This window comes from Prosthecobacter fluviatilis (assembly GCF_042655725.1).
Classification (GTDB): Bacteria; Verrucomicrobiota; Verrucomicrobiia; order Verrucomicrobiales; family Verrucomicrobiaceae; genus Prosthecobacter; species Prosthecobacter fluviatilis.
Genome location: NZ_JBHSMQ010000004.1, coordinates 287,152 through 401,160, shown reverse-complemented (window position 1 = coordinate 401,160; position 114,009 = coordinate 287,152). Strand labels below are relative to the sequence as shown.

Genomic DNA, 114,009 nt, shown 5'->3' with positions numbered 1-114,009 from the left:
ACAATCTCCTCGTTTTTGAAGATGCTCCCGAGTTCATGGATGAACATTCAGGCGCCTCCTCCCTTGAGAATGTCGATTCCAAGGTCAAGGCAGCCCAGGAGCAGTTGCAGGAGCTTCGCCGCCAGCAGGAGGAAATCGAGCGCCAGAAGCAGCACCTCGAAGCCCTGCGCATCAAGCAGGAGCGTTTCGTCGCCGGAAAGCGCGACCTCGTCGAAAAAATCAGCCGTTCAGCCAGCCTGATCGAACGCGAACTCTACGACGCCCAAAAGCGCGTGGAGGATCTCGCCGCCATTCACGATGACTTCCGCCGTCACCAGGACATTCTGAAATCACTCCAGCCGGAGAAATGGCACCGCGCCCAGGTGAGCGAAGAGCTCGACATCGCCTTGGCTGCCATTGACGATGCCGAAGGCGACTATGCCAAAGGCATCCGTCGGCTGCACGCCATGGGTCCGCCAGAAGGCGTATCCACCGGAGGCCAGGCCAGCCTTGATGACTCCAGCGCAGCCACCATGCCCTCCTTCAGCGCTCACGCCGATGACCTGAAAACCTGGCTGCGCCGTGGCTTTGCCTTCACCCTTCCCCTGATGGGGACAGTGATCGTCGCCATCGTCCTGATCCGGCTCATGTTCTGATTCCCCTCCCCTCACCGCTCACTCTTATGGCTCTGTTTTCTGGCAATCGCAAAGTCCGTTCACGCCGTCCAAAGCCTGTCCAGGCATTGACGCAGGAGGCATCCCCCAAGAGCAAGTCACGACACCTGAGCAAGCGTGCAGACGAGCTTAACAGCCAGATTCACCGTCTGGAATGCTTCATTACAGATGCACCACGCATCAAGCGGCAGCATCGGCTCGCAAATGTGAACATGGTCCCCCCCATGGAGCTTTCAGCCCCCGCTCCGCGCAATCGTCGCGTGCCCATCGCAAAACAGCGCGCCCGCCGCAGCGAGCGCCTGCGCCTGTTCACCGAGGGCACCCTCGTGCTGGGCTCCATCGCTGCCATAGTCGGCTGGCTCAATCAGTGGTTCCATTTTTGGAACTGATTCCGACCTCCACACAAGCTGGCGGCATTTTGCTTTGATTGCCGGGTGATGATACCCACCAGCTTTATTTCCAGATCCAGCGGCAAAGAACTTCTTTGCCGGACCGCTGAAAACCACGGTCAAAACAGCCCGGCCAGACTCACGCCTTACCCCAGCGCTTCAACAGCGTGGCAGCCATGTCGGCAGGTGAGTCAGAGACAGCAATGCCGCACTCGGCAAGGATCTTCTTCTTCGCCGCAGCCGTGTCATCCGCACCACCAATGATGGCACCGGCATGCCCCATGCGGCGCCCGGCAGGTGCCGTGGCACCAGCAATGAAAGCGGCGATAGGCTTCTTGCAGTTGTCCTTGGCCCATCGGCCCGCTTCCACCTCGGCGTTGCCACCGATCTCACCAATCATGATGATCGCTTCCGTTTCAGGATCGTCGTTGAACATCTTCAGCACATCGAGGTGATTGGTGCCGTTCACCGGATCGCCACCAATGCCAACGCAAGTGCTCTGGCCGTAACCTCGGGTCGTCAGCTGCCAGACAGCCTCATAAGTGAGCGTTCCGGAGCGGCTGACCACACCGACGTTGCCACGCTTGTGGATGTAACCAGGAGCGATGCCGATACGGCAGCCACCGTGAGATTTTTCACCATGTCCGGGAGTCACGAGACCGGGGCAGTTCGGACCGATCAGACGCGTCTTGCTGCCTTTCATGGCAGCCTTGACCTTGATCATGTCATTGACGGGAATGCCTTCGGTGATGGCCACCACGAGGTCCAGTCCGGCATCCACGCCTTCCAGAATGGCGTCAGCAGCAAAGGGTGGCGGCACAAAGATCACACTCACCGTGGCTCCAGTCTCACGCGCAGCTTCGGAAACAGTGTCAAACACAGGCACTTTCTTGCCGCTGTGCTCAAAAACCTGCCCGCCTTTGCCTGGGGTGACACCAGCCACCAGCTGCGTACCGTAGTCGATGGATGCCTTGGCATGGCGCGAACCGAAATCTCCGGTGATACCTTGAACAAGAATGCGGGTGTCAGTTTCAACAAGAATGGCCATCGGAATGAGTCAGTGAGAGGTTTTGGGGGGCGTAAACGCTCCGCATCATAGAAGTGAGCTTCGCTGCGTCAAGGCGGCGGCGGAATAATCTCAAAGCAGTTGCCAGAGTTTCGGCAAAAAGACCACCACTCCCACCCCCAGCGCAGCCGCTGCAGCCACCAGCACAGCCGCCGCAGCAGCGTCCTTCACCCGGCGGATCGGCTCCTCACGCTCCTTGCTCACCCGGTCTGCCAGCACCTCGATCGCCGTGTTCAGCAGCTCCGCCGCCCAGACCATGCCCACAGCCAGCATCACCACGCACCACTCCCACCCGGCGAGCTGCAGCCAGAGGCCCAAGCAGCCCGCCGTCACCGTGGCAATCGCATGCACCTGCAGATTCCGCTGCGTCCTCAGTGCCCACACCAGCCCGGCCACAGCGGGGCCAAAGCTGCGTAGCACCGAGGCAAACCAGCGGAACATGCGGCGAGTTCGGGCTATTGCACCCCGGCAGGTTTCTCAGCTGGAGTCGTTTCAGCACTCGGCTCGGAAACGCTTTTGACCAGGTCTCTGAACTCCCTCAGCCAGGATATCGCATCCGGGTGGCTGGGGTAGGTTTGGATCACCTTAAGCATGTCCGCCAGAGCATTGACGGGCGTCACGTTGTTTTCCACCAGATAGCTGTTCTTCTCCCAGATCATCCGCGGGCCGGCATCTTTGTAGTACTCGTTGAACTCAGTTTCGCTCTTGATGGCTTTTTGCAAGGCCACTTCCGCATTCATGCGGGAATCCCACTGCGCAGCCAGTTCCGTCGGCTTTTCCGCCAGGTAGTAGGGGAAAATGATATTGGCGTATATCCCCCTCACATTCAGAGGCTGATACTCCCATTCCTTCCGCTTCAGGAAGTCCTCCAGCGAATAGGCCCTGGCAAATTCGGAATTTGCCACAGACTGCCGCAGCGTCCCCATGATGTCGCCTGCCGGCACACCTCCTCCTCCGCCACCACCACCGCCGCCTCTGCGCCCCCCTCCTCCGCCGCCACCGCCGCCACCTTTGGCGTCTTTATCCGCCACTGCCCCTGAGGCCGAATGCGTGGTAGTACCCTGTATCGCAGTAATCACCTTGCCCAAAAAGGCCTGTGCCGCAGCCACGATGGGTGCCATTTTCCGAGGCTCCTGGATCTCCTGCGCCTGAATGGTGAGCACAAGATACTCCAGCTGGAGGGCCAGAGCCGTCTTGAAGTCATCATCCTTCAAATTGGCCTCATTCCTGTTCCGCCAGTCCATGAAATCCGTCTGTTTCAGATTTTTGCGGTCAAAATGCTCCAGCTTGTAGCAGTCCAGGTAGAGGGCCATTGCCGCAGCCGGACTCGCCATCCCCTCCCGAAACTTTGCCAGCGCCGCGCCAAAGACGGACCCCCTGCCCTTGCCAATCTGCGCCTCCACTTTCTCCAGCTCTTTGAGAATGTGCTCTGTTTGCGCCGGCGTCAGAAGCACCTTGGCCTCTGGCTTCTCAGGTTCGGAAGCAGGAGTTTGGGCAATCGCAGGACAAGCCAGCGCCACGGCCAGCAGAGGCATAAGTTGGGTCAGTTTCATGGTCGGAAAAGTAAACACGGCAAAAAGCGGGTGGGTGCAGGAAAAATCTTTATATGTGAAAAATCCCCGTCTCAACGTTTCATCCCCTCACAAACTTGGACTTGGCTGCACAAAGTCAGCGTATATTTATTCCAGCCCATCTCTCTTATGACTCGCTCAGCTTTCTTTTTCGCCCTTGCCGCCATCTTTGCAGCCCCTGTCATGGCAGCCGATGCCCCTGTGAACTATGTTGCCGAAATGACCGGCATGGTCTGCGCCGGCTGCAAAGACCATGTCACAGCCTCCTTCACCAAGCTCGAAGGTGTTTCCAAGGTGGTCATAGTCCCCGGAGACAAACCCGGCACTCAAAAAGTCACCGTCACCTCCTCTTCCGCCTCTATCACCAAGGAGCAGGCTGTGGCCGCATTGGGCACTTCCGCCTCCACATACGTCGTTCATGACTGGAAGAAGTCCGACCAGCCGGCCAACTGAATGTAAATCAGCAGCCAAAATCGCTTGCGGGCGCTCCTGACTGCGCCACTATCCGCGCTCTCCGTTTCCCGGAGCAACAATTTGGACAGGTGTCAGAGTGGTCTAATGAGCACGCCTGGAAAGCGTGTGTAGCCTAAACAGCTACCGAGGGTTCGAATCCCTCCCTGTCCGCCACCCCTCGCTGAAGCGAGAAGATGTGGGTTACACACAGCAGTCGCTGCACTGCAGACTGCACGCTCCCTCCGAAAGGTTGCATCTGGCACAGACGTATCGTATTGCGATATTAATCCCGTGGATTAATCGCCGCAAAACCAGCGATCCCTCCTGATGAAGCCCCCTCCCGGCATTTATCGCTATGGCTCTCCCCGTGGCAAAGGCGAGGGACCACGCATTGGCGTATCGCGCCATGTACCACGTGGGGTCCGGCGTGAAGACTGGGCCAGCCACGACTATTTCGACCTGTGGCTGCCGCTGCTCTCGCCCTCCGCACCGCTGGTCAAAGCCTACCTCGCTCATGACATCAGCTGGAGTGTCTTTTCCCGCCGCTACCGGTCGGAAATGAACAAACCGGAATGCCGCCACGTAATCGATCTGCTCGCCATGCTCTCCGGCGAAGCCACCTTCTGCCTCGGCTGCTTTTGCGAAGATGAAACACGTTGTCACCGCTCCTTGCTCCAGCAGCTCATCACAGAACGCCGCGCCGCATTGAAACCGCCCCCATGAAAAAACACCTTGGCCTGATTGCATGCATAACGCTGTCACTCACGGCATCCGCCGAAGACGGGCAGCCGAAAACCATGCTGACTCAGCGTGGCCGCCCGCTCGCCAGCGAAGCCCCTGCCAGGCCGCCCGCTCTCGCTCAGGCATTCCGTGCAGACAAGCTCACAGAACTCGACACCACGCTCACGCAGGCAATCACAGATGGCATGATCATCGGCGCAGCCCTCTGGGTGGAGCATGACGGCGTGGCCTATCACAAAGCCTTCGGTCATCGCGCGCTCCAGCCGCAAGCCGAACCCATGACGGAGGACACCATTTTTGACGTCGCTTCGATCACCAAGGTGCTGGCCACTGCGAGCTCTGCCATGCTGTGCATAGAGCGGGGGCTCATGGAGCTTGATGCACCAGCATCGAAATATTTCCCCGAGTTTGCAGGCGAAGGCCGCGAAAAAATCACAGTGCGCCATCTGCTGCTGCACACCTCAGGAATGCCGGTAAATCTCGATCCCCGCACTCAGCCGTTCAGCAACCACGCGGAGGCCACCGCCCGGCTGTGCCAGACCAGGCCGGTTTTTGAGCCAGGCAGCGCCTTTTCCTACAGCAGTGTGGGCAGCATGGTGCTGGGAGTCGTGGTCGAGCGCGTGACTGGCAGGCGCCTGGATGAATTTTGCACCAGTGAATTGTTCAAACCTCTGCGCATGAATGACACCTTGTTTCGCCCCGACGGCGGGCGGCTGCGCCGGGTCTCCCCTTCCAGCGCACCCGGGCGTGGCCTCACGGACGACACCGTCGGGCGGCTCGCGGGCGGCATTGAGGGGCACGCCTCCCTTTTCACCACCACGGCCGACATGGCACGGTTTGCCCGCATGATGCTAAATCTGGGCGAACTCGATGGCGTGCGCGTTTTCAAACCGGAAACCATCCGGCTCATGACCTGCGTGCAAAGCCCGCCGGACCTTCGCAGTCCTGATGCCAAAAATCTGTCCGTACAACGCGCCCTCGGCTGGGATATCAACACCCCCTACCGCTCACCACCGCACGATTACACACTGGCCCGCGGCGCATGGTTTCCCATCGGCGGCTACGGTCACACCGGCTGGACGGGCCAGATGCTTTGGCTGGACCCCGCTTCACGCACATTCGTCATCTTTCTCTGCAACCGCTACGGCGGCGCTATGGGAGACACCCGCCCCGCAGTGTACAAAATGCATCACCGTATTTCCACACTCGCCGCCGAAGCAGTCAAAGGCTTCGACTTCAAAAAGGCTTCCTCACAGACCCCGGCAAACACCTCGGCCACCTTCGTCAATAGCCTGGGCATGAAGTTCGTCCCTCTGGCAGGCACCCGCATCTCCATGTGCATCCATGAAACACGCCGCTCAGACTACGCAGCATATGTTTCAGCCCATCCTGAGGCAGACGCATCCTGGAAAGACACTAAACTCGACAGCCTCTCCGCCAGGGCTGAGGACAATCATCCTGTCGCAAATGTGAGCTGGGATGACGCCAAGGCGTTTTGCGCCTGGCTCAGCCAGAAGGAAGGCCGCGTCTATCGCCTGCCCACAGATCGGGAATGGAGCATCGCAGTCGGCATCGGAGATCAGGAGCCCGCAGACACCCCGCCAGAGAAACTCAGCGGCAAACTGCGCGACCTCTACCCCTGGGGCGACGTCTGGCCGCCTCCCAAAGGCTCCGGCAACTACGCAGACACAGACTGCAAAACTCAGATACCTGCCGAAAAGATCATCGAAGGCTACACCGACGGCTTCGCCATCACTTCGCCCGTCATGAGCTTCCCTCCCAATGCTGCCGGCATCTTCGACCTCGGCGGCAGCTTGTGGGAATGGTGCGAGGATTTTTACAATCAGTCCCACAAAGACCACGTTCTGCGCGGCGCGTCCTGGGGCAGCAGCGCGCCCGCCGCGCTGCTCTCATCCTTCCGTGGCAATCAGCCCTCCACCCGCCGCTGGCGCTGCGACGGCTTCCGCTGCGTGGTGGAAATCCCGCAGCAGTAGAGGCAGAGCCCTGGCTTGAAAAAACGGAAGCTCCGATTCCTCAGATCATTCCCAGCTTCATTTTGCCCTCGACGCTGATCATGCCCTGGTTCCAGGCCGGGTCCCACACGAGCTCCACAGCAGCATCATCCATCTCCTCAATCGTCATGATTCGGCTCTGGGCATCGGCCGCGATCGTGGGGCCCATCCCGCACCCTGGGGCGGTAAGGGTCATTTTCACTGTGGCTTTGTTTTTGCCTTCGGCGTCCGTCTCCACCTTGCAGTCATAGACCAGTCCCAGATCGACGATGTTGACCGGGATTTCAGGATCATAGACGTTTTTGAGCTGGTTCCACACCTGGCCTTCCAGATCGGTGACATCCGCAGGAATGTTGGAAGAGGTGCTGTCCTGCTCCTTCTTGCTGGCTTCAGGGTCTATCCCCAGGGCGTCCACATCCGCCGCCTGTATGCGGGCCAGGCCGAAGTCAGTGGCCACGGTGTAGGTGCCGCCGAGCGACTGGGTGATGATGACCTTCATGCCGAGCGGCAGTTTGATCAGATCCCCGCTGGGAATCTGAACGGCATCGACTTCGCGTTTGAGTTCAAGTGAGGAGTGCATGGGGGAATTGGTAAAAGATCAAAGATGAAAGATAAAAGCAGAGGATGAGCGGAGGCTTCCAGTGTTTTACCGCATGGGCTATGAGTTCAAGTTCGATGGGCGGGGTTTCAGTGAGGATGGCATCTGGAGTTCTCGGCTCTTTTTATCTTTGAGCTTTTCCCTCTAATCTTTTTTATCGCTGGTCATGACAATTTTGATCTTGCCCTGCGTCTTGCCAGCTGCGCTCAGGGCGTCTGCGAGGGTGCCGGATTGATCGGGAACTGCCGCAGCAGGTTGGGCGGCCGAGTTCTTCTGCTCCGCTTCCAGCGCGGCACGCAGGGCACCCTCCACCATCTGGCCGCAGTGGATCTTCATCGGTGGCAGCGGCCCCAGCGGCCTGCTGAGTTCTTCCGCAGAGAGCGAGAGCGCCTCCTCCTTCGTTTTGCCACGGATGAGCTCCGTGGCGATGCTCGCCACCGCGATGGCGGTCTGACAGCCAAAGCTCTGAAAGCTCGCCTTGTCGATCACCTTCTTTCCGTCCTTGTCCTTGTACTTGATCCACAGCCGCACCATGTCCCCGCAGTCAGGGCTCCCCACCGTGCCCACAGCATCGGCATCGGGCATTTCGCCCAGGTTCTGGGTGTCCGTGAGGGCTTGCTGGAGTGCGGCTTCGTCCATGGTCGTGGCAGGTTCAGTCTTCGATTTCGATACGATAGCGCGGGAGGCTTGGATCAACCTCCGTGCTGTAGGCGTCGATCCCGCCGGTGAGGCACTTGGTTTCCCCAAATCCGTGCCCGATGAAATAGGCCGCCGCATCCAGCGAGCGCGCGCCCGTGTGGTCGTAGAGCACGATGGTCTTGGTCTTGTCGCCGTGGGTGAAGATCTCCTGCACCAGCTCCTGCGTCAGCAGGCGCGCGCCCGGCAGCTTCACAGCCTCATGCTCCTCACGGGTGCGCACGTCCAGCAGCACCAGATCCGGCACGTTGCGCAGCAGCACCTCCAGCTCCTGCGGGGAGATCTGTAGTGAGGCATCCCCCTTGTGGCTTTCCTGGATGTGCGCCACGGCCTCCGTTACAGGAATGTTTTCATTGCGCTCGCACACCTGCGCCAGCGTCTCCCCCGGCTGAAAGCCGCAGCTGCGACACCCCCCGATGTGGTAACGCGCAAACAAAGCCCTCTGCGCCCCAGGGTAGGCCTGGAGCACCTGGCTCATGGTCATGTCACCGGTCAGCGGTGGAAGTTCGGCAGTGGGCATGGTGGGAAAAAAGGACGGGAGGCATGCCATAATGGTAAAACGACCCATTGCAAGCTCGCTGCCATTACGCCCGCCCTCTCATTTCGTCATTCGACATTCGCCATTCTGCATTCACCTTGTCGCCCATGACTCACGATCTAGAGCCACGCATCCCCGTCCTGCCCACGCTGATGACGGCGGGCAACATTCTCTGCGGTTTCGTCGCCATCCTGGAGATCTTTGACGGACGGCACCTTTCGATGAACCAGCACTACCACTACGCCATTGTGTTCATCCTGCTGGCCTGCCTTTTCGATGCGCTCGACGGCCGCGTCGCCCGCATGGGCGGCACTGAAAGCCCCTTTGGGCGCGAGCTCGATTCGCTGGCGGACATCGTCTCCTTCGGCGTCGCACCCGCGCTGCTGGTGCATGACATCGTGCTCAAGGAAATAGACACCCCAAAAGGCCTCGGCTGGCTGATCTCCTGCGTGTACCTCGTCTGCGGTGCCATGCGTCTGGCTCGGTTCAACTGCCTCGCGGCAGCCGACGTGAAATGCAGCATGAAGGGCTTTCGCGGCTGCCCCATCCCTGCGGCGGCGGGCGTCATCTCCTCCCTGACACTCCTGATCATCTGGCTGGACAGCAATGAGAAGGAGATCGGCAACTGGAAGTACGTCCTCGCCGGCCTCATGGCCCTGCTATCCTACCTCATGGTGAGCAACCTCGAGTACCCCAGCTTCAAGGCGGTGAACTGGCGTACCAAGCGCTCCTTCCACTGGGTCCTGGTGACCATCTTCGTCATCGCCTTCACCGTCATGAACTGGCACTGGATGCCTGCGGTGCTTTTTGTGAGCTACCTGCTCTATGGCCTGGCCCGCCCATGGGTCTCCCGCAAATGGCGCCAGGAAATCGAGATCGAGGCTGAAACCGTGGAGCTCGATCCCGAGGCGGAAACACTCGCGCTCAACGGCGACAGCGAACTTCGTGACCGGCCCGACCGCGACAGCGCCGTCCAGATTTGAATATTTTTGTTTCACGCACCGCTGGGTCTGTGTAATTGAGGATTCCTCCAACCTCCATGGCAGATTTCTACCAGCACGCGCGCGTGCCCACCCTTCATCATCTCGCTCACGCGGACAGCTCCGCACGTGAAGCCGAAATGCAGGATTGGGCCAAGGAAAAGCCCGTGGCGCTGCTGCTCCCCGCCCTCTACGCCGAATGCGAGCGCCCCGCCCTGCCCCGCATCCTGGAGGAAGTGTCCCAGGCAGGCCACATTTCAGAGGTGATCCTCAGCATGAACGGCATGGACGCCGCCGAGCATGAGCGCGCCCTGATGCTCATCCGCCAAAACCTCCGCGGCAAAGCCGCCCATGTGCTCTGGAATGACGGGCCCCAGCTCACCCAGGCCTATCAACGCATGGACCAGGCAGGCCTGGCAGGCCCTCATGCAGGCAAAGGATCCAACATTTGGATGGGCATCGCCTACCTGCACGCACGCGGTTTTGATGGAGTCATTGTCAGCCATGACACGGACATCCTGAACTACAGCCGCGACATCCTCTGGCGGCTCTGCTACCCGCTCCTCCACCCGCGCATGCCCTACCGGTTTGCCAAAGGCTACTACAGCCGTGTTTCAGACCGTCTCTATGGCCGGGTCACGCGACTGCTGATTTTCCCCCTGATCCAGGCCTGCCGCGACGTGCTGGGCTCCAAACCGCTGCTCGAGCACCTCGACAGCTTCCGCTACCCGCTCTCCGGTGAATTCGCCGCAGACATGCAGGCCCTCGAGCGCTTCAGCCTCCCCGGCGGCTGGGGCCTGGAAATCGCCATTCTCAGCGAAGCCTTCCGCCATCTGCCGGCAGAGCAGCTCTGCCAGGTGGATCTGGGCTTTCATTTTGAGCACCGCCACCGCAGCCTCGCTCACGACCAGATCGGCGTGAATGAGCCCGGCCTCATCACCGCCGCTGCAGATGTCGCGCGCTGCCTCATGTTCCAGGTCCTGCGCGAGTCCGAACCACGCTCCGCCGAAAGCCTCATGCGCCTGATCATCGAACGCTACCGTCCGCGTGCAGGCGAATGGCTGCAGCGCTATGAGCACGTGGCGCTGCTCAACGGCCTGCGCCATGACCTCGATGAGGAAAGCGCCGCCGTCAGCGCCTTCGGCCAGGCGCTTGACCGCCTCCTCCAGAGCCTGGGAAACGACCCCCTGCATGTGCCCGCCCTGCGCGACACCCCCTCCAGGACCCTTGCGAAAATCCCCGGCCTCGCTGCGGACATTGCCGCCAGCGCCACCGCAGTCTGAGCCGCAGCCCATCCTGCTTGCCTCAAACGCCAGTTTTGGATAAGGTCAGCCCTGATAATTCCAGCGACTGCACCTTTTCGCATGAAAAAATCTACCCAGCCAGCAGCCAGGCGCAAACCTGCGGCGGTCGCTGCATCACTCGATCCGGGAGGTGAGCCTGTCGCATCTTCTCAAGATCTCGCACTCTTGTGCAACAGTGTCGATGCAGCCCTCTTCAGCCTCGCAGTTGAGCCTGGTCAAAAATTGCGCCTCCATTTTGCCAATCACAGCTTCCTCGCAGCGGCAGGCCTCAGCCCTCAGCAGATCATCGGCCGGCTGATCGAACAGCTCATCCCGGAGCCCTGCTGCACCCGCGTGCGGAAGCACTGCCGCCAGGCGATCCGCACCCGCCAGACCGTGCGCTGGGACGAGACCTACCCCCACCCCTCAGGCATCAAATACGGCAAAATCTCCGTCACCCCCGTTATGGACTCCAAAGGAAGGGTGACACACCTTTCCGGCAGCGCCCAGGACATTACCAAACGCCGCAGATCAGAGATGGCCCTGCACGAAAGCGAGGAACGCTACCGCCGCATCGTGCAGACAGCAGAGGAAGGCATCTGGACGATCGATGCCAGCTCGCGCACAGACTACGTCAATCCCAAAATGGCGCAGATGATGGGCTACAAGGCCCAGGAAATGATCGGACGCCCGATCAGTGACTTTCTCGACGACGAGGGCAAGGCCCTGCTGAACACCCACATCAAGAACCGCAAAAAAGGGATTTCAGACCAGTTCGAGTTCAAGTACATCCGCAAGGATGGCTCCCCTCTCTGGGCATTTGTTTCCACCAATCCCATCACCAACTCCCAGGGTGTTTATGTCGGCGCCATGGCCTTGCTTACAGACACGTCAGCACGCCGCGCTGCCGAGGCCGCCATGCATGAAAGCAATGCGCAGTTCCGTGCCATCTTCGAGCAGGCCGCCGTCGGCGTAGCCTTGATCGACAGCAACACCGGCCGCTTCCTCAACGTCAATCAGCGTGCCTGCGACATCGCCCGGCTGACACGAAGGCAGCTCATGGCCACGACCCTGCTGCACCTCGCCCACCCGGATGATTTGCAGGTGACCCATGACAACATGGAAAAGCTCAAGTCCGGGCAGCTCCAGACCTTCACGGTTGAAAAACGCCACATGCATGCCGACGGCAGCATCACATGGATCAATCTCACCGTCTCACCCATGTGGAAAAAAGGCGAGCCCCCCTCCCGGCACATCGCCATCATGGAGGACATCACAGAGCGCAAGCAGGTCGAGCAGTCGCTGGCCCGCACCACAGAGCTCTTGGAGCGCACCGGAGAGATGGCCAAAATCGGCGGCTGGGAGCTCGATGTAGCCTCAAAAAAGCTCTTCTGGTCGCTCGAAACCTGCCGGCTCTTCGAGATTGGCAGCAAGACCACTCCCTCGCTCAAAAAAGCCGTCAGCTTCTACGCCCTGAAGGAGCAGCGGCTCATCCGCTCCGCCGTCCGCGCCGCCATCGATCACGGCACGGCCTACGACCTGGAGTTGCCGGTGCTCACCGCCAAAGGCCGGCGCTTCTGGGCCCGCACCCAGGGGTTTGCCATCCGCGAAAATGGCAGAACCGTGAAGCTGATCGGCACGTTTCAGGACATCACCGAGCACAAGCAGGCAGAGCAGGCTTTGATAGAAAGCGAGGTGCGCTTCCGCGCCATCTTTGAGCAGGCCGTGGTTGGCGTGGGTCTTGTGGATCTCACCACAGGCCGCTTCGTTGACGTGAACCGCCGCTTCAGCACCATCACCGGCAGATCACGCAAGGAACTGCTCAAGCTTAAGTTTGATGCCGTCACGCACCCCGATGACCGCGCAAAAAACCACCACCTGCACAGGCAGCTCAAAGCCGCCAGATCCTCCGAGTTTCAGGTGGAGCAGCGCTACGTCCGCCCGGATGGCACCGTGGTCTGGGTCAACCTCAACGCCTCGCTGCTCAGCACCATGAGCGGACGCCCCAACCACCTGCTCACCATGGTGGAGGACATCACCAGCCGCAAGCTCGCGGAGGCAAACTACCGCCGGGAGCTCGGCTTCAATGAAATTCTGGCCAGCCACACCTCGGCCATCATCATCGTTCTGGACAGGCACGGCCGCCTCCTTCATGCCAATGAGGCCACGCTGCACATGCTCGGCTACAGACGGAAAGACCTCATCGGCAAGCCCCCTCCATGGAAGTCTGACTTCATGGACCCCGCAGAAAAGGCCCGTTCGCAAAAACGTTTGAAGGAGCTGCTCGCAGGCAGAAACATCCCCGAGCACGAGGTCACTCTCATCGGCAAAGACCGCAGGCGCCATGTCGTCGCGCTTTCCACCATCATCACCAAGACCCCCGAAGGCCTGGTGGACCGCATCATCATCACCGGCACGGACCTGACAGAGCGCAACCGTCTGCAAAAAGAGATCCTCAAAATCTCCGAGCAGGAGCAGGCGCGCATCGGCCATAATCTGCACGACGGCGTCGGCCAGACCATGACAGGGGTGGCCACCCTGATTGAAGCGCTCGAAAGCGAGCTCACCGGAGATCAGCGCCAGAGCGCCGCCCGCATCCACAAGCTCATACAGGATGCCATTCAGGAAGTCCGCCACATGTCCCACAGCATGTCACCGGCATCCGTGAGAAACCGCGGCCTCGGCGGCGCGCTGCATCTGCTGGCGGAAACCATCCGCACCAACCACCGCACCGCCTGCACCTGCGAAGTCGATCCCGAAATCAAAATCGAAGACTCGGAGAAGGAGACCCACATCTACCGCATCGCCCAGGAGGCGTCCAACAACGCCCTTCGCCATGGGCACCCATCTCGGGTCAAGCTCTCGCTCCAGCGCCATGGACCAAACGAAGCCGTGTTAAAAATCGAGGACAACGGCTCAGGCCTTGGCAGGCACCCTCACGCACATGCAGGCATCGGCATGCGTGTCATGCACTATCGCGCCAATCTCATCGACGGCAGTCTCACCATCAAATCCAAAGCCCGGGGCGGCGTTAGCGTCGTTTGCCGCTTTCCGTGCGGAACCAACTAAAAAGCCGGAACCAGCTTGCTGGTGGGCCACAAAGTCTTGTGGCGGCTTATTGCTTCAAGAGGTGGCTCGGGACGGAATCGAACCGCCGACACGGGGATTTTCAATCCCCTGCTCTACCGACTGAGCTACCGAGCCTCTGCTTGAAGGGCCGGTATAGGAGCAAGCTCTGGTGATGACGCAACGTGTTTTTCACTCTCATTGCAGATTGCTGCTCAGGCTCATTTTCCTTTGGCCGACATCGCGATCAAAAGCCATCCCCCCATGAAGCTCAATCCTCCCAGTGGAGTGATGGCCCCAAGCCATTTCGTGCTCGTGTAGGCAAGCACATAAAGCGAACCGCTGAAAAGCACGATGCCCATGAAAAAAAGACGCCACGCCCACACCACAAGCGGCTTCGCGCTCGCAAGCAAGGTGAGCAGCAGCAGCAGGACAGCATGAGGCAGATGATACTGCACCGCCGTCTCCCAATGGGCCAGTTCACCGGCAGCCACCAGTTTGTCATGCACTTTCCCATGGGCGCCCGAAGCCCCCAGTGCGATAGCGAGGAAACCCATGAGGGCCGAAAGACGGAGGCGGAAAGAGTCGGGCTGCATGACAGTGAAGATTGGAGGAGATGGAGGAATGCAGCATGCCGAAGGCAGGTGACTGCACAAGCTCCGACATCGTCAGACGCCCGGCATCGTCTCAGCTTGCGCTGTCGCCCGCAGCCTTTACCCACCCATCCCGTGCTTCAGCAATGAAGCGCGCGACTTGCAGCAGGTCCTTGCTTCCAGGCAGAGACTCCACACCGCTCGCCACATCCACCGCCACAGGCTGGGTCTGCTCCACCGCCTGCTTCACGTTGTCAGGAGTCAGCCCGCCGGAGAGCAGGATCTGCTTCTGCGGAAACATCTCCCGCGCCCGCACCGCCAGCTCCCACGGAAAAGCGTGCCCGCCTCCCCCATAAGTGCCCGGATTGTAGGCATCCAGCAGGATGGAGTCACAGGCAAACTCGCCGATCTGCGCCAGCGAGGCCTCATCACGCACCTGCAGCGCCTTGATGACATTGACCCCGCGCTTCATGAGCCGCTCCACCTCGGCAGGCGTTTCATCTCCGTGCAGTTGCAGCGCCTGAAAAAGCTGGCTGGAGACCGCCGCGTCTAGGAGGGCCGCGTCGGGATTCACCAGCACCGCCACCAGCGCATTCTTTCCAGCCACATCCTGCAGCCCCCCCACAGCCACCTCCAGCGGCATGTGGCGTTTCGACTTCGGCCAGAGATTGATGCCCACCGCATCTGCACCGAGCGCAAACAGCACCCCCGCCTGCTGCGGCTGGGTGATGCCACAAATCTTCACACTGCGACGCTTGGGATCAGGAAACATGGGGAGGTGGGGAAAACGGTGGAAAAGCCAGCCCCCGGCGCTCCGGGAGCAGCTTGGCCGTCACAGACAAAAGCACATCCAGCTTGGGCGGCAATGGCATGCTGCCCCGCACTCGCACATCGCGTTGCAGCTCTTGAAACCTCATCGCATCCGTCGGCTGAATCAGAAATATCACCGGCGGCGCCGCATGCACCCCGGCATGCACCATGGGGTAGGCTTTGCTCAGCAGGCGGTCGAGCATGTCCCCTTTCATGTCAGGCAGTGGCAGCGAAAACAAAAACAGCGAGTATTCACGCCGCAGCGCCATCTCAAATGCACGCTCCCCGCTCGGAGCATCGTCCACCTCGCACTCACGGAAGGCCGTCAGCGCCTCGCGGATCACTCGCCGGTAAGGCAGGCTTTCCTCCGCCAGCAGCACCCTTGGAACAGCTGAAGCGGCCCGGTCAGTTGTCATGCAAAGCAGTTCAGCTTTCGGGATACACCGCCACAGCCATCACACCTTCGCTTGGCAGCCAGCCGACCACCTCCACACGCTGCAGCGGCTTTGCGGACGACCCCATGCCTTTGCGCACGGTTTCCAAAACCTTCTTCTGCGTGTCCTCAGTCACCGTCGAGCCAAACAGCCCGGCAAGATCAGACAGCATTGGCGCAGGGGCATTCATACCACCGGCCGTCGTCACTGGCGTGCGCGTCTGCCCGCAGGCGAGGATCGTTTCGCGGATGGCCTCCGGCGTCATCGTGCCGGACACCACCACCAGACGGCGCAGGCGTGTCTCCGCCGTAGGCGCCTCGACGATCGCCGGCGCAGGCTGCGCGGCGGTGGTGCTCACCGGCGGCTTGATTGACTTCGACGGCTTCAGAAAGACACGCGGCCCACCGGAAGGAAAGGAAGCTCCGGAGTTCAAAGCCTGCGGCAGCATAGGCTCCTCCGCCTGCAATGCAGTCGCGGAGGCCAGACAGACAAAAAGCTTTAAAAAAACAGGGAATTTCACAGACAAGGCGCGGTTTTTATCATGCCCACTTCCCTGAGACAATAACAAAAACGAGAAAGGGTGGAATTTGCCCTTGGCCTGGGAAAATCTCCCTGCTGCACCCATGTCTCACGCCGCCATCGGCAGCACAGCAGCCTGCCAGGCGCCCGTCCCGCCTTCGCCGGATTTCTGGCCCCGGGGGGACGCCTGCCAGCCCGTCTCCACCTCATGGGCCAGCACGCAGAGATCACGGGTCACAGAGTTGGTAAAATGGCGGAGGTTGTTGCGCAGGCGCGCATAAACATCCGGCCCGGTGGCAGATTGTGGCACCAGCGCAGCAGCCAGCGATCTTTGCTCCTTGTCATAGGGATTGGCCGCCGTCGCCAGCGCCTGCACCGCATGGCTCACACCAACCTGCACGCGTACCTCACCACCTTGCCTGGCCTCGGCTGTGGCGCCCCGGGCACTCTCCAGCCACAAGGCCTCCACACACACCGCTGCAATATGGGCCTGCGCGGCAGCCAGTGCACGCTGCGCCTCCACCAGCAGCCGCACCTGCTCACGCCAGCTTGCCGGGACTCCCTCCTGCTGAAAGCGCCACGCCAAAGCAGCCCCTAGGCGCGACCATGCCGCCTGCTCAAAAACCGCCAGCTGCTTTGAAGTCACCTCGTATTCGCGCAGAGACTCCGCCTGCGCAGCCATCACGGCGGCAGCGTTGCTCACATCCACTCCAGGCATCGTCACCCCGGTGGCATCATGCCCGCCGTGGACCAGCTGGCAGACAAGCGTGCGTCGGCAAAGCACATCGCGCAGCCTCATCTCTCGCTCGCAGGCAGCCTCGTAGCCCCCTTTCCAGGCCTTCACCACGGCAGCCGCCTCAGCCCACATCTCCGCAGCGACCATCGGCAGCGGCATCAGCCGCTCCGGAGACGGCGGATGTCCAAACATCTCCCTCACCGCCGCTTCACGGAGCCTGTCCTTCAGCTCCATCTCCTCCCCCTGCCGTTGCGCATCCAGCCGACTTTGATCTTCCTGCTCCTGACGCCGCCGCTGGTCCTGCATGTGCCGGTTTGGCGCCTCCTCGGCCACCAGCTTAAATTCATTAAGATCCAGCCCCAGCTCCACATCATACCAGTAGAGAGACACCGTTTTGCACAGACCCGCAAAGTCGTGCATCAGCGCCTCCGCAGGCATATCCAGGCTGCACACTCCAGGCGCAGCCAGCTCCTCCAGTCTTTCCTTTCGGTCCTTCAGGGCCGGGTGCGTGCTCCACCACGAGGCATCCTCCGCCAGCCCCCTGCTCTTCACCTGCTTGCGCACCACCTCCGGCATGGCCAGCACCTGGCTGGCGATACGCCCCGGCACATTGTCCGGCAGCTCCCCGTCCTTCAGCCGGGCCAGCATGGACTTCACCGTCGCCGTCTCGGCATGATCCAGAAGCCCCAGCTGCAGCAGTGCGCCCTCCATCTCACAACTGCCCACCACCCTCGCGCCATGGGCGTCCGCATCATACTCCATCTGACGCGACATGAAGCCGCTGATCACGCCCCCCAGCTGCATCAGCAGAGTCATCACTTTCCGGCCCACCCCCACCATGACACGGGACACAGTTCCCAAAAGGCCGCTGAACCCCTCCCGGCTGCACAGCGCATCCAGCTTTTCATCCCAGCCATCACGCTCCAGCACCACACGGGCAAACCAGCGGTTGATGCTGCGCACGACGTAGTTCAGCCGCATGCCTCCCCCCTGCGCAAAGTGGCCAAACTCATGCGCCAGCACTCCCGCAAACTGCCGCGCCGTCAGTCCCGCCACCAGCGGCATGCCGATGCTCAGCACCAGATCATGGCTGAAAAAACTCGCCATCCCACGCCGGAACGACGCCGACGCATTTACCCGCGAGTCCACCTCCACCACCACCGGATGCGGAGCCCCCACCAGGTCGCAGATGCGGTGGATCAAGGCAAACAAAGCCGGTTGTGAGATGGGGTCCAGCGTCACCGTTGGCGGCTGCTTCGGCAGCGGCGCAAACAACGGCTTCATCATGAACAAAATGCAAATCGCACCCGCCACCGCCACAGCGAGATACAGAAAGCCCGCCAGCAGCACCGCCCGGCCATTCCGCCGCCCCAGTCCCGAGGCTTCACTGATCCATACCAGATCATGCTGCACATGCCACACCAGCAGCCATCCCATCCCCGCAATCAATGCCAGATACAGCAGCGGCAAAATGAGCAGGGCCAGCAGCACCAGCACCATGCCCAGACGGTAGCCGACAGACACGCGCCCGCGTACAAAGCCCCCGGAAAAGGCTCCGCCTACCAGCTCAGTCAGGTCTGCCATCATTCTCCCCTGCATCAAAAGGCAAAAATCTACGCGCCCTGTACTTTGTACGTCAATCTCAGCCCCGAGCACTCGCAACATTCATTCTCATTTCATGGATGAGACGCACTTGAAGGCAGGGGTGGGTCAGAGCATTCTGTTTCAATCATGAACCGCCGCCGCCTGCTACAGTCCTTCGCCACAGCAGCGCTTTCCCCCGCTGCATGCACGCAGCGGCAACACCGCCCACCGGCACCCTACGCTACCTGCAGCCAGCTTGCCGAGCAGCTCGAAGCGGCACAAACCACGCCTCTCCTGCTGGTGGAGCACTTCCTCTCACGCATCACGCAGCTCGACAAATCCGGTCCCCGCATCAGCTCGGTCATCGAATTGAATCCCGCCGCCAAAGACATCGCCGCCCACGCCCCTCCCGGCCTGCTGCACGGCCTCCCCATACTCATCAAGGACAACATCGAAACCGCCGACACCATGCACACCACCGCAGGCTCGCTGGCCCTGCGGAATCGCCCGCCTGAAAGCGATGCACCCCTCGTCTCCCGCCTTCGTGCTGCAGGAGCCGTCATCCTCGGAAAGACCAACCTCAGCGAGTGGGCCAACATCCGCTCCCCAAAATCCACCAGCGGCTGGAGCGCACGCGGCGGCCTCACCCGCAATCCCCATAAGCTCACCCACAGCGCCAGCGGTTCCAGTTCCGGCTCTGCCGCCGCTGTCGCCGCGGGCCTGGCCCCGGCCGCCATCGGCACCGAAACCAACGGCTCGATCGTCAGCCCAGCCAGCGCCTGCGGCATCGTCGGTTTCAAGCCCACCGTCGGCCTCATCAGCGGCGCGGGAATCATCCCCATCACCCATCATCAGGACACCGCAGGGCCCATGACACTCACCGTCAGTGACGCCGCGCTTCTCATGCAGGTGCTGGCAGCGGATTTCACAGCAGACTTAAAATCTGATGCGCTCAAAGGCGCACGCCTCGGCGTCATCCGTGAATACAGCGGCACCCACCCGCAGGTCCTGGCCCTCTTTGATGCCGCCCTGCAAAAACTGCGCGAAGCCGGAGCCATCATTATCGATCCCGTCAAGCTGCCCACCCTGCGCAAGGCCGGCTCCCTGGCCTGGCGCGCCATGCTCATTGAGCTGCGCCAGGACCTCAACGCCTACCTAGAACAACGTGGTGGCGACGTCCGCACCCTCGCCGAACTCATCGCCTTCAACGAAGCGCACCGCGACACCGAGATGCCGCACTTTGCGCAGGAGTTCTTCATTCAGTCGGAAAAACTCGGCACGCCTGAGATCATCGCAGCCGGAGAAGTCGCCCGCGCCGAGGCCCGCCGTCTTGCCGGTCCCGAAGGCATCGACGCCGCCCTGCGCGAGCACCGCCTCGACGCCCTCATCTGCCCCACCAACGACCCCGTCGGCCTCATCGATCTCGCCCATGGCGACAGCAACGACCGCGTCGCCAGCACGCCCGCCGCCGTGGCGGGCTACCCTCACCTCACTGTGCCCCTCGGCCTTGTGGACGGCCTCCCCATCGGCTTTTCCTTCATGGGCACCGCGCATGCGGATGCGCGCATCCTCGCGCTCGGACACGCGTTTGAGGAGATAACAAAAGCGCGCAGGGCCCCGGAGTTTCGCGAGGAGTAGCGGGGGCATCCTGCCCCCGCAACGTCATCCCCCTTTCTTCGCCGCCCTCTGGGCAAAGAAGGACGGCACCCTCTGCTGCCGGAACTGCGCCGGCGTAAGTCCCATGATGCTCCTGAAGCACCGCGTGAAATGCGCGTGATCGTAGAACCCCAGCTCCACCGCCAGCGCGGCCACGGTCTCCTCCGTCTCCGCCAGCCGGCGGCACGCCGCCTCCACCCGCACACGCAGCAGGTACTGCCGCGCCGAGGAGCCAAACACGCGGCGGAAGCTGCGGTCAAACTGGCTCTGCGACAGCCCGCACACCCGCGCCATCTCCGCGCTGCTCAGCGCCGCCTCGGGGTGCTTGTGCATCTGCTCGATCACCTTCGCAAACCGCGCCTCGCCGGAGCTGCGGCTGCGCACCTGCTCCAGCTCCCGCGAGAAACCGGCCACGCCGATGACTCGCCCCTCCGCATCGCGCAGCGGGATCTTGCTGGACATCACCAGTCGCGGCGAGCCCTCCGCCTCCGGCGCGCTTTCCACCCGGTTCACGATCGGCCTGCCCGTGCGCATCACCGTTTCATCATCCGCATGGTACTCCGCCGCACGGCTGCGCGGGAAGAAGTCCGCATCCGTCTTGCCGATGGCATCCTTCTCATGCTTCACCCCGCAGTAGTCGCACCCGCGCCCGTTCACCGCCATGAAGCGCCCCTTTCGGTCCTTGATAAAAAAGGAAATGTCCGGCAGCAGGTCAAAGAGCCGCGCCAGCTCCGCTCCGCCTGCGCGCCGTAAAAATGCCTGTGGTGAAATCGCAGCCATGGTGCGTGTATTTTACACAAGGATGCCATGCCCATGCAAGACGCGAATGCGGGTGCTGGCGTATCCTGAAGCATGAAAATCGCCATGCACTCCCTGCTCCAGCGCCGCGAGCGGCTCCGGCGGGCGGCCGCCAGCCTGCGCCGTGGCAACACACGCGACCTGCATCTGCTCGATGCCATGCTCCGCGATGCCGAAGTCGTCGCCTCCTTCAGTGACGACGAATTAAAAGACCTCATCCTCATCGTCAAACACCACCGCCCCGATCTCGCACTCAATCTCCTCACCCACATGAGGGCATCCAAAGAACGCCAGTGCCTGGGCGCCTGCCTCGCCGCCATCTGGAGCCGCATCGACATCAATGCCGCCTGGCATGGCATCACTGCCAGCAGCCTCCCAGAAGCCGAGCGCCTGGCTTTGTGTAGCGCCATGGTCTGACGCCAGCATCCGCCCTAAAATTCGCCTGATTGACCGCAATATGAGTCACCCAGCCACCGTAAGCACATTCATACCAGTCCTGGACACTTCCATACAACCTCCCCACTCACGCATGCGCATCAACCTCACCCTGCTCCTCACGCTTCTCGCCTCTGTGGCGACTGCTGCGCAGCCCATCGGCTTCAACAAAGACATCCGCCCCATCCTCGCAGACGCCTGCTTCCACTGCCACGGCCCGGACCCGGGAACGCGTAAAGCAGGACTGCGCCTCGACACCGAGGCCGGATTCTTCACCGCCAAGGAGGGCGAACAGCCCACCGTCATCAAGAACAAGCCGGAGATCAGCAGCCTCTTCCAGCGCCTCATCACCAAGGATGAGGACGACCTCATGCCGCCGCCCGAGTCACACAAGACGCTCAAGCCCGCAGAGATCGCGCTGATCAAAGAATGGATCGCCCAGGGTGCGCCCTGGCAGCCGCACTGGTCCCTCATCGCGCCCAGGAAAGCCCCTCTGCCTGCCGTGAAGGACAGCGCCTGGATCAAGACTCCAGTGGACCGCTTCATTCTTTCCAAACTGGAAGCAATCGGACTCACTCCCGCAACCCAGGCGGAGGATCACGCGCTCATCCGCCGTGTCTCCCTGGACCTCACCGGCCTGCCGCCTTCCCCGGAGCTGATGACACGCTACCTCCCGCTCACCGACCAGAAGTATTCCGCGCTGGTGGACGAGCTCCTCAAATCCCCCGCCTATGGCGAGCACCGCGCCCGCTACTGGCTGGACGCCGCACGCTACGCCGACACCCACGGCCTCCACTTTGACAAACCCCGCGAGATGTGGCCCTACCGCGACTGGGTCGTCAAAGCCTACAACAACAACGAGCCCTTCGACAAATTCACCGTCGAGCAGATCGCCGGCGATCTCCTGCCCAAGCCCACCGAAGACCAGCTCATCGCCACCGGTTTCCAGCGCTGCAACATCACCACCAATGAAGGCGGCACCATCGATGAAGAGAACCTCGCCAACTACGCTTCCGACCGCGTACAGACCATGGGCTGGGTCTACTTTGGCCTCACCACCAACTGCTCTCAGTGCCACGACCACAAGTTCGACCCCATCACGCAGAAGGACTACTACTCCATGGCCGCCTTCTTCCGCAACACCACGCAGAAGCCCAAGGACGGCAACGTGAAGGACGGCCTGGGCCCCATCCTCGTGCTGCCCACGGACAAGGACCGCCCGCGCTGGACCGCACTGCCCACGGAGATCGCCGCGGCGAAAACCAAGCAGGACGCCGCACGCAAAACCGCAAAACCTCTTTTCGATCTCTGGCTCACCACCGCCAAGCCAGAAGACCTCGACAAGGATGTGCCCACCAAGGGCATCACCGCGCACCTGCCGCTCAATGAAGGCGCTGGCAGCGAAGTGAACGCCACCTGCGGCAGCGCCAAAACCTTCAAGGCCACTGGCGAAGTCACCTGGAAGCCCGATGGCAAACTGGGCCCCGCGCCTGTGATGAAACCGAACAGCACCTTCGAGATCGGCGACGTGGGTGACTACGAGAAGGATCACGCCTTCAGCTATGGTGCCTGGATTCGCGCGGGCAAGGTCACCGGCATCGCAGGCAGCATTCTCAGCCGCATGGATGAAAAGAACGGCCATCGCGGCTGGGATCTCTTCCAGAGCGACAACAAGCTCTCCGTGCACATCGTCAGCAACTGGCCAGGCGACGCCATCAAGGTCAGCACCGCCAAACCCGCCCTGCGCCCCAACGTGTGGCAGCATGTGTTTGTGACCTACGACGGCAAAGGCAAGGCTGGCGGCGTCCGCATTTTTGTGGATGGCGTGGAGGCGCAGATCCGCCCGGACGTGAACGCACTCAAAGGCAGCATCAAAACGACGACTCCCACACGCATCGGCCAGCGCAGCCACGGCTCCTACTTCACCGATGGCGGCGTGCAGGACGTGCGCATCTACGACCGCCAGCTCAGCGCAGCGGAAGTCATGACCCTTTCCAAAGTGGGCCCTCTGCGCACCATGCTCGCTGCCAAAAAGCCGGGGCCAAAGCAGCAGGAGGCGCTCTTTGAGCACTACCTCACCACCCGCGATGCAGCCTACCAGACCGCACTCGCCACCAGCACCAGGCTCACCGCCGAGCAGGAAACCATCAAGGCCCGCAGCCCCATGACTCATGTGCAGGAGGAAAAGATGGACACCAAGCCCATGGCCAACATCCTCATGCGCGGCCAGTATGACAAGGTGGGAGACCCCGTGGAGGCCGCCGTGCCCGCCGCCCTGGGCAAGCTCCCCGCCGATGCTCCGAAGAACCGCCTCGGCCTCGCCCAATGGCTCGTCAGCGACAACAACACCCTTACCGCCCGTGTCACCGTCAACCGCATGTGGCAGGAACTCTTCGGCAGCGGCATCGTCAAGACCAGCGAGGACTTCGGCATCATGGGCTCCGCCCCTTCCAATCCCGAGCTGCTCGACTGGCTCGCCGTCGAGTTCAAAGAAACCGGCTGGGATGTGAAGCGCTTCTACAAGATGCTCGTCACCTCCGCCGCCTACCGTCAGGCCGCCGTCATCACCCCCGCCAAGCTGGAAAAGGACCGCGACAACGCCCTCCTCTCCCGCGGCCCGCGCTTCCGCATGGACGCCGAGATGATCCGTGACTACGCCCTCGCCGCCAGCGGCACCCTCTCTCCCCGCATGGGCGGCCCCGGCACCCTGCCCTACCAGCCGGAAAACATCTGGGAGGTCGTCGGCATGGGCACGGAAAAGTACGTGCAGGACAAAGGCGAAAACCTCTACCGCCGCACCCTTTACGACTTCTGGAAGCGCATGGCCCCGCCCGCCAACATGGACATCTTCAACGCCCCCAGCCGCGAAATGAGCTGCGTCCGCCGCGACCGCACCAACACCCCGCTGCAGGCCCTCGTCACCATGAACGACCCCCAGTTCATCGAAGCCGCCCGCAACCTCGCCCAGCACACTCTCCAAAACGTCAAAGGAGACGACACCGCCAGGCTCTCCGCCATCTACGAGCACCTCCTCTGCCGCCCCCTCAAGGACGCCGAGAAACCCATCCTCCACGCCAGCCTCGCCGACATGCGCAAGTTCTACACCGCCAATGCCGCCGAAGCCGAGTCCCTCCTCAAAGTCGGCGAATCCAAAGCCGACGACAAACTCCCCAAACCCGAACTCGCCGCCTGGACCATGCTTTGCAACGAAGTCATGAATCTGGACGAAGTCTTGAACAAGTAATCACACTGCCATGAATATCCTCCACGAATGGGACCTCTACCAAACCCGCCGCCAGCTTTTTTCGCGCGGTAAGAATGTATTGGGCGGCGCCGCACTCGCATCACTCCTCGGCGAATCATTCGCCAGTGCATCATCCGGCGGAGCGATGGGCCCTCACTTCGCCCCCAAGGCCAAGCGCGTCATCTACCTGCACATGGTCGGCGGCCCGGCGCAGATGGACCTCTTCGACTACAAGCCCGAGATGCAGAAGTGGTATGACAAGGATCTGCCGCCCAGCATCCGCAACGGCCAGCGCCTCACCACCATGACCAGCGGTCAGGCGCGATTCCCCATCGCGCCGTCGAAGTTCAACTTCGCCCAGCGCGGCCAGTGCGGTATGTGGATGAACTCCGACCTCCTCCCCCACCTCGCCAAAAACGCCGACGACATCTGCTGGATGCGCTCGCTGCACACCGAGGCCATCAATCACGAACCCGCCATCTGCGCCATGCAGACCGGCAATCAGATCACCGGCCGTCCCTGCCTCGGCTCCTGGGCCTCCTACGGCCTCGGCAGCATGAATGCCAACCTGCCCACCTTCGTCGTCCTCATTGCCACGCCCACCAATCGCGAGCAGGAGCAGGCCATCTCCTCCCGCCTCTGGTCCAGCGGCTACCTGCCCGGCGAGCACGCAGGCGTTTCATTCCGCAGCAAAGGCGACCCCATCCTCTTCATCAACAACCCCGCCGGAGTACCCAGCAGCGTGCGCAAGCGCACCATCGAAGGCCTCAACGCCCTCAACGAGATCAACTTCAAAGAAGTCGGCGACCCCGAAACCCACACCCGCATCCAGCAGTACGAAATGGCCTTCCGCATGCAGGCCAGCGTGCCAGAGCTTACAGACATCAACAGCGAGCCCGAGCACATCTTCAAGCTCTACGGCGATGAAGCCAGGAAGCCCGGCACCTTTGCCAACAGCGTCCTCATGGCCCGCCGCCTCGCCGAGCGCGGCGTCCGCTTCACCCAGATCTACCTCAACAACTGGGACCACCACAGCAACGTCGGCGGCCGCATGCCCAGCCAGTGCAAGGACATCGACCAGCCCTGCCACGCCCTCATCGAGGACCTCAAGCAGCGCGGCATGTTTGACGACACCCTCATCATCTGGGGCGGTGAATTTGGCCGCACCATCTACTCCCAGGGCGGTCTCACCAAAGAAAACTACGGCCGCGACCACCACCCCCGCTGCTTCACCATGTGGATGGCCGGCGGCGGTGCCAAAGGCGGCGCCATCTACGGCGAGACCGACGACTTCAGCTACAACATCGTCAAAGACCCGCTCCACATCAGCGACTTCCACGCCACCGTCCTCAACCTCCTCGGCTACAACGCCGACCGCTTCACCTACAAGTTCCAGGGCCTCGACCAAAAGCTCATCGGCATCAATCCCGCCAAGCCCGTCAAAGCCCTCATGGCCTGACCACTCACGCAGCCGCGCCAGCACTCTGGAGGAGTGGGATCGTCCCGATCCCACACGCTTCCGCATCGCCCAGCGCCCTCGCACATCCACGAACACGCTGCAGGTGCGGGGATCAAGATGATCCCCCTCCGTTGGCTCATGCCTCCGCCTTCAGACCCTTTTTCATCGCATCAGGGGATCACTTGCCCCCCTCATCGCCAACACCGCTTTCGTCGAGTCTAAAAAATTCCCCATCATCAGCGCGCCGAACGTGCCGCTACCTCTCCCCACTCAAATCAATCGTCAAACACGCATCGACCCCTTGGGGGAGAGGGCCGGGGTGAGGGGCCAAAATCCCCCTCGCAGGCATAAGTCCTTACCCGACAGCCATCGGATAGAGGCACCATCTGGAAACTCACTGCTTCTTCAATCCCCGGTACTTCCCCGGCGCCATCCCCGCATACCGGCTGAAGTGCCGTGTAAACGCACTCTGGTCACACCACCCCGTTTCGATCGCGATGTCCGCCAGCGTGCGCTCAGTCTCCCTTAGCAGCCGTGTCGCCTCATCCAGCCGCAGCTTGTGCAGCAGTTGCAGCGGGCTCATTTGAAACAGCCGCTGCACCCGCTGCTCAAACTGATACACACTCAGCCCCGCCTTCTTGGCAATGTCCTCGATCCGTAGGCTCTCCGCAAAGTGCTGCTGCATGTGCTTCAGCGCCGACGCCAGTTCCGCAAAGCCACCCGCCTTGTCGCTCGGCGCATTCAGATCCCGCGAGATCCCCGCCACACCTACGATGAGCCCCTTCGCATCGCGCAGCGCATGCTTCGTCGTCAGGCACCAGCCCGCTTTGTGCCCGGGATAAATGTGCAGCTCCAGCTGATGCTCCACCGGCTTCCCCGTCTTCAGCACCGCCTCATCCTGCCGTGCATAGCTCGCCGCCAGCGCCTCCGGAAACACCTCCTCCGGCCTCTTCCCAATCAGCTTCGCCTTATCCCCACCCGCACATCTCTCCGCCAGCGTCTGGTTCACCCGCGCATACCGCCCCGCCGCATCCTTGATGAAAAACACCACATCCGGCAGCGCATCAAACAGCGCCTCCGTCGTCCCATGCTCAGAGAATGTCCCTCCCGTCTCCATCATTTTGACTGAATTGGCAGCCTCCCGCCCAAAAAGCAATCAAGACCCTCTGCCCCTTTCCCATCATCCTCAGTCGACCCATCCGACCGCCCTCGACCTCCTGCTCTGGGCAAATCATAAATCTTAAATCATAAATTCCCCATGCCCTCTCTCCCCAAATGGTCCGGCGTCTTCCCCGCCGTCGTCACCCAGATGCACCAGGATCAGTCCCTCGACCTCGCATCTTCCGCCAGTCACTTCGAAGCCCTCATCCAGTCCGGCATCTCCGGCCTCATCGTCTGCGGCTCCCTCGGCGAAAACCAGTGCCTCCAGCCCGATGAAAAACGTGCCGTCCTCCAGTGCGCCATCGACACCGCCAAAGGCCGCATCCCCGTGCTTTCCGGTGTCGCCGAGATGAGCACCCGCGCCGCTATCCAGTATATGCAGGACGGCGCACAGCTCGGTGCCGCCGGCTTCATGGTCATGCCACCCATGGTTTACAAGAGCGATCCCCGCGAGACTGAGCACTGGTTCCGCACCCTCGCCAAGGCCACCCCCCTGCCCTGGATGCTCTACAACAACCCCGTCGGCTACCACACCGACGTCACCCCCGAGATGTTCGCCCAGCTCGCCGACATCTCAAACCTCACCTCCATCAAGGAAAGCAGCGCCAACTCCCGCCGCATCACCGAGCTGCGCAATCTCGTCGGCGACCGCTACCAGCTCTTCACCGGCGTGGACGACCTCATCCTCGAATGCTCCATCCTCGGCATCGACGGCTGGGTCGCCGGCAGCGGCATCGCCTTCCCTCAGGAAAATCAAAAGCTCTGGGACCTCACCCGCGCCGGAAAGTGGGATGAAGCCCGCACCCTCTACCGCTGGATGCAGCCCCTCATGAAGCTCGATACCCACATCCACTTCGTCCAATACATCAAACTCCTCTGCCAGGAGACCGGCCTCGGCAAGGAGTGGTGCCGAGACCCCCGCCTCCCCCTCGCCGGAGCCGAACGCAACCAAGTCCTCACCATCATCCGCGACTCCCTTGCCAAACGCCCCGCATAACGCCTCCCCCCAAAAGTGATGCGGGCACTCCTGCCCGCACACCCTCTCCGCACACCCTCACCGCCCGGCACCCGCGCCAGCATAGTGGTCCGCACAACGCGAAGCCAGCCGAAGGCAATCCCCTGCGCAGCCCCCGCCATCACCCACCACTCCGCACCTCCCCCAACTTCAAACCTTTAACTTTAAACTTCCAACTCCCCAGTGCTCCGCATCCCGATCATCGACTCCCACACCGGCGGCGAGCCCACCCGCGTCGTCCTCGGCGGCGTCACCCCTGAGACCCTCGAAACCTACCGCCGCGCCATCCTCTGCGAACCCCGCGGCCACGAGGTCATCGTCGGCGCACTCCTCGTCCCTCCCAAAGACCCCGCTTGTGAAACAGGCGTCATCTTCTTCAACAACATCGGTCTCCTCGGCATGTGCGGCCACGGCATGATCGGCCTCATCATCACACTCCGCCACCTCGGCCGCATCACTCCAGGCGAGCACCGCATCGAAACCCCCGTCGGCATCGTCACCGCCACGCTGCTCGAAGACGGTCGCGTCAGCATCCAAAACGTCCCCTCCTACCGCAAAGCCACCTCCGTGCACGCAGGCGGTTTCACCGGAGACATCGCTTATGGCGGCAACTGGTTCTTTCTGGTATCCGACCACGGACTCGACCTCACCCGAGAAAACATCCCCCAGCTCACCCAGACTGCCCTCGCCATGCGCGCCGCTGTCCACGCCGCAGGTTACCCCGAGGTCGATCACGTCGAGCTCTTCGCTCCTCCACACTCTCCCGCCAATCACAGCCGCAGCTTCGTCCTCTGTCCCGGTGCCGAATACGACCGCTCCCCCTGCGGCACCGGCACCAGCGCCAAGCTCGCCTGCCTCGCCGCCGACCGCAAACTCGCCCCCGGCGAAATCTGGTGTCAGGAAAGCATCATCGGCAGCGTCTTCGAAGCCAGCTACACCCCGGCAGCAGACGCCACCATCATCCCCACCATCACCGGCACCGCCTTCATCACCGCAGAGACCACACTCCTGTTTGATCCCAAAGACCCTTTTCGATTCGGCATCGGCAGCCCGTTCTGAGTACGTAGTTCGGGCTTTAGCCCGCTCTGAAATCTTCTCATCCCTCAAATCTAAAATCACCCAGCGCAGGTTTTGTAGTACAGGCTTTAGCCGGAATCTGGAAACCGAGCCCATGCCTTTAAATCAATGAAGCTCTTCTTTTTTCTCCTGCTCTCCACCACCGCCCTGGCCGCAGACTTCGACAACGCCCTCTCACTCCCCAAGCGCACCGAAAACCTCGTCTTTCGCGACCGCCTCAAGCCCAACTGGCTGTCAGACAATCACACCTTCTGGTATCGCGTCCAAACCGGCCCCAAAACCCACGAATTCGTCTTCATCGACGCCGCCACCGGCACTCGCAAAACCGCACAATCTCTCAAAGATCTCGGCCTGCCTGAAAAGGAAGCTCTCAAATCCTCCACCGCCAAAATCGAACTCCGCCGCACCACACGCACCGGCGAAGAGTCCGGCCTCAAATTCATCAACCAGCTCGACGCCGACGTCGATCTCTTCTGGATCAGCCAGGATGGCAAACACATCCGCTACGGCGGCGTCCGCGCCGGAGCCGAGCGCGAGCAGCACACCTATGACGGCCACGTCTGGCTCATCACCAGCCGCACTGGAGAGCACCTCGCCATCATCGAGGCAGGGCCGCAGGAGCAGACGCTGATCATCGACGGCAAAGGCCTCACTCCTTCCAAAGAAGAACGCCCCAAAACAGAACCCAAAGACCGCGCCCCAGACGGCAGTTGCGTGGTCACCAGCCAGGCGGACAAAGTGACCAAGCGCCAGATCACCATCGTCGACTCCACTCCCACAGGCCAGGTGCAGCCAAAGCTCAAAGTCCTCGACTATACCAAGCCCGGCGATCCCCTGCCCCGCCCGCAGATGATCATCACTCATAAAGACGGCCGCACCATCCGCGTCTTGCAGGATCTCTATGAGAACCCCTTCACCGAGTCCGGCAAGCTGCCCGTCACCTGGTCCCCCGACAGCCGCGAGATCTACTTCGACTACAACCAGCGCGGCCATCAGCTCTACCGCATCCTCGCCGCCGATCCCAGAACCGGCACCGTGCGCATCATCGTCGAGGAAACCTCCAAGACCTTCATCGACTACACCCACAAAACATGGCGTCACTGGCTGCATGCCACCCACGAACTCCTCTGGATGAGCGAGCGCGACGGCTGGTGCCACCTATACCTCTACGACACCCAAACCGGCCAGGTCAAAAACCAGATCACCAAGGGCGCATGGCCCGTCCGCGAAGTCCTCCATGTCGATGACTCCAAGCGCCAGCTCTGGTTCCTCGCCAGCGGTCTTCGCAAAGAAGAAGACCCCTACCACCTCCACCTCTGCCGCGTGAATTTCGACGGCACCGGCTTCCAGCAGCTCACGGAAGGAGATGGCAATCACCACATCGAGTTCTCCCCCAACCGCGACTTCTTCACTGCCACCTATTCCCGCGCCGATCTGCCACCCGTCCACGAGCTCCGCCGCAGCACCGATGGCACCCTCGTCTGCACCCTCGAAACAGCCGACGCCACAAATCTCCTCGCCGCAGGCTGGACCATGCCCGAGCGCTTCGTCGCCAAAGGCCGCGATGGCACCACCGACATCCACGGCATCCTCATCAAGCCCTCCAACTTTGATCCCGCCAAGAAATACCCCGTCGTCGAAGACATCTACGCCGGTCCTCACAGCGCCTTCGCCCCCAAGGATTTCGGCCGACTGCTCACCCATCACATCCTCGCCGAGCTCGGCTTCATCATCGTCAAACTCGACGGCATGGGCACCAATCATCGCGGCAAAGCCTTCCATGACGTGTGCTGGAAAAACATCAAGGATGCCGGATTCCCCGACCGCAAGCTCTGGATCAAAGCCGCAGCCCAGACCCGCCCCTGGATGGACCTCACCCGCGTCGGCATTTACGGCGGCAGCGCTGGCGGACAGAACGCCATGCGCGCCCTCCTCGACCATCACGACTTTTACAAAGTCGCCGTCGCCGACTGCGGCTGCCACGACAACCGCATGGACAAAATCTGGTGGAACGAGCAATGGATGGGCTGGCCGGTCGATGAAAGCTACGCCCGCAGCTCCAACAAAGACGACGCCCACAAACTCGAAGGCCACCTCCTCCTCATCGTCGGCGAACTCGACACCAACGTCGATCCCGCCTCCACCACTCAGGTCGTCGGGGCCCTTCAAAAAGCCGGCAAGACCTTCGACTTCATGCCCATCATCGGCACCGGCCACGGCGCCGCCGAAACACCCTACGGTTCCCGCCTCCGCATGGAGTTCCTCGTAAAACATCTGCGCCCATAAAGTAGCCTTGTTCCTGCGGAACAAGGAACCGCCCCGTCACACCCACATCCCCAGTAGTCCCTCAGCCCCCTCTGTCTTTCGCCTCAATGCCCCCCCACGTCACCATCCTCGGCGCAGGCGTCATCGGCCTCAGCACGGCGCTCTACTGCGCCCGGCGCGGCATGCAGGTCACCGTCATTGATCGCAGTCCCGCACAACGTGACGGCTGCTCCTTTGGCAACGCCGGCATGGTCGTCCCCAGCCACTTCATCCCCCTCGCCGCACCCGGCATGGTCAGCCTCGGCCTCAAGTGGATGTGGAACCCCGAATCCCCCTTCTACATCAAGCCCCGTCTCGATCCCGATCTCCTCACCTGGGGCCTCCACTTCTGGAAAGCCGCCACCAGGCAGCGCGTCTCCGCCGCCGCTCCCATTCTCCGCGACCTCAGCCTCCTCAGCCGCCAGTGCTTTGAAGACATCGGCCTCGACTTCGGCCTCGTCAAAAACGGCCTCCTCATGCTTTGCAAAGAGCAGCACACCCTCGACGAGGAAGCCCGCGCCGCAGCTCAGGCCAATGCCCTCGGCATCCCCGCTGAAGTCCTCGATGCCCGCGCCACCGCCGCACTCGACCCCGGCGTGACCATGGACGTCTGCGGCAGCGTTTACTTCCCCAAAGACTGCCACCTCCCCCCCGCCCGCTTCATCGCCGCCCTCGAGTGCGAACTCACCCGCCTCGGCGTCCAGTTCCTCTGGGACACCGAAGTCACCGGATTCAAATCCGAAAACGGACGCCTGCACTCAGTCAGCACTTCGCTTGGGCAAGTCGGTGCTCACGAATTCGTGCTCTGCGGTGGCGTTTGGTCGTCAGCACTGGCCAGCTCTCTCAATCTCAAATTGCCCATGCAGGCAGGCAAAGGCTACAGCCTCACTCTTCCCAGCCCCCGTCAGCTCCCAGAGCTCTGCACCATCTGCACCGAGGCACGCCTCGCCGTCACTCCCATGGATGGCGCGCTCCGCGTGGGCGGCACCATGGAGATGGCAGGCATCAATGAGACCATCACCCACCGCCGCGTACGCGGCATCACGCGTGCGTTTCCCCAGTACTTCCCCGCCTTCGAAGAAAGCGACTTCGCCGGGGTAAAACCGTGGAGCGGCTTGCGCCCGGTCTCCCCCGACGGCATGCCCTACATTGGCCGCACCCGGCGCTGGAAAAATCTCACCATCGCCACTGGCCACGCCATGATGGGCCTCAGCCTCGCACCAGCCACCGGAAAGATCGTGAGCGATCTGCTCGACGGAGAAAAACCAGCCGTTGCCCTCGACCTGATGTCACCCGACCGCTTTTTATGAAAACACTGATCATCGCACTTGGGTTCATCACCACCACCACACTCGCGCTGGACCGCCCCAGACTTCAGATCATCAATGCCGCCCCCAGAGAGGTGGAGGTGTTCTGGGTAAAGCCCGACGGCGGGCGTGTGCCCAATGGAAAAATTGCCCCGGGCAAAGACAACATTCTTGGTACCTCCTTGGGGCATCGTTTTGTCATCGTCGATCAGCAGCAGGAGACCGAGGTGGTTTGCAAGGTGCGCATACAGGGCTTTCGCTATGACCCGCAGGCCAAGGACGGCGTACCTGCCTGCTACACGCAGCGCGAGAGCGCCCATGGCTTCCCCATCGTCGCCACGGCCAAGACGAATCCCTATGCACTCAAGGAAGTGGCCTACCTGCTCAATCTCATGCTCGACCACCGCCCGGACGTCCGGCAGGCCATGATCGACAGCGGCGCACGCATGATCATCATGGCGCATGATGAGTACACCACCGACCTGCCCGAATTCTCCCGCCTGGCCGACGAGCCCGTGAAGGGTTTTGAAAACCTCCCCGCCAAAACCTACTGGGACACACGCGCACGCGGCCTCGGCGGCAGCCAGACAGACCCCTTCTGCTCCTGTGCCGAGGAGAATGTGCTGGGCTTTCCCGGAGATCCTTATGCCAAGGAATGCATCGTCATTCACGAATTTGCACACAACATCCACCTGCGCGGCCTTTTGAACGTGGACCCGACTTTCGACACACGTCTCAAAGCCGCCTACGATGCCGCCATGAAGACCGGGCTATGGCGCGGCAAATATGCCAGCGTGAACCACCACGAATACTGGGCCGAGGGCGTTCAGAGCTGGTTTGACGACAACCGCGTGAACGACCACGACCACAACCACGTCCATCTGCGTTCCCAGCTCATCGAGTACGATCCCGGCCTCGCTGCACTATGCCGTGAGGTCTTTGGCGACACCGAGCTGCACTACTCCAAACCAGCCACGCGCCTCACCGGCCACATGGCAGGCTATGATCCTGCAAAAGCCCCCGCCTTCACCTGGCCTGCCACCATGCAGGCGGCCCGGGAGCTGATCAAAGCCAAAGCCCAGAAGCGCGATGCGGACGCCAACACCGCACGCGAGATCCGCAGCATCGAAGGCTGGCAGGTCAGCATCAGCCGCGAACTGCTGACGAAGGATGCAGAGCTGACCGGCAAGGCGCTGCATCTGCTGACCCAGCAGCTTCAGGAAATCGTGCGCGTGGTTCCGCCAAAAGCGGTGGACGAACTCCGCAAAGTGACTCTCTACTTCAATCCCCAATACCCCAAATCACACCCGCGTGCGGAGTACCACTCCGGTGCCGGCTGGCTCAAGGAAAACGGCCGCGACCCCGTGATGGCCAAAGCAGTGGAGTTCACCAACGTGAGCATCTTCGAGGCGGAGACCCGCCGCATGCCCAACTTCGCCCTGCACGAACTCGCACATGCCTATCACGACCGCGTGCTCGGATTCGACAATACCGAGATCGAAGCCGCCTTCCAGCATGCCAAAGCCGCCGGCATATACGACAAGGTGCAACGCCAGGACTCTGAAGGTCGCAAACGACTCGCCAAAGCCTATGCCATGACGAATGCGCGTGAATACTTCGCCGAATGCAGCGAGTCATTCTTCACTCGCAATGACTTCTACCCCTTCACCAAAGAAGAGCTCAAGCAGCACGATCCCGAAATGTTCGCATTGCTGACCAAACTCTGGGGAGCCAGGCCACAGCCCTGAGCCATCCGGCTTTCACCCCTGCCGTGAGCGCCGCCGGTGTTCAGTGGGAGATTCCCCCGTCACTGCACGAAAGGCGCGTGTGAAAGCACTGTGATCGGCAAAGCCGCACTCTAGCGCGATCTCGGCCACCGAATCATCAGTTTCACACAACAACCGGCTGCCCACAGAAATGCGGGTTTGGGTGATGAGTTGCATGGGGCTGATGCCGTGAATGCGCTTGATCACACGCGCAAAGCGCGCAGGCGTCATTCCCGCCTTGCGTGCGAGTGATGACGGGCTGACCGGCTCGTCGTAGGCGGTTTCCAGGTAGCGCAGCACACGGGCCACCTTGGGCGGCACATCGTCACGGCTCACCGGTGCCGCCAGATCCTTGGAAATGCCGATGAGGCCCGCCACGCGTCCTTGGGCGTCGCGCACCGGCAGCTTGCTGGTCAGGCCCCACTCAGGCACGTTCGGCTTTCGCCAGAAAAGCTCCAGCCTCTCCACGATGGGCTGCCCGGTGCGCAGTACATGCTCATCCTGCTCTGTGGGTATGCGCCCATAGTCACCGGGGCATACATCGCAGGGCCGTCTGCCGATCATCTGGGATTTGTCCCTGAGTCCATGCCGTTCCACGAGCGATTGATTGACCACCAGGTAGCGGCCGGCGGCATCCTTGATGAAAAAGGCCGTGTCATGCATCAGATCCGCCATCTGCTCGATCACACGCGCATCCACGAGCAATGAGCCCTCATTGGATAAGATGCCAGGAAATGCTGAAGCGGCCATTTTCATGCAGAGAAAGGATGCCACAGGTTACGTCACGCGTCCCGTCATTGTGCTGCTTTTGTCAGATCTGCCAGGCAGAAGGCTCAAGACGGCAACCCCATCCCTGCGAAAAGCTACCGCCTGATGCGCAAGCAACTCTTCAGCCCACTCATCACGTTGCTCCTGATGATCCAGTCTCTTCACTCCGCCGATGTTCAGACAACACTGAAAACACTTCTCAACGCGGCTGCTGCAGGCGATGTCAAAGCGCAGCTCGACCTCGCCCTGCGCTTTCGCGATGGCAGCGGCGTGCTCAAAGACGACGTCCATGCCATGAGCTGGGCGCACCGTGCAGCAGATGCAGGAAGCGCCGAGGCGATGGACTTCGTCGGCGCCGCGTATCTGCGCGGCGCAGTGGTGAAGCGCAACCCCGCACTCGCCTTCGCTTATTTCAAGGCGGCGGCAGATGAATCCGCCCAGGCGGCATTCAACCTGGGCCAGTGCTACTACGGAGCCCAGGGTACCGCGCAGGACTGTGAGAAAGCACTCGAGTGGTGGAAAAAAGCGGCTGAGCGTGGGCATGGCCGGGCTGCTGCCAGTGCAGCCATGGCCTATCATTCCGGCGAAGGAGTCAAACAGGATGCCTTGAAGGCACGCCGCCTGGCGGAGCGCGCCGCAGAGCTGAACAATCCGGCGGGTCTGGTGCTGCTCGGCGAAATGCACTTCCAGGCAGGTGAAATCGAGGCCGCGAAGGAAAATTGGACCAGGGCTTCCAAGCTTCACCCCACGGGGGCTACTGGGCATCCTTCGCAGCCGTCTGACATCAGCTCGGCCCAGCAGGCGGCGGACCTGCTCAAGCTCATGGACTACCGGCGCCGCAAAAGCGAACCCGGAAAGTTTGCCTTCGTTCCACTGCCGCACATCCATCAAGGCTACAACAACTGCGGCTCCACCGCATGCGCCATCTTCGCCCGCTTCCAAGGCAGCGAGATCGGCGGCTGGGACTTTAAACGACTGTGCCCCTCGCCCCTTGGCACGGGCACCGACTGGGGACATTTGCTGGAGGCTTCAAAAAAGATAGGGCAGCAGTGGGCGCTCGTCACCTTCACGCCAGATGACAGGGGCTTTGCGCACGCCACGGCCATGCTCAAGTCCGAACTCGATGCCGGCCGCCCTGTAGTCGTGGACTTCAAGTACGTGGGCCCTCAGTATCCCGGCGGCAGCGCCGGCCACACGCTCAACGTCTGCGGTTATATTGCAGATGAGAACCTCTACATCCTCTGCAATCCCGCCGTCGCCACCCCGGGAATCCAGCTCATCACCTCCAGCGATTTGGATAAATTCTGGCGTTCGGATCACTATGGAAAACTCTCCAAGGGCGTTCTTTCCCGGCCTGCTTTCGTCATCGACAACCGTTGACCCAACTCGTGAAATCCTCCCTGGCCGCCTTCAAATTTTGTCTCATGAAAACCATCCTGCTCGGCACCCTCCTCCTGGCCTCCCAGCTTTATGCCAAGCCCCTGAAAGTCTTCATCCTCGCAGGCCAGTCCAACATGGAAGGTCATGCCAAGATCGAAACCTTTGACTACATCGGCGATGATCCCGCCACAGCTCCGCTGCTCAAACAGATGCGCGCAGCAGATGGCAACCCGACGGTATGCGATCATACCTGGATCTCCTATTGCACCGGCAAATACGACGGCAGCGCGAATGGAGAGGGTACCGGAAAGCTCACCGCTGGCTTTGGTGCGCGGGACGACGCGACGAAGCCAAACGGCAAGATCGGACCGGAGTTCACCTTCGGCCTCACCATGGATGCCGCGCTGAAAGAGCCGGTGCTCATCATCAAGACCGCTTGGGGCGGCAGAAGCCTGAACACCGAGTTCCGCCCGCCGAGCGCGGGCCCGTATGAACTCAACGACTACCAGAAGAAGCTCTACTACGGCCCGCCCGGCCACGGTGTTCCGAAGGACATGGATCAATGGTTCGCGGAGAAGAAAAGGGAAACCGGGCGCTTCTACCGCTACATGGTCGAGCATGTGAAACGTGTGCTCGCAGATCCAAAGCGCGTGTGCCCGGCCTACGACGCCTCACAGGGCTACGAGATCGCGGGCTTCGTCTGGCTGCAGGGATTCAACGACATGGTGGACGGCCACACCTACCCTGATCGCGGCAAACCCGGGCGATATGCGGTTTACAGCGACCTACTCGCCAAGTTCATCCGCGATGTTCGCAAAGACCTCCACGCACCAAAAATGCCCTTCGTCATCGGTGTCATGGGCGTCGGCGGCCTGAAGGCCAATCAGGAAATCGTGGCCTTCCGCGAGGCCATGACCGCGCCCTCCCTCCTGCCCGAGTTCAAAGGAAATGTCGTGGCCGTACCAACGGCACCCTTTTGGTCTGAGGAACTCGGAGCCATTGACGACAAGCGGGCTCAAGTCCGCCAGATGGGCTTCTATTTAAACTCGAAAAACAAAGGCCACGCCAATGCCGACGGCCACATGACCGAGGAGCAAAAGCGCGACTATCTAAAGCAGTATGAAGCCAAATTGATCTCTCCTGCCGAACTCTCCCTCTGGCAGCGTGGCGCATCCAATGCCGGCTACCACTACCTCGGCTGCGCCAAAACCTTCGCCCTCATGGGCCGCGCTTTCGCCGAGGCCAGTCTTTCGATGATGTCCGCGACACAAGCGTCTGTTATTCCCGCTAAGCCGCAGCCATCAGAGATGAAGGGAGCGCGGACACTCCTGTCCTCCTCCCCCGACGAGTTCCAAGAGGGCGAGATGGCCGGCTATCTCTTCGCCCCCACGGAAAGAGTGCCTGAAGAGTTCAATGCCGGCTTCTCCCTCTATGCAGCGGCATGGCCGCTCGTAGCCACCTATCCAGGGCACAAGTTTCAGACCGGACTCTGCGGCACCTGGATGCATCCACAGTATGAAGAGGGAAAAAAGCCGGAAGGCAAATGCTACACAGACATCGAAGGCGGGCTCGGTTGGTGGCGTGACACACACTTCCCCACCACCACCCCCAAGTTCATCATGGGCGGCGTGGGGCCAAACTTCACCTTCATCGCCAACGGTCCCGGCTACGGCGCAGGCACCTGGGAAAGGCCGCGCGGCCAGTATGGCGTCGCACAGCTCAGCCCCTGGCTGCTCTTTCCTTTGGATGGCCTGAACCTCAAGCAGGGCACCCGCGGTGAACTCTTTGGCTACGGCTATCTGCCCCTGCCGCTGACCAATCCGAAAACCACCACGGCAGGCAAAAACGTCCCCACTGGCAATCAATGCTGGACGCTGTTTCTCAACACCGGAAACTTCAAAGGACCGGCGGCTTTCTTCACGCCATTCTTCTGGTCGCAGTCCAAGATCGATCACCCGGAGTGGGCGGAGATGCTGCTGGACACACGCCCCTCAGGCCCAAACAAACCGATCCAGATGGAGACCCAGCACGTGCCAGCCATGCTCGGCAAAGATGCCTCTGGCACCGAGCTTGCGCGGGTGGCTCCCACCTCGTTTCCCATCGGTGCTGATGGCACCTCCACCGTTCTGCATCGCCTGACCGCATATAAAAAAGCAGCGCTGTGGGACGATGTGAAAAAGTGGTTTGCCGGTGGCCCCACGGCCAATGGTGCGATCAAGGCAGAGGCCGCCGTGATTCACCCTTTCCGTTCAGGTGGTGGCTCAAATTGGAGCATCTATACGCCCGGCACCAAGCGTGAGGAAAAGGTGCCGCTGGCATGGAAATCCTTTGCAACCTCCTTCGCACCCAATCCAAACACCTTTGCCTACAAGTGGGATTCACAGCTGACGCGCAGCGGCGCGGGCCTCGTGACCCTGCCCGAGTACTTCACGCTCGGCACCGACGGCAAAAGGCCGCAGTGGAATGTACTGCCGCCAAAGGATGTGCCCACCGAGTCAGGCTTGGCCCAGCATCAGTTCATCACACCCGCTGAAAAGCCTCAGGAGCCACGCACCACACCTGAAGATGCCACAAGCTGCTGGAAAAAACCAGGACCGGTGGCCGGCCCCTTCAAAGCCCGCCTCGGCGATGGCAGCGTGGTGACGTATTACTGGTATCGCTTTGCCGACCAGCCCGCAATGCTTAACGCCGACCTCAGCGACGCGGAGCGCGAGCAGGTCCAGGCCCGCGTTGAAAAACTGCACCGCACCTGGACGAAGGACCGCGACTACCTCACCCCACCCGATTTTGGTACGCTGGCAGACATAGACCCCGCCCTGATCCTCACGCCGCCAAAGGGGCTGGAGATTGGCTACGTCCCCATCGCCACACGTCAGGAGTTGGAGAAATAGCGCACCTCATGACATGAAATCACCGGGGCTCATTTTCACACTGATCACACTCGGCTGCGGCAGCATGCTGGCGGCCGAGCTCCCAAATGTGCTGCTCATCCTGGCCGATGATCTCGGCTACGGCGATCTGCGCTGCTACAATGCGCAGTCAAAGGTGCCCACGCCAAACATCGACCGCCTCGCACGCGAGGGCATGCGGTTCACAGACGCGCACAGTCCGGCCACCGTCTGCACCCCGTCGCGCTACAGCCTCATGACCGGGCAGATGGCCTTTCGTGTGCCGGGTGGCGGCACGGTGTTTCAAGGTGCAGGCGGCCCCAGCTTGATCGCGCCCGGCCGGCTGACGCTTCCATCCATGCTGAAAAGGCAGGGCTACGCCACCGCCGCTGTGGGCAAATGGCACGTGGGCCTGACTTTTCGCGATTCGCTCGGCGAAGCCATTCACCAGGGCAGACTCGAAGACGTAAGGCGCATCGACTTCACCCGCCGCATCGAAGGCGGCCCGCTGGACCATGGCTTCGAGCGTTTCTTTGGCACCGCCTGCTGCCCTACGACAGACTGGCTCTACGCCTTCATCGATGGCGACCATATTCCGGTGCCGCCGCAGGGCCCGTTGGACAGATCAAAGCTCCCCAAACACCCGTATGCCAACGACTGCCGTGGAGGCATCATCGCACCGGATTTCCCGATGCAGGAGGTGGACCTGCTCTTCCTCAAAAAAAGCCGCGAATTCATGCAGGAGCATATGAGATCAGCTCCTGAAAAGCCCTTCTTTCTCTACCATGCCGCACAGGCTGTTCATCTGCCATCCTTTGCAGCCCCGGAGTTTCAAAACAAGACGCAGGCAGGCCCGCATGGCGACTTCATCGCAGAGCTCGATCACATCGTGGGCGCGCTGCTGCAGGAGCTGGAAAAGCTCGGCATCGCGGACAAAACAATCGTCCTGTTATCCAGCGACAACGGCCCCGAAACCACCAGCGTCGTGCACATGCGCAGCGACTATGATCATGATGGCGCGCGCCCCTGGCGCGGCATGAAGCGAGATGCATGGGAGGGCGGCCACCGCGTACCGCTCATCATCCGCTGGCCGGGTCATGTCAAAAGTGGCAGCACCAGCGATCAACTCGCCAGTCTCACCGATGTGATGGCCACGCTCGCCGCCATCACCGGCGCAAAACTGCCAATCAATGCCGCAGAGGACAGCTTTAATCTGTTGCCCGTGCTCGAAGGCAAAGCAACGGCACCAGTCCGCCCCTGCCTGCTTATGCAGGCCTTCGGCGGACAGCGCACGCTTTCCATCAGGCGCGCAAATTGGAAGTACATCGACCATCGCAGCTCCGGCGGAAACAACTACACCAGCCCCGAGCTTCAACCCTTCGCACTGCCCGAAATCGCACCTGAAGCACCAGGCCAGCTTTACGATCTCGCCAGCGATCCCGGTGAAACCACCAACCTTTATTTCAAACACCCGGAAATCGCCGCAGAGCTGAAGGCCCTCCTGGAGCAGTCCAAACGCGAAGGCCGCAGCACCACTCCGCCGCAACCATGAGCGCCGTTTCCATCTTTAATGACGTCATCGGCCCCGTGATGCGCGGGCCTTCCAGTTCCCACTGTGCCGCAGCACTGCGCATCGGGCGTCTGGCGCGTGAACTCATGGATGGAAACATCGCGGAGGTGCTGGTAGAGTTTGACCGCTCCGGCTCCCTTCCCACCACGCACGAGAGCCAGGGCAGTGACATGGGCCTCTTTGGCGGATTGCTCGGCTGGGACGCCGATGATGAACGCCTGCCAGAATCCGCGCAGGCGCTCGCAGATGCCGGGATCAATCTGCGCATCGAAACCGTGGACGTCGGTGATCCGCATCCAAACACCTACCGGCTCACGCTCCGCAATGCCCATGAGCAGCACACCCTCGTCGCCATCTCAACCGGCGGCGGCATGATGGAGGTGCTCAGCATGGATGACGTCCCCATGCCCATGGACGGCGGCTGTCATGAGACGCTCATCTGGCTGCCGAAGGCCGTTTCCGCTGAATTTGAGGCCGATGAAGTCCTGCATCATGACGCAGGCGAATGCCACATCCTCCAGGTCAAGTCATCGGCATTTGTAGCCACCGATCACTTGCCCGTCATTGCCGTCAAACGACTCTCCCCCGTCCTCCCCGTGCCTTCGCGCAAAGACATGCGCCTGCCGTTCACAAGCTGCACTGAGATGCTCTGCCACGATGCCGGGCGCCACACGCCGCTCTGGCGACTAGCCGTCGAGTATGAAATGGCACGCGGACAATTCACCGAACGCGAAGTCATCGATAAAATGATCGCCATTGTCCGCATCCTTCGCAAGTCGATCACCAGCGGCATCGCGGGCACGCAGTATGAAGACCGCGTGCTCGGATATCAGAGCGGGCGCTTTAACGAACTGATGCAGGCCGGCACGCTCCTGGATGGCGGCGCGCTCAACCGCATCGTCCTCTACGTCACCGCGCTGATGGAAGTGAAAAGCTCCATGGGCGTCATCGTCGCCGCGCCCACCGCAGGCGCCTGCGCGGCTCTGCCCGGCGCAGTCATCGGCATGGCGGAGGCCATGGGAAAATCCGAGGAGGACATGGCTCAGGCCATGCTTGCCGCTGGAGTGATCGGCGTCTTCATCGCCACACGCTGGACCTTTGCGGCGGAGGTAGGCGGCTGTCAGGCAGAGGGTGGCGCAGCAGCCAGCATGGCCGCAGCCGCACTCGTCACACTCGCAGGCGGCACACGAGATCAGGCCGTCGCCGCAGCATCCATGGCGTTTCAGAGCATGCTTGGGTTGATCTGCGACCCCATCGCCAATCGCGTCGAAGCCCCCTGCCTCGGCAAAAACGTCATGGCCGCCAGCAACGCCCTCTCCTGTGCAAACATGGCCCTGGCCGATTTCGATCCCCTCATCCCGCTGGATGAAGTCATCGACGCCGCCAAAAACGTCGCCGCCAGGATGCCCCGCGAGCACCGCTGCACCTCCCTCGGCGGACTGGCGGTTACTCCCACCTCAGTTGAGATCGAGAAGAGGCTGAGTTCAAAGAGGTGCGGCGGGTGTGGAAGTTGCTGAATCAGTCGGCTGTTCAGGTTCTCCATAGCCACAGGCCAAGGAAGTAAGAAAAGGAGCCGATGGATCCATTAACTCCTCTGTGCTTCTCGGTTCGGACTCTATGGTAGGGAATGGCCACCGTTTGACCACAGAGGGCACGGAGAGGCACAGACGAATGAAACGAAGCCTCTTGAAAGACGGGGGTGGCAGGGAGATTATTCCTCCTGCCAGACAAATCCCCCTTTCATGGCTCAGACATCCCCCCATTTTCGTTTTGCCTCGCTCGCGCTGGGGCTTCTGACGGCGTACGCTTCTGCCGCTGAGCATCCCGGTGCCGTCATCTACAAAAAGATGTGCCAGGAGTGCCACGGTGCCAAAGGAGAAGGCGTGAAGGACAAATTTGAAGATCCGCTGACCGGAGATCTGACCTTGGAGGCGCTGGCGCGCAAAATCGAGCGCACCATGCCTGAGGACAAGGAGGGCACCTGCGTGGGCGATGACGCCAAAAATGTCGCCGCCTACATCTACGAGTCCTTCTATTCAGCCGCCGCTCAGGCACGCAGCCACCCGCCGGAGCAGGACCTCAGCCGCCTTACCATCGCGCAGTATCGCGCCTCGGTCATGGACATCATCGGCCGCTTCCGCATGGGCCCGGGCTTTGACCGTCCGCTGAAGGACGAGACCGGACTCAAGGCCACCTATCGCGGCGTCGAACTGCAAAAGCCCGGCGAGCCAGTCGTGGACACCACCCCCAAGAACGGCATCAAGGCCAAGCGCCCCAACTACAAGCTGGAGCGTGTGGACCCGCAGGTGGCCTTCCACTTTGGAGCAGACAGCCCGGACAAGGAAAAGATGGAGGCCGAGCAGTTTCAGGACTCGTGGAGCGGCAGTGTCGTGGCGCAGGAGACGGGTGTGTATGAGTTCATGATCAAGACCGAAAACGGCGCACGGCTGTGGATCAATGACATGAGCGAAAACGACGCCCTCATCGACGCCTGGGTGAGCGCCGGACCGAAGGTGCGGGAGGAAAAAAAGAGCCTCTACCTGCTGGGCGGGCGCGCCTACGCCCTGCGGCTGGACCATTTCAAATTCAAGGAGCAGTCCGCCTCCATCGAGCTGTGGTGGAAGCCCCCGCACGGCACCGCAGAGATCATCCCTCAGCATGCGCTGCGCACCGAGCGCCCGCGCGAGCTCATGATCGTTCGCACCAGCTTCCCGGCAGATGACCGCAGCGTGGGCTATGAGCGCGGCACCTCCATCTCAAAGGCCTGGGACCAGGCCGCCACGGAGGCGGCCATCTCGGTTTCAGAAGACGTGGTGGAAAACCTCAACGAACTGGCGGGCACCAAGGATGGAGCCCCCGACCGCGCGGAAAAGCTGCGCAAGTTTGCCTTCACCTTCATGGAGGCCGCCTTCTGCCGCCCACTGACGGAGGAGCAAAAGCAGCTCTACATCGAGGCCCAGTTCAGGAGCGCCAAAACACCCGAGCAGGCCGTGAAGCGCGTCGTGCTCTTCACCCTGAAGTCACCTCAGTTTCTCTACCCTGAGCTGCGCGAGGCCGACAAGCCGGACGACTTCGCCTATGCCTCCCGCCTGGCGCTGACGCTGTGGGACTCCATCCCTGACAAGCGGCTGATCCAGGCCGCCGCCGCAGGCAAGCTGCGCACGCCTGAGCAGATCCGCGCCGAGGCGCAGCGCATGCTGTCGGACCCGCGCACAAAAGCAAAACTTCACGGCTTCTTCCATCAGTGGCTGGAGCTGGAGCGCGCCGAGGGAAACATCAAGGACATGAAGCTCTTCCCCGGCTTTGACGAAAGCGTGCTGGCAGACCTGCGGGAGTCCCTTTTTGAGTTCCTCGATCAGGTGGTGTGGAGTCCGCAGTCGGACTACCGCCAGCTCCTGCAGGCAGACTACCTGCTGCTCAATGACCGTCTCGGCAAATTTTATGGCAAGCCCGTGCAGGGCAGCGATTTCCAGCGCGTGACGTTTGATCCCAACCAGCGCGCAGGCGTGGTCACCCACCCCTACCTGCTGGCCTCTCTGGCCACCAGCCGCGCCACCTCACCGATCCATCGTGGTGTCTTCCTCACCCGCAACATCGTGGGCCTCTCCCTGCGCCCACCGCCCATGGCGGTCACGTTTGATGAGAGCCACTTCAATCCCAAGCTGACCATGCGCGAAAAGATCACCGAGCTGACCAAGAACAACGCCTGCATGTCCTGCCATTCCACCATCAACCCTCTCGGCTTCAGCTTGGAAAACTACGACGCCATCGGCCGCTGGCGCACCCAGGACAACAACAAGCCGGTAAACGCCGTGGGCGACTTCGCCGACGACGAAGGCCGCAAGGTGCACCTCACCGGCCCCCGCGACATCGTGAACTACGTCTCCGGCAGCCCCTACGGGCACCGCGCCTTCATCCGCCAGATGTTCAATCACTTCGTCAAGCAGCAGCCCCTGGCCTATGGCCCGCAGACACTGGAAGACATGCAGAAGAGCTTTGCGGCCTCCGGCTGCAACGTGCAGAAGCTCATGCTGGACATCTCGATGACAGCGGTGCTCAACGGCAAGAGCTGGGAGCATGCAGCGCAGTAGCTTCCTATGCCACTGCACACCCTAACGCAACGCAGGCACCAGCGCCCCCAGCACAAGGATCAGCAGCAGCGCCAAAGCTACCCACCACCACACGTGGGTGGTGAGGCTCTGCTTGGAGGACTTTCCACCAAACTCGCGCGCCACAAAGTCATCATAGTCAAACTCCTCATCCGGCAGATCCAGACCGTCCTCATGCGTGTCACCGCTCCAGCCGGATTTGGCGCACGCTCCGCAGTCATCACACGCGGCGGCTCCGCGCGGCACCCACTCCCCACACACCGGACACTGCCCCGGAGGCTTGAAGCGGCCGCTCATGGCACCTCACTGGCAGAAGGTTGGCGGAAGAGAGGTTGAGCACTCGCGGCAAAATGGGCACGCGACGTGTCCAGGCGGCTGAATGCATCACTGTCTGCCATGCCCCCCAGATTGAGCAGCGGCGTCCACCCCGCCTCGCGGGGGTTGCCTCCCACCGGGCCTCGCCGCAGCGGCGTGAGCATGATCAGCACCACCGTGAGTGTCACGGTGGCTGCGAGCGTCTGACTGACGGTTCTGGCGCGCTGCCGGGTCATGAATAACTCTGAGTATTTAACTTTTCCGAAATATTGTCAACCCACGAGTTTGCCCGCCCTTTTCGCTTGTTTTCACCCGTTTCTCAGCCAGCGATGCGCGGTGATTTTGATCCTAACCGCAGGTTTTGGCGATGGGCATAACACCGCCGCACGCTCTGTGGCGGAGGCTTTGACACGCCTGTGCCCTGACGAGAAAATCGAGATGAGCGACCTCATCAGCGAGTCCCAGCCTTTGATCTCCGGCATCTGCAAAAGCCTCTATCAGTTCGCCATCACTCACTGGCCCGCCGGCTGGCGCATGACTTATGATCTCATGGGCCGCCCCTCCGTCACCGGGCCGGACGCCCTCTGGCAGACGGCCATGGTAAACGCCCTGAAAGAGCGCATCAAGACGCAGCAGCCACGCCTCATCATCAGCACCTACCCGCTCTACGCCATCCTGCTGGAGACCCTTTCCAAACAGCAGGCCGTGCCGCCCCTGTGCACCGTCATCACAGACTCCATCAGCGTCAATCGCGTCTGGGTCATGTCCGGCAGCAGCCTCTTTTGCGTGGCCGATGAGGAGACCAAAAAAGTCGTCATCGGCTTCGGCGTGCCCGAGTCCACAATCCGCGTCACCGGTTTCCCGGTCGATCTCGCCTTCACAGAGCCGCTGCCAGAGCAGCCCCAGCACCACGGCGCACGCATCCTCTACCTGCCCTCCACCACCGGACGTCGCGTCGCCGCCACCCTCGAGGCGTTGAAGCCCCTCTTCCGCAGCGGCGTCAGGATGACGCTGCCCGTCGGCAAGCATGACCGGCGCCTCTATCACGTCCTGCGCCGCTTCACAGACTCCATGCCGCCGGACACCTTGGAGATCATCGGCTGGACCAAGCGCATCCCGGAATTCCTTCGCACGCATGACGTCGTCATCTGCAAGGCCGGCGGAGCCATCCTCCACGAGGTGATGGCCGCAAAAATCCCCGCCGTCATCGATTACGTCGTGCCCGGCCAGGAGGAGGGCAATGCCGAGATGATCACCAAGCACGATGGCGGCATCGTCACAAACAGCGCCGCAGAGACGGCCGCAGCCGTCGGGAGCATCCTCACCAACAACAGCGCCGTGGGCCGCCGCATGCGCGCCAGCATGGCCAAGATCAGCATGCCCGATGCCGCCATCCGCACCGCTAAAGCGGCCCTCGCCATCGCTGCCTCCTGAACCCGCTCATGGAATCCCCTGCCCCAGTGCCCGTCGTTTGCGCCATCATTCAGCGCGACGCGCACATCATGCTCGCGCAACGCCCGCCCGGGAAAAAACTTGGTGGCATGTGGGAGTTCCCCGGCGGCAAGGTCGAACCCGGTGAAACGCCCGAAGCCGCCCTCCATCGCGAGCTTCAGGAGGAACTCGGCTGCACTGTGAGCATCACTCAGACACTCGCCCCCTTTGTTCACGCCTACGACTGGGGCCGCATCGAGTTGATCCCCTTCATCTGCGAGCTCACCCCGGACAGCCCCGAGCCGCACCCCCACGAGCACACCGCCCTGGCATGGGCAGAGCGCCCCCTGTTGCCCTCCTACAATCTCGCCCCGGCGGACGTACCGCTGCTCGCTGCGTTGGCGTAGCCAGCGCTCCCCCCGTAAGTTGGGTGTGTTTGGCGTCCAAGGCCTGCGGCTGCTCTATCATCCTCTGCACCAAACCGCCCGACTCTCAGCGGCACCGACCCCTCACATCTTCATCGCACTGGCAGATGAGAGTCAGCATCTCACTCCACCGGCAGCGGCCTGCCCCATGCCCCGCGATGCGCCTTTCGCGCCTCGCGCTCCAGTTCACGCAGATGGTTTTCAAAATCATGCTCACGGCGTCCGTCCGGCATAAAGGTTCCCTTGGTATGTATGCGGCACAGCCCCGCTTTCACCAGCTTTTCGGAAAGCTCTTCGCCATCGTCAAAGAACACCAGCGCATACGAGCGGGCGCTGTCAAACACGCGCTCCCAGCGGGTCTGAATCGTGAAGTGCTGGCCATTCAGCAGCTTTTCAGTGAAGGCCTTCGCCTCCAGTCCCAGGCTCTCCGTCTGCGGAATGCTCAGCCCGCCGAAATAGGCCGCCTGATCCTTCATCCGGTTTTTGATGAGCGGGTACAGCCGCTTTTCCGGACAATCGACAAAATACAGCCTCAGCACCTGCTCCCCCCCTTCATACGAGATCTTGAAGCTGTCCCCGTCATTGTTGGCATCCGCGACCAGCCGGGCATCGGCAATCTGCACAAACCGGTTCTTCGCCTCTGGCCTCGCCTGCGGCGATTTCTCCAGGTAATGGTGCCAGAACTGCAGCAGCCCCACGACCACCCACAGCAGCATCCACAGGCTTCTCGCACCCCTTGACCGTCGTTTCATGTGCCGCGTTTGTTTCCAAACAGATCGATGTGCAGACGCGGGGAGTATCGCCAGCCTGTCCGCTTGCACACCTCCACCAGCCACATCTGCCGCGCCCGCAGCGCCTCCTGCGTGATCCCCTCCGGCATCAGCAAAATCTTCTCCGGCGGCACCGGCACACCGATGGACGCCACCACCGCCCTCACTTCATCAACATCGGCCTCCGTCGCCACGACAAACTTGAGCTGGTAGTCATAGCTCTCACACCACGCCCTCAGCACCTCCGGCTGCAGACGTAGCCCCTCATGCTTCTCCGCCCACGCCTTGCCCGCTTTCGCTTCGCTTGGCGTGGAGTGCGCCAGCTTCGGGCTGATCGAGGCCAGATCACACGCCACACCCTGCGGCGCGATCGTCCCTGCCGTTTCAATCGTGATATGCTTTCCCGCCTCACGCAGCCGCGCCAGCAGTTCCGGCATCCCCTTCGCCACCATCGGCTCCCCTCCGGTGACCACCACGAAACGCGTCGGCTCACGCTGCACCACGGCAACGATCTCCTCCACGCTCATCTCGACACCTTCCGGCTTCCACGAGGCATACGGCGTGTCGCACCACGTGCAGCGCAGATTGCACCCCGAGGTCCGCACAAAGACCGAGGGCACGCCCACCAGCGAGCCCTCGCCTTGCACGGAGTAAAACGTCTCGGAGATCAGCATCAGGCCTTCCAATCCGCTGCATGACGCGCAAAAGCAAGCGCCGCTCGCTTCAGCGCCTCGTCGATGTCAGCCTCGGTGTGCGCCAGACTGATGAACCACAGCCCGCGCTCGATCGCACGCACCCCTTCCTCCAGCAGGCAGCGGCGCAGGTGCGCCCAGCGCGGCGCATCCTGGCGCAGCACATAGTCTCGGTAGTTCGTGATCGGCCCCTCCGGCGCGCCCGGCTTCAGCATCGTCGCATGGAATACCAGCCCGGCCCCTTGCGGACGCAGCGGGATGTGGTTCTCCGCCGCCAGCTGGCTCAGACCCGCCATCAGCCGCTCGCCCAGCGCGATCATCCCCTCAGGATGCTTATCCCCCAGGTCAATCACCTGATCCAGGCACCACTTGGCCGCAGACAGGCACAGCGGGTTCGCATTCAAAGTTCCCGCATGCACCACCTCGCCGCTCATGATCTTGGCAAAAAATTTCTCCTTGCCCGCCAGCGCCGCAAACGGCACCCCGCCTCCGATGGCCTTGCCCAGGATCGTCAGGTCCGGCGTAAAGCCGTAGTACTTCTGCGCACAGCCGGCGCCAAAGCGGAAACCCGTGATCGTCTCATCCGCGATCATCACGATCCCGTTCTCATCGCACAGCTCGCGGATCGTCTCGATCATCCCCGGCACCGCCGGCATGCAGCCCGTGTTGCACAGCACCGGCTCAAAGATGATCGCCGCGATCTGGTCGTGATGCTCCGCCACTCGCTGGCGCAGGTGCGCCGGGTCATTCCATCGCGCCACCACAAACGTGCTCAGCACCTCCGGGATCACCCCCTTGCTCGGGTGCAGCCGCGTCGGATCATCCTCCGACCCCCATTGTCCCGGCGGCGGCGCGTAGCCCACGAGTCCTTCATCACCCCAGCCGTGGTAGTGGCCTTCAAACTTCAAAATCATCGGCCTGCCCGTGTGCGCACGCGCCAGCCGCAGCGCGGAAAGCACCACCTCCGTGGCGCTGTTGTTAAACCTCACACGCTCCGCACCCGGAATCATCTTTTGCAGCCGCTCCGCCACATCGATCTCCAGTTCGCTCTGTGCCGCCCAGTGCGTCCCCTTGTGCGCCTGCGCACCGATGGCATCTGCCATCCCCTCCGGTGCATGGCCATAAAGGATGGCCCCCTGGCCGATCTGAAAGTCGATGTACTCGTTGCCATCCACATCAAACAGGCGCGAGCCCTTGCCGTGGTCAAAATAAAGGGGCACCGGTGCCTCCATCTTGCGGATGCCGCTGTTGATGCCTCCCGCGATGCTGCGCTGCGCGCGGGCATAAAGTTCGGCGGATTTTGGAAAAGTGTAGGACATGAACGTAAGAGTGAAATTCAGACCAGCGCTGCACTGTCATACACCACCACCCGCTCCCAGAAGGTCTTGCAGGTGTCCACAAAGCGTTTGTGCTGCGGGCAGTCCTTCTGGTAAAACTCATGGTCCGCCATGTTTTGAAACTTCAGCACGATCGAGTAGCTGAAGGAATGGTCCGTCACCGGCCGCTTCTCGGTGTCCGCAGGCTTGCCTGCAAAGGCCAGCGCCAGATAGTCGATCTTGATGAGCTGCTGCAGTTCCGCTTCAAAGGTGGCGCGCTGTTCGGCGGTGAGGTCGGGCTTGAGCCAGAAATAAACGTTGTGAATCATGGTAGCCCATTGGTACGCGCCGAGGCTCCCTGTGCAATCGCCAAAGTCTGGTTTGGGAATGGGACCAGCTTTTTGAAAAAAGCCACCCCCGGCATTTTTGCTCAAAACCTCAAAAAACTGCTAACTCTCAGCCTCGGCTTGCGTTTAGTGCATTGAAGAGAGCACCACGGCGTCACAGCCCGGCGTATCTCCTCACCCGCGCGAAGGACAATGGCCCCACTGGGAACGACTGAAAGTCCGCGTTGCACGTCACTGCGAACAATGCAAACCTAGTACCATCATGAATCCCTCATCCATCCTCGCAATCGGTCCTCTCGGCACCCCCGAGATGATCATCATCGGCATCCTCATCCTCGTGCTTTTCGGCGCGAAGAAGCTCCCCACCTTTGCCCGCAGCCTGGGCAAGAGCATGGGCGAGTTCAAAAAGGCACGCACAGAGTTTGAGCAGGAGCTTCAGAACGCCCAGGAAGAAGTCGAGCGTCCGAAGATCACCCCGCCTCAGGAAAAGCGCCAGCCCGTCGCCAACGTCGAAGATTCCTAGCCGGATCACCCTCGCTGGCATGCTGCCACTCCTTCAGTTCTCGCGGCGGGTCTTCGGACCCGCCGTTTTTTTTGCCTGCGCTTCACTGCTCTACGCAGCAGAGCCCGGGCCCCTCACCTTCTGCTCCTACAACCTCAAAAACTGGCTCACCATGGAGCGGGCTCCCGGCCAGCCCCCCGCCTCCAAGCCGGAAAAGGAGCGTGCCCAGGCGGTGAAAATGCTCGCCGCCATCCACCCGGACATCCTCGGCATCTGCGAAATCGGCACCGCGGAAGATCTGGCCGAGCTTCAGCAGCGCCTGCTTCAGGCCGGGGTGGACCTGCCCTACACCGAGCTGACTCATGGCGGCGACCCCTCCCGCCGTCTGGCCCTCCTCTCCCGGCTCCCCATCAAAACGCGCAACTCCCAGACCACCCTCACCTATCAGGTCGGCGCCCAGTCCCTCCCCTTTCAGCGTGGCATCCTCGACGTCACCCTCTCCATCACTCCCACCTTTGACCTCCATCTGCTCGGCGTCCATTTGAAGTCCATGCGCACCGTGCCTGAGGCCGACCAGGCCGAAATGCGCCGCAATGAAGCCCGTCTCCTGCGCTTGCATATCGACTCCATCTTCGCGCGTGAGCCCGGTGCCTGCATCCTCGCCTACGGCGACTTCAATGCTCAGCGCAACGACCCCGCCGTGGCCGAAATCGTCGGCAGTCCACGCAGCGGAGACACCGCCATGCAGGACCTACTCCTCCGCGATGAAAACGGCGAAGTCTGGACCCATTTCTGGGACGCCGCAGACATCTACTCACGCCTCGACTACTGCTTCACCAGCCGTCTTCTCCGCCCTTGCATCGACATCCGCAGTTCCGGCATCCACACTGATCGCGACTTCTACAAAGCCAGCGACCACCGCCCCTTGGTGCTCAAAATCAGCCCAGAGCCCATCACAAAAACGCGCAGATAAACAGCAGCGCCGCCCTTTAACCTTGTCCCCCTACTGCTTCACCACCTTCAGCACACGGTTGTTGTAGCTGTCCGTGATGTACAGCTCCCCGGACTGCGGCTGAATGGTGACCCCGTGCGGGCGGGAGAGCTGGCACTGCCTGGGGTCGCCACCCACGCCTGCGCTGCCCTGCTTGCCCGTACCCGCGATGCGCTCGATCATCCCGGTGCTCGGCACATACCGGCGCACCAGATGCGCCTCCGCATCCGCAATGATCACACTGTCATCCTTGTCCACACACAGGTGCTTGGGGCCGTTCATCGTCGCCGCCAGCGCCGGGCCACCGTCCCCCTCCCCCCCCTTGGCGCCGCTCGCATTCACCACCGTGCGGATATGCCCCGTTTTGTCCACCACACGCAGCGCATTGCCACCACGCTCGAGGATGTACACATTCCCCTGCCGGTCCGGCGCCACAGCACGCGGGTCTGAAAGAGGCGCCTCCGTGGCCACAGCCCCATCTTCAGGCCTGCCACGTTTGCCATTGCCTGCAATCACCCGGCTCTGGTGCGTCGCCAGATCGAGCTCGATCACCTGCAGCAGGTTCGCGATGTACAGCTTCGTCCCTTCAAAATTCAGCGTGATGCAGTACGGGCCGTTGCCCTTTTCCTTGCCCGCCGGTGCACGCCAGCCCTCCAGCGTGGAAACGATGCGCGCCTTCACATCCACCACTCGCACCCGCCCGTTCCACGTATCCCCCACCAGCACATTGTCATTCGGCAGAATGGCCAGATTGTGCGGCCCGTTGAACTGCGCACGCAGCGCCTGCCCTCCGTCACCGCTGTCTCCGGGCTTCAGTTGTCCCGCCACATGCTGGATCGTCCCGCCCCCGTCCACCTGCAGCAGCCGGTTGCCGGACACCATCTCGACGATCCACATGTGCCCGCCGGAGTCAAAGGCCGTGCCAAAGGGCTCCTTCAGCACAGCATCCGTCGCCGCGATGTTCATCGCATCCTGCGTCCCGCCTCCGGCCACCAAAACAATTTGGTCCGCTTTGGCGATCAACGGCAGAATCAAGGCGAGCAGGCTGGTTCGGAGTGCAGTCATGGTATGGGAGAGAAATACTTCATGAACTCCGGTTTTTTTCCAACCGATATTCGTCCGGCAAAACAAACCGTTTTTCAGAAATACACTCACCCGGCATGCCTGTTGCTTTAGGTCAGGAATGCTCTCTCCCATCCAAGAGTACGTTGAACAGCTGCATTCTCGTTACGCCTCCAGCATGGAGGGCCATGTCGCAGACTATATCCCGGAGCTCTCCAAGGCCGATCCCCGCCTGTTTGGCATCTGCATCGCCACACGTGACGGCCACGTCTATGAGGTGGGCGACACCCGGCACCCCTTCACCATCCAGTCGATTTCCAAGGCCCTGGTTTACGGCCTGGCACTGGAGGATCGCGGCGAAGAGCACGTCCTGTCACGCATCGGCGTTGAGCCCTCGGGGGAGGCTTTCAATGCCATCAGCCTCAGGGAGGGCAGCGGCGCTCCTTTCAATCCCATGATCAATGCCGGGGCCATCGCTACTGCCGGTCAGATTTTGAAAAAAGACGGCAAAAGCCGCATCGAGCGCGTGGTGGAGTACCTCAGCGGCTTCGCCGGGCGGGACCTCACCATCAACCAGTCCGTCTATCGCAGCGAAAGTGAGACCGGCCACCGCAATCGCGCCATCGGCTGGCTGCTGCGCAATTTCGGCATCTTGGACGAAGACCCGGACGAAACCCTGGAAACCTACTTCCAGCAATGCTCTGTGGAGGTCACCTGCCGCGACCTCGCGCTCATGGGCGCCACCATCGCCAATCAGGGCATTCAGCCCCTGACACGCAAACGGGCCATCGCCGCCGAATACGTGGACAATGTCCTCGGAGTCATGGCCACCTGCGGCATGTATGACTGGTCCGGCGAGTGGATCTACCGCGTCGGCCTGCCGGCCAAAAGCGGTGTCGGCGGCGGCATCCTCGCCGTCCTCCCGGGGCAGCTCGGCATCGGCATCTTTTCGCCTCCGCTGGACAAGCAGGGAAACAGCGACCGCGGCATCAAGGTCTGCATGGATCTCTCGCGCGAGCTCGCCCTGCACATGATGAACCCCACCGCCACACCGCGCTCCGCCATCCGTCTCAAATACCACGGCGGCGAGGTCGTCTCCCGCAGGCGCCTCCCCCCTCAGACGCGCGATCTCCTGCGCGCAAACGGCACCATGATCCAGGTCATGGAACTCCAGGGTGGCCTCACCTTCACCACCATCGAGCCCGTCATCCGCCTCGCCACATCTCTCAGCGCCGAGTGCAGGCACATCATTTTCGACCTGCGCGCCGTGGTAAACGCCAACTCCGTCAGCCTCATCCTCCTGGCCAATCTCGGCACTCGGCTTGCCCCCCAGGGCGTACGCGTCATCTTCTGCCAGCCAGCCCGGCTCATGACCGCCCTGCGCACAGTCGGCATCCCCGAGGCAGACATCTTCACCACCATGGACGCCGCCCTGGAGCACTGCGAAGACTCGCTCCTCCTCGAAGTCACCGGTGCCTCCTGGCGCCCTCACGTCCCGCTTCATCTGAAATCATGCACCCTCTTCCGCAACTGCAGCGACGCTGAAATCGCCTTCCTCGAAAGCGAGCTCCCCCGGCGTCATTACGAGGGCGGCCAGACCATCATCAGCACTGGCGACCTCGCCACCGAAATGCTCGTCATGGTCAGCGGCAACGTGGAAGTCCAGATCCCCACCGAAAACCTGACCCGCAAACGCATCGATGTGCTCACAGCCGGCATGACCGTCGGTGAAATGGCCTTTCTGGACGGCTCCGCACGCTCCGCAGACGTGGTCGCTCTGGAGTCCGTCGAATGCGTCGTCATTTCCAAAGCTTGGTTTGACTCCCTCAATGAGCGCAACCCGGCCCTGAAGATCACTCTGCTTCAGGAAATGACCCACGAAATCGCCTCCCGCCTCCGGCAGGCCAATCTCTCCATCTCCGCCTTCCACCGCTCCTAACCAGCCTACTTCCGCTTCAGCAGCCGCACACGGTGCGTTTCGCTGTCACCGATGTACACGGTGCCGTCAGCATCGCAGAAGATGCCATGCAGGCGCGCCATCTTACACTTCAGCGGATCACCCTCAGGGCCATCACCCTTCTCCCCCGTGCCGGCGATCAGTTCCAGATTGCCGGTTTTGGCGTCGATCATGCGCACACTGTGGCTCTCGGTATCCGCCAGCCAGGCATTCCCCTCAGCATCAATCGAGACTCCTTTCGGCCCGCTCAGCGTCGCCAGCTTCGCCGGACCGCCGTTGCCCGTGAACCCCTTGGCACCCGTACCCGCCACGTGATGAATCTTGCCGGCCTTGAGGTCAAATTTGAACACCTGGTTCCCCTCTCGGGTGACCAGCCAGAGATTGCCCGCCTTGTCGAAGTCCAATGAGCGCGGCCCTTTGAGCGGCGTGCCCGTGATGGGCGCACCATCCGGCGTCACCCCAGGTTTGCCCGTGCCGGCAAAGGTGCTGATGTCGCCGGACTTCATGTCGATTTTGCGGATGACGTTGTTTCCGATGTCGCACACATACAGGCTGCCATCAGGCCCAAACTGAATGCTGTGCGGGCTTTTGAACTGAGCCTTGGCCGCAGGCCCGCCATCCCCGCTGTAGCCTGCCACACCCGTGCCTGCGAAGGTGGTGATGATCTTCGTCTTCATGTCGATCTTGCGCACCACATGGTTCGTCATGTCCACCACGTACAGGTCCCCTTTGGCGTCAAAGCGCAGCTCGTGCGGCAGATTGAAGGTGGCCTGCAGGGCCGGACCTCCGTCTCCGCTGTAGCCTTTTTTTCCCGTGCCCGCGATGGTGCTGATCGTTCCATCCGCAGCCACACGGCGGATGCGCTGGCCCGTGTACTCACAGAACCAGATCGCTCCGTCCGGACCACGCACCACGCCAAAAGGATTGTCGATCTGTGCCGCAGTGGCAGGGCCGCCATCGCCACTGCCACCCGGGGTCCCATTTCCAGCAAAGGTGGAGATGGTCCATTCGGCAGCAGAGACGGATTGAACAAGCAAAGCGAGGGTGAGGAGTAGGCGCATGGTGTGAAATGGGACGATGAAGGACGGCCCGGCGAAAGCCAAGCAGGAAAATGAGTACGCATTCATTCCACCGTTTTGCTGGCGCAAATCTGCAAGCCTGCCAAAATTCGCACACAACCATGAAGAAGCTGACTCTCTGCGCCTTTCTCACCGCCATCACGGTCTCTCACGCTGCAGTGCAGATGCCCTCCATCTTCACCGATCACATGGTCCTCCAGCGCGATCTGCCCGTGCCTGTGTGGGGCACGGCCGCCCCCGGCGAGGAGGTCACCGTCGAGTTTGCAGGGCAGAAAAAAACAGCCAGGGCAGATGCCAATGGCAGCTGGATGGTCAGGCTGGATCCCCTCACCGCCAGCGCCGAGCCCCGGGTGCTGAAAGCAGGCACTGTCACGATTCAGGACGTCCTTGTCGGCGAAGTCTGGCTCGCCTCCGGCCAGTCCAACATGGAATGGGAGATGCAGATGAAGCCGGACAGCACCGCCGACATCCCAAACACCAACCATCCCAACCTCCGCCTCATCGAGGTTCCCAAGACCGTAGCACTCACACCGCAGGCTGATGTCAAAACCGCCTGGGCCCGCAGCTCACCGCAAAGCGCCGCCTCATTTTCCGCCATTGGCTATTACTTCGGCCTGCGTCTTCAGGAGGAGCTCAAAGTCCCGGTCGGCATCATCCTCAGCGCCTGGGGCGGCACTCGCATCGAGCCCTGGACGAGCCTGGAGGGCTTTGCAGCCGTGCCAGCCCTCAAGGATTTCACCGCCGACATCCGCAGCAAGCTGCCAGGTAGCGAAACCTACCGCACCTCCAATGAAAAGCACCTCGCCGCCATCGAGAGCTGGACTCAGTCAGCACGTGCTGCCCTGGCCCGGAGTCAGGCCGTGCCACCCATGCCAGCGCAGCCCGCAGCCCTGCCGCTCAATCAGGTCAGCCCCACCACGCTCTACAATGCCATGATCCATCCCCTGGTGCCCTACGCCTTTCGCGGCATCATCTGGTACCAGGGAGAGTCAAACCACACCGAAAGCTTCGCCTACACCGAAAAAACGAAGGCGCTTCTGTCCTCCTGGCGCAGCGTTTTTCAGCAGCCAGACCTCCCCTTCTACTTTGTGCAGATTGCCCCTTGGCAGTACGGAGCCGAAGACAGCGAGATCCTTCCCCAGTTCTGGCAGGCCCAGCGCGAATGCCTGAACATCCCCAACACCGGCATGACCGCCATCTCGGACATCGGTGAAGTGGCAGACATCCACCCCGCTCATAAAAAAGAGGTGGCCCGCCGCCTGTCCCTCTGGGCATTGTCAAAAAACTACGGCCGTAACGAAATCGACCCCAACGGCCCTCTCTACTCAGGCTATGCGGTGGAAGGTGGCTCGATTCGCGCCAAATTTGACCACGCAGGCGCCGGCCTCGCATCACGTGATGGCAAGCCTCTCTCCCATTTCGAAATCGCCGGCAAGGACGGCATCTTCCATCCCGCCGAGGCAAAGATCGATGGCAGCAGCATCCTCATCAGCTCCGCCTCTGTGCCTGCTCCCCGCCGCGCCCGCTTTGCTTGGAGCAAGATCGCCATCCCCAATCTCATGAACAAGGAAGGCCTGCCCGCCACCGCATTCCACACCCACTGGCCCGTGGACCCGGATCTGGGAGACAACCTCGCCCGCGGCTGCACCTGGGAAAGCAGCGACAAAAACACCTACGGCTGGGACACCGGCCTCACAGACGGCTCCTTGGTCGAATTTCCACCCAACTGCTACGCCACCAGCAATAGCGACAAGTTTCCAAAGCACGTCACCGTGGATCTCAAGCAGCCAAAGACAGTCAACCTCGTCTGTGTCAGCGTGCCTGCCGTCGGCTCCACCAAAACGGTGGCCGTGTCTGTCAGCACCGACGGCCAGACCTTCCGCGAGGTGGGCCGCCATGCCTTCACACTCGGCAAGCCCGAGCGTGCCAGCCTCACCTTCCCCGACGCCGACGCCCGCTACATCCGCATCAGCTACCTGGACCACCATGACAAGCTCTCCGGCGAATACCCAAACACCTTTGCGTTCACCACCGAGGTCGAGGCGTATCATACGAAGTAGCACCGCGTTACCAAATGCCAGCCAGTTGCAAACCACCTGGCCCACCCCTTTCAACCAACCATGAAACTGACCTTCTGCGGCGCAGCCGGCACCACCACAGGCTCAAAACACCTCATCACCGTCAACGGCCAGCGCATCCTGCTCGACTGCGGCCTCTATCAGGGCAGGCGCAGCGAAGCCTTCGAGCGCAACCGCGACTTCCCCTTTGACCCCGCCAAGATCGATGTCGTGGTCCTCTCCCACGCTCACATCGACCACAGCGGCAATCTCCCTCACCTCTGCAGGCGCGGCTTCACCGGCAACATCTTCGCCACCCCCGCCACCCGCGACCTCTGCAGCATCATGCTGCCAGACGCCGCCCACATTCACGAGTCCGACATCAACTGGCTCAACCGCCATCGCAAAAACGACAACCTCCCCCTCCTGGAGGCCAGCTACACCATGGCAGACGCCGAAAACTGCATGCGGCAGTTTGTCTCCGTCAGCTACCACCGCCCCATGTTCATCGCAGACGGCGTCCAGCTCACCTTCATCGACGCCGGTCACGTGCTCGGCTCCGCACAGGTCGTCCTCGACATCAATGACCGCGAGACCGGCAAAAAATCGCGCCTCCTCTTCTCAGGTGACATCGGCCGTCCCAACAACGATCTCCTCGCAGACCCCGAGCCCTGCGAAAACGTCGATCACGTCATCATGGAAAGCACCTATGGCGGTCGGCACCACGAACTCGCCACAGACTCCAACGAGCACATCTGCCGGATCATCCGCCGCATTCTTCAGCAGAAGGGAAAGCTCATCATCCCCTCCTTCGCGGTGGAGCGCACCCAGCAGCTCCTCTACACGCTCGACCAGCTTCGTCACGAAGGCTGCTTCCCGCTCATCCCCACCTTTGTGGACAGCCCTCTGGCCGTCAAGGCCACCGAAATCTTCCGCCTTCATGTGGACGAGCTCAAACCCAACGTGCGCGAAGCCGCCTTCATGCGCAACGACCCCTTCGGCTTCGAAGGCCTCCAGCTCGTTCGCGACGTCAACGAATCCAAAAACCTCAACAGGCTCAAAGGTGCCGCCGTCATCATCTCCGCCTCCGGCATGGCCGAGTCAGGCCGCATTCTTCATCACCTGCGCAACAACGTCGGCAACGAGCAGAACATCATCCTCTTCGTCGGCTACTGCGCCCAGAACACCCTCGGCTGGAAGCTTCGCGAAGGCCAAAAGCGCGTAAACATCCTCGGCGATGAATTTGAGGTCCATGCAGAGATCGAGATCCTCGACTCCTTCTCCGGCCATGCAGACCATGACGAACTCCTCGGCTGGTTCGACCGCGTTCAGGGCCCCAAGAAAAATGTCTTCCTCGTCCATGGCGAACCCGAACGCTCCGCAGCACTCAAAACCGCCCTAGATGCCAAACACACCGAAGGCAAGGTTCAGATTGCCGTCATGAATCAGGCCGTCGAACTGTAAGAAAGTGATGCGGGCACTCTTGCCCGCACCCTCTTTTGACTCGTTTCACTGCGGGCTGGGGCCGCCCGCAGTCATTCTCAGTTCCCGCTCTTGAACAGCCGCTTGAAGAAGTGGCCTACTTCGAGGCCCGTGTCTCCAGTCCATTCCCAGGCACGGCGGGCGGCACGCTTCACGTCGTCAGCCGCTTTCTCGCCCTTGGATGCAGGCGGAGAGACCGGTTCAGGCCCATAGCTGGCCAGACCGTTGTTCCACTGCTGGTGAATGACCGCGCCAGTTTCGGCGGAGATCACAATGAAGCCCACTTCACGGCCATCCGTGCCATTCAGCCCAAGCCCCCACTCAGGAGCTCCGGTGGTGGCATTGGCCGCCAGCTGATACGCAGCGCTGACAAAGTTGACCTTGGCCAGCACCGCATTTTGCTGCGCGATCTTCAGCACATCCGACGAACGGAATCGGATCCGGTTGAAGGCAATCACCTGCGGCGGCACCCGCGAGAGCAGCTTCGTACCAGCTCCGCTCACCTTGGGGGCCCAGCCGCTCTTCTCGGCGCTGATCGTGGCTCGCACCAGCTCACCCGGGCGGAATGGGTCACGCGCATACACAGACCACTGCGTCGGGTCAGACGGACTGGCGGGAGACTGCAGCAACACCACACCCTCCGCAGTGGCCGCACCGTACTCCTGATCAATGATCGTGGCGATTTCAGGATTGGCATGCACCAGCGTGGCACCGGCCATCAAAAGGCTCAGAAAGACAGGGATTTTCATGATTGGAATGGGGTTGGAGTCCTTCAGTCGGCAGGCTGTTCAATCACGGCTGCGCAGCTTGGCCAGCAGGCGCAGGATTTCCAGATACAGCCACACCAGCGTGACCAGCAGGCCAAAGGCGGCGTACCACTCCATGTGCTTCGGCGCTCCGGCCTCGCAGCCGTTTTCGATAAAGTCAAAATCAAGCACCAGATTCAGCGCCGCCAGGATGACGACGAAAGCGGAAAAGGCGATTCCCACCCAGCCATTGCCAAACAGACCCGGGATATGAATCCCAAACATGCCCAGCACCCACGTGGCGAGATAAAACAAAGCCACTCCCCCGGTCGCAGCCACAATCCCCAGCTTGAAATTTTCCGAGGGCTTGATCATTCCGGTCGCATATGCCGCCAGCAGGGCAAACAGAATGCCGCAGGTCAGCATCACCGCAGTCAGGACGATGCCGCCGAAGGCCTTCTCATACATCGCGGAAATGATGCCGACGATCACACCGTTGCCCAGCGCATACACCGGAGCAAGCGCAGGTGCCGTGGTCGGCTTGAACGAAATGATCAGGGCCAGCACCACTGGGACGATCCAGCCAAACGTCAGCGCCGAACCAAACCACGCCGGCGCACTCCCGCTCATCAGAATCTTCCAGCTCCAGCTGGCAGAGGTGACCAGCAGCAGCGTCAGAATGGCTGTTTTGAGAACGGTTCCGTTCAGCGTCATCACGCCATCGGCAGGGTTGCCGGAACGTGAACGTTCAAAGACCTGATCGTTAAGGGTGGGATTGGAGGATCGCATGATTTATAAGTCTGATTTCAATCACAACCTACAAGACACACCATGGGTTGGTCAATCGGCCTCTTCGACTCAATTGACCACGTCTCCCACCTCGCAACGGAGCCATCTCGGGCCCCATATAGGCACTCAGCCCTCCCGCCTTCAGCAGACAGGATCAGCCGCCGCATGGTGCTGCATGGCAGCCTTCACAAAGCCAAAGAACAGCGGATGCGGATTGTTCGGCTTCGACAGGAACTCCGGATGGAACTGACAGCCAATAAAGTAAGGATGGGACGGCAGTTCAACGATCTCCGCCAGGTCCCCCTTCGGTGAAGTGCCGGAAATCAGCAGCCCCTTCTCCTCCATCAGTTCCTTGTACTCAGAGTTGAACTCAAAACGGTGCCGGTGGCGCTCCGTGATCGTCGCGCTGTGATACAGTTCGTAGGCCTTGCTTCCCGGCACGAGATCCGTCACCCAGGAGCCCAGTCGCATCGTCCCCCCGAGTTGCTTCACCTTCTTCTGCTCTTCCATCAGGCTGATCACCGGGTGCGGCGTGGTCTTGTCAAACTCCGTGCTCGTCGCCCCCTTCAGACCGCACACATTGCGGGCAAATTCGATCACCGCGATCTGCATGCCGAGGCAGATGCCAAAGAACGGGATTCCTTTCTCACGCGCATACCGCGCAGCCGTCACCTTCCCCTCCGTCCCACGGTCGCCAAAGCCCCCCGGGATGAGGATGCCCTGCAGCCCCGTCAGGTAGAGCTCCGGCCCGGCTTTCTCGATGCTCTCCGCATCCACTCGGATGATGTCCACCTTGCAGTCGTGTGAGGCTCCCGCGTGCGTCAGCGACTCATAGATGCTCTTGTACGCATCCTGCAGCTCGATGTATTTGCCCACCACTCCGATCCGCACGTGATGCGTCGGATGGATCACCCGCTGCACAAAGTTCCGCCAGCGGCTCAGGTCAGGCTGCGGCGTGGTCAGGTTCAGCAGACGGCACACATTGTCATCCAGCCTCTCTTCATGCAGCTTCAGCGGCACCTCGTAAATGGTGTGCTTCACGTCCCGGACTTCCACCACGGAATCAATCGGCACGTTCCCAAACAGCGAGATCTTCTCACGCACATCCAGGTCCAGCGGATGCTCGGTCCGGCACAGGATGATATGCGGCGCAATGCCGATCTCCCGCAGCTTGGCGATGCTCTGCTGCGTAGGCTTCGTCTTCAGCTCCTGCGCTGCCTTGATGTATGGCACCAGCGTCGCGTGAATGAACAGCACATTCCCCACCCCGACCTCATGGCCAAACTGGCGGATCGCCTCCAGGAATGGCAGGCCTTCGATGTCGCCCACCGTACCCCCGATCTCCGTGATGATCACATCACCGCCCATCTTCTCCGCCACCTCGTGCATGCGCGCCTTGATCTCATTCGTCACATGCGGGATCACCTGCACCGTGCGCCCTTGGTATTTTCCGGCACGCTCCTTGTCCAGCACGTTCTGGTACACCTGGCCGGACGTGATGTTGTTCAGCCGCGACAGGTTCGTGTGGGTAAAGCGCTCATAGTGCCCCAGGTCCAGGTCCGTCTCCGCACCATCATCCAGCACATACACCTCGCCATGCTCGTACGGGTTCATCGTGCCCGGGTCGATGTTAAGGTACGGGTCAAACTTTTGCATGATGACCTTGAGGCCCCGCAGCTCCAGCAGCGTGCCCAGGGAGGAGGCCGCAAGGCCCTTGCCAAGTGAACTGACGACACCGCCTGTGACAAAAATGTATTTCATGTGATTGTTTCTCGGTTGGAGGGGGTCGGGCTGCAGTTCAAGAAGATTGTTTTTCAAGATGCCTTTCAATTGCGGCCACCTGCTCCGGCGTATCCACCCCCGGCGAAAGCTCGTCCGTCAGCACCACCCGGATCCGCGTGCCGTTTTCCACCGCCCGCAGCTGCTCCAGAGACTCCGTCTGCTCCAGCCGCGAGGGTGGCCACGCCACAAACTGGAAAAGAAAGCTCCGCTGAAATCCATAGATCCCCAGGTGCCGGTAGCTCCTCGGCCACGCCTCCGGGTTCCGCTGGTACGGCAGCGGCGAACGCGAAAAATACAGCGCGTCCCCCTGCGTGTCGAAGATCACCTTCACCACGTTCGGATCACTGATCTGCGCCGCATCCTGGATCGGGGCCGCAGCCGTGATCATCTTCACCCCCGGATCATCCCTCAGCGTCCTCGCCAGTTCGTCGATCAAAGCAGGCGAGATCAGCGGCTCGTCCCCCTGCACATTGATGATCACCCGGTGCTCAGGAAATGAATTCGCCGCCTCCGCGATCCGGTCCGTCCCGCTCGGGTGCTCCGGCGCCGTCAGCACATACTTCGCCCCAAATCCCGCCGCCGCCTCCGCGATCCGCGCGTCATCCGTCGCGATGATCACATCGTCGATCTGCTTGCACTCCTGGCAGCGCTCCCACACATGCTGCACCAGCGGTTTTCCGGCGATGAGGTGGAGCGGCTTGCCTGGGAAGCGGGTGGAACCCCAGCGGGCAGGAATGGCTACGAGTGTACGGGAGGAGTCGGTGGTTGCCAAGGTGGTGGTGACGAGCAGGTTCCCTTGAGATGACGCGAAAGCGCGGGCGATGCAAGGGAGATTTGAAGCCTCCTCCGTCAGCCCCCCTCACCTGCCCCTCGCAAAAGACGCCACCGGGCATAAAAAAACCCGCAGACAGCCTGTGTCCGCGGGTTTTTGAATGGGGGGTGGTGCTTGCCCGGAGGCTCCCTGTATAGCCAGGAATGCTCCAGGCTGCCCGTCTTACTTGACGTGGGCGGAGACCAGCTTGGTCATCTCAAACATGGTCACCTGGCTCTTGCCACCAAAGACGGCCTTCAGCGCCTCGTCGGCATTGATGTTGGTCTTCTTGGCCTGATCCTGCAGACCATGCTGCTTGATGTAGTCCCACAGCTTCTTGGTCAGCTCTCCACGGGAAAGCGGGGCGGAACCCACGACCTTCGCAAGAATCTCGTCCGGCTGGACGGGCTTGCTCAGAGCTGGGTTGGGTTTGCGGGCGGGTTTCGGGTTGGTTGAGTCAGACATGGAGGCGGATGCTTGCAGAACTACGCCCCATGGTCAACCCCAGTAATGCAGCCGATCGCCCTAAAGTAATAAAGATAATCTTTAGCCCAAAACCCACCACTCGCGTCCATCCCTCAGGCAGATCGTCTTTCAAAACGGCCCATCAGCAGCAACCACAGCCGCAGGGAGACTTCACCCCACCCCGTGGACCACGGCCTCTCCACCCCTCCCCCAAACCGGCAACCATCTGGAAATCAGTCAGTTACAGGTCAGATTTCACGTCCACATCGCTCCCAGCCTCCAGCATCCGCACATTCTTCGCCACCAGCGGCAGCCACAGGCTCACCCGCGTTCCCAGCCCCTCCCGGCTCTCCACATCGATCTCCCCTCCGTGCTCACGGATGATCCGGCGCACAATCAGCAGCCCCAGCCCCGTCCCGGTGGACCGCGTCGTGGAGAAAGGCTGAAACAGCTTCCCCATCTGCTCCGCATTGATCCCCTTCCCCGTGTCCTCAAAGCTCAGGCGCACCTCAAAATCAGTGAACGTCCCGCTGATCGTCAGCGTCCCTCCCTTCGGCATCGCCTGGCACGCATTGCGGATCAGGTTGTACACCGCCTGCTTCATCTGGCCCGCATCCAGCGGCATCGCTGGCAGGTCCGGGCGCATTTCCAGCTTCAGCTTCACCTTCGCCGCCTCGATCTCCGGCTGGAGAAACCTCACGCACTCATCCAGCAGCTCGCGCAGTTGCACCCGCTGCAGCTGCGGCTTCGTCGGGCGGATCGCCGCCAGAAACTGGCCGATGATGAAATCCAGCCGCTTGATCTCCCCCGTCGCCACATCCAGGTGCTCCTGCAGGCTCGCCCCCTTCGCCCCCATTTTTTTAAGCCGGCGCTCCAGCAGTTGCAGGTGAATGGTCAGCGAATTGAGCGGGTTCCCCAGCTCATGCGCCACGCCTGCGGCCAGCAGCGTGAAGGCATTCAGCCGCTCGCTTTCCAGCTGCTCCTCCGTCCGCTTCCGCGTCTCCGTCACATCGCGGATCAGCATCACAAACCCCTGCGGTGCCTCATCATCGATGCTCGTGATGTAGAAATTCAGGTAGCGGTTCTCCGGGTAAAACACCTCCAGGTCGCGGCTCACCACCGTGCCGGGGATAAGAAGCTCGTTCCAGTCCAGCCCGCGCACTCCCTGCGCCAGGCGTCCCCCCAGCACCTGATCCTTCTCCAGTCCGAAAAACGTGCACGCCGCGCGGTTCACATACGTGACCTTTGCCTCGTCATCCAGCAGGATCACCCCCTCCTGCAGCGCCTCAAACACCTTCTCCTGAAACTTCTTCTCCCGCGCCAGCTCCAGCACGATGCCCTGCACCTCGCCCGGTTCCAGGCGGTCCATGCGTTTGATAAGCTTGTCGATGAACGCAGATCTCATAGGTTGGCGGGAATGAACGACCTCCTCATTGTCCTTTGCACCTTCCCCGACCTCGGGAAAGCCCGCGAGACTGCCACGGCCCTCGTCGAATCGCAACTCGCCGCCTGCGTCAATCTCATCCCCGCCATCGAATCCATCTACCGCTGGCAGGGCAAAGTCGAAACCTCCTCCGAAGTCCTCGCCCTCTTCAAAACCACCCCCGCCGCCTATCCCCGCTTCGAATCCCGCCTCCGCTATCTCCACCCCTACGACGTCCCGGAAATCATCGCCCTCAAGCCTGAGCATGCGGCAGATGCCTATGCACGATGGATCAGGGAGTGCGTGATATGACAAAGCCTTCTGAATGCGGTCATGAGGAGGGCTATGTTTAGAGCATAGGTGACGACTTATGCTCTGCAACTTTCGTCAATAACAATGAATTAGTCAACGCCACCCTCGTAATCGGAAGGGAACAATCGCTTGAGAAAGCCGCACAAACTATCGTTGATCGGAGATCTCGAATCGATTCCAAACCCGGCACTGTACTTGTAGATTTGGATAGACTGAAAGTCGCGTCCTCGGGCCACGAGAAGATTTCCGTCCGGTATTCCGCAGAAGGGCCAGAGCTCAGGATCATCGGCAAGCAAAAGTCCTGCTACAGGTAAGACTCCGTCACCATCTTCAACTCCACGAAAGAAATGAGGCTCCCAGAAGTAGATCTCACCTTGGTAAAAATCTTCTTCATCGATATCAAACTCTCTACCTGCCAAAGGAAAACGTTGAAGCAATAGCTTGTAACACTCAGGGAATAGCGAATCAATGAAAGGTGATATCTGCCCCCATTCCGCAGGATCAATGACACATCCTTGCGCTGAAGACTCAAGTAATAGCAGCTCTTCGGCTGCCGAAACGATGTCGGAAGGAATCTCTGGCAAAGAAGACTTCGGCATTACATTTCGGCGTAAAAAGGAGTTGTCTGATTCGTCACAAACCCACCACCTCCGCCAGCGCCCTCTCAATCCTCCCCAGCGTCTTCTCCTTCCCGATCAAATGCGCGATCGTCGTCACCCCCGGCCCGCGTGACTGACCGCTCAGCGCAAAGCGCAGCAGCGGCATCATCGCACCTGGCTTCACGCTCAGCGCCTTCGCCGCCGCTTCCACCGCATCGTGGATACTCTGCTCGGTCCATTCCCTGGCCTGCGCCAGCTGTTCCGCAGCAGCCTTCAGCAGCCCGCCGTTCTCCGGCTTGGCCTTCAGCTTCGTCACCACATCCGCCTCAAAGGGGTAGTCCTCGCGGAAGAAATAATGCACCCACTCCGGCAGCTCCGTGAGCAGGCTCACCTTCTCGCGCACGCTGTGCACCGCCGCCGCCGCCATCGCATCATCGTTCCAGGCGAGCCCCTTCGCCGTCAGGAACCGCCGGGCGTTTTCCAGCAGCGCCTCCGGGCTCAGCTCACGCAGATACTGCGCGTTGAACCACTGCGCCTTTTTCAGGTCAAACTTCGCGTTACTGCTATGGATCGCCTCCGCATCAAACAGCGCCGTCAGCTCCGTGCGATTGAGCTTTTCGCTCTCCGCCTTCGGCGTCCAGCCCAGCATGCACAGGTAGTTGAAGACCGCATCCGGCAGGAATCCCGCGTTCATGTAGCTGTGCTCGATGGCACTGCCCTCATCACGCTTGCTCATCTTGCTGCCATCCGGATTCAGGATCAGCGGGATGTGCGCATAAGTCGGCGGTGTGGCACCAAAGGCATTGAAAAGATCAATGTGCTTCCAGGTGTTGGACAAATGATCCTCACCACGCAGCACGTGCGTCATGCGCATCTCGATGTCATCCACCACGTTCACAAAGTGGAAGATGTAGCTCCCATCCGGGCGGCGGATCGTCATGTCCGGCTCCTCGGTGGGGGCAAAGGTCACGTCCCCGCAGACGAGGTCATGCACCGTGATCGCCGTGCGGCTGAACTTGAAGCGCTGCGCACCATCCGGCTCCGCATACACGCGCCCGGCGTCTTCCAGCTTTTTGAAATAGGCATCGTAGATGTCCTTGCGCTGGCTCTGGAAATACGGCCCGCAGTCACCGCCCGCCTCGGGGCCTTCGTCCCAGTCCAGTCCCAGCCAGCGCAGGCCTTTGATGATGCCGGCAGAAGCTTCCGCCGTATTGCGCGCGCCGTCCGTGTCTTCCACGCGCAGGATGAAGGTGCCGCCCTCCTTGCGGGCCATCAGCCAGTTAAAGAGGGCCGTGCGGGCGCCTCCGACGTGGAGGTCACCGGTGGGGGAAGGAGCAAAGCGGACGCGGATGGACATGGGTGGTAGGAAGTAGTGCGGGCAATCCTGCCCGCTCATAAGGGGCTAGGACAATAGCCGGGATTCGCCATTTCAAATTTCAAATCTCAAATTTCCAAATGCGGCGCACCTGTTTATGCTCCGCACCATGAAGATCTCTCGCATCCTGCTTATCCTTCTGGGCCTCGGGCTCCTGCTCGCGGTGGCAGCCCCCCTCGGTGGCGTCTGGTGGCTCCGCCAGTATGTGAGTCGCGAGCGTCTCACCCTGGAGACGGAAAAGCACATCAACGCACGCGTCCATCTCGACGACGTCAACCTGGCCATTTTCTCCTGGCCCCCCAGCCTGCGCCTCAGCGGCATCAAGATCGGCCCGCGCGACCAGTACGCCGGCACCCCCATCGCCGCACGTCCGCCCATGCAGCACGCTCCCGTTCAGGTCCAGATGGCCTACCTGGAGCTCGTCCCCGAGGGCCTCTGGCAGCGTCAGTTCCTCCCACGCGTGCTCCGCCTCATAGGCCTGGATGTCACCGAGTCCGTCAGCCCGCAGGAAGGCAGCTCCTTGCAGAAGCTCTTCCAGCCACCGCCGGAAAAACTCGCCCAGATGCAGCAGGAGCAGGAGGTGCCCCGTGCCATCCCCGTCCAGTCCGCCCCACCCGTAGCCGCCGTGCCTGCGCCAGGTGCCCCGCCGCCCGCGCTGACCACCCCTCCCGTCTCACCCCCGGCCCCGGCAGAGCCTCAGCCCAGCGCCCAGCGCTTGTCTCTTCAGGAGATCAGCATCGAGCAGGCCCATTTCCGCATCACCAACCGGGGTGTGGATTCTCAGTTCAGCGCCGACATCAGCAACTTCAGCTTCGCCCTCACGGACATCGACATTGACCCCGGCGATCTCACTGCCCACAACCGGCTTCACGCCCGCCTCGCCGCCAAGGTGCTGGTGGACGGCGTCGCTCAGATCGGCGGCCAGCCGCGTCAGGTGCGCTTCGCAGACATGACCCTTCATGGCGAGGGAGATGTGAATCCCGTGGACCCCGCCACCCTTCTCTGGTCCCCCGCTGCGGACCTCCGCATCGTCATTGACCGTGGCTCCTCCATCGGCGGAAACATGACCATCGGCGACACCGCAGGCCAGCACCTCGACAAGCTCATGAAGTACGGCATCGATCTCCGCGCCATCCGCATCGGCGGCACCCTCGCGCAGGATGTGCAAGCCCACATCCTCTACCGCGAGCAGTCCATGCGCTTCCTTGAGGATGCCCAGTTTGCGCTCCCCGACTACGAGTACACCATCAAGCGTGACTCCTGGATGGACTTCGCCAAAGACCAGCAGGGCCTCCTCACACGCCTTTCCTGCGGCGAGGCCCTCAAGCAAAGCCTCATGCAGGGCATCGCCAGCCGTGGCATCAACCGCACCCTCTCAAAGCTCGCTGTGGAGGCCCTCTCAGACAGCCGCGGCCGCCTCACCTTCGACCTCACCATCACCGGCTCCCTCTCACGCCCCGAAGTCAAACCGGACATCCAGGTCAAACTCGAAAACCTCCTCGGAAATGACATCGAGCAGCAGGCCAAAGGGCTGATCAACTCTTTCAAAGGCCTCAAGGGGCTTTTCAAGTAGCTCAGCCCCAGCCATGGAGGATAGGCCTCCGGCCTATCCATGGCCCGCAGGCTTCCAGCCTGCGCTGCCCACCTGGCGCTCCATCAGCCGCACTCGCATCAGGCTCCGTCAGGTACAGTCAGGCTTCGTCATGGTAAAATTTGCCGTGTGAAGGGTTGGCAAGAGGGTGCGGGCCGCGTAGCGTTGCAGCCTTATGAGCAACAAATCCTATGGATGCCTGATCATCCTTCTTCTGCTCGGGCTCATCGTCAGCTTGGGCCTGAATGTAGGCCAGTTCGTGAGCAAGCTGGACGTGGATGTCGGCACAGGTGCTGGCTTCTCAGCCGCCCGTCCCAAACGCCATCTCCATGAAGTCACCGTTGAGTCTCCCAAGATGAACTCCCAGGAGAAGATCGTCCACATTGACCTTGAAGGCGTTATTTCATCCATGTCCATGAGCGGGCTTTTTGCCGAATCCATGCCCAGCGTGGACTCCATCAAGCAGTCACTGGAGCAGGCCGTCGCAGACACCCGGGTCAAGGCCATCGTGCTCAGGGTCAACTCCCCTGGCGGAGAAGTCACCGCCTCGGACATCATTTACAATGCGGTGAAAAAGGCCGCCAAATCAAAGCCCGTCGTCGTTTACATGGATTCCATGGCCGCCTCCGGCGGCTACTACGTCGCATGCGGGGCCAGCAAAATCGTCGCCAGCGAGACCACCCTCACCGCCAGCATCGGTGTCATCATCGAGACCATGAACTACAGCGAGCTCTTCGGCAAAGTGGGCCTCTCCATGACCGCCTTTACCAGCGGCGCATTCAAGGACTCCCTCAGCGGCGCACGCCCCATGCGCGAAGATGAAAAGGCCTACGTGCAGAATCTCGTCATGCAGATGTATGACCGCTTCCTCGGCATCGTCTCTGAAGCTCGCGGCGTTCCCAAAGAACAGCTCAAAAGCACGGTGGCAGACGGTCGCGTCGTCACAGGGCGTGAAGCCCTCGCCGCCAAACTGGTCGACCAGATCGGCTACGTGGAGGACGCCTATGAACTCGCCCGCACCCTCGGCAAGGCCAAAGACGCCGGTGTGGTCAAGTATCGCCACGAAGTCAGTCTTTTTGACGCCTTCGGCATGGCATCGGCCAAAGCCGGGACACCGCCGGCCAAAGTCCAGCTGGACGTAAGCACCGGCCTCCTTCCCAAGCTGCTGCCAGGCGTGCCTTACTACCTCCCCCCCAGCTTTGCCCACTGATCATGCTGGATGTCCATTCATACGGAGTCCTGCATGATCTGTCCGTCTTTGTCAGCATCGCCACAGCGCTGGCTCTGATCGGCTACTGGATGCTGCGCCGCATCCGGCCGGAGGTCTCCTGGAATCACGAAGGCTCCGTGCTCTCCCGCCCCTATGGAGCGCCGGATTTGCTTCTTCTGGCAGGCATCGGCCTCTTCTTCATCCTCTCCATGCAGCCGCAGACGCCTGGGCAGACCGCCGGCGGTGACGCCGTCAATGACAGCAGCCTGATTTTCGGCATGGTGTTTCACCTCGTTGTCTGTGCCGGCCTGCTCCTCTACCTCTTTCAGATTCGTGGCCTCAATCCGGCGGAACTCTTCGGTCTCCAGAATGTGCACTGGCGCTCACTCGCCGTGACCCTCGGAGTCTTCGCCATCATCATTCTCATCTCCGTCAACGTCGTGTCCGCCGTCTCCGTCACCTGGCTGCAGAATTTCTGGCCGGACATGGATCCCCAGGAAACCGTGAAAGCCTTCCAAAAATCGGACGGCATCGGTTTCAAACTCCTCGTCATCTTCCTCGCGGTGGTCATCGCTCCGCTGGCGGAGGAGACCCTCTTTCGCGGCTTCGTCTACGGCGTGCTCAAGCGCTACACAGACGCCCCCTTCGCCGCACTCAGCTCCTCCCTCATGTTTGCCATCATCCACATGCACGTCGGCAGCCTGCTGCCCCTGTGGGTGCTCGCCGTGCTCTTCTGCCTTGCCTACGAAATCACCGGCTGCCTGCTCGTCACCATGCTGCTTCACGCCATCTTCAATGCCGTGAGCATCATCGCCATGCTCTTTGGGGACTGAATGCCGGATTCCACATCCGGCATTCAGCATATAAACCCAGATCACATCACCATCCCGCCGTCCACCGCCAGCACCTGGCCGGTCACATAGCGGGCTGCGGGGCTGGCCAGATACAGCACCGCTTCGGCGATATCCTCTGCAGCGCCCAGTTCATTGAGCGGGATCTTCTTCAAAATCTCCCCCTTCACCGCGTCATTGAGCACATGTGTCATGTCTGTCGCAATGAACCCGGGGCAGATGCAGTTGGCGGTCACGCCACGGCCCGCAAACTCACGTGCCAGCGATTTGGTGAACCCAATAAGCCCCGCCTTGCTCGCCGCGTAGTTGGCCTGTCCCGCATTGCCAATCAGTCCGATCACAGAACTGATGTTGATGATGCGCGCGCCTTTTTGCTTCAGGATGCTCCGCTGAAACGCCTTCACCATGTTGAAGGCTCCCTTGAGGTTGGTGTCCAGCACCACGTCCCAGTCTTCCTCGCTCATGCGCAGCAGCAGCCCGTCCTTCGTGACCCCGGCGTTGTTCACCAGAATGTCCACGTGGTCATAATCCGCCAGAATCTGCTTGCCCACTTCGGCGCAGGCTGCCCCGTCTGCCACATCGAGCGCATAGGCTTTCGCGGAATCCGGATACTTGGCGTTGATGGCATCCGCAGCACTCTGTGAGTTGGCCTGTGTGCGGCTGACGACGGCCACTTTCGCGCCCTCGGCGGCAAAAGTTTCGGCGATGGCTTTGCCGATGCCACGTCCGGCACCGGTGACGACTGCGATCTTGTCTTGAAGTTTACCCATGCCTTCATCCATGAACGGCAGGCATCGCCGCGCAAGAAGAAGGTGCATCCAGTCCCAGGCACGCTTATCCTCCGCCATTGCCGATGAGTGACGACGCGCCGCCTGCCGACAATCCCATCCCCGTCAAAAAAGCAGTCTCGCTAGGCAGGCTCTGCGACGTCCTCGTCTTTTTGTCCCTCTCCTGCACCTGGCTCGGCAGCCTGGGCCGCTACGGCTGGCCTTTTGTGCTCCTCTCCCACTTCAGGCTTCAGTACGTCGTCGTCTGCAGCATCATCTTTCTCTACGCTCTGCTGCGCCGTCGCACCTGGCTCATCCTTGTCTCTCTGGTCTCCATCCTCTGGAATGCGCAGATCATCCAAGATTTCCATCAAACAGCCGAGGCAGATGCGCCGCCTGCCGGAAAATCCCTGCGCGTAACCACCTTCAATATCCTGACGCAAAACAAGAACCAGGTCGCTGCCGTCAGCCATGTCATGCAGGCAGACGCAGACATCGTCTGTCTCCTGGAGGTCGATGAATCCTGGCGCACAGCCCTGCAGCCGCTCCGTGTGAAGTACCCCCACCGTGTCGAAGAGCTCAGCGACGGCAGTTTTGGCATCGCCTGCTACACCCGCCTCCCTTTGAAAAGCCTCGAAGTCCGCCGCTTCACGTCCTGGCGTCTTCCCACCGTTGTCCTCAATCTGGACCACCTCGGCAGACCGCTCACCTTCATCGGCACTCACCCCATCGCGCCCATCGGCGTCCAGAAGACTCACTCGTGGTGGGAGCAGCTGTCAGGCCTCGCCACCCTCGTCTCCGGCCTCACCGGGGAGGTCATCGTCGCCGGAGACTTCAATGCCACTCCCTGGTGCGAAGGCATGCGCCTGCTCCGTGAAAAAGGCGGTCTCGACTTTCGCTCCGTAGCTCCCGTCTGGCCTCCCACCTGGGGCCTGAACCTCCCCGTGATGATCCCCATCGACCACGTCCTCCTCAAACGCGGCCTGACCGTCCGGAAACGCACCATAGGCCCGGACATAGGCTCAGACCACCGCTCCGTCACAGTCGAGATCACACCTTGACCCGCCTCACTTTTTCAGGGTCCGCTTGGGATCCGTGAGCAGCTTGTTCGGGTAGGGACCTCTCATGTCGTTGGTGAAATTGATCCACACCGGAATTCCCTCCCTGTTCGCCGCGTCCACAAGTTCCTGCACCAGCTCATTCTCAGCCTCACGCCAGGGCTTGTAATCAAGCAGCCGCAGCAAATGAGAAGACATTCTTTTCTTCGACTCTTCGTTCAGAACCACGGAATGCGTGTAGCTGACGACAAAGATCCCCATGTCGGTCCGCTCCGCCGGCTGGCGGCGGAAATGCTCAATGAGATCCGCCGCCTTCGTGAACCCCTTGTCATATCTCCCCAACTCGTTCGGCACAAACCATGACGCCAGGTTCAGCGAGGGATCGCTCATGGTGACGGCCGTGTACTTTTCATTCGAGGCCACCCTCTGAGTCATCACTTCACCGGCCTCTGCAGCCACATTCATCAGGCAGCAGGTCAGCAGCAGGAGCACTATGGAGCAAAGTCTCACGCCAGAACTGCCTTCACCGGACTGTGTTCCTCCACCCCCGTCAGCCTCTGGTCCAGCCCCTGGAACTTGAAGCTGAACTTGCGGTGATCAATCCCCATCAGGTGCAGGATCGTCGCGTTGAGATCATTGATGTGCACCGGGTCCTTCGCGATGTTGTAGCTGAAGTCGTCGGTTTCCCCGTATTCGATGCCGCCCTTCACCCCGCCGCCCGCCATCCACATCGTGAAGCAGCGCGGATGGTGGTCGCGCCCGTAGTTCTCCTTCGTCAGCGTCCCTTGGGAGTACACCGTGCGGCCAAATTCCCCGCCCCACACCACCAGCGTATCCTGCAGCAGCCCGCGCTGCTTCAGGTCCATGATCAGCGCCGCACACGCGCGCTCGCTGTCATCCACCTGCCCCTTCAGCAGCTTCGGCAGGTTATTGTGCTGGTCCCACCCGCGGTGCAGGATCTGCACCACCCGCGTCCCGCGCTCGATCAGCCTCCGCGCCATGATCGCGCTGTGCGTAAAGCTCCCGCTGCGGTGCACATCGTCCCCGTACATCTCCAGCGTCGCCTTGCTCTCCTTGCTCAGGTCCGTCAGCTCCGGCACGCTCGTCTGCATCCGGAAGGCCATCTCATACTGCGCTATCCGCGTCTGGATCTCAGGATCGCCAATGCGGTCGTGGTTGATCGTGTTCAGCCGGTTTAGCGCGTCCAGCATCGTGCGCCGGTCGCTGCCATCCACCCCCGGCGGATTCTTCACATACAGCACCGGGTCCCCCTGTCCTCGCAGCGCCACGCCCGTGTACTTCGTCGGCAGGAATCCGCTGCTCCACATCCGCGTAAACAAAGCCTGCGCCTGGCTCGCCGCAGGAAACGTCGGCGTAAACACCACAAACGACGGCAGGTCATTGCTCTCGCTTCCCAGGCCGTACGAAAGCCACGAGCCGATGCTCGGTTTCCCCGGCACCTCGCTCCCCGTCATCACAAACGTGCACGCCGGATCATGGTTGATCGCGCTCGTGTGCACGCTCTTGATCACCGCCAGCTCATCCACGATCTTCGCCGTGTGCGGCAGCAGCTCGCTCACAAACCGCCCGCACTGCCCGTGCTGCGTAAACTTGAACATGCTCGGCGCCACCGGAAACCTCGCCTGCCCGCTCGTCATCGTCGTGATTCGCTGCCCGTTGCGCACGCTCTCCGGCAGGTCCTTGTCGTAGTGCTGCTGCAGCTGCGGCTTGTGGTCCCACAGGTCCAGCTGCGACGGCGCCCCGTTCATGTGCAGGTAGATCAGCCGCTTCGCCTTCGGCGCAAAGTGTGGCAGCCCCGGCAGCGCAGGTTGCACCAGGCTCGTGCCCCCGCTCGCAAACCGCTCTCCCAGCATCCCCGCCAGCGCCACACTCCCCATGCGCAGCCCCGTCTGGCCAAAGAACTGCCGGCGCGTCTGACTGCGGTGGTATTCAAGAAAAGGATCCATGGCAGACAAAACGCCGCAAAATGCCGCAGGCTTGCGCCCTCACCGGAAAAGCTTCTTCTCCACCACCGGCCCGTTCACCAGCACACGGCGCTTCGCAAAATCCAAAACCATGACCGCGTCCGGCTTCGCCCCCTTGATGTGCTGCTGCCCGGACTGCACCGTCGGGTCCCCCTCCAGCACCACCTCGGAGGACGAGCTGCGGAAATGAATCCGCTGCGCGATCCCGAAAAATGTCCCGTCCTTCGTGATCACCGTGATCTTGCTCCGCTTCTCAGCCCGGGCAAGCCGTGGCCACATCTGCTTCTCCTGCTTCACATACACCAGCTCCTCCCCCTGCAGCAGCACAAACGGAAACTCGTTCAGCGCCAGCTGCCGCCGCGTGTCATCGATCGACCCCAGCTTGTCATCCGGGTGCGTGCCCGCCGCGATCGCCAGCAGCGAGGTCACCATCCCCATCACATCCCCCGCCCTGCCGCTGATGCCCGAGCTCGGCCGCTTCGCCTTCGGCGCACCCTTCGGCAGTTCCGCATCCGTGATGAAAAGACTCCTCGGCACCAGCCTGCCCGCCTGCACCTCCAGCATCGGCCCCGGCAGCGCCGCCCACTGCTTCAGGTCCGGATACGGCAGGTAGTCCAGCGGCTCAGACGTCAGCGGCCGCGTCACCCGGTGCATCGCATTGTAGGCCAGAGAGCCCACATGCATCTTGCACGCAGTCAGTGAAAAAAGGCAGAGGCTCAGCGCCGGCACCACGCGCCGCATGCGTTTCCATATCATCTCCCTAGAGATGTCGTTGCGGCTCGCATTCGCAAGTCAGGATTCTCCCCTTCCTTGCAAATGAGCCCCCCATTTGCCCGGCAAGATGCCCTTTCACCCCTTCGTTCTCATCCGCCCATGCTCCGCCGCCTCCTTCTCTCGCTCCTCGCCCTCACCGGCATCTCCACCGCCGCAGATGCACCGCCAAACATCGTCATGATCATCTCCGATGATCACCTCTGGAGCGACTACGCATTCATGGGCCACCCCGTCATCCAGACGCCAAACCTCGACCGCCTCGCCAAAGAAAGCCTCACCTTCACCCGCGGCTACGTCCCTTGCAGCCTCTGCTGCCCCAGCCTCGCCGCCATCATCACCGGCCTCTACCCCCATCAGCACAAGGTCACCAGCAACGATCCCCCCATCCCCGCAGGCATGAAGCCCCGCGACTTCCAGAGCAGCCCGCAGTTCGATGCCGGCCGCGAGATCGTCAGCAAGCACCTCGAAGAAGCCGGCACCCTCCCCACCATGCTCAAGCAGAAAGGCTACTTCAGCCTCCAGACCGGCAAATGGTGGCAGAAAAGCTACGAGCGCGGCGGCTTCACCCACGGCATGACCCACGGCGGCCGCCATGGCGATGAAGGCCTCAACATTGGCCGCAAGACCATGCAGCCCGTCTATGACTTCATCACCGAGGCTCAGAAGCAGCAAAAGCCCTTCTTCGTCTGGTATGCCCCCATGATGCCTCACGATCCCCACACCCCGCCCAAGCGCCTCCTCGACAAATACAAGGACAAAGCCCCCAGCGAACACGTGGCCAAATACTGGGCCATGGTCGACTGGTTCGACGAGACCTGCGGCGAGCTCATCAAGCACATCGACGACCGCGGCCTCCGGGAAAATACCATCTTCGTCTATCTCAGCGACAACGGCTGGATCACCAATCCCAAGACCGGCCGCTACGCCGAAAAATCCAAGCAAAGCCAGTACGACGGCGGCCTCCGCACCCCCATCATGATCCGCTGGCCCGGCCACGTGCAGCCCAAAATGTCCGAAGACCTCGCCCAGTCCATCGACCTCGTCCCCACCCTCCTCAAAGCCGTCGGCATCTCGCCCACCAAAACCTTCCCCGGCATCGATCTCCTCGACCCCGCCGCCGTCACCGCCCGCAAAACACTCTACGGCGAATGCTTCACCCACAACTTCGTCGATCTCAACGTACCCGCCTCCAGCCTCCGCTGGCGCTGGATCATCAGCGGCCACGACAAGCTCATCATCCCCGACAAAACCAACCAACCCGATGACATTGTCGAACTCTACGACCTCAAGGCAGACCCCACCGAAGAAAAAAACCTCGCAGCCGAGAACGCAGACAAAGTGAAAACCTTGAGCTCAAAGCTGGACTCATGGTGGAAGCCATGAAGAACGACAGACACTCTTGCCCGACAAGCCCCATCGCCAGCTGATACCAGAAAGCGTTGTAAAACGTCTCTGGGGAATGAGTCCATTCATAGCATGGCAGGTTGATCGCCCTGCGTCGTGGGCCGAAGGCCCGCAGGAGTCAGATATGGTCAGCGCAAGCCCTGGGTTTTGAATGTGCACTCTCTCGCTCTAGGCCGCGCTCTGAAGGAGCGCAGGAGAGGTTGATTCATCGCTCAGGCCGTTCTTGCAGGCATCGCACGCTCTCCACGTGAAATAACCTCTCGCTCCCCTTCCCCGGATCGACAAACTCACAGGCTCACCTGACCGCCGAGTTGGCAGTCCCCGCCGACCTCATGCCCACCCGTTTCTACCCACAGCCCTCGACTCCCCCCATCGAGTCCGACACCGAATTCCTGACCGCATTCAGAGATCACGAATTCGACCAGCATTACCCCGACCACATCCGCGAGCAGTCCGCCTGCCACTGGACGCCCATCGACGTCTGCCAGATGGCCGCGCAGATGCTCGTCGAAGCGCCAGGCACCCGAGTGCTGGACATCGGCTGCGGCCCCGGAAAATTCTGCGCCGCAGGTGCCGCCACCACCCTCGGTCACTTCACCGGCGTAGAGCAGCGCATCCGGCTCGTCAAAGCCGCACGCGATCTCCTGGAGCGCCTCCGCATCACACGCGCGGAAATCGTTCACGCCAACATCACCACCATCTCCTTTGCCGCCTTCGATGCCTTCTATCTCTTCAACCCCTTCGAGGAAAACATCCTCCCCATGCTGCGCATCGACCACGATGTGGAAATGGAGTCACGCCTCTACGACGACTACACCCTCCACGTGCAGCAACAACTGGAGCTCAAGCCCCTCGGCACACGCATCGTCACCTACTACGGCAGCTGCGCCGAAGTACCCGAATGCTACACCTGCGTCAAAACAGCCTACGACGGCACCTTGAAACTCTGGGTGAAAACGCATTCGCATCTGGAAGACACCTCGGATTCAGATGCACCACCAGAGCCGTGTCGCTTTCCGCACCTCATTTAGTTTGACTCGCGTATTAGAGCACCCGTCTTATGGGCGGAATCGGTCTTCCCTATCTCAAGCGAGTCAATCATGTCATAGGCTCCCGGCAGGGAGCAGAGAGATTAGCCGGTGGTGAAGCGAAACCGCGAAGCGGTGTAGCGAGAACCACCGGACCATGCAAAGAAAACATTCCTATTTAGAGGTGCATGCCGAAGGTATGCGAGAAGCATTCTGCCGCTCAGCGCTTACACGGAAGCCAGCATGACCTTCCCAACCCTCCGGCATGTGCCTTTGAGCTCGAATACATCGTTCTAGAAGTCAGGGAAGCCCCCCTCAGCACGCCGTCACACACTCAGCCTCGCTCACCACATCCGGCTCTGCATACCTCTTCACCACACTCCCGCCACGCCGGAAAATCAGCGCCACCAGCGACAGCGTCACCAGCGAGCTCAGCGGCATCAGGATCGCCGCCAGCAGCGGGCTCAGATGTCCCATCAGCCCCACGATCACAGTGACAATATTATACGTCACTGAAAAGCCAAACACCGCATGCACCGCACGTCGGTGTGTCGCCGCGATGTCCAGCAGGCTGCTCATAAAGCGCATGCTGTGCCCCAGGAAATAAAAGTCCGCCTTGTGCTCCAGAAAGCTGCGCCCCGTCACCGGACTCCCCGCACACGAGGCCGCGTCAAAGGCCAGGCTGTCGTTCGCCCCGTCACCGATGTACAGCGTGCTCTGCGGTTCATGGCATGAAATCCACTCGGCCTTTTGCTCCGGCGTCAGGCTGTGCTGCCACTGCTCCCGCTGCAGGTTCAGCTGCTTCGCGATCGCCGCCACCTTAGCCTCACGGTCCCCGCTCAGGATCTCCACCCGCAGCCCGCGCCCCTGCAGCGCCTCCATCTGCGCCACAGACTCAGCACGCAGCGCATCACGGAAGCGGAAGGCGCACAGCGTCTGCCCGTCCCGCGTAAAGATGGCGTCAGCCCCCGCATCCTGCGGTCGCGAAATCGCCCACACACAGCCCGCATGCTCACAGCGCAGCCCCTGCCCCGGCACTTCTGTCACCTCAGCGTCCAGGCCTTGCTCCGGCATCCCGCCCAGCGCGTCAAACAGGCTGCGGCTCACCGGGTGCAGATTGCCACGGGTGAGGTGGCGCAGCATCTGCCGGGCATCATCGTCCAGACCGCTCAGCGCCTCAGGGTTCGTCAGCAGCGGGTTCTCCAGCGTCAGCGTCCCCGTTTTGTCAAACACCACCTGCCGCAGCCGCGTCAGCTTCTTCCACAGCCCCAGCGTTCGCACAAACACACCCTGGTCCGCCGCACGGCTTGCCGCGATGTCATCCGCCAGCGGCGCAGCCACACCCAGCGCACACGGGCAGGACACCACAAACACCGAAATCATCACCTGCAGCCCCCGCGCCCATTCCCCCGTGTGCCACCACCACCACAGTCCGCCCACCACGCCCGCCAGCACCACCACCACCAAATAACCGCGCAGCAGCTTTTCCAGTCGCAGGTCGCGCTGGTCACCTCCACGGCGTGCATCCAGCAGCTTGTGCAGTGTTGACTCCTTCCAGCCTTCCAGCGCCACCGCATTCAGCGTCCGCGTTCCAGCGTTCAGCGCCCCGGAGGGCAGCAGTTGGCCGCTGCTCCGCGTGCACGAGTCGCTCTCTCCGCTGATCCACTCCAGGCTGATGCTCGCATGCTCATCCGTCAGCTTCGCCGCCACCGGCACCGCCTGCCCCGGCTTCACCGTAAAGCTCGCCCCCGCCTGCAGCGCCTCCAGCATCTCCGCTTCCGGGATGGATGGGTCACGCAGCAGCCGGCGCCGGTTTCTCGCCACCGCCATCTGCTGCACCAGCCGCCCCCCCAGCATCAGAAAGATGAACATCGCCACAAAATCAAAATACTTCAGCCCCGGCTCCCCGCTCAGCCACCCGATGATCGAGCCCGCATACGCCGCCAGAATGCCCAGCGTGATCGGCGTGTCGATGTGCAGCACCCCCGCGCGCAGCGCATGCCACGCCCGCTGGGCGAAGTAGCTGCCGCCCACCAGCAGGGCCAGCGTTGCCGAGGCTGCCGCCACCAGGTCAAACCATGGCGCAAAGGCAAAATCCGCCGGCATGCCAAAATACGCAGGCAGTGAGAACGCCATCGCATTCATCGCAAACGCGCCGCACACCCCGGTACGGCGCTCAAGAGTGTTGTCACGCGGCTGTCCGCCATCCGCACGCTGCAGCCCCAGCAGGTAGCCAAAGCGTTGCAGCTCCCGCGCAAACTCCACCGGCTGAAATTTCCCCGGCTGCCACGCCATCCGCAGTTCGCCGCTGGAGATGTCCACCTGGATCTGCGTCCCGCCCAGCTTCGCAAACACCCGCTCGATCAGCCAGATGCACGCCATGCATGAAAGCCCCTGCACAGACACGCTCAGCTCAGCCGCCACATCCTCGCTCGCCCTCGTGCCCTCGGCCGCCAGCGTCGCCGTTTCCAGCCAGCCATAGTCCTGCTGCCTCATCGCCTGCGCCGGCACCGGCGGCAGGTTCAGTCCGGATTTAAGATCGTAAAATTGCTCCAGCCCCTCCTGCTGCAGCAGATCATGCACAGACCGGCAGCCTGAGCAGCAGAAGCCGTCGCTTCGCGTGGGTGGGACTGGCGTCCCGCAGTGCTGGCAAATCGTGTTCATAAATGTTAAGCCATCGCATTTTCGTCAGTTAAGCCCCCGGCACTCAAGGCGTGCGCACCTCCGAGTCCGCAGCGCTCCGGCAGCCGCATTGGCGCCGCTTGGCTGCAGCGCCTGAGTAACGCCCCGCACAGGGCCAGCGTGTTGACGTCATCCCGCATCGGAAGGTCATGCCCCATAAATGATTGGCGCTGGATGCAGCCGTGATTTCGTTCGCCACTCTTTCCCTCGCACATCGTTTCCGGCGTGTTCAGCCTGCTCGGACGGGAAGCACCATCTTCCGCCATTCTGCTCCGCCTCACACCAACCCCAAAGGGGTTGCGTAATATAGCCCAGGGATGCCGAGCTTTAGCGAGTGCTTCCCTGGGTCTTGCCATGCCCATCCGGAAAGCAAACCCACCACTCCGTCCCACCCCATGCTCACCAGCAGCGTCTGCAAAGAGCCCCGCCACATGCCTGCCGCGCTCAACGCCCCGTTTCAGTATTGTCCCATTCATGGCATCGCGCATCAGTTCACCGCATGGCAGCAGCTCGCCGCCTCGCTGCTTCCAAAGTCCAGCGTGTCACGCAGCCGCCACGCCAGAATCACCGCCGTCACCAGCGCCAGGCCACGCTGCACCTTCCGCATCGTGGCAGGCTGGAGGTGCCCACCCAGCATATGCAGTTGCGTCTGCGCCAGAAACAGCAGCGGCAGCGTCCCCAGCCCAAACGCCACGGCAAAGCCCGCCCCCTTCACCGCGCTGCCGTTCGCAGAAGCCAGCGCCAGCATCATATACAGCGGCCCGCACGGCAGCAGCGGCGTCGCCAGTCCCAGGATGGCGGCACGCAGCGTGCTCTTCATTTTAAAGGCCGCCGTCTGCACCCGGCGCAGCCCGGCGGAAAGAAAGTGCGGCTTCGGCAGCCAGGCGTCCAGCCCCAGCCCCACGCACGCAAAAGCCAGCACCAGCAGCCACGGCAGCACCATGCCCGCACCATGCTGGAAAAACGCCAGCGGCACCGCTCCCAGAGTTCCCGCGATCGCACCCGCCGCACCATACGACACCATGCGCCCGCTGTGGTACAAGGCCGTGCTCCGCATAAACCCTCCCCCTTTGGGCCCCACGGCCCATGAGCACGAAAGCGGCCCGCACATGCCCACGCAATGCACGCTGGTGACGATCCCGGCCACAAACGCGGCAGCACTGGTGTCTATCTGCATCATGCCGGTATCAGCTGCTTCAGCGGCACGACCTCCGGTTGGTTTTTGATGGCGATGTAGAACAGCACGCTCCAGGCGCTGATCAGCACGACAAACGCCAGCACCACCCACAGCCAGGGGCGGCGCGCAATGAAGCCCTTGGCTTCACTTTTGGAGGTATTGGCTGGGATTGAGGTAGTCATTGGATTTCAGGCTTGGGTCCGGCCCGGCAAACTCGAAAGGCTTCGTACGGTAGGTCTTGCCATCCTTCAGGTCGGTGACCGTGATGCTGAGTTTGAAGGGTGCTTTGAAAGCGGCCTCCGGCAGCGTGATCATCAGCGGCTTCAGTTCCTCCCCTTGCGCGGCGATCGTCACAGGCGCATCCGCACCCGCAGCCGCCAGTCCGCCCGGCAGATCTCCGGCCAGCGCCAGCGTGAATGTCCGCGGCTCGTTGCGCTTGTTGATCAGCCTCACCAAAAACTGGTTTCGCACGACGTTGTTCGTCACGTAGTAGGGAGACCCCTGCATGCGCAGCACATTCGCACGCATCGGTTCGATCCGGCTCGCCGCAAAGCCAAAGACCCCCAGCCCCAGCAGCAGCAGCCCGGTGTAGAAAATGATGCGTGGCCGGATCAGCCGCGTCTTCCCGCCGCCAAATCCCGTGAAGGAGTCATACCTCACCAGCCCCGGCTTCCGCCCCAGCTTCGTCATGATGCTGTCACAGGCGTCCACGCATGCCGCGCACCCAATGCACTCCAGCTGCAGCCCGTTGCGGATGTCGATGCCCGTCGGGCACACCTGCACGCAGCGCATGCAGTTCACACAGTCCCCCGCCCCCGTGGTGCCCGCCTTGCCGCGCGGCTCCCCACGCTTCTTGTCGTAGCCCACGTTGATCGTGTGGTCGTCCGTCAGCGCCGACTGCATGCGCCCATACGGGCACATGATCACGCAGAACTGCTCCCGGAACCAGCTGAACGACCCATAAAGCCCCGCCGTCAGAAACAGCATCACCCCAAACGCGATCACATGCGCCTGCGGCGAGTGGTGCATCATCTCATACAGCTTCTCCAGTGACACAAAATAGCTCAGAAAGATGTGGGCGATGATCAGCGAAGCCAGCACATACAGCCCGTGCTTCAGCCCGCGCCGGGCTATCTTGCCCGCCGTCCACGGCGCAGCATCCAGCTTGCGCCGTGCCGTCGCATCGCCATCCACCAGCCTCTCGATGCGCCGGTAAATGTGCTCCAAAAACACCGTGTACGGGCATGTCCAGCCGCACCACACCCGCCCAAACAGCGCCGTGACGTAAAACAGCGAGAACCCCAGCCCCGTGACAAGGAAAAACCCCACCCACAGGTCCTGCACCGCCAGCGTCAGCCCCATGAAATGAAAGCGCCGGTTCAGCACATCCAGAAACACCGCCGGAAAACCGTTCACCGGGATCCAGGGCAGCGCCACATAGATCAGCAGCAGCACCAGCGCCGCCAGCCGCCTTGCCCGCGTCAGCCTGCCTGACACATCCGCAGGGTGCAGCGTTTTTTTACTGCCATCCTGGTTGATGGATCCGAGAGAGACGAGGTTGGGGTTGGGGGCTGGCATAGACGTGTCCCGGCTTTATTTCGCGGCGGGCGCTGGCGCGGTGGTTGCAGGTGCAGGTGGTGAATCAGCAGCACGGGTGATCGGCTCACCCTCCTTGTGGTGGCTCAGCACAAACGCCACCACCTCGCTCACACGCTTCATGCCCAGCACCTGTTCCCAGGCCGCCATGCCCTTGGTGATGTCAGGCGAGCCCTTCCGGACGATCTTGAAAATCTCCGTCGGCTTCCCGCCATGCTTCCACTCCTGGTCATTCAGCGGCAGGCCGGGCAGCTTGGCACCGCTGAGCATCCCGCTGAGATCCGGACCATGGCAGGTGACGCACATGCCCGGCGTCATGAAGGTCGCCTTTCCGGCCTCCACCGCCGCAGCATCCCTCGAAAGCGCCCAAAGCTGCTCATCCGTGATGGATTCCATCTGCTTGTCGCGCGCCTGCTGCATTTCCGCCATGGCTTTGTCGATGATGCTCGTGTCGCTGCTGCCCAGACCAAGCTGGTAGTAGCACAACCAGTGCACCACAAACCACGCGATGGCAATGTACAGTGTGAACAGCCACCAGTTCGGCAGTTTCTGGTCATACTCCTGAATCCCGTCATAGACGTGTTCGCGGAGTGTTGGCTCGTTGTTGTTGGGGGATGGCTTCTTGGAGTCCATGGCGGGGGGATTATTCGAGTGGCAGACGTGACATGTTCTCGGCCTTGTCCTTGCGCAGCAGCATGCCCCGGAGAGTCATGATGCCAAAGACCAGCACGGTGGTGGCGAAGGAGATGATGGGCACCACGAGGTGCCAGTTTTCATAAATGATGCGCTTGTACATGGCGGCGGAAAGGTTGGGGGTTACTCGGCTCCGTTGTCCCGGCGGCCTTTGTCAGGAATGATCGGCGACAGCGGGAAAGGCACGCCCTGCCCTTTCTTGGTCAGGGTTTCCTCCACGGCAGGCTGTTCAAACTGGCCCAGCTTCTGCAGGTAGGCGATCACCGCCACCATCTCGCTGTCAGGCCGGACCACGATGTTCGACTTCTTCAGCTCCGTGGCGATCTTCACCCCCTGCTCCAGCGCCTTCATCTTGATCTCCGTCGCATCCATCGGCGGGTAAGGCACTCCCAGACGGCGCAGCACCGCAATCTTCGAAGGCAGCGCCTTCTGGTCAAACGCCTTCCCGCTCAGGTGCGCATACGGCGGCATGTTCGACTGCGGAGACATGGACCGCGGGTCCATCAGGTGCTCGTAGTGCCAGGAATCAGGACGCTGGCCGCCTTCGCGGGCCAGATCCGGCCCCGTTCTCTTCGAGCCCCATTGGAACGGATGGTCGTAGATGCTCTCGCCTAGGCGCGAGTAGTCGCCGTAGCGCATCACATCCGGCACCAGCGTGCGGATCATCTGCGAGTGGCAGTTGTAGCAGCCCTCGCTCACGTAGATGTCACGGCCCGCAAGCTCCAGCGGCTCATACAGCTTCTGCAGCCTGTCCTCCACATTCTTCGCACTGTTCACCGTCACCGTTGGGATGATCTGGATCAGCCCCCCGATCACCACCGCCACAAACGTCAGCACCGTGAACGGCAGGTAGTTGTGCAGCAGGCTCTCGTACCAGTTGGCCCACGAGTGGCTCGTCTTCTGGAACCGCCGCACAGCCATGTAGCCAAAGACGATCGCGCAGATCAGCGAGGCCACGTCAGCTCCTGGCGGCAGGAAGATCCAGCCAAAGATCAGCAGCAGCGCTCCAAACGTGCAGGCCGTCGGGTCGTTGAAGAAGGTCTCCTTCATGCCCATCGTGTCCGTGTTGCCACGCTGCAGCACCGCCACCTCGCGCACTTCGTTCACCGGCTTGCCGCTGCGGATCGTCTTCCACAGGTTGATGCACATCACAATCCAGCCCAGCAGGAACATGCCGCCGCCGATCACGCGCAGCCCCATCAGCGGGCGGATCGCCTGCAGCGTGTCCAGGAAGGTGTTCTTCACCGCCAGCCCGTCCGCCGTGACCTGGTTCAGCATCAGCCCCTGCATGATGCCGCTGATCCACATCGCCACCACATAAAGCAGGATGCCGAACGTGCCGATCCAGAAGTGGAAGTTCGCCATGCTGTTGGAATACAGGCGGGTGTTCCACAGGCGGGGCGCCAGCCAGTAGAACAAACCTGCGGCCATGAAGCCGTTCCAGCCCAGCGCACCCGCATGCACGTGACCGATCGTCCAGTCAGAGTAATGGGAAAGCGAGTTCACCACACGGATGGAAAGCAGCGGCCCTTCAAAGGTGGACATGCCGTAGAACGTCACCCCGGCGATGAAGAACTTGATCACCGGATCCGTCCGCAGCTTGTCCCACGCACCGCGCAGCGTGAGCAGGCCGTTCAGCATCCCGCCCCAGCTCGGAGCCCACAGCATCAGGCTGAAGAACATCCCCAGCATCTGCAGCCACTTCGGCAGCGCCGTGTTCAGCAGGTGGTGCGGGCCCGCCCAGATGTAAAGAAACACCAGCGACCAGAAATGCACGATCGACAGCCGGTAGGAATACACCGGCCTCTCTGCCGCCTTCGGCAGGAAGTAGTACATAATGCCAAGGATCGGCGTCGTCAGGAAGAAGGCCACCGCATTGTGCCCGTACCACCACTGCACCAGCGCATCCTGCACACCGGCAAAGACGCCATAGCTGTGTGTCCAGCTCGTGGGAATCGAAAGGTGGTTCACGATGTAAAGCATCGCCACCGTCACAATCGTCGCGATGTAGAACCACAGCGCCACATACAGGCTCGGCTCGTTGCGCTTGTGCAGCGTCAGAAAGAAATTGATCGCAAACACCACCCAGATCACCGCCACCGCCACGTTGATCGGCCAGATCAGCTCGGCGTACTCCTTGCCTCGTGAAAGCCCCAGCGGCAGCGTGATCGCCGCAGCCACAATGATCAGCTGCCAGCCCCAGAAGTGAATCGCGCTCAGCGTGTCATTGCCCATCCGGCATTTGCACAGCCGCTGCGTCGAGTAGTAGATGCCTGCGAACATCATGTTGCCCACGAACGCAAAAATCGCCGCATTCGTATGCAGCGGGCGCAGACGGCCAAACGTCAGCCATTCGGCAAGGTTGAGCTGGTGGAAGTTCAGCTGGCTGGCGATGAACACGCCTGCGAGCATGGCAACGACGCCGAAGATGATCGAGGCCAGCATGAACTGGCGCACGACTTTGTCGTTGAACTCAATGGGTACTTTGGAGGCTGCGGTGCTAGTCATGGGAAAAGGTGGTGTGGGTGGAAGATGCAGGCACTGTCACCCGCTGGCCCTCAGGCTCATCGAGCGGCAGCAGTGCATCCTGTTCGATGCTGCCCCTCCGCCGCTGCACACGCTCCGCCAGATACAGCGCCGCAAATAACACGGCAAACATGAGGCTGACGAAGATGGTGACGGCAAAAACTTCCATAAGAGAGAGGCTGCGGAATACTGGACTCACGCTGGCCTTACGAAAGCTCAGATTGAACCTCGCTGCAACCCCCCCCTTGGTAATGCCTCACCCGATCTTGTGAGGCTGTGCAATTAACGCCTTGTTTGCCTCTCAAAAATCGACGGCTCCTCACGGTCAGCCACCTTCAGGTACCGGAAATAGACCTCCAGTTGCAGCGTGCACAGGCACTGCCTGTAAATCGCATCCGCCGCGTCACCCGCAGGCCAGTTGGGCCGCCCACGTTTGAAAGAGCCGTCCGCCTGCTGCGCACCGATGATTTGCGGCAAAAATTGTGCATTGTAAAAACGCCAGTCCTCCCCGCCGGCCTGAAAGAAGGCCTGCGTGTAGTAATACCAGCAGTACAGGTTGCAGTTGCGCTCCCAGTCCAGCGGCTCGGCGCTCAGAAACTCCCTCAGAAACCGGATCCCCTTCTTCACCGCCGTCGCCTTGTGCTGCGCCAGCGTCTGCAGCCCCAGCACCCCGCATCCCGTCAGACTCCACTGGTTGTAGTGCTCATCCCGGTTCGTTTTGCCAAAGCCCCCGTCCTTCGTCTGCTTCGACTCCAGATAATCGCAGCACCGTTTGATCGCCCCATCCAGCCCCTCGATCTTCAGTCCCGAGTGCTTCGCCGCCTTCAGCGCCTGAAACTGCCACCCGCTCACCGACAAATCCTCACCCCGGCTGTCCTTGTTGTAGGCAGTCGGCAGGCCCGCATCCCTGCCCCCATAGGTCCATGACCCCTGCGGATTCTGCTGCTCAATGATGAGTTGCACCCCCTTCTCGAAAGTTTCGCGCAATCCCGGCAGGCTCCGGTTGCCCAGGCGGTAGAACGAATACATTTCGCCGAGCGCGTAAGTCGCGATCCCATGCTCATAAGTTGCGGAATTCGACACAAGATTCTCCGCCAAAATCCCATGCGGATTTCTCCGCGCCAGCTCCACCAGATAGAGCATCCCATCGCGCACATTGTCGCCATAGAACGCAGAATCTGGCGTCTCGCAGCGCCCCAGGTAGCAAAGCAGCGCCAAACCCGTCATCGCCCCCTTGTTCGCCCGCCCCCACGACCCATCCGCATTCTGCTGCCCCTTCAGCCACGCCAATGAGCGGGAAACTGCCATCTCACACTCCGCCGTGCCGCCATTTTCCCTCAATTTCTCAAGCCTGCTCTGCATCGAGCAGCGCCCCCCAAACATGTTCGGCAAATTCGCCAGCATGGTCGGTGGGGCGGAGCCCTCCATGCCCGGGAGCTTGCTGCCAATGGATGCGCTCATCAGCCTGCTCGTTCCATTCCCTGCCTCCGGAAGTTCCATCACCCCTGCCTCAGGCAGCAAGCAGTCAGTCGGCCCATCCACCCCAATGCGCGTCTGCGGCGTCTTTCTCGCCATCGCATCCATCTGCTTCATGCTGACCTTGTATGCCAAATCCTGCGAAGCCTCGACACTCGCCTGCGTCGGGCCCGACGGTATAAAATCATTCACCGGCTTCGCCATCTGTGTCCCAACGATGATGACCCCCGCCGCCAGCAGCAGCCCCACATGCACCGCAAGGCTGAGCATGAGCGAGCCTCCACCCATCTGCCGCCAGAAGCGCAGCCATGCAGGGGCAGGCGGCTGAATGCGTGCCGGTGCAGGCGGCCTGTCCTCCACCAGGACAGCCTGTAGAACGGGCTCAGCCACAGGCGGCGGTTGAAACCTCTCCCAGCCGGGTGGCACTTGATACGCAGACGGTTGTTTGGGATCGTTCGTGTTCATGGCGGCGTGGAATCACACCGCATGACGCTGCACCGAAGATCCTCTTGGGATGTATTTTACCTGGAGCGCTTCAGATGTCGGAACGGCAGCGCCGCCAGATTGCTGCTGCAAGGTCCCGGTGTATCCACCCACAGCATGCGTGCCGCGATCTTGTCATAGGCCCGCCGATGCGCCACCGCAGCCTTGACTCCGACCACGCTAAGCTGCTCAACCGCAATACCTTGACTATGCCACTGCCCCAGATCGAAAGGCGGCGTCTTCACACTGGTAATGAGAATGGTAAGCCCCGCATGCCGCACCACGGCGCAGCGGCCCATGTCGAAGACATCGCCACACATGCTGGCCAGATGGCTGTTTTTGTCTTCGAGTTCAAATCTGCCGTCGTTCAAGGCGATGAGTTCGACCTCGATTTCGAGCGGGCCTGCATCCAGACGGCTGCCTTTGCCACCGAGTGCAATTTTACGCGCACCAGCGGCGATTTGGCTGACAGATTGCGGGTCATTGATGCAGATGGCGGCATTTGGAATGCCATGGCGGATGAGGGCACGCAGCAGCCCGGTGCAGTCTCCGGGTGCGCCGCCACCGATATTATCTGAGGGCTCCACCAGCACGGTCAGACCTTCAGACCGTGGCTTAAGCTGTTCGAGCACTTCATCTACCGGCGGATCGGTGACCTGGCCGAGGTGGTTGAGTTCCTGCGCACGCTTGCAGAGTTCTTCCAGTTGCTGCGTAGCATCCACCGTGGTGCAGGCAACAAAGCTAACGCCTGTGTCAGGCGTGTCCGCAAAGCTAAAGCCGGCGACGATGCTCATGGCCCAAAGCGACTCATTCTCGCCTTCAAACTGCCGAGCCATCTTTTCCAGCGTCAGCATGGGATCCTTCGAAGTGCCGGTGCCGGTCGGCGGCCAGATGATGCCGGGCTGCTGGAGCTGCATGTGCGGACGCTGGCCCGTAGTGAGGCAGCGGTTCAGCAGGCGCGCTGCGATCAAACCCGCTTCGCGTGCGTCAGTGTGCGGATTTTCGCGGTAGCCTACCAAACAGTCGGCCAGCGCAGCCATTTGCGGCGAGAAATTGGCATGCAGATCAAAGACTCCAAAGATGGGAACCGTGGTGAGGGTGCGGAGCCTGCGAAGGATTTCGCCTTCGACGTCGAGGATCGTTTCTGAGACCATGGCACCATGAAGCACCAGATAGATGGCGTCGTAGCCGCCTTGGGCGGCATAGGGGGCGATGTCGTTCCAGAACTGCTCAATGACCTCATCCGCCACGGTGACGGAAGGCTGCGCACGGTAGTCGGCGGCAGGAATCATCTCCCAGCCAAATTCATCCGCCAATTCAAGGACGCCACCGAGCGGTGAGGAGTCGCCTTTGGAGGCCCAGAGTTCCTCCCCGCGGCGGATTTGGAAATCAGAGAGCGGGGTGAGTCCGTCAAGAAAGGTGTGGGTCTCGTGGAAGAGACCGGCGATGAGGATGCGCATGGTGGAAGATTAACGCACGATGACGCGCGTTCCTGGCCGGATGAGTTGCGGAAGTCGAATGGCGTCCCAGTTGGCAAAGCGGACACAGCCTGCGCTGCGGGTACGGCCAATGGTGCGCGGCATGGCGGTGCCGTGCAGGCCGATGCCCGATTTGCTCAGGCCGCACCAGATGACGCCAATGGGGCTGTTCGGCCCGGGCGGGATCTGAAAGGCCTCCTCCCCGCGCACGCCTTCCTCGAGGAACTGCTTGTCGTAGCGGAAGGTGGGCGTGGCCATCATGGTCACCACTTTCCAGGTACCGACGGGGATGAACTGAGGCTTGCCCGGGGTAATGGGAAAAGCGGCCAGCATCATCTCCTTGTCACTGTAGATGGCAGCCATGCGCTCCGTGGTGTCCACCACGATGGTGTGACTGCTGAGCAAGGCGTCGGTCTTGAAGCTCTGCATGGGCTTGATGTCCTCGATCCTGAAGGACTTGACGTTTGGCACGACGATGATGTCTCCGGGCTTGAGCGCGGCCATGTTTTTGCCGGGGTTGATGGCGGCGAGGAAGGTCTCATCAGTATGAAACCGTTCCGCGATGAGCTCCTGCATGCTGCGATAGGCCATGAACGGATAAGCGGACGCTTTTTCGTAGTCTTCGGGCAGGTCGGCTGTCACATAGCGGGTCAAGATGGGCGTGATCTTGAAAGCGGCGAAGATCACAGGGACCTCGTCCATGGCCGCCGCCTGGATTCGTGCCCAGTTGTAGAGGTCCTTGTGTCCATGGGCATAGTTGTAATTCACCACGGCTTTGTAGGTGAACTCACCGACGGCACCATCCAGCTTGCCGGGGCCAAAGAGGTTCTTGTCGAGGAAAATCTGGATGCGCAGGATGGTGTCGCGATCCTTGGGCACAGAGGGATCGTCCTTGGCCGGCCCCAGGTCCTGGGCCTGGACCACAGCCGTGAGCAGGCAGAGCAAAAGAAAGTGTTTCAGCATCGCCCCCATGCTAATTCGCACTTCCTCAATGAGCAAGGAAGTGCGCGCCCTTGCCTGAACCGCATCTGCCGCTTAGATTTTTGCGCATCCATGCCAGTCACCGTCACCGACACCCGCACCCCGGAACAGCTCCGCCAGCATTATGAGGTGGAGCGCGAGCTCGCCGACCGGCTGCGGCATGCCACCAAGGAGCAGCGCCGCACGCTCTACTCCGAGGTCTATGATGAGCTTTTTAAACGTGTTCCGGATCATCCGCAGCATACCAACAAAGCCTCCCCGGAACGGCTGGCGGCCGATGTGGCTGAAAAAATGGAGATTCTGACGCCATTCTTGAAGCCGAACACCGTGTTTCTCGAAGTCGGACCGGGAGATTGTGAGCTGGCCAAGACGGTGGCGGCCAGAGTCTCCCAGGTGCTGGCGGTGGACGTCTCTGATGAAATCACCCGCAAACGCGTGCTTCCTGACAATCTGCGGCTGGTGCTCTCTGACGGCAGCACCATCCCTGTGGCTCCGGGCAGTGTGAACGTGGCCTATAGCAACCAGTTGATGGAACACCTGCACCCGGACGATGCGGTGGAGCAGCTCCGGCATCTGCATGCGGCGCTGGCCCCCGGAGGGGTCTATCTGTGCATCACGCCCAGCCGTCTGACCGGACCGCATGACATCAGCTGCATCTGTGACCCTGAGGCGAAGGGGTTTCACCTCAAGGAGTACACCGTGGGCGATCTGTCCGCGCTTTTCCGGCAGGTGGGCTTTGAAAAAACACGCGTCATTTTCGGCGGGCGTGGCAAATTCATCCTGCTTCCCACCTGGCCAGCGGTGATCTGCGAAAAGCTGCTGGACCTGCTGCCGCATGGCCTGCGCAAGGCGCTGGCACTGAAACCGCCGTTTCGCTGGCTGTTCGGGGTGCGGCTGGCGGGGTTTAAAAAGTAGTCCAGTTGCGGCGCAACTGGGCAACTTTACTCCCGCAGCGACTGCAGCCAGCGGTCGAGCTGCTGCATGAGCTCGGGAGGGCCGTCAGCGGGAAAGTTGTCGATCAGCCACGTTACGTCTTCGCGAGCGCCGGCTTTTTCCCCGAGACGCTGGCGCATCTGGGCGCGGGTGAGGCGTTCGGCGGCTGACTGAGGATCAATGGCCAGGACGAGGTTCAAATAAGGCAGTGACTCCCGGAGGGAGCGGCTGTCGTCGAAGACGCTGCTCATCAAATTCCGCAGCATGCGCAGGAGGATGGCCTGCTTGGTGGTGGGCGAGAGGGATCCTTCCGGGAAATGACCGTCTTCGGTGAGATCGAGCGCCGCCTGCTCGACCGTGACGAGCTTCCCATGCTCAAAGACATCCACGAGCTGGAGCTCGCCTTCAGGACCGTCACGGTAGCCGACCATGAACTTGCCGGGCAGCGGCACGCCAAACACGCCCTGAACGCCCAGGGCTGAGGCGAGTTCAACGTAGAGCAGGCTCAGTGTGATGGGCAGGCCTTCGCGGTCGTCGATGACCTCGTTGAGGTAGCTGTTGGAGCGGCTGCCGTAGTCGCCCCGGCTGCCGTGGAAGCCGTTTTCCTCAAAGAGGTAGCGGTTGAGTCTCTTCACGGCAGGAATGGTGCCTTTGCTGATTTCGGGGTCGTCTTTGAGATCCAGCACCATGGCCTTGAAGCTGTTCAGGTAGGTTGCGATGTCGATCTCCGGATTGTCATGGCGCGCCAGCAGGAGGGCGCAGCGCAGCAGATTGATCTCAGGCTCGGGCTTGGCGAGTTCGGCCAGAATTTCCTTGGTCATGGCCCGGCGGTGCAGCTCACGCTCGAGATCGCGCAGTTTGACCGCCTCTTCCTCAAGCCTGCGGCGCTGCTCTACCAGCACGCGGCGGGCGGCAGAGGGGTTTTCCAGCAGGCCTTCCAGCGTTTTGTCGGCGCTGGTGGCTTCGGCGATGTATTCCTCCACCTTGGAGCGGAGCTGGGAGGCGAGCTCAGGCTGCAGCGGTTTCTCAGCGAGGTCAGTTCCGACGCGGAAATTGCGGAACTGGGCCACGGTGGTCCTGAATTTGCACAGCCCTGCAGCGCCACCACGCAGGCCGGTGTCGCTGCTTTCGATGACCTGCCTGCCGTTCACAAAGCAGACCATGCGCTCCGGCTCGACACGGACGCGCAGCGTATTCCACTCCCCGGCCTTGTAGGCGTCACTCGGGACATCCGCCAGAATGGTCCATGAATAGACATCGGGGCCGTCAAAGCGGGTGAGGCGCAGCTTGCCGCCCGAGGCATAGAAGCCGTAGTGCCTGTCTGCAGCGTCGGAGCAAAAGGTGAGGCCGGCGGCTCCAGACTCATCATCGAGACGCACGGTCACAGAAACTTCAAAACTGCCATCGGGCACTTTTTGCGTCGAAAGGCAGAGTGCACGGCCGCCGAAGCCTGAGCCGACAGATTCGGAACGAATGACTCCCGCGTGCTGCGTCCACTGCGCCCCGAGATAGGTCTGCCATTGTCTGGGATTGAGCGCACCGATGGTGAGCCAACGTGACATGGGCACAGGATTGGGCTTTTCGATCAGCATTTTGAGCTCGTTCACGGGCATGGCGAAACCGAGATTGTCTGTTTTGAGAGACTTCAAGGTCAGCAGTCCCAGGACATTTCCCTGCATGTCGAGGAGCGGGCCGCCGCTGTTGCCCTTCTCGATGGGCACAGCGACTTGGAGCATCTCCTGGCCATCGACCTCGCGCGTGGCCGAGAGCACGCCCTGCACGATGCTGAAACCCAGCCCTTCAGGAGCCCCCATGGCGACGATGGGCTCTCCCTGCCGGACTTTGCCGGAATCTCCCAGCGGCAGGGGCTTGAGTCCTTTGGCGTCAATTTTCAGCAGGGCGAGGTCGTGATGGCTGTCGCTGGCCTGGACGACGGTGACAGCATGGGTTTTGCCGTCGTGCATTTCGATCTGCAGGCGGCGGGCCTCACCGATGACATGCAGATTGGTGGCGATCAAACCGTCCTCGCTCACGATGAAGCCGGAACCGATGCCGTCGGTGCCCTCACGGCCGATCTGGGTGATTTTGACCAGCGAAGGACGGATGGCCTCGGCGAGATCGGCGGCGGTACGAGCCTGGGGGCTTTTGGATTTGACGCCTTCTTTGACTGCGGCGGCAAGACTTCCCCCAAAACACACGGAAAACACGGCGAGTGAAAAGAGGATGTGTTTCATGGGATGAATTGAAGATTGCGCACGAACCGGGCGTTTGGAAAGGTCCACTTCGTTTATGAGCATACGTCGCGCCGCCTTTCTGTCATTCTTGTCCTTTTCGACTCTCGCCACTTTGGCCGACGAGTTTCCCAAACCCTTCAACACCGAAAAGGGCGACCCCATGCCTGCGGAAGAGGTGGCGCGGACGATGGAGCTGCCGAAGGGCTTCAAGTGCGTGGTGTTTGCCGCCGAGCCGGATGTGCAGCAGCCAATTGCGATGAGCTGGGATAAGAAGGGCCGACTCTGGGTGGCGGAAAACTACACCTATGCCGAGAACCCCATGCGCTGGGACACCAAGCTGCGGGACCGCATCATCATCCTGGAAGACAAGGACGGAGACGGCAAGCACGACGGCCGCAAGGTCTTCTGGGAAGGCGGCAGCTATCTGACCAGCGTGGAGATCGGCTACGGCGGCGTGTGGGTGCTGAACAACGGGACGCTGAGCTTCATCGCCGACAAGAATGGCGACGACATTCCCGATGGGGAGCCCGAGGTGCTGCTGGACGGATTCAATGTGAAAACCATCGGTCACAACATCGTCAACGGTCTGCGCTGGGGCCCGGACGGCTGGCTGTATGGCCGTCACGGCATTACCGACACCTCCGCGGTAGGCGCGCCCGGCACGCCGGCTGACAAGCGGGTGAGGATGAACTGCGCCATCTGGCGCTACCACCCCACGCAAAAAATCCTGGAAACCGTCTGCCACGGCGGCACCAACTCCTGGGGCCATGACTGGACGGCCAATGGCGATCTCTTCTTCATCAACACCGTCATCGGCCACCTTTGGCACGCCATCCCTGGCGCGTACTACCGGCGCATGTTTGGCACGCATCTCAATCCGCACGTGTATGAAGTCATCGAGCAGACCGCCGACCACTTCCACTGGGACACCGGCGCGGAAAAGTGGAGTGACATCCGCAAAAGCGGCGCCAGCCCCAAGACCGACGAGCTCGGCGGCGGCCACGCCCACGTGGGCATGCTCATTTACCAGGGCGGTCTGTGGCCCAAGGAGTACCAAGGCGCCGTGCTGACCTGCAACCTGCACGGCAACCGTATCAATGTGGACAAGCTGGAGCGTCAGGGCTGCGGTTACGTGGGCAAGCATGCGCCTGATTTCATGAAGGCCAAGGACAAGTGGTTCCGCGGCATCGACCTCCTCACCTGTCCCGACGGCAACGTCATCGTCTCCGACTGGAGCGACGGCGGCGAATGCCACGACAACGACGGCGTGCACCGGACGAGCGGACGCATTTACAAGATTGTGTATGGGGAGCCCAAGAAAGGCGAGCGCTCCGCAGACAACAACTGGTGGGCCCGCATGGAACTGCAGCAGCAGTATGAAAAGGGTGCCGGACCTGCCCCGCGTGCGCTGCGCGGACTGGCGGATGCCGACAGCAAGGACGGACTCGTGCGCCTGCAAACAGCCTCCGACATGCAACGCCTTCCGCTTGAAGAACGCTGGCCTATCGCTACGGCTCTGTCCAGGCACGCCGAGGACGCAGACGACCGCCAGCAGCCGCTGATGGTGTGGTATGGCATCGAGCCCGCTGTGGCCGCCGATCCGATGAAGGGCGTGGAGCTGATCAAGGAAGCAAAACTGCCAACCATGCGCAGGCTGGTGGCCCGCCGGATTGCGGAGATGATCGAGGCAAAGCCTGAGGCGGTGGATGCCTTGGTTGCGCTGATGAACAACAGCCCCGAAGCCCGGACAGACGTGCTCGCCGGAATCACCGCTGGGCTGGATGGCTTCAGCTCTGCCAAGAAGCCGAAGGGCTGGGATGAGTTTGTGACCAAGGCTTCTGCCGACAAAGCAGGAGACGCCGAAGAGGCCAAGACCCGCACCGCCAACATTCAGGCACTCTCCATGGTCTTTGGCAGCGGCCGTGCCTCGGATGAACTGATCGCCATTGTGAAAAATTCGGAGGGCGACGCCAATGCGCGCCTGAACGCCTTCAAGAGCCTGACACGCAGCGCCAAGCCGGAGCTGCTGGCGGTGATACGCGGCCAGATCAATGACAAGGTGCTGGGGACCGATGCCCGCAAGGCGCTGGCCGCTTATGATGACCCGAACATCCCCAAAGCCATGCTGAACCCCTGGCCGGGCCGCAGCGAGGAGCAGCAGGCCGCGACGGTGGCGACGCTGAGCTCACGCCCCAGCTACGCCAAGGCGCTGCTGGAGGCGGTGAAGGACAAGAAGGTGCCGACGACGGCGATCTCCCCCTTCCAGGCACGGCAGATCCGCAGCCTCGGAGATGAATCCCTGACCAAGCTGCTGACCGAAGCCTGGGGCGAGATTCGTGACACACCGGAAGCAAAGAAGGCGGAGTTTGCGAAATGGGAAGGACTGCTGACGAAGGACACGCTGGCCAAGGCTGACCCGTCCAAAGGCCGCATGATCTTCACGGCCGTCTGCAGCGCCTGCCACAAGATGTACGGCCAGGGTGGTGCCATCGGGCCCGAACTGACGGGCAGCGACCGCCACAATCTGAAGTACCTGCTTGAAAACATTCTGGACCCCAGCGCCGTGGTGCCGGCGGATTTCCGTGTGAGCGTGCTCAATCTCAAGGACGGCCGCACCATCACCGGGGTGATCCCCGAGCAGACGGAGCGCACGCTGACGGTGCAGACGCCTGCCGAGCGCATCGTCATCGAGCGCACGCAGATCGTGAAGCAGGAGCAGCTGCCCATGTCTCTGATGCCCGAAGGACTGCTCTCCGCGTTGGGAGATGAAAACGTCAAGAACCTGATCGCCTACCTGATGTCGAATGGGCAGGTGGAGATGCCAAAGTAATGACGAAGAGTTTGCGGTGGGTCAGGAATTCGTCATTCCTTCCACCTCATGCCTCACCTTTTTGACTGGATCGCCGCCGCACGCCCTAAAACTCTGGGGGCTGCGATTGCTCCTGTCGTGGTGGGATGTGCGCTGGCGGCGAAAATCTCGGGACATTTCGACTGGTGGCTGGCTTTCTGCACGCTGGGGAGCTGCGGGGCGCTGCAGATAGCGACGAATTTTTTCAACGACGCGCTGGATTCGATCAAGGGTGCGGACACGCAGGCGCGCATCGGGCCCCGGCGTATCACTGCCAGCGGTGTGGCTTCGCCGAAGGCGGTAAAGCTGGCGGCGTGGCTGATGCTGGCGGTGGCGACACTGCTGGCGGTGCCGCTGTTTGAGGCGCGGGGGCTGCCAATTCTGTTCATCGGCATTCCGTCGCTTTACTTCTGCTTTGGCTACACGGGCGGGCCGGTGCCGCTGGCGTATCGCGGACTGGGCGAGCTGTTTGTGATTTTGTTCTTCGGCTTTGTGGCGGTGACGGGCACGGCCTTTGTGCAAACGGGTGAATGGTACGTGGCGGCGGTGGTGGCCGGCTTCCAAATCGGCTGCCTGAGCACGGTGCTGATTGCGATCAACAACCTGCGCGATGTCGCGGAGGACGGGCAGACCGGCAAAAAGACGCTGGCGGTGCGCTTAGGCGTGGGGTTTGCACGGGCGGAGATTGTGTTACTCCTAGCCGCAGCGCATGCAGCGGGCGTTTACTGGTTTCAGCAGGGCTGGCCAAGGGCTTTCACACTGCCGCTGATCACACTGCCCATCGGTTTTTTTGTCGCGTGGCGGGTGATCGCCGAACCGCCTGGCCGCGGGCACAACCGCCTGCTGGCCATGAGCGGGGGGCAGCTTCTGCTGTTTGCCGTACTCATAAGCTGGGGAATCGTGAAGAGTGCGGACGTGATGCGGTGAAGAAAGGCTTTTATGGAAGAGGTCAGACAGGCGGTCTATGATGTATAGTCCCATACCCGAATGACCGACGCCCCCATCTACTACCATGAATACCTGCTGCGCAGCGGGGTGGCACTGAATGCGGCCTCCGTGAGGAGAGTGTTTGCGGGAGCGCTGATCTGCGTGAACGGAGGCTACGGCTGCGTGCATCCGTGGCCGGAATTTGGCGATGCTCCGGTGGAGGAGCAGCTGAGGCTGCTGAGCGAAGGAGTCACGACTCCGGTGACGGCGATGGCGCTGCGCTGTGCGGAGCTGGACGGAGAGGCGCGGCGTGCGGGCGTGAGCTTGTTTGAGGGGCTGGAGATCCCGCGCAGCCACTATTCGTGGAGCTTTGCCACCGACACCGAGGCGCAGATGGAGCGCGTGCTGGCGGAAGGCTGGCCTGCGATCAAGGCGAAGGGTTTTGCGAACTACGGCGAGACAACGCGCTTTCTGGAAGGCTGCGCGAAGCGGTTTGAAACGCAGGGTGTGCGGTTGCGCGTGGATTTTAACGGCGTGCTGGACCGGCTGACGTTTGGCAAGTTCATCGAGTTCATGCCGCTGCGGGTGTACCGTGCGCTGGATTTCGTGGAGGACCCCTTCCCTTACAACGCGGAGGCCTGGGAAGCTGTGCGACAAAAGTGGGGGGTGAAGCTGGCGCTGGACAAGGGCTGGAAGGACGGCACGCAGGGCTTTGATGCGGTGGTGGTGAAACCGGCGCGGCGTGACTGGCGCACGGTGGCGGAAACTCATCCGCAGCAGCCGCTAGTGCTGACCTCGGCGATGGATCATGCCTTTGGCCAGATGTTTGCGGCCTATGAGGCGGCGGTGGCGCTGTCCGAGGGGCAGGCGCTGGATTTCTGCGGACTGTGCACCGAGCATCTGTTCGAGAAGGATGAGTTCTTTGAGCGTGTGACCTCCCATGGGGGCTGTTTGTCAGCGGACCGCAGCGGCGGCGGGCTGGGTTTTGGAGATGTCCTGGAGGGTTTGCCATGGAGACGGCTGTAAAACCCGGGCCCGAATTCTGGACTGAGGGCGGTGTGTGGGTGGCAAACTCCGAAACAACACCGGAGGCAGAGGGGCTGGCGGAAATGGCGCTGCACGGGCTGAAGGCGCAAGGCTGGTGTTTCTTTCAAACGAGCGGGACGGAGGGCGTGCGCAAATGGGTGGGGCTGACCAAGGAGGCGCTGCTGATCTCCGCAGATGCGGTGAACAGGCACTTTGGCATCACAGCCGAGGACCGCTGGCTGCTCGCACTGCCGACCCACCATGTGGGAGGCTTCGGCATCCTGGCACGGGCGCACCTCAGCGGCAGCGCCGTCTCCAGGCTGGAGGGAAAATGGAGTGCGCTGTCTTTTGTGGAGGCGTGTGAGAGCACCCAGGCCACGCTGGCCTCCCTGGTGCCCACACAGGTCTTTGACCTCGTGGCCGCAAGACTGCGTGCACCAGCGCGCATGCGTGCGGTGCTGGTGGGCGGGGGCGCCCTGAATGCCGAGCTGGAGGCCGAGGCGCTGGCCCTGGGCTGGCAGGTGCACCGCACCTATGCCATGACAGAGACGGGCTCAAGTGTGGCCGCCCAGTCATGCCCGGGCTCTGCACTGAAGGTGCTGCCAATCTGGCAAGTGCGCACCGATGCCGAAGGTGTGCTGACCGTGAGCGGCCCTGCACTCGCCCGAGGCTACGCCGTGCGGGAGGGAGGCTGCTGGCGCTGGGAGAACATCCCTGGCGAGGGACTGCGCACGCGAGATCATGTGGAGATTTTTGAAACGGATGGCATGCGATGCCTGCGATTCATGGGGCGTATGGCAGGGACGGTGAAAATTTTGGGAGAACTCGTGACGCTGGGCCCCATTCAGGACCGGATCGAAGCGCTGCGGCTCAAGCTCGGTCGAGGCACTGCGGATGCGGCGGTGTGCGATGTGGCAGACGCGCGCAGAGAGAGCCGGCTGGTGCTGGCCGTGAGCGGCATGAGTGAGAGCGAAGCCGCGGAGATGCAAAAAGGCCTCAACGAAACGCTGAGGCTTTTTGAGCAGATTCAGGATGTCCGAACTTTGAATGCCATACCTCGCAGCGATCTGGGCAAAGTGCTCCTGAGCGCACTGCGAGGGCTGCTGTGACGATCAGTTTTCCTTGGGCGCGGAGCCATCAAGCGGGGTGATGACAGGGCGGTCCTTCATCTCGGGGGAGATGAGGTAATTTTTGGGATTGGCCGGATCGGTGATGAAAGAGATGAGGAAGAGCTCCTCAATCTTGTCGGTGAGAGTTTCCTGGGAAGTGCGGACGGTGGCGTGCACGTAGCCTTTGTCCTTTTCCTCGACGAGTCCGAGCACGATGACTTTGAGGGTTTCCTGCTTCCGCTTGGTAGCCTCAGGAGTGAGCTTAAGCTTCTTGTGCCATGCCTCGCGATCCACCTGATAAAACTCCTGAGGGGTCATCTTCTCAAGATCGCTGACGCCCTTGACGTTGTAACCGGCGAGCATGTTCTCCTCGTCGGACATGGTGGGGGCGGACTTGATGATGTTGACCGTTTCACGCTGGCGGCGCTCCAAGGAGGAAGGAACCAGCATCTGGGATGCGGTTTTCCAGTCCTGCTGGACGACGGCGGTGAGATATTTTTTCACCAGCGCGGCACAGGGATGATCCAGAGAGAGCTGCTCCGCCTTGGCCGGTAACGCGGCGAGGCTGACGAGAGAAACTGCAAACAGGCAACGAAGGAAGAAACGCACGTGCATAAGGAAGTTGGATAGGGGGGGAGGCGGACGGCTTTGTAGCCGCAGGCAGAATGCGCGTCAAATAAAGAAAGCCGGGGGTGTCCGGAGATCTCATGGAGGGGATATTCCGGGCGAGAACCTGCCGTGTGCAGGAGGATTTCTCTTTTCTTTATGAACAATTCAGTCGTATTTAACGACAAAGCAGTCTGCTTGATCACAATATTAACACTATTATGAAACATCTCATCCTCTCCATTCTCACTGCTGCTACATTCTCCTCCTGCGCCACTGGCCCAGGTGCCCAGCAAGGGGCTGTCATCGGCGGCCTTGGCGGAGCTGCCGTCGGCGGCATCATCGGCTCTCAAAGCGGACGCGGACTGGAAGGCGCAGCCATCGGTGGCGCGCTCGGAGCCCTGGGCGGCAACGCCATCGGCAACGCCCGCGACCGTCGTCGTGGCTACTACTACTGATGCAACCAACGTCCAATCCCAGTCACTCACATCCTAAACATATGAAAAAAACCCTCCTCACAGCTCTCACTGCCCTCTCGCTGGTCTCCTGCGCCTCGGGCCCTAATGCACAAACAGGTTCGGTGATTGGCGCGCTTGGCGGCGCAGCCGTCGGCGGCATCATTGGCAACCAAAGCGGACGTGGCCTGGAAGGCGCCGCCATCGGTGCCGGCCTTGGTGCCCTGGGTGGCAACGCCATTGGCAATGCTCGTGACCAGCGCAACCAGCAGCAATACTACCAGGGACAGCAGCAGGGCTACCGCGGACGCCAGCAGCAGCAGGGCTACTACGACCGCAACGGCAACTACCACTACTACTAAACGCAGCGCATCTTTGCTTGCAGAGCAACGATCCCCGGAGAGCCTCACCTGATGATGTCAAAAATCGGTGAGGCTCTTTCATTTTTCCGCGAGAACGACTGGCGTGCTATCTGGGCACGGCTGAACATTCGCGACACCGATCCGCTGGTCCAGTTCATAAAGTACGGGATCTGCGGCATCGGCTCGCTGACCATCACCCAGGTGATCTTTTACTCCCTCTCCCGCTGGGGCATGTATCCCGCCCTGGTGGACAGCGGTGTGACCGATGCGGTGCGCGCAGTGAACAGCATCTACAACAACATCATTGCCTTCTTCTTTGGCAACATCTTTGCCTATGTGACCAACTCCCTCTGGGTCTTCACTCCGGGACGGCATCACCGGGTGCTGGAGTTCATCTACTTCTCCACCATCAGTTCGATTGGTTTTGGCATCGGCCTGGTCTCCGGACCTTATCTCATCAAGTGGTACGGCATCAGCACTTTCGTTGCGCAGCTCCTGCTGATCGTTTCATCCACACTGGTCAATTTCATCTGCCGGAAATTCTTTGTGTTCAAAGGCTGAGGCCGCATGCTGAACGTCGTCCTGTTTCAGCCGGAAATTCCGCACAACACGGGGGCCATCGGGCGGCTGTGTCTGGCCACCAATGCCCGGCTGCATTTGATCAAGCCGCTTGGATTCAGCCTGGATGACAAGCAGCTCAAGCGCGCCGGCCTGGACTACTGGCCCGAGGTGGATGTGAGGGTCTGGGACAACTGGGAGGCCTTTGCCGCCGAGAAGCCCGCCGGGGCTGCCTGCTGGTTCATCGAATGCCAGGGCGAGCAGACCTACTGGGAGGCCGACCTTTCAGCGGAGGAAATTTTTCTCGTTTTCGGACCGGAGACCCGGGGCATTCCGGCCTCCGTGATCCAGCCGGAGAAGTGCCTGCGCATCCCGATGCAGGGCACGCGGAGCCTGAATCTGGCGACGGCGGCAGGCATCGTGATGTATGAAGCGCTCAAACAACGCACCCTGGCGGGCATCCTGCCTTGACGCCGCGTGGCATCTGCGGAGCGTGCGCACCTTATTTACATGAGCCAGGAAGCAGCCCCACTCGCCGCACACGATGTGCACCGCACGTACCATCTCCCCGGGCATGACCTGCCCGTGCTGCGTGGTGTCAATGTCGAAGTCGCCGCCGGGGAAAAGGTGTTTCTATGCGGCCAGTCTGGCGCTGGCAAAACCACCCTGCTTTACGTGCTAGGAGGGCTGGAGCAGCCCACTTCGGGAGATGTGCTGGTGCATGGCCGCTCATTGTACCAAGCGGCGGCGGCGGAGCGCGCACGCACGCGCAACGAAGTCATGGGATTTGTTTTCCAGCATTACTTTCTGCTGCCGGAACTCACGGCGCTGGAAAATGTGGTGCTTCCGGCCATGATCGGCGGCAAAAAAGCCGAAGAGCGTGCGCGCGAACTGCTGGACAAAGTGGGGCTCAGCGCGCGCCTCCAGCACCTGCCCACGGAGCTTTCAGGCGGGGAGCAGCAACGCGTGGCCATCGCCCGGGCGCTCATCAACAACCCCGGCATCATCTATGCCGACGAGCCCACGGGCAACCTCGACGCAAGCACGGGCAGCGGCGTCATCGACATGCTGATGCAGGTGGTCGATGAGGCCAGGAAGACCCTCATCGTTGTCACGCATGATCAGACCCTGGCCAAAAGGGGCGACCGCCGGCTGCTTCTCAAAGAAGGCCGTCTGGAAGAAGGATGATGCGCTGGCCTTGGTGCTGAAACGTGGTTAGATTTCCCACACGCGTATGTCTTCGGAAACCAAACAGCCCCCCCTTCCCCAGCCAGGCTCTCAGCGTCCGAAACGCGGGTGCTTTGGCTCCCTCATCAAAGTGCTGTTTCTGCTGACCCTGGTCATTGCCCTGGTGCTGCCATTCACCCCTTTTGCCGGCAAGATCAAAAAAGGCATCCAAGACATCGTGGCCTCCGCACGAAGCACGAAGGAACGCGTCGTCACGCGCGATGTGATGCGTGATGTGATCAAAGAGGTGCCCGTGGTCAAAGAAGTGACCAAGGAGGTCATACGCGAAGTCCAGCCGCCGCTGCCGGAGAAATACATCCCGCGCAAAGACATTGATGTGGCCACCTTGTTCAATGGCATCACCGTCAAAACGAACCTGATCACCGAGCAGGGCGGCTTCGCCAGCCTGGAGCGGCTTGATCCCGAAGCTTACAAGGCGGAATTCCAGCTGAGCATCCGGGTACCGAAGGCAAACCAGACTCTGGACGAGCTTTCGCGCATCAACAAAAACCTGCCCACCATGCTGCCCGGACTCGAGGTGATGCTTCAGGCGGCGAAGGTGAGCGGCTTCTACCACAAGCTGTACGAAAACAAAACCAGCCGGGTGCAGAACGACCTGACGCGGCTGAACAAAATCCTGGACCGTCACAACTTCTATGACACCGAGACGATCCTCGAACTGACCCACCCGGCCACGCAGCGCCGTGCCCTGCTGATCCAGTCAGAAATGGACGTCGTGGCCGACGGTTCAGACGGTGACCGCATGCCGACGCTGGATGAGTACATCTACCTTTCAGACTACTACCAGCCTTTCACGAGCTATGCCTGGGCCAAAACGAGCAAGACCCCGAATCCGCTCCTGGCCAGATGGGAGGAGCGCCTGCAAAAAGCCCAGGATGAGTACGCGAAGAAAGGCCTGAGCACTGCACGCAACCGGGAGCTCAAGGTCATGATCGACCAGCTCAAGCTTGAGGTGGCAGATTTCAAAGTGCGCAGCAGCCTCATCGCGGACAAGGACCCCTTCATCGTCCTTTCGCTGCTGTTCCGCGGCTATGCGGACCAGAACAAATTCACACCGCAGATCGGCGACTACGCCGCCGTCATTCACGAAGGAAAAATCTATCCTGCCATCTGCGGTGACTACGGCCCGAGCTTCAAGATGGGCGAGGCCTCGCTGCTGATGGCCAAAACCATCAATCCCAAGGCGACTCCTTACATCCGCCCGGAGAGTGACCTGAAGGTCACCTATCTCATCTTTCCGGGCACTGCCGAAAAGGAACGCAGCGCACCGAACCTGGCCAAATGGCAGGAAAAATGCCAGGCGCTGCTGGGAGAAGTCGGCGGACTGGGGGCTGGCTATGCGCTGCATGTGTGGGAGGACCCGTTCAAGAAGCCCGAACCGCCGCCGGTGGTGCCGCCACCAGCCGCAGACGCTGCCACCCCGGGCACTCCGGGAACATTGACGCCTCCGGCGATGAATCCTGCCCTGCAGCCGCCTGCCACAGCGCCAGTGACTCTCCCACCTAGTGTGCCAGCCGCAGACCCGACGAAGTCTGGTGCTGCCAAGGATTCCGCTGCCAAATCGAGCGGAGCGAAGGCGAAGAAATAGGCCGCCACCGTGTGGCAGCGGCCCAGCCTCAGTCGAAGACCACGGTCTTGTTCTTGAAGACGAGCACCCGGTCTCTCACATGCCACCAGAGGGCTTTGGCGAGAACGGTTTTCTCAAGATCGCGCCCGAGGCGGACGAGATCGTGAACGCTGTCCTCGTGGCTGACCCGCATAACATCCTGATGAATGATGGGGCCCTCGTCAAGGTCAGCCGTGACATAGTGGCTGGTGGCACCGATAATCTTCACACCGCGCTGGAAGGCCTGATGGTAGGGCTTGGCGCCGACGAAGGCGGGCAGGAAGCTGTGGTGAATGTTGAGGATGCGATGCGGAAACTCGGCGATCATCGCCGGACTGATGATCTGCATGTAGCGGGCGAGCACGACGGTGTCGATGCGGTGCTGGCGCAGCAGTTCGATCTGAGCCGCCTCCTGTGAGAGCTTGTTGTCCTTCGTGATGGGAAAGTGATGAAACGGAATGCCAAAACGCTCCGCCGCAGGGCGCAGGGTGTCGTGATTGGCGACGATCAGCGGGATGTCCACAGGAAGGTCACCGGACTCATGGCGTGCAAGGAGGTCGTAGAGGCAGTGGTTCTCCTTGGTCACAAAGAGGGCGATGCGCTTGCGCTGGCTGGCGAAGCTCAGGCGCATCTGCATTTCATGCCGGCGTGCCAGGGGCTGCAGGCGTGCCTCGATCTCCTCATTCTCCAGCGTGAAGTTTTCCAGGCTCCATTCCAGGCGCATGAAGAAGGCGTTCTGCTCTTCATCGATATGCTGCTGCAGGTCGATGATGTTCCCCTGATGCGAAAAAATGAAGCCGGTGACATCATGCACAAGGCCGGGGCGGTCCGGGCAGTGGATGAGGAGGGTGGCGATGTCTGGAGATGCCATGATGAATCAGGATTACGAATGAGAGGCCGGGAAGCGCGTACAAATGCCCTGGCCTTCGATGAGGAGGGGAATCTGCTCGGCATGACGTCCGGAGGCAATGATGCACTCCACACCGCCATGCACCGCGTCCTGCACGGCGCGCAGTTTTGAAATCATGCCGCCGGTGCCGAGGGCGGATTTTTCCTCTTCGGCGTGGTGGATCACCTCGTCCACGTCCGCCACCACGGGAATCGGGCCTTCCTCGGGCTTCTTCATGTCCCGCAGCAGGCCGGGGGCGCTGGTCAGCAGGATGAGCACATCCGCGCCCCAGAAGCGCGCGACGCGGGAGGAAAGCTTGTCGTTGTCCCCATAGCGCAGCTCTTCGATGGCGACGGAGTCGTTTTCATTGATGACGGGGACGACCTGGGTGAACTCCATCAGGCGGTCCAGCACAGCCTTCACGCGCGGGGCGCGGTCAGCGTTTTCAAAGTCTTCATGTGTGACGAGAAGCTGAGCGACGTGCAGGCCGTGATCCCGCAGCAGGGACTCGTAGGCGTGCATGAGGTGCGTCTGCCCCACGGCGGCCAGCGCCTGGAGGGTGGTCACGTCTGAGGGACGCTGCTTGAAATCCAGCGGCTTCAGCCCCGAGGCCACGGCGCCGCTGCTGACGACGACCACCGAGTGCCCGGCACGCTTCAGCAAAGCGACGGCTTCCACGAGCTTGCGCAGCTGAACGGGATCAGGCTCTGGAGCGTCTTTGCGCGTGAGGATGCCGGAACCGAATTTGAGGACGATGCGCTTGGAGGCCATGATCTAAGAGGGCAAAAAGGGGTGCAGAATATGGCGGGTTACAGAGAAGTGGAAAGTGAAAAGGGATGGGCCACGACCGCAAAGGGCTGCAAAACCCTCAAAAACCAGAGGTCAGCGGCGCACATCCCACGCAAGAGGCGTGCGGTTCCGTTCATTTTTTCCAACACCGGAGCATCACTGTCGGCTTGCCAGCAGTTCTTCGAGCAATTCGTCCAGCGAGATGCTCGCGATGGCCGAAGCCTTGTCACTCATGGCGTAGGGCAGGATCAAATCGCGACCGTGAAGCATGGAGCCGCAGCTGTAAACGACATTGGGCACATAGCCCTCGCGCTCGTTGCCCTCAGGGGCCAGCAGGGGCTCACGCAGGCGGCCGATCACCTTGGCGGGGTCGTTCAGGTCCAGCAGCGCCGCACCGATGCAGTATTTGCGCATGGGGCCGACGCCATGCGTGATGACGAGCCAGCCCGCCTCGGTTTCTATGGGAGAGCCGCAGTTGCCTATTTTCACCGACTCCCACATTTCGCACGGACGCAGTATGATCTGGGGATCGCTCCAGTGATGGGGGCTGTCTGAAAACATGATGAAGAGGTTCTCATCATCCTGGCGCGAGAGCATGGCGTAGCGCCCGGCAACACGCCGTGGGAAGAGCGCCATGCCTTTGTTTTGCACGGCGCTGCCATTCAGAGAGAGGATGCGGAAATTCAAAAAATCCTCCGTCTCGATAAGCTGCGGCAGGATGGCGCGGCCATTGTAGGCGGTATAGGTGGCGTAGTACATCACATGTCCGTCGTCTTCCAGAAAGCGCACAAAGCGTGCATCCTCGATGCCGTTCGTCTCATTCGGGGACACGGGGAAGATAATGCGCTCGCTCATGGCCAGTTTTTCGGAGAATCGCAGCTCGTAGTTTGAGTCTGCCAGCCACTGCAGGCACTCCAAGGTCCGTGTCAGGTCACGCGTCGCAGGCTGCGCCGCGTGCCGCACGGTGCCCACGCTTTTGTTCAGATCGCTGCGGGTGAAGTTCTCCGACAGAGGCCCCATCACAGCGGTGGCGTGCTGGTCGTCGAAGCCCATCTCGGAGAGCTTGATCACAAAGCGCTTTTTCTTGTAGCTCGGATTCGGCACGATCTCCGGCACGGTGACAAATCGTGACACTGGATCCAGCGTGATGGCTCCCTTCGCAGAGATGGAGCCTGCGCGAAATTCGATGGACGAGATGTGGCCTTCCCCGGTGGCGCGCAGGCTCATCACAAAACGCAGCCCGCCTTCCTCCGCTCCGCTTTGATCCGGGTGGGGGACGATGGATGGATTGAAAATAGCCGCAGACTCGAGTGCGTACTCGCCAGAGAACAGCGCACCTATCAGAAGCTGCCGCTCCAGCGAAAGAGGCTTGTGTGTAAAGACATGATGCCGCACTTTCTCAAAGTGGATCTGCAGCAGGCTGGCGATGTCGAAATGCCGTGCCGCAAATTCGTGACGCACCACGTCCAGCTCTCGAACGACCTCCTCCTCTGACAGCGCCAGCGCACGACCAATGATCGTGGTGATGCGGCCGGTGTCTCCAGGGATGAAGGGGCGGATGATGACGCGTGCGCTTTCAGGCATCAGGGTGATCTCGTGACGACGCAGGCGGATGTTACTCATGAAGTGTAGGGGGGACTGTGCAGCTGTTTGGCGCAGTTCATTTCCGCCAGCGCCAGATGGAAGGCCAGGGTGGATTCCGCGCCCTGGTTTTCATTCACACGGTCATGGTGCAGGCCGTCTCCACAGCCACCGGTGGTGAAGTCATACACTGCAAGACCGAGGTCATTGCGGCCGAGAAACCACTCGAAAGAGCGTTTTGCCTCGCGCGACCATGATTCGTCCTGAGTAGCGCGTGCGGCCTCGTGGCATGCGGCGACCATGGCCTGCGCTTCGAGCGGCTGCTGGTCAAAGTCGGCACGTGCGCCATCGCGATGATAAAAACCATTGCTGCCGATGGGACGGAAGCAGCCGGAGGGTGTCTTCTGAATGGAGACGAGCCACTGCAGCGATTTGAGGCCGATCTCCAGCGCCTCAGCATCCGGCATCCACTGTCCGCTGAGGAGCAGCGCCTGGCTCAGACGGGCGTTTTCATAAGTCACGCTGTCTTCAAACCAGGGCCACTTATCCGTGGCGGAATACTTCCAGCGCTGCACTAGACGGCGGGTGAGCATCACGCGCATGGCGCTGATCTCCGCGCTGCCTTCGTTTTGCCGCAGGTATTCATGGATGCCCAGCAGTGTGAAGCTCCATGCACGGGGGGAGGTGAAGCCGCTTACGGCGGCCAGACCGCGAACAAACAACTGTGCGGAAAGACGGCGATGCCCCTCGTTGCGGGAGCGTCCTGCGCCATTACCCGTGGCCCAGAGTGCTCGCGCATGGCTGTCCTCGCTGCCTGCATCCTCCAGCCACTGCCGTCCATGGCTCATGAAGTTCCGGAACCTCCCCGTCGTGTAATTCAATGCGGCAGCCAGAAAGGCCAGATAGCTCGTTGCCAAGCTGCTGAGGTTTTCCACAGGTGGCCCACCGCCGTTTTCATCCAGCATGTTGCACAGGATGAAGGCACGCGCGTTGTCATCGGTGCAGTAGCCTTCGTGAAAATTTGGCACGGTGAAGATCGCATGCTGAAAAATGCCGGTGCTGTCGCTCATGCGCATGACGTGGTCCAGGCGCAGCGGCGGCAGGTCTCCAGAGCGGTTGTCCAGCGTCCAGCCGGCGAAGGCCGTGCGGGACGCGGCTTTGCGGTCTGCACGTGCGTGCTGGAAGGATTCGAGGTAGCGTCCAGCCATGGCCGGCCAGATCATATCCCGCCCCAGCGCGTAGGCATCCAAGCAGATCTTCCGCATGCGCTCCGGATTGTTCAGCAGGCTGCAAACGCCATCGGAGATCGCCGCATGATCGCGAAACGGCACCAGCACGCCACGCCCGTCTGCCAGCAGTTCCTGAGCATGCCAGTAGCGCGTGGAGACCACGGCTTTTCCAGCGCCAAAAACATAGGCCAGCGTGCCGGAGGTCACCTGCGCCTCGTTAAGGTAAGGAGTAAGGTAAATGTCCGTCGCTCCGATAAATTCCTTCAGGTCTTCCAGAGACACGAAACGGTTGTAAAAGATGACGTGCTCCTTCACACCGCAGTCCTCAGCCAGTCGTTCGAGGCTGAGGCGGTAGCGTTCGCCCTCACGCGCCAGCAAATGCGGATGCGTGGCTCCCAGCACGAGATACACCACATTTGGATGCCTGCGAACGATCTCTGGCAGCGCCTCGATCACATGCTCAATTCCTTTGCCCGGCCCCAGCAGGCCGAAGGTCAGCAGCACTTTGCGCCCCTGCACGCCGAACTGCTCTTTGTAGATGTCCGAATCGGCAAACGGCATGTCCGGAATGCCATGGGCTATGATGTCCACCTTTGCGTCTGGCACGGCGTAGGTGTCGCGCAGGATGTCCGCCCCCTTGCGCGCCATCACGATCAAGCGGTCGCTGCGGCGGATGAGTTCTTCCATCACATGCCTTTGTGCTGTGTTTGGCTGCCCCAGGATCGTGTGCAGGGTCGTCACGACCGGCATGCGCACCTCCTTCAGCAGCGTCAGCAGATGGCTGCCCGCCGGGCCGCCGTAGATGCCAAACTCATGCTGCACACACAGCACCTCGGCATTATTGAAGTTCAGAAAATCCGCAGCCCGCCGGTAGCAGTCGAGGTCTTTTTCCTGCAGCTCAAAGCGCACACGGGACGGATACTCGTAGCCCTCAGGACAGTCATTGACCGCGCCGACAATGCACTCAGTGGAGGGGGCCGCTGCGGCGACTGCTTCGCAAAGATCGTGGGTGAAGGTTGCTAGTCCACACAGCCGGGGAGGGTAGTTTCCCAAGAAAGCAATACGCCGTGGCAAAGCGGGCGAGTTCAGGTCAATCCTTTCAAACGCTGCGACATGCCTCACCAGACAGCCTGCCCTGCATTAAGCAATGAGCACTTTCACCTCATTTGCACGTGGAACGGGAGTCCTCGAGATTATGGAGTCGCTCAGAGAAGGAGGGCGGTCATTTACCACCGCACCACTGAGCTGGCCCAGGTGAAGCCGCCGCCAAAGGCGACGAGGAGGACGACATCGCCCTTTTTGAGGCGGCCTGCCTTGTTGGCTTCATCCAATGCGACAGGGATGGTGGCGGCGCTGGTGTTGCCGTACTTGTCCAGATTCATGAACACGCGCTCCAGCGGCAGGTTCAGGCGCTCGGCGATGGCGCTGATGATGCGCGCATTGGCCTGGTGCGGGATGACTAGGGCCACGTCTGAAGGGCTCAGCCCGGCCATCTCCAGGGCCTGCTGGGAGGCCTCCAGCATGCGGGTGACGGCATGCTTGAAGGTCTCGCGGCCTTCCATGTGGATGGTGTTAGGGTGGGATGCCACGTTTTCCGGGGTGATGGGGCAGGCAGAGCCGCCGCCGGGGACCTTGAGCACGTCTGCCAGGGTGCCGTCTGTCCCCATGACGGTGGAGAGCACGCGGCCGGGCGCCTCGGTTTCCTCGTCGGCACGGCGGATGACCACAGCACCTGCACCGTCGCCAAAGAGCACGCAGGTGTTGCGGTCCTGCCAGTTGATGAGGCTGCTGAGCTTTTCCGCGCCGATGACGAGGGCGGTGGTGCGGTTTCCGGTATTGATGAAATGACGTGCCACCTGGAGGGCATACAGGAAGCCCGAGCAGGCGGCGGAGATGTCGAAGCAGACGGCGTTGGTGGCTCCGATCTTCTTCTGCACAAAGCAGGCGGTGGAGGGGAAGAACATGTCCGCCGTGACGGTGGCGACGATGATGAGCTGGATTTCCTCCGGAGAGACGCCGGCGCTGACCATGGCGCGGCGGGCGGCCTCAGCGGCGAGGTCGCTGGTGGCCTGATCTTCCGCGGCAATGCGGCGCTCCTTGATGCCGGTGCGGGAGGTGATCCACTCGTCTGAAGTGTCAACGATCTTGGAGAGGTCGTCGTTGGTCAGCACTTTTTCAGGCATGTAACTGCCGGTGCCGATGATGCTGGAAGCGCAAAAGGACTGGGAACTAGGAGCGGGCATGGAGGGAGATGGAATGGGCAGTGGCGGCGGCCTCGATGTGCGGCCCCACCTGATGCTGGATGGATTCGCAAGCCTGCCGGATGGCGTTCTTCATGGCAAGCGGAGATGCGCTGCCGTGGGAGATGATGGTGATGCCCCGAAGGCCGAGCAGCGGCATGCCGCCGACTTCATCGGGGTTGGTGCGATGGTGCACGCGCTTGAAGGCGGGCTTGGCGAGCAGGCCGCCGATTTTCGTCCAGAAGCCGCTCTTAATTTCGCTCTTCACCATGCTGAAGATGGTGTGGGCCAGCGCCTCGGCGTTTTTCAAAATGACGTTGCCGGTGAAGCCGTCGCAAACGACCACATCCGGCGGAGTTTCCCAGACGTCATGGCCTTCGACGTTGCCGATGAAGTTGATGCCTGCGGTGTGGCGAAGGAGCTTGCCGGTTTCCTTGCAAAGCGCATTCCCCTTCTCCTCCTCAGTGCCGTTGGACATGAGGCCGACGGTCGGGTTCTGACGGCCCAGCACATGGCGGGCAAAGGCGCTGCCCATGATGGCATTTTGCACCAGGTGGCTGGGCTCGCTGTCCGGATTGGCCCCGGCATCAATGAGCACCCAGTGCTTGGTGAGGGAGGGCATGATGGAGGCGATGGCGGGCCGCTCAATGTGCGAGAGCGTGCGCATCTTGATGAGGGAGGCGGTGACGGCGGCTCCGGTGTGCCCGGCGCTGACGACGGCGTCCGCCTTGCCTGCCTTGACGAGGTCCACAGCCACGCTGATGGAGCTGTCCTTCTTCTTGCGCACGGCGTCCAGCCCGCTGTCGGACATTTCCACCACCTGGCTGGCGGGGACGATCTCCAGTTTCGGGCTGGAAATGCCCTGAGTCTTCAGTTCAGCCTCAATAGCGTCCGGAACGCCCACCAGAAAAAGCTTGGTGATGGCTGGCAGCGACTCGAGGGCGAGCTTGACGCCACCTATGGGATTTTGCGGGGCGAAATCGCCCCCCATGACATCCAGTGCGATCTTCATTCCTGCGGTTGCGTGAGAGTCTTCAAGAGCATTGGGAGACAAGTCTTAAAGCGTGCGGAGCGGGGAATGCAAATGGGAGTTTTTGGCCATCAGGGACAAAAACAAACCGGGAGTGCATTCGTTGCACTCCCGGCTGAAAAAACGCAGGTTGTCTGCGGGTGTTAGTAAACGCCTTCGACAATGGTCTTCTCCATCGCGCCAAAGGGGCGG

101 protein-coding genes and 2 tRNA genes (2 of these 103 cut by a window edge) are annotated in these 114,009 nt (G+C 61.4%); 48 read left to right on the top strand and 55 right to left on the bottom strand.

From position 1 onward, the window contains the following. Both ACFQDI_RS13170 and ACFQDI_RS13165 read left to right on the top strand, forming a co-directional pair. On the top strand, positions 1-635 hold the 3' portion of the coding sequence (locus ACFQDI_RS13170) for a hypothetical protein (protein WP_377167257.1). It extends 52 nt beyond the left edge of the window; 635 of the gene's 687 nt are visible here — the last part of the coding sequence; the start codon falls outside the window, past its left edge; it ends in the stop codon at positions 633-635. A 26-nt stretch (positions 636-661) separates the two neighbouring features. Beyond that, a complete protein-coding gene (locus ACFQDI_RS13165; protein WP_377167255.1) occupies positions 662-1,042 on the top strand; it encodes a hypothetical protein in 381 nt (126 codons plus the stop codon). A gap of 139 nt (positions 1,043-1,181) precedes the next feature. On the opposite strand, the gene sucD is transcribed toward ACFQDI_RS13165, so the two are convergent. The 3 genes from sucD to ACFQDI_RS13150 form a co-directional block, all read right to left on the bottom strand. After that, positions 1,182-2,090: a succinate--CoA ligase subunit alpha gene (gene sucD, locus ACFQDI_RS13160; RefSeq protein WP_377167253.1), complete on the bottom strand. Its 909-nt coding sequence runs from the start codon at positions 2,088-2,090 to the stop codon at positions 1,182-1,184. 90 nt (positions 2,091-2,180) lie between these two features. After that, the gene (locus tag ACFQDI_RS13155; protein ID WP_377167251.1) at positions 2,181-2,549 is read right to left on the bottom strand and encodes a diacylglycerol kinase family protein; all 369 of its coding nucleotides are present in this window, start codon (positions 2,547-2,549) and stop codon (positions 2,181-2,183) included. 14 nt (positions 2,550-2,563) lie between these two features. Continuing rightward, positions 2,564-3,661 carry a hypothetical protein gene (locus ACFQDI_RS13150; protein WP_377167249.1) on the bottom strand — a complete coding sequence of 366 codons (1,098 nt, stop codon included), beginning with the start codon at positions 3,659-3,661 and terminating at the stop codon, positions 2,564-2,566. Positions 3,662-3,808: 147 nt separating this feature from the next. On the opposite strand from ACFQDI_RS13150, the gene ACFQDI_RS13145 reads away from it, so the two are divergent. The 4 genes from ACFQDI_RS13145 to ACFQDI_RS13130 all read left to right on the top strand — a co-directional run bounded on the left by ACFQDI_RS13145 (position 3,809) and on the right by ACFQDI_RS13130 (position 6,867). Beyond that, a complete protein-coding gene (locus tag ACFQDI_RS13145; protein ID WP_377167247.1) occupies positions 3,809-4,132 on the top strand; it encodes a heavy-metal-associated domain-containing protein in 324 nt (107 codons plus the stop codon). A gap of 83 nt (positions 4,133-4,215) precedes the next feature. Then, positions 4,216-4,306, top strand: a tRNA-Ser gene (locus ACFQDI_RS13140). Positions 4,307-4,459: 153 nt separating this feature from the next. After that, positions 4,460-4,855: a DUF488 domain-containing protein gene (locus tag ACFQDI_RS13135; protein WP_377167245.1), complete on the top strand. Its 396-nt coding sequence runs from the start codon at positions 4,460-4,462 to the stop codon at positions 4,853-4,855. Beyond that, positions 4,852-6,867: a serine hydrolase gene (locus ACFQDI_RS13130; RefSeq protein WP_377167243.1), complete on the top strand. Its 2,016-nt coding sequence runs from the start codon at positions 4,852-4,854 to the stop codon at positions 6,865-6,867. The genes ACFQDI_RS13135 and ACFQDI_RS13130 overlap by 4 nt, the downstream gene beginning before the upstream one ends. A 40-nt stretch (positions 6,868-6,907) precedes the next feature. Here the strand turns inward: ACFQDI_RS13130 and sufT are convergent, their stop codons facing one another. The 3 genes from sufT to ACFQDI_RS13115 all read right to left on the bottom strand — a co-directional run bounded on the left by sufT (position 6,908) and on the right by ACFQDI_RS13115 (position 8,699). Continuing rightward, on the bottom strand, positions 6,908-7,465 hold the full coding sequence (sufT, locus tag ACFQDI_RS13125) for a putative Fe-S cluster assembly protein SufT (RefSeq protein WP_377167241.1): 558 nt from the start codon (positions 7,463-7,465) through the stop codon (positions 6,908-6,910). 162 nt (positions 7,466-7,627) lie between these two features. Next, on the bottom strand, positions 7,628-8,122 hold the full coding sequence (locus ACFQDI_RS13120; protein WP_377167240.1) for an iron-sulfur cluster assembly scaffold protein: 495 nt from the start codon (positions 8,120-8,122) through the stop codon (positions 7,628-7,630). A 13-nt stretch (positions 8,123-8,135) separates the two neighbouring features. Further along, the gene (locus ACFQDI_RS13115) at positions 8,136-8,699 is read right to left on the bottom strand and encodes a rhodanese-like domain-containing protein (protein ID WP_377167238.1); all 564 of its coding nucleotides are present in this window, start codon (positions 8,697-8,699) and stop codon (positions 8,136-8,138) included. Positions 8,700-8,824: 125 nt separating this feature from the next. On the opposite strand from ACFQDI_RS13115, the gene pssA reads away from it, so the two are divergent. From pssA to ACFQDI_RS13100, 3 genes are all read left to right on the top strand, one after another. Then, positions 8,825-9,700 (top strand): CDP-diacylglycerol--serine O-phosphatidyltransferase, encoded by an 876-nt coding sequence (gene pssA / locus ACFQDI_RS13110; protein WP_377167236.1) that lies wholly within the window; start codon positions 8,825-8,827, stop codon positions 9,698-9,700. A gap of 56 nt (positions 9,701-9,756) precedes the next feature. Continuing rightward, the gene (locus tag ACFQDI_RS13105; RefSeq protein ID WP_377167234.1) at positions 9,757-10,980 is read left to right on the top strand and encodes a glycosyltransferase family protein; all 1,224 of its coding nucleotides are present in this window, start codon (positions 9,757-9,759) and stop codon (positions 10,978-10,980) included. Positions 10,981-11,061: 81 nt separating this feature from the next. Continuing rightward, positions 11,062-14,049 carry a PAS domain S-box protein gene (locus tag ACFQDI_RS13100; RefSeq protein WP_377167232.1) on the top strand — a complete coding sequence of 996 codons (2,988 nt, stop codon included), beginning with the start codon at positions 11,062-11,064 and terminating at the stop codon, positions 14,047-14,049. 62 nt (positions 14,050-14,111) lie between these two features. Here the strand turns inward: ACFQDI_RS13100 and ACFQDI_RS13095 are convergent. The 6 genes from ACFQDI_RS13095 to ACFQDI_RS13070 form a co-directional block, all read right to left on the bottom strand. Then, a tRNA-Phe gene (locus tag ACFQDI_RS13095) sits at positions 14,112-14,184 on the bottom strand. A gap of 83 nt (positions 14,185-14,267) precedes the next feature. Beyond that, positions 14,268-14,642, bottom strand: a complete 375-nt coding sequence (locus tag ACFQDI_RS13090) for a DUF423 domain-containing protein (protein WP_377167230.1) — start codon at positions 14,640-14,642, stop codon at positions 14,268-14,270. Between the two features lie 91 nt (positions 14,643-14,733). Next, the gene (locus ACFQDI_RS13085) at positions 14,734-15,411 is read right to left on the bottom strand and encodes a phosphoribosylanthranilate isomerase (RefSeq protein WP_377167228.1); all 678 of its coding nucleotides are present in this window, start codon (positions 15,409-15,411) and stop codon (positions 14,734-14,736) included. Continuing rightward, positions 15,401-15,865 carry a response regulator gene (locus tag ACFQDI_RS13080; RefSeq protein ID WP_377167226.1) on the bottom strand — a complete coding sequence of 155 codons (465 nt, stop codon included), beginning with the start codon at positions 15,863-15,865 and terminating at the stop codon, positions 15,401-15,403. The genes ACFQDI_RS13085 and ACFQDI_RS13080 overlap by 11 nt, the downstream gene beginning before the upstream one ends. Positions 15,866-15,875: 10 nt before the next feature. Continuing rightward, entirely contained in the window at positions 15,876-16,403 is a 528-nt protein-coding gene (locus ACFQDI_RS13075; protein ID WP_377167224.1) for a hypothetical protein, read from the bottom strand. Between the two features lie 108 nt (positions 16,404-16,511). Next, positions 16,512-18,725, bottom strand: coding sequence for a M48 family metalloprotease (locus ACFQDI_RS13070; protein WP_377167222.1), 2,214 nt, complete (start codon positions 18,723-18,725; stop codon positions 16,512-16,514). Positions 18,726-18,869: 144 nt separating this feature from the next. Between ACFQDI_RS13070 and ACFQDI_RS13065 the strand changes: the two genes are divergently transcribed. Beyond that, on the top strand, positions 18,870-20,360 hold the full coding sequence (locus ACFQDI_RS13065; RefSeq protein ID WP_377167220.1) for an amidase: 1,491 nt from the start codon (positions 18,870-18,872) through the stop codon (positions 20,358-20,360). A 24-nt stretch (positions 20,361-20,384) separates the two neighbouring features. Here ACFQDI_RS13065 and ACFQDI_RS13060 read toward each other — a convergent pair whose 3' ends face one another. Next, complete coding sequence (locus ACFQDI_RS13060; RefSeq protein ID WP_377167218.1) at positions 20,385-21,158, bottom strand: AraC family transcriptional regulator; 774 nt, start codon at positions 21,156-21,158, stop codon at positions 20,385-20,387. 72 nt (positions 21,159-21,230) lie between these two features. Here ACFQDI_RS13060 and ACFQDI_RS13055 point away from each other — a divergent pair, with 72 nt between their 5' ends. The 3 genes from ACFQDI_RS13055 to ACFQDI_RS13045 all read left to right on the top strand — a co-directional run bounded on the left by ACFQDI_RS13055 (position 21,231) and on the right by ACFQDI_RS13045 (position 26,314). Next, the gene (locus tag ACFQDI_RS13055; RefSeq protein WP_377167216.1) at positions 21,231-21,593 is read left to right on the top strand and encodes a hypothetical protein; all 363 of its coding nucleotides are present in this window, start codon (positions 21,231-21,233) and stop codon (positions 21,591-21,593) included. A 112-nt stretch (positions 21,594-21,705) separates the two neighbouring features. Beyond that, positions 21,706-24,855 (top strand): DUF1553 domain-containing protein, encoded by a 3,150-nt coding sequence (locus tag ACFQDI_RS13050; protein WP_377167214.1) that lies wholly within the window; start codon positions 21,706-21,708, stop codon positions 24,853-24,855. Positions 24,856-24,865: 10 nt separating this feature from the next. After that, positions 24,866-26,314, top strand: coding sequence for a DUF1501 domain-containing protein (locus tag ACFQDI_RS13045; protein WP_377167212.1), 1,449 nt, complete (start codon positions 24,866-24,868; stop codon positions 26,312-26,314). 394 nt (positions 26,315-26,708) lie between these two features. Here ACFQDI_RS13045 and ACFQDI_RS13040 read toward each other — a convergent pair whose 3' ends face one another. Continuing rightward, positions 26,709-27,434, bottom strand: coding sequence for an AraC family transcriptional regulator (locus tag ACFQDI_RS13040; protein WP_377167210.1), 726 nt, complete (start codon positions 27,432-27,434; stop codon positions 26,709-26,711). A gap of 138 nt (positions 27,435-27,572) precedes the next feature. On the opposite strand from ACFQDI_RS13040, the gene ACFQDI_RS13035 reads away from it, so the two are divergent. The 5 genes from ACFQDI_RS13035 (at position 27,573) to ACFQDI_RS13015 (ending at position 34,926) form a co-directional block, all read left to right on the top strand. Beyond that, the gene (locus ACFQDI_RS13035; protein ID WP_377167208.1) at positions 27,573-28,472 is read left to right on the top strand and encodes a dihydrodipicolinate synthase family protein; all 900 of its coding nucleotides are present in this window, start codon (positions 27,573-27,575) and stop codon (positions 28,470-28,472) included. Positions 28,473-28,673: 201 nt separating this feature from the next. Then, positions 28,674-29,549 carry a proline racemase family protein gene (locus ACFQDI_RS13030; RefSeq protein WP_377167206.1) on the top strand — a complete coding sequence of 292 codons (876 nt, stop codon included), beginning with the start codon at positions 28,674-28,676 and terminating at the stop codon, positions 29,547-29,549. A gap of 126 nt (positions 29,550-29,675) precedes the next feature. After that, on the top strand, positions 29,676-31,853 hold the full coding sequence (locus ACFQDI_RS13025) for a prolyl oligopeptidase family serine peptidase (RefSeq protein WP_377167204.1): 2,178 nt from the start codon (positions 29,676-29,678) through the stop codon (positions 31,851-31,853). Positions 31,854-31,939: 86 nt separating this feature from the next. Further along, complete coding sequence (locus ACFQDI_RS13020) at positions 31,940-33,181, top strand: NAD(P)/FAD-dependent oxidoreductase (RefSeq protein ID WP_377167202.1); 1,242 nt, start codon at positions 31,940-31,942, stop codon at positions 33,179-33,181. Continuing rightward, positions 33,178-34,926 (top strand): hypothetical protein, encoded by a 1,749-nt coding sequence (locus ACFQDI_RS13015; protein WP_377167200.1) that lies wholly within the window; start codon positions 33,178-33,180, stop codon positions 34,924-34,926. Before ACFQDI_RS13020 ends, ACFQDI_RS13015 begins: the two co-directional genes overlap by 4 nt. A 12-nt stretch (positions 34,927-34,938) precedes the next feature. On the opposite strand, the gene ACFQDI_RS13010 is transcribed toward ACFQDI_RS13015, so the two are convergent. Next, positions 34,939-35,694: a helix-turn-helix domain-containing protein gene (locus tag ACFQDI_RS13010; RefSeq protein WP_377167198.1), complete on the bottom strand. Its 756-nt coding sequence runs from the start codon at positions 35,692-35,694 to the stop codon at positions 34,939-34,941. Positions 35,695-35,817: 123 nt separating this feature from the next. On the opposite strand from ACFQDI_RS13010, the gene ACFQDI_RS13005 reads away from it, so the two are divergent. The 5 genes from ACFQDI_RS13005 (at position 35,818) to ACFQDI_RS12985 (ending at position 45,641) form a co-directional block, all read left to right on the top strand. After that, positions 35,818-37,092 (top strand): hypothetical protein, encoded by a 1,275-nt coding sequence (locus ACFQDI_RS13005; RefSeq protein ID WP_377167196.1) that lies wholly within the window; start codon positions 35,818-35,820, stop codon positions 37,090-37,092. Positions 37,093-37,136: 44 nt separating this feature from the next. Continuing rightward, entirely contained in the window at positions 37,137-39,983 is a 2,847-nt protein-coding gene (locus ACFQDI_RS13000; RefSeq protein WP_377167194.1) for a sialate O-acetylesterase, read from the top strand. A gap of 13 nt (positions 39,984-39,996) precedes the next feature. Beyond that, positions 39,997-41,532 carry a sulfatase-like hydrolase/transferase gene (locus ACFQDI_RS12995; RefSeq protein ID WP_377167192.1) on the top strand — a complete coding sequence of 512 codons (1,536 nt, stop codon included), beginning with the start codon at positions 39,997-39,999 and terminating at the stop codon, positions 41,530-41,532. After that, positions 41,529-43,067: an L-serine ammonia-lyase, iron-sulfur-dependent, subunit alpha gene (locus ACFQDI_RS12990; RefSeq protein WP_377167190.1), complete on the top strand. Its 1,539-nt coding sequence runs from the start codon at positions 41,529-41,531 to the stop codon at positions 43,065-43,067. Before ACFQDI_RS12995 ends, ACFQDI_RS12990 begins: the two co-directional genes overlap by 4 nt. A gap of 225 nt (positions 43,068-43,292) precedes the next feature. Next, a complete protein-coding gene (locus ACFQDI_RS12985) occupies positions 43,293-45,641 on the top strand; it encodes a DUF1592 domain-containing protein (protein ID WP_377167188.1) in 2,349 nt (782 codons plus the stop codon). Positions 45,642-45,662: 21 nt separating this feature from the next. Here ACFQDI_RS12985 and ACFQDI_RS12980 read toward each other — a convergent pair whose 3' ends face one another. Together ACFQDI_RS12980 and ACFQDI_RS12975 are read right to left on the bottom strand one after the other, a co-directional pair. Next, the gene (locus ACFQDI_RS12980) at positions 45,663-45,956 is read right to left on the bottom strand and encodes a hypothetical protein (protein WP_377167186.1); all 294 of its coding nucleotides are present in this window, start codon (positions 45,954-45,956) and stop codon (positions 45,663-45,665) included. Continuing rightward, the gene (locus ACFQDI_RS12975) at positions 45,953-46,210 is read right to left on the bottom strand and encodes a hypothetical protein (protein ID WP_377167184.1); all 258 of its coding nucleotides are present in this window, start codon (positions 46,208-46,210) and stop codon (positions 45,953-45,955) included. Before ACFQDI_RS12975 ends, ACFQDI_RS12980 begins: the two co-directional genes overlap by 4 nt. 100 nt (positions 46,211-46,310) lie before the next feature. Between ACFQDI_RS12975 and ACFQDI_RS12970 the strand changes: the two genes are divergently transcribed. Both ACFQDI_RS12970 and ACFQDI_RS12965 read left to right on the top strand, forming a co-directional pair. Next, positions 46,311-47,408: an MGDG synthase family glycosyltransferase gene (locus tag ACFQDI_RS12970; protein WP_377167182.1), complete on the top strand. Its 1,098-nt coding sequence runs from the start codon at positions 46,311-46,313 to the stop codon at positions 47,406-47,408. 8 nt (positions 47,409-47,416) lie between these two features. After that, positions 47,417-47,812: a (deoxy)nucleoside triphosphate pyrophosphohydrolase gene (locus tag ACFQDI_RS12965; protein WP_377167180.1), complete on the top strand. Its 396-nt coding sequence runs from the start codon at positions 47,417-47,419 to the stop codon at positions 47,810-47,812. 140 nt (positions 47,813-47,952) lie between these two features. Here ACFQDI_RS12965 and ACFQDI_RS12960 read toward each other — a convergent pair whose 3' ends face one another. From ACFQDI_RS12960 to ACFQDI_RS12945, 4 genes are read right to left on the bottom strand one after another with little or no spacing between them, the layout of a single operon-like run. After that, positions 47,953-48,582: a thermonuclease family protein gene (locus tag ACFQDI_RS12960; protein ID WP_377167178.1), complete on the bottom strand. Its 630-nt coding sequence runs from the start codon at positions 48,580-48,582 to the stop codon at positions 47,953-47,955. Further along, positions 48,579-49,274, bottom strand: a complete 696-nt coding sequence (locus tag ACFQDI_RS12955) for a 7-carboxy-7-deazaguanine synthase QueE (protein WP_377167176.1) — start codon at positions 49,272-49,274, stop codon at positions 48,579-48,581. The genes ACFQDI_RS12960 and ACFQDI_RS12955 overlap by 4 nt, the downstream gene beginning before the upstream one ends. Continuing rightward, on the bottom strand, positions 49,274-50,611 hold the full coding sequence (locus tag ACFQDI_RS12950; protein WP_377167174.1) for an aspartate aminotransferase family protein: 1,338 nt from the start codon (positions 50,609-50,611) through the stop codon (positions 49,274-49,276). The genes ACFQDI_RS12955 and ACFQDI_RS12950 overlap by 1 nt, the downstream gene beginning before the upstream one ends. 17 nt (positions 50,612-50,628) lie before the next feature. Next, positions 50,629-50,937 carry a Dabb family protein gene (locus ACFQDI_RS12945; RefSeq protein WP_377167172.1) on the bottom strand — a complete coding sequence of 103 codons (309 nt, stop codon included), beginning with the start codon at positions 50,935-50,937 and terminating at the stop codon, positions 50,629-50,631. A 280-nt stretch (positions 50,938-51,217) separates the two neighbouring features. Between ACFQDI_RS12945 and ACFQDI_RS12940 the strand changes: the two genes are divergently transcribed. Both ACFQDI_RS12940 and ACFQDI_RS12935 read left to right on the top strand, forming a co-directional pair. Beyond that, a complete protein-coding gene (locus ACFQDI_RS12940; RefSeq protein WP_377167170.1) occupies positions 51,218-51,478 on the top strand; it encodes a Sec-independent protein translocase subunit TatA/TatB in 261 nt (86 codons plus the stop codon). Positions 51,479-51,497: 19 nt separating this feature from the next. Further along, the gene (locus ACFQDI_RS12935; protein WP_377167168.1) at positions 51,498-52,430 is read left to right on the top strand and encodes an endonuclease/exonuclease/phosphatase family protein; all 933 of its coding nucleotides are present in this window, start codon (positions 51,498-51,500) and stop codon (positions 52,428-52,430) included. Between the two features lie 30 nt (positions 52,431-52,460). On the opposite strand, the gene ACFQDI_RS12930 is transcribed toward ACFQDI_RS12935, so the two are convergent. Continuing rightward, positions 52,461-53,513, bottom strand: a complete 1,053-nt coding sequence (locus ACFQDI_RS12930; protein ID WP_377167166.1) for an NHL domain-containing protein — start codon at positions 53,511-53,513, stop codon at positions 52,461-52,463. Positions 53,514-53,631: 118 nt separating this feature from the next. Here ACFQDI_RS12930 and glsA point away from each other — a divergent pair, with 118 nt between their 5' ends. After that, on the top strand, positions 53,632-55,449 hold the full coding sequence (gene glsA / locus ACFQDI_RS12925) for a glutaminase A (RefSeq protein WP_377167164.1): 1,818 nt from the start codon (positions 53,632-53,634) through the stop codon (positions 55,447-55,449). Between the two features lie 5 nt (positions 55,450-55,454). Here the strand turns inward: glsA and ACFQDI_RS12920 are convergent, their stop codons facing one another. Beyond that, entirely contained in the window at positions 55,455-56,528 is a 1,074-nt protein-coding gene (locus ACFQDI_RS12920; protein ID WP_377167162.1) for a beta-propeller fold lactonase family protein, read from the bottom strand. Between the two features lie 119 nt (positions 56,529-56,647). Between ACFQDI_RS12920 and ACFQDI_RS12915 the strand changes: the two genes are divergently transcribed. Next, positions 56,648-58,606, top strand: a complete 1,959-nt coding sequence (locus ACFQDI_RS12915) for a sialate O-acetylesterase (protein ID WP_377167160.1) — start codon at positions 56,648-56,650, stop codon at positions 58,604-58,606. A gap of 60 nt (positions 58,607-58,666) precedes the next feature. Next, positions 58,667-60,067, top strand: a complete 1,401-nt coding sequence (locus ACFQDI_RS12910; protein ID WP_377167158.1) for an MBL fold metallo-hydrolase RNA specificity domain-containing protein — start codon at positions 58,667-58,669, stop codon at positions 60,065-60,067. A 77-nt stretch (positions 60,068-60,144) separates the two neighbouring features. On the opposite strand, the gene ACFQDI_RS12905 is transcribed toward ACFQDI_RS12910, so the two are convergent. The 6 genes from ACFQDI_RS12905 to ACFQDI_RS12880 form a co-directional block, all read right to left on the bottom strand. After that, positions 60,145-60,834, bottom strand: a complete 690-nt coding sequence (locus tag ACFQDI_RS12905; protein ID WP_377167156.1) for a hypothetical protein — start codon at positions 60,832-60,834, stop codon at positions 60,145-60,147. A 39-nt stretch (positions 60,835-60,873) separates the two neighbouring features. Beyond that, the gene (locus ACFQDI_RS12900) at positions 60,874-61,620 is read right to left on the bottom strand and encodes a Bax inhibitor-1/YccA family protein (RefSeq protein ID WP_377167154.1); all 747 of its coding nucleotides are present in this window, start codon (positions 61,618-61,620) and stop codon (positions 60,874-60,876) included. A 141-nt stretch (positions 61,621-61,761) separates the two neighbouring features. Next, positions 61,762-63,381 (bottom strand): CTP synthase, encoded by a 1,620-nt coding sequence (locus ACFQDI_RS12895; protein ID WP_377167152.1) that lies wholly within the window; start codon positions 63,379-63,381, stop codon positions 61,762-61,764. 37 nt (positions 63,382-63,418) lie between these two features. Then, entirely contained in the window at positions 63,419-64,174 is a 756-nt protein-coding gene (gene kdsB, locus ACFQDI_RS12890) for a 3-deoxy-manno-octulosonate cytidylyltransferase (protein ID WP_377167150.1), read from the bottom strand. Between the two features lie 222 nt (positions 64,175-64,396). Further along, complete coding sequence (locus ACFQDI_RS12885; RefSeq protein ID WP_377167148.1) at positions 64,397-64,678, bottom strand: SWIB/MDM2 domain-containing protein; 282 nt, start codon at positions 64,676-64,678, stop codon at positions 64,397-64,399. A gap of 241 nt (positions 64,679-64,919) precedes the next feature. Beyond that, a complete protein-coding gene (locus ACFQDI_RS12880) occupies positions 64,920-66,083 on the bottom strand; it encodes a two-component system sensor histidine kinase NtrB (protein ID WP_377167146.1) in 1,164 nt (387 codons plus the stop codon). A gap of 12 nt (positions 66,084-66,095) precedes the next feature. On the opposite strand from ACFQDI_RS12880, the gene cutA reads away from it, so the two are divergent. After that, entirely contained in the window at positions 66,096-66,413 is a 318-nt protein-coding gene (gene cutA / locus ACFQDI_RS12875) for a divalent-cation tolerance protein CutA (RefSeq protein WP_377167144.1), read from the top strand. A gap of 89 nt (positions 66,414-66,502) precedes the next feature. Here the strand turns inward: cutA and ACFQDI_RS12870 are convergent, their stop codons facing one another. Together ACFQDI_RS12870 and ACFQDI_RS12865 are read right to left on the bottom strand one after the other, a co-directional pair. Further along, positions 66,503-67,012 carry a hypothetical protein gene (locus tag ACFQDI_RS12870; RefSeq protein ID WP_377167142.1) on the bottom strand — a complete coding sequence of 170 codons (510 nt, stop codon included), beginning with the start codon at positions 67,010-67,012 and terminating at the stop codon, positions 66,503-66,505. 34 nt (positions 67,013-67,046) lie between these two features. Continuing rightward, the gene (locus ACFQDI_RS12865; protein WP_377167140.1) at positions 67,047-68,369 is read right to left on the bottom strand and encodes a glutamate--tRNA ligase; all 1,323 of its coding nucleotides are present in this window, start codon (positions 68,367-68,369) and stop codon (positions 67,047-67,049) included. A 127-nt stretch (positions 68,370-68,496) separates the two neighbouring features. On the opposite strand from ACFQDI_RS12865, the gene ACFQDI_RS12860 reads away from it, so the two are divergent. The 3 genes from ACFQDI_RS12860 (at position 68,497) to ACFQDI_RS12850 (ending at position 72,021) form a co-directional block, all read left to right on the top strand. Further along, positions 68,497-69,960 (top strand): hypothetical protein, encoded by a 1,464-nt coding sequence (locus tag ACFQDI_RS12860; protein ID WP_377167138.1) that lies wholly within the window; start codon positions 68,497-68,499, stop codon positions 69,958-69,960. Positions 69,961-70,153: 193 nt separating this feature from the next. After that, a complete protein-coding gene (gene sppA / locus ACFQDI_RS12855; protein ID WP_377167136.1) occupies positions 70,154-71,188 on the top strand; it encodes a signal peptide peptidase SppA in 1,035 nt (344 codons plus the stop codon). Positions 71,189-71,190: 2 nt separating this feature from the next. Further along, the gene (locus tag ACFQDI_RS12850; protein WP_377167134.1) at positions 71,191-72,021 is read left to right on the top strand and encodes a CPBP family intramembrane glutamic endopeptidase; all 831 of its coding nucleotides are present in this window, start codon (positions 71,191-71,193) and stop codon (positions 72,019-72,021) included. A 41-nt stretch (positions 72,022-72,062) separates the two neighbouring features. Here the strand turns inward: ACFQDI_RS12850 and fabG are convergent, their stop codons facing one another. Next, positions 72,063-72,809, bottom strand: a complete 747-nt coding sequence (gene fabG / locus ACFQDI_RS12845; protein WP_377167132.1) for a 3-oxoacyl-[acyl-carrier-protein] reductase — start codon at positions 72,807-72,809, stop codon at positions 72,063-72,065. 83 nt (positions 72,810-72,892) lie between these two features. Between fabG and ACFQDI_RS12840 the strand changes: the two genes are divergently transcribed. Further along, positions 72,893-73,867 (top strand): endonuclease/exonuclease/phosphatase family protein, encoded by a 975-nt coding sequence (locus tag ACFQDI_RS12840; RefSeq protein ID WP_377167130.1) that lies wholly within the window; start codon positions 72,893-72,895, stop codon positions 73,865-73,867. 6 nt (positions 73,868-73,873) lie between these two features. On the opposite strand, the gene ACFQDI_RS12835 is transcribed toward ACFQDI_RS12840, so the two are convergent. From ACFQDI_RS12835 to ACFQDI_RS12825, 3 genes are read right to left on the bottom strand one after another with little or no spacing between them, the layout of a single operon-like run. Beyond that, a complete protein-coding gene (locus ACFQDI_RS12835; protein WP_377167128.1) occupies positions 73,874-74,356 on the bottom strand; it encodes a hypothetical protein in 483 nt (160 codons plus the stop codon). A 14-nt stretch (positions 74,357-74,370) separates the two neighbouring features. Then, positions 74,371-75,831, bottom strand: a complete 1,461-nt coding sequence (locus ACFQDI_RS12830) for a DUF1501 domain-containing protein (protein WP_377167126.1) — start codon at positions 75,829-75,831, stop codon at positions 74,371-74,373. Positions 75,832-75,870: 39 nt separating this feature from the next. After that, complete coding sequence (locus tag ACFQDI_RS12825; protein WP_377167124.1) at positions 75,871-76,605, bottom strand: hypothetical protein; 735 nt, start codon at positions 76,603-76,605, stop codon at positions 75,871-75,873. Between the two features lie 117 nt (positions 76,606-76,722). Between ACFQDI_RS12825 and ACFQDI_RS12820 the strand changes: the two genes are divergently transcribed. After that, positions 76,723-78,006, top strand: a complete 1,284-nt coding sequence (locus tag ACFQDI_RS12820; RefSeq protein WP_377167122.1) for a sulfatase family protein — start codon at positions 76,723-76,725, stop codon at positions 78,004-78,006. A 353-nt stretch (positions 78,007-78,359) separates the two neighbouring features. Next, complete coding sequence (locus tag ACFQDI_RS12815; RefSeq protein ID WP_377167120.1) at positions 78,360-79,058, top strand: class I SAM-dependent methyltransferase; 699 nt, start codon at positions 78,360-78,362, stop codon at positions 79,056-79,058. Between the two features lie 312 nt (positions 79,059-79,370). On the opposite strand, the gene ACFQDI_RS12810 is transcribed toward ACFQDI_RS12815, so the two are convergent. From ACFQDI_RS12810 to ACFQDI_RS12760, 11 genes are all read right to left on the bottom strand, one after another. Continuing rightward, complete coding sequence (locus ACFQDI_RS12810) at positions 79,371-81,719, bottom strand: heavy metal translocating P-type ATPase metal-binding domain-containing protein (RefSeq protein WP_377167118.1); 2,349 nt, start codon at positions 81,717-81,719, stop codon at positions 79,371-79,373. A gap of 505 nt (positions 81,720-82,224) precedes the next feature. After that, positions 82,225-82,917, bottom strand: coding sequence for a sulfite exporter TauE/SafE family protein (locus tag ACFQDI_RS12805; protein WP_377167116.1), 693 nt, complete (start codon positions 82,915-82,917; stop codon positions 82,225-82,227). Next, complete coding sequence (locus ACFQDI_RS12800; RefSeq protein ID WP_377167114.1) at positions 82,914-83,096, bottom strand: hypothetical protein; 183 nt, start codon at positions 83,094-83,096, stop codon at positions 82,914-82,916. The genes ACFQDI_RS12805 and ACFQDI_RS12800 overlap by 4 nt, the downstream gene beginning before the upstream one ends. Next, positions 83,059-84,492 carry a cytochrome c oxidase accessory protein CcoG gene (gene ccoG, locus ACFQDI_RS12795; protein ID WP_377167112.1) on the bottom strand — a complete coding sequence of 478 codons (1,434 nt, stop codon included), beginning with the start codon at positions 84,490-84,492 and terminating at the stop codon, positions 83,059-83,061. Before ccoG ends, ACFQDI_RS12800 begins: the two co-directional genes overlap by 38 nt. A gap of 15 nt (positions 84,493-84,507) precedes the next feature. Further along, the gene (locus ACFQDI_RS12790; RefSeq protein ID WP_377167110.1) at positions 84,508-85,143 is read right to left on the bottom strand and encodes a cbb3-type cytochrome c oxidase N-terminal domain-containing protein; all 636 of its coding nucleotides are present in this window, start codon (positions 85,141-85,143) and stop codon (positions 84,508-84,510) included. A 10-nt stretch (positions 85,144-85,153) separates the two neighbouring features. Beyond that, positions 85,154-85,306 (bottom strand): hypothetical protein, encoded by a 153-nt coding sequence (locus tag ACFQDI_RS12785; protein ID WP_377167108.1) that lies wholly within the window; start codon positions 85,304-85,306, stop codon positions 85,154-85,156. Positions 85,307-85,326: 20 nt separating this feature from the next. Next, positions 85,327-87,711 carry a cytochrome-c oxidase, cbb3-type subunit I gene (ccoN, locus tag ACFQDI_RS12780; RefSeq protein WP_377167106.1) on the bottom strand — a complete coding sequence of 795 codons (2,385 nt, stop codon included), beginning with the start codon at positions 87,709-87,711 and terminating at the stop codon, positions 85,327-85,329. Beyond that, positions 87,704-87,898: a hypothetical protein gene (locus ACFQDI_RS12775; RefSeq protein WP_377167104.1), complete on the bottom strand. Its 195-nt coding sequence runs from the start codon at positions 87,896-87,898 to the stop codon at positions 87,704-87,706. Before ACFQDI_RS12775 ends, ccoN begins: the two co-directional genes overlap by 8 nt. 113 nt (positions 87,899-88,011) lie before the next feature. Next, positions 88,012-89,670 carry a prenyltransferase/squalene oxidase repeat-containing protein gene (locus tag ACFQDI_RS12770; protein WP_377167102.1) on the bottom strand — a complete coding sequence of 553 codons (1,659 nt, stop codon included), beginning with the start codon at positions 89,668-89,670 and terminating at the stop codon, positions 88,012-88,014. 56 nt (positions 89,671-89,726) lie between these two features. Then, the gene (locus ACFQDI_RS12765; protein WP_377167100.1) at positions 89,727-91,148 is read right to left on the bottom strand and encodes a M81 family metallopeptidase; all 1,422 of its coding nucleotides are present in this window, start codon (positions 91,146-91,148) and stop codon (positions 89,727-89,729) included. Positions 91,149-91,157: 9 nt separating this feature from the next. Then, positions 91,158-92,129: a L,D-transpeptidase gene (locus ACFQDI_RS12760; protein WP_377167099.1), complete on the bottom strand. Its 972-nt coding sequence runs from the start codon at positions 92,127-92,129 to the stop codon at positions 91,158-91,160. Between the two features lie 90 nt (positions 92,130-92,219). Here ACFQDI_RS12760 and ACFQDI_RS12755 point away from each other — a divergent pair, with 90 nt between their 5' ends. After that, positions 92,220-93,062, top strand: a complete 843-nt coding sequence (locus tag ACFQDI_RS12755; RefSeq protein WP_377167097.1) for a class I SAM-dependent methyltransferase — start codon at positions 92,220-92,222, stop codon at positions 93,060-93,062. 26 nt (positions 93,063-93,088) lie between these two features. Here ACFQDI_RS12755 and ACFQDI_RS12750 read toward each other — a convergent pair whose 3' ends face one another. Continuing rightward, positions 93,089-95,314, bottom strand: a complete 2,226-nt coding sequence (locus ACFQDI_RS12750; RefSeq protein ID WP_377167095.1) for a trypsin-like peptidase domain-containing protein — start codon at positions 95,312-95,314, stop codon at positions 93,089-93,091. 88 nt (positions 95,315-95,402) lie between these two features. Here ACFQDI_RS12750 and ACFQDI_RS12745 point away from each other — a divergent pair, with 88 nt between their 5' ends. The 4 genes from ACFQDI_RS12745 to ACFQDI_RS12730 are packed head-to-tail and all read left to right on the top strand — an operon-like array spanning position 95,403 to position 101,224. Next, complete coding sequence (locus tag ACFQDI_RS12745; RefSeq protein WP_377167093.1) at positions 95,403-98,144, top strand: PVC-type heme-binding CxxCH protein; 2,742 nt, start codon at positions 95,403-95,405, stop codon at positions 98,142-98,144. Between the two features lie 48 nt (positions 98,145-98,192). Beyond that, entirely contained in the window at positions 98,193-99,089 is an 897-nt protein-coding gene (locus tag ACFQDI_RS12740) for a 1,4-dihydroxy-2-naphthoate polyprenyltransferase (RefSeq protein ID WP_377167091.1), read from the top strand. A 60-nt stretch (positions 99,090-99,149) separates the two neighbouring features. Beyond that, positions 99,150-100,115 carry an enolase C-terminal domain-like protein gene (locus ACFQDI_RS12735; RefSeq protein WP_377167089.1) on the top strand — a complete coding sequence of 322 codons (966 nt, stop codon included), beginning with the start codon at positions 99,150-99,152 and terminating at the stop codon, positions 100,113-100,115. After that, positions 100,100-101,224, top strand: a complete 1,125-nt coding sequence (locus ACFQDI_RS12730; RefSeq protein WP_377167087.1) for an AMP-binding protein — start codon at positions 100,100-100,102, stop codon at positions 101,222-101,224. Before ACFQDI_RS12735 ends, ACFQDI_RS12730 begins: the two co-directional genes overlap by 16 nt. A 3-nt stretch (positions 101,225-101,227) precedes the next feature. On the opposite strand, the gene ACFQDI_RS12725 is transcribed toward ACFQDI_RS12730, so the two are convergent. Further along, positions 101,228-101,839, bottom strand: coding sequence for a hypothetical protein (locus tag ACFQDI_RS12725; protein WP_377167085.1), 612 nt, complete (start codon positions 101,837-101,839; stop codon positions 101,228-101,230). 212 nt (positions 101,840-102,051) lie between these two features. On the opposite strand from ACFQDI_RS12725, the gene ACFQDI_RS12720 reads away from it, so the two are divergent. From ACFQDI_RS12720 to ACFQDI_RS12695, 6 genes are read left to right on the top strand one after another with little or no spacing between them, the layout of a single operon-like run. Further along, the gene (locus tag ACFQDI_RS12720) at positions 102,052-102,288 is read left to right on the top strand and encodes a glycine zipper domain-containing protein (protein ID WP_377167083.1); all 237 of its coding nucleotides are present in this window, start codon (positions 102,052-102,054) and stop codon (positions 102,286-102,288) included. A gap of 41 nt (positions 102,289-102,329) precedes the next feature. After that, positions 102,330-102,647: a glycine zipper domain-containing protein gene (locus ACFQDI_RS12715; RefSeq protein WP_377167081.1), complete on the top strand. Its 318-nt coding sequence runs from the start codon at positions 102,330-102,332 to the stop codon at positions 102,645-102,647. Positions 102,648-102,698: 51 nt separating this feature from the next. Beyond that, positions 102,699-103,208: a GtrA family protein gene (locus ACFQDI_RS12710; protein WP_377167079.1), complete on the top strand. Its 510-nt coding sequence runs from the start codon at positions 102,699-102,701 to the stop codon at positions 103,206-103,208. A gap of 6 nt (positions 103,209-103,214) precedes the next feature. Next, positions 103,215-103,676, top strand: a complete 462-nt coding sequence (locus ACFQDI_RS12705) for a tRNA (cytidine(34)-2'-O)-methyltransferase (protein ID WP_377167077.1) — start codon at positions 103,215-103,217, stop codon at positions 103,674-103,676. A gap of 39 nt (positions 103,677-103,715) precedes the next feature. Then, positions 103,716-104,393, top strand: a complete 678-nt coding sequence (locus ACFQDI_RS12700; RefSeq protein WP_377167075.1) for an ABC transporter ATP-binding protein — start codon at positions 103,716-103,718, stop codon at positions 104,391-104,393. Positions 104,394-104,439: 46 nt separating this feature from the next. After that, on the top strand, positions 104,440-106,041 hold the full coding sequence (locus ACFQDI_RS12695) for a glycoside hydrolase family 75 protein (RefSeq protein WP_377167073.1): 1,602 nt from the start codon (positions 104,440-104,442) through the stop codon (positions 106,039-106,041). A gap of 28 nt (positions 106,042-106,069) precedes the next feature. Here ACFQDI_RS12695 and purU read toward each other — a convergent pair whose 3' ends face one another. The 7 genes from purU to ACFQDI_RS12660 all read right to left on the bottom strand — a co-directional run. Next, entirely contained in the window at positions 106,070-106,930 is an 861-nt protein-coding gene (gene purU, locus ACFQDI_RS12690) for a formyltetrahydrofolate deformylase (RefSeq protein ID WP_377167071.1), read from the bottom strand. A gap of 12 nt (positions 106,931-106,942) precedes the next feature. After that, the gene (proB, locus tag ACFQDI_RS12685) at positions 106,943-107,719 is read right to left on the bottom strand and encodes a glutamate 5-kinase (protein WP_377167069.1); all 777 of its coding nucleotides are present in this window, start codon (positions 107,717-107,719) and stop codon (positions 106,943-106,945) included. A 174-nt stretch (positions 107,720-107,893) separates the two neighbouring features. Continuing rightward, on the bottom strand, positions 107,894-109,360 hold the full coding sequence (locus ACFQDI_RS12680; protein ID WP_377167067.1) for a glycoside hydrolase family 130 protein: 1,467 nt from the start codon (positions 109,358-109,360) through the stop codon (positions 107,894-107,896). Next, positions 109,357-111,600: a glycosyltransferase family 4 protein gene (locus ACFQDI_RS12675; RefSeq protein ID WP_377167065.1), complete on the bottom strand. Its 2,244-nt coding sequence runs from the start codon at positions 111,598-111,600 to the stop codon at positions 109,357-109,359. Before ACFQDI_RS12675 ends, ACFQDI_RS12680 begins: the two co-directional genes overlap by 4 nt. A 173-nt stretch (positions 111,601-111,773) precedes the next feature. Continuing rightward, positions 111,774-112,790 carry a beta-ketoacyl-ACP synthase III gene (locus ACFQDI_RS12670; protein WP_377167063.1) on the bottom strand — a complete coding sequence of 339 codons (1,017 nt, stop codon included), beginning with the start codon at positions 112,788-112,790 and terminating at the stop codon, positions 111,774-111,776. Next, on the bottom strand, positions 112,777-113,799 hold the full coding sequence (gene plsX, locus ACFQDI_RS12665; protein WP_377167061.1) for a phosphate acyltransferase PlsX: 1,023 nt from the start codon (positions 113,797-113,799) through the stop codon (positions 112,777-112,779). The genes ACFQDI_RS12670 and plsX overlap by 14 nt, the downstream gene beginning before the upstream one ends. A gap of 161 nt (positions 113,800-113,960) precedes the next feature. After that, positions 113,961-114,009 carry the final stretch of a hypothetical protein gene (locus ACFQDI_RS12660; protein WP_377167059.1) on the bottom strand. 1,013 nt of this gene lie beyond the right edge of the window, so 49 of the gene's 1,062 nt are visible here — the last part of the coding sequence; its start codon lies beyond the right edge, outside the window; the stop codon is at positions 113,961-113,963.

Excerpts from the sequence above, each read along its gene's own strand:
- ACFQDI_RS13065 (WP_377167220.1), top strand. The coding sequence starts at position 18,870 with ATGAACCGCCGCCGCCTGCTACAGTCCTTCGCCACAGCAGCGCTTTCC.
- ACFQDI_RS12950 (WP_377167174.1), bottom strand. The coding sequence starts at position 50,611 with ATGTCCTACACTTTTCCAAAATCCGCCGAACTTTATGCCCGCGCGCAG.
- ACFQDI_RS12850 (WP_377167134.1), top strand. The coding sequence starts at position 71,191 with ATGCTGGATGTCCATTCATACGGAGTCCTGCATGATCTGTCCGTCTTT.
- ACFQDI_RS13080 (WP_377167226.1), bottom strand. The coding sequence starts at position 15,865 with ATGACAACTGACCGGGCCGCTTCAGCTGTTCCAAGGGTGCTGCTGGCG.
- ACFQDI_RS12885 (WP_377167148.1), bottom strand. The coding sequence starts at position 64,678 with ATGTCTGACTCAACCAACCCGAAACCCGCCCGCAAACCCAACCCAGCT.
- ACFQDI_RS13085 (WP_377167228.1), bottom strand. The coding sequence starts at position 15,411 with ATGTTTCCTGATCCCAAGCGTCGCAGTGTGAAGATTTGTGGCATCACC.
- ACFQDI_RS12750 (WP_377167095.1), bottom strand. The coding sequence starts at position 95,314 with ATGAAACACATCCTCTTTTCACTCGCCGTGTTTTCCGTGTGTTTTGGG.
- ACFQDI_RS13105 (WP_377167234.1), top strand. The coding sequence starts at position 9,757 with ATGGCAGATTTCTACCAGCACGCGCGCGTGCCCACCCTTCATCATCTC.
- ACFQDI_RS12965 (WP_377167180.1), top strand. The coding sequence starts at position 47,417 with ATGGAATCCCCTGCCCCAGTGCCCGTCGTTTGCGCCATCATTCAGCGC.
- ACFQDI_RS13145 (WP_377167247.1), top strand. The coding sequence starts at position 3,809 with ATGACTCGCTCAGCTTTCTTTTTCGCCCTTGCCGCCATCTTTGCAGCC.
- ACFQDI_RS12975 (WP_377167184.1), bottom strand. The coding sequence starts at position 46,210 with ATGACCCGGCAGCGCGCCAGAACCGTCAGTCAGACGCTCGCAGCCACC.
- ACFQDI_RS12810 (WP_377167118.1), bottom strand. The coding sequence starts at position 81,719 with ATGAACACGATTTGCCAGCACTGCGGGACGCCAGTCCCACCCACGCGA.
- ACFQDI_RS12840 (WP_377167130.1), top strand. The coding sequence starts at position 72,893 with ATGAGTGACGACGCGCCGCCTGCCGACAATCCCATCCCCGTCAAAAAA.
- ACFQDI_RS12680 (WP_377167067.1), bottom strand. The coding sequence starts at position 109,360 with ATGAGTAACATCCGCCTGCGTCGTCACGAGATCACCCTGATGCCTGAA.
- ACFQDI_RS13060 (WP_377167218.1), bottom strand. The coding sequence starts at position 21,158 with ATGGCTGCGATTTCACCACAGGCATTTTTACGGCGCGCAGGCGGAGCG.
- sucD (WP_377167253.1), bottom strand. The coding sequence starts at position 2,090 with ATGGCCATTCTTGTTGAAACTGACACCCGCATTCTTGTTCAAGGTATC.
- ACFQDI_RS12990 (WP_377167190.1), top strand. The coding sequence starts at position 41,529 with ATGAGCGCCGTTTCCATCTTTAATGACGTCATCGGCCCCGTGATGCGC.
- ACFQDI_RS12710 (WP_377167079.1), top strand. The coding sequence starts at position 102,699 with ATGATGTCAAAAATCGGTGAGGCTCTTTCATTTTTCCGCGAGAACGAC.
- fabG (WP_377167132.1), bottom strand. The coding sequence starts at position 72,809 with ATGGGTAAACTTCAAGACAAGATCGCAGTCGTCACCGGTGCCGGACGT.
- ccoN (WP_377167106.1), bottom strand. The coding sequence starts at position 87,711 with ATGACTAGCACCGCAGCCTCCAAAGTACCCATTGAGTTCAACGACAAA.
- ACFQDI_RS13100 (WP_377167232.1), top strand. The coding sequence starts at position 11,062 with ATGAAAAAATCTACCCAGCCAGCAGCCAGGCGCAAACCTGCGGCGGTC.
- pssA (WP_377167236.1), top strand. The coding sequence starts at position 8,825 with ATGACTCACGATCTAGAGCCACGCATCCCCGTCCTGCCCACGCTGATG.
- ACFQDI_RS12915 (WP_377167160.1), top strand. The coding sequence starts at position 56,648 with ATGAAGAAGCTGACTCTCTGCGCCTTTCTCACCGCCATCACGGTCTCT.
- ACFQDI_RS12735 (WP_377167089.1), top strand. The coding sequence starts at position 99,150 with ATGACCGACGCCCCCATCTACTACCATGAATACCTGCTGCGCAGCGGG.
- ACFQDI_RS12870 (WP_377167142.1), bottom strand. The coding sequence starts at position 67,012 with ATGCCGAAGTCTTCTTTGCCAGAGATTCCTTCCGACATCGTTTCGGCA.
- ACFQDI_RS12945 (WP_377167172.1), bottom strand. The coding sequence starts at position 50,937 with ATGATTCACAACGTTTATTTCTGGCTCAAGCCCGACCTCACCGCCGAA.
- ACFQDI_RS12765 (WP_377167100.1), bottom strand. The coding sequence starts at position 91,148 with ATGCGCATCCTCATCGCCGGTCTCTTCCACGAGACCCACACCTTTCTT.
- plsX (WP_377167061.1), bottom strand. The coding sequence starts at position 113,799 with ATGAAGATCGCACTGGATGTCATGGGGGGCGATTTCGCCCCGCAAAAT.
- ACFQDI_RS12825 (WP_377167124.1), bottom strand. The coding sequence starts at position 76,605 with ATGATATGGAAACGCATGCGGCGCGTGGTGCCGGCGCTGAGCCTCTGC.
- ACFQDI_RS12755 (WP_377167097.1), top strand. The coding sequence starts at position 92,220 with ATGCCAGTCACCGTCACCGACACCCGCACCCCGGAACAGCTCCGCCAG.
- ACFQDI_RS12895 (WP_377167152.1), bottom strand. The coding sequence starts at position 63,381 with ATGAAATACATTTTTGTCACAGGCGGTGTCGTCAGTTCACTTGGCAAG.
- ACFQDI_RS12830 (WP_377167126.1), bottom strand. The coding sequence starts at position 75,831 with ATGGATCCTTTTCTTGAATACCACCGCAGTCAGACGCGCCGGCAGTTC.
- ACFQDI_RS13000 (WP_377167194.1), top strand. The coding sequence starts at position 37,137 with ATGAAAACCATCCTGCTCGGCACCCTCCTCCTGGCCTCCCAGCTTTAT.
- ACFQDI_RS12785 (WP_377167108.1), bottom strand. The coding sequence starts at position 85,306 with ATGTACAAGCGCATCATTTATGAAAACTGGCACCTCGTGGTGCCCATC.
- ACFQDI_RS13135 (WP_377167245.1), top strand. The coding sequence starts at position 4,460 with ATGAAGCCCCCTCCCGGCATTTATCGCTATGGCTCTCCCCGTGGCAAA.
- ACFQDI_RS12995 (WP_377167192.1), top strand. The coding sequence starts at position 39,997 with ATGAAATCACCGGGGCTCATTTTCACACTGATCACACTCGGCTGCGGC.
- ACFQDI_RS13025 (WP_377167204.1), top strand. The coding sequence starts at position 29,676 with ATGAAGCTCTTCTTTTTTCTCCTGCTCTCCACCACCGCCCTGGCCGCA.
- ACFQDI_RS12860 (WP_377167138.1), top strand. The coding sequence starts at position 68,497 with ATGAAGATCTCTCGCATCCTGCTTATCCTTCTGGGCCTCGGGCTCCTG.
- ACFQDI_RS13115 (WP_377167238.1), bottom strand. The coding sequence starts at position 8,699 with ATGCCCACTGCCGAACTTCCACCGCTGACCGGTGACATGACCATGAGC.
- proB (WP_377167069.1), bottom strand. The coding sequence starts at position 107,719 with ATGGCCTCCAAGCGCATCGTCCTCAAATTCGGTTCCGGCATCCTCACG.
- ACFQDI_RS13015 (WP_377167200.1), top strand. The coding sequence starts at position 33,178 with ATGAAAACACTGATCATCGCACTTGGGTTCATCACCACCACCACACTC.
- ACFQDI_RS12920 (WP_377167162.1), bottom strand. The coding sequence starts at position 56,528 with ATGCGCCTACTCCTCACCCTCGCTTTGCTTGTTCAATCCGTCTCTGCT.
- ACFQDI_RS12910 (WP_377167158.1), top strand. The coding sequence starts at position 58,667 with ATGAAACTGACCTTCTGCGGCGCAGCCGGCACCACCACAGGCTCAAAA.
- ACFQDI_RS13050 (WP_377167214.1), top strand. The coding sequence starts at position 21,706 with ATGCGCATCAACCTCACCCTGCTCCTCACGCTTCTCGCCTCTGTGGCG.
- ACFQDI_RS13055 (WP_377167216.1), top strand. The coding sequence starts at position 21,231 with ATGAAAATCGCCATGCACTCCCTGCTCCAGCGCCGCGAGCGGCTCCGG.
- ACFQDI_RS12760 (WP_377167099.1), bottom strand. The coding sequence starts at position 92,129 with ATGCTGAAACACTTTCTTTTGCTCTGCCTGCTCACGGCTGTGGTCCAG.
- ACFQDI_RS13120 (WP_377167240.1), bottom strand. The coding sequence starts at position 8,122 with ATGGACGAAGCCGCACTCCAGCAAGCCCTCACGGACACCCAGAACCTG.
- ACFQDI_RS13130 (WP_377167243.1), top strand. The coding sequence starts at position 4,852 with ATGAAAAAACACCTTGGCCTGATTGCATGCATAACGCTGTCACTCACG.
- ACFQDI_RS13010 (WP_377167198.1), bottom strand. The coding sequence starts at position 35,694 with ATGGCCGCTTCAGCATTTCCTGGCATCTTATCCAATGAGGGCTCATTG.
- ACFQDI_RS13005 (WP_377167196.1), top strand. The coding sequence starts at position 35,818 with ATGCGCAAGCAACTCTTCAGCCCACTCATCACGTTGCTCCTGATGATC.
- ACFQDI_RS12790 (WP_377167110.1), bottom strand. The coding sequence starts at position 85,143 with ATGGACTCCAAGAAGCCATCCCCCAACAACAACGAGCCAACACTCCGC.
- ACFQDI_RS12900 (WP_377167154.1), bottom strand. The coding sequence starts at position 61,620 with ATGCGATCCTCCAATCCCACCCTTAACGATCAGGTCTTTGAACGTTCA.
- ACFQDI_RS12720 (WP_377167083.1), top strand. The coding sequence starts at position 102,052 with ATGAAACATCTCATCCTCTCCATTCTCACTGCTGCTACATTCTCCTCC.
- ACFQDI_RS12700 (WP_377167075.1), top strand. The coding sequence starts at position 103,716 with ATGAGCCAGGAAGCAGCCCCACTCGCCGCACACGATGTGCACCGCACG.
- ACFQDI_RS12985 (WP_377167188.1), top strand. The coding sequence starts at position 43,293 with ATGGCTCAGACATCCCCCCATTTTCGTTTTGCCTCGCTCGCGCTGGGG.
- ACFQDI_RS13070 (WP_377167222.1), bottom strand. The coding sequence starts at position 18,725 with ATGATGGCAGACCTGACTGAGCTGGTAGGCGGAGCCTTTTCCGGGGGC.
- ACFQDI_RS13155 (WP_377167251.1), bottom strand. The coding sequence starts at position 2,549 with ATGTTCCGCTGGTTTGCCTCGGTGCTACGCAGCTTTGGCCCCGCTGTG.
- ACFQDI_RS12695 (WP_377167073.1), top strand. The coding sequence starts at position 104,440 with ATGTCTTCGGAAACCAAACAGCCCCCCCTTCCCCAGCCAGGCTCTCAG.
- ACFQDI_RS12775 (WP_377167104.1), bottom strand. The coding sequence starts at position 87,898 with ATGGAAGTTTTTGCCGTCACCATCTTCGTCAGCCTCATGTTTGCCGTG.
- ACFQDI_RS13035 (WP_377167208.1), top strand. The coding sequence starts at position 27,573 with ATGCCCTCTCTCCCCAAATGGTCCGGCGTCTTCCCCGCCGTCGTCACC.
- ACFQDI_RS12905 (WP_377167156.1), bottom strand. The coding sequence starts at position 60,834 with ATGAAAATCCCTGTCTTTCTGAGCCTTTTGATGGCCGGTGCCACGCTG.
- ACFQDI_RS12980 (WP_377167186.1), bottom strand. The coding sequence starts at position 45,956 with ATGAGCGGCCGCTTCAAGCCTCCGGGGCAGTGTCCGGTGTGTGGGGAG.
- cutA (WP_377167144.1), top strand. The coding sequence starts at position 66,096 with ATGAACGACCTCCTCATTGTCCTTTGCACCTTCCCCGACCTCGGGAAA.
- ACFQDI_RS13150 (WP_377167249.1), bottom strand. The coding sequence starts at position 3,661 with ATGAAACTGACCCAACTTATGCCTCTGCTGGCCGTGGCGCTGGCTTGT.
- ACFQDI_RS12820 (WP_377167122.1), top strand. The coding sequence starts at position 76,723 with ATGCTCCGCCGCCTCCTTCTCTCGCTCCTCGCCCTCACCGGCATCTCC.
- ACFQDI_RS12960 (WP_377167178.1), bottom strand. The coding sequence starts at position 48,582 with ATGAAACGACGGTCAAGGGGTGCGAGAAGCCTGTGGATGCTGCTGTGG.
- ACFQDI_RS13040 (WP_377167210.1), bottom strand. The coding sequence starts at position 27,434 with ATGATGGAGACGGGAGGGACATTCTCTGAGCATGGGACGACGGAGGCG.
- sufT (WP_377167241.1), bottom strand. The coding sequence starts at position 7,465 with ATGCACTCCTCACTTGAACTCAAACGCGAAGTCGATGCCGTTCAGATT.
- ACFQDI_RS12715 (WP_377167081.1), top strand. The coding sequence starts at position 102,330 with ATGAAAAAAACCCTCCTCACAGCTCTCACTGCCCTCTCGCTGGTCTCC.
- ccoG (WP_377167112.1), bottom strand. The coding sequence starts at position 84,492 with ATGCCAGCCCCCAACCCCAACCTCGTCTCTCTCGGATCCATCAACCAG.
- ACFQDI_RS12725 (WP_377167085.1), bottom strand. The coding sequence starts at position 101,839 with ATGCACGTGCGTTTCTTCCTTCGTTGCCTGTTTGCAGTTTCTCTCGTC.
- ACFQDI_RS13045 (WP_377167212.1), top strand. The coding sequence starts at position 24,866 with ATGAATATCCTCCACGAATGGGACCTCTACCAAACCCGCCGCCAGCTT.
- ACFQDI_RS12740 (WP_377167091.1), top strand. The coding sequence starts at position 98,193 with ATGCCTCACCTTTTTGACTGGATCGCCGCCGCACGCCCTAAAACTCTG.
- ACFQDI_RS12880 (WP_377167146.1), bottom strand. The coding sequence starts at position 66,083 with ATGAGATCTGCGTTCATCGACAAGCTTATCAAACGCATGGACCGCCTG.
- ACFQDI_RS12705 (WP_377167077.1), top strand. The coding sequence starts at position 103,215 with ATGCTGAACGTCGTCCTGTTTCAGCCGGAAATTCCGCACAACACGGGG.
- ACFQDI_RS12730 (WP_377167087.1), top strand. The coding sequence starts at position 100,100 with ATGGAGACGGCTGTAAAACCCGGGCCCGAATTCTGGACTGAGGGCGGT.
- ACFQDI_RS12955 (WP_377167176.1), bottom strand. The coding sequence starts at position 49,274 with ATGCTGATCTCCGAGACGTTTTACTCCGTGCAAGGCGAGGGCTCGCTG.
- ACFQDI_RS12940 (WP_377167170.1), top strand. The coding sequence starts at position 51,218 with ATGAATCCCTCATCCATCCTCGCAATCGGTCCTCTCGGCACCCCCGAG.
- ACFQDI_RS12805 (WP_377167116.1), bottom strand. The coding sequence starts at position 82,917 with ATGATGCAGATAGACACCAGTGCTGCCGCGTTTGTGGCCGGGATCGTC.
- ACFQDI_RS12935 (WP_377167168.1), top strand. The coding sequence starts at position 51,498 with ATGCTGCCACTCCTTCAGTTCTCGCGGCGGGTCTTCGGACCCGCCGTT.
- ACFQDI_RS12815 (WP_377167120.1), top strand. The coding sequence starts at position 78,360 with ATGCCCACCCGTTTCTACCCACAGCCCTCGACTCCCCCCATCGAGTCC.
- ACFQDI_RS12865 (WP_377167140.1), bottom strand. The coding sequence starts at position 68,369 with ATGTCCATCCGCGTCCGCTTTGCTCCTTCCCCCACCGGTGACCTCCAC.
- ACFQDI_RS12800 (WP_377167114.1), bottom strand. The coding sequence starts at position 83,096 with ATGACTACCTCAATCCCAGCCAATACCTCCAAAAGTGAAGCCAAGGGC.
- purU (WP_377167071.1), bottom strand. The coding sequence starts at position 106,930 with ATGGCATCTCCAGACATCGCCACCCTCCTCATCCACTGCCCGGACCGC.
- ACFQDI_RS12670 (WP_377167063.1), bottom strand. The coding sequence starts at position 112,790 with ATGCCCGCTCCTAGTTCCCAGTCCTTTTGCGCTTCCAGCATCATCGGC.
- ACFQDI_RS13020 (WP_377167202.1), top strand. The coding sequence starts at position 31,940 with ATGCCCCCCCACGTCACCATCCTCGGCGCAGGCGTCATCGGCCTCAGC.
- ACFQDI_RS12930 (WP_377167166.1), bottom strand. The coding sequence starts at position 53,513 with ATGACTGCACTCCGAACCAGCCTGCTCGCCTTGATTCTGCCGTTGATC.
- sppA (WP_377167136.1), top strand. The coding sequence starts at position 70,154 with ATGAGCAACAAATCCTATGGATGCCTGATCATCCTTCTTCTGCTCGGG.
- ACFQDI_RS13090 (WP_377167230.1), bottom strand. The coding sequence starts at position 14,642 with ATGCAGCCCGACTCTTTCCGCCTCCGTCTTTCGGCCCTCATGGGTTTC.
- glsA (WP_377167164.1), top strand. The coding sequence starts at position 53,632 with ATGCTCTCTCCCATCCAAGAGTACGTTGAACAGCTGCATTCTCGTTAC.
- ACFQDI_RS12770 (WP_377167102.1), bottom strand. The coding sequence starts at position 89,670 with ATGAACACGAACGATCCCAAACAACCGTCTGCGTATCAAGTGCCACCC.
- ACFQDI_RS13165 (WP_377167255.1), top strand. The coding sequence starts at position 662 with ATGGCTCTGTTTTCTGGCAATCGCAAAGTCCGTTCACGCCGTCCAAAG.